Origin of the sequence: Bacillus sp. 3255 (assembly GCF_031456485.1) — a bacterium.
Taxonomy (GTDB): Bacteria; Bacillota; Bacilli; order Paenibacillales; family NBRC-103111; genus Paenibacillus_E.
The window spans coordinates 1-110,322 of the sequence record NZ_JAVDUS010000028.1 but is presented as its reverse complement, the minus strand read 5'-3'; the positions used below and the strand labels follow the sequence as shown (position 1 = coordinate 110,322).

The 110,322-nt window shown below is 53.1% G+C and carries 79 protein-coding genes and 1 pseudogene; 15 read left to right on the top strand and 65 right to left on the bottom strand.

Going from position 1 to position 110,322, the window contains the following annotated elements:
- Nucleotides 1–997: 997 nt before the first annotated feature.
- The 3 genes from J2X61_RS32760 to J2X61_RS32750 form a co-directional block, all read right to left on the bottom strand.
- Nucleotides 998–1,270: a DUF6171 family protein gene (locus tag J2X61_RS32760; protein ID WP_310194295.1), complete on the bottom strand. Its 273-nt coding sequence runs from the start codon at nucleotides 1,268–1,270 to the stop codon at nucleotides 998–1,000.
- Nucleotides 1,271–1,275: 5 nt separating this feature from the next.
- On the bottom strand, nucleotides 1,276–2,766 hold the full coding sequence (locus J2X61_RS32755) for an alpha-N-arabinofuranosidase (protein WP_310194294.1): 1,491 nt from the start codon (nucleotides 2,764–2,766) through the stop codon (nucleotides 1,276–1,278).
- 149 nt (nucleotides 2,767–2,915) lie between these two features.
- The gene (locus tag J2X61_RS32750) at nucleotides 2,916–3,704 is read right to left on the bottom strand and encodes an AraC family transcriptional regulator (protein ID WP_310194291.1); all 789 of its coding nucleotides are present in this window, start codon (nucleotides 3,702–3,704) and stop codon (nucleotides 2,916–2,918) included.
- Nucleotides 3,705–3,901: 197 nt separating this feature from the next.
- Here J2X61_RS32750 and J2X61_RS32745 point away from each other — a divergent pair, with 197 nt between their 5' ends.
- The 3 genes from J2X61_RS32745 to J2X61_RS32735 all read left to right on the top strand — a co-directional run bounded on the left by J2X61_RS32745 (nucleotide 3,902) and on the right by J2X61_RS32735 (nucleotide 6,084).
- Nucleotides 3,902–4,999 carry a Gfo/Idh/MocA family protein gene (locus J2X61_RS32745; RefSeq protein WP_310194288.1) on the top strand — a complete coding sequence of 366 codons (1,098 nt, stop codon included), beginning with the start codon at nucleotides 3,902–3,904 and terminating at the stop codon, nucleotides 4,997–4,999.
- Nucleotides 4,996–5,805, top strand: coding sequence for a sugar phosphate isomerase/epimerase family protein (locus J2X61_RS32740; protein ID WP_310194286.1), 810 nt, complete (start codon nucleotides 4,996–4,998; stop codon nucleotides 5,803–5,805). The genes J2X61_RS32745 and J2X61_RS32740 overlap by 4 nt, the downstream gene beginning before the upstream one ends.
- A 120-nt stretch (nucleotides 5,806–5,925) precedes the next feature.
- A complete protein-coding gene (locus J2X61_RS32735) occupies nucleotides 5,926–6,084 on the top strand; it encodes an asparagine synthase (protein ID WP_127449393.1) in 159 nt (52 codons plus the stop codon).
- Nucleotides 6,085–6,801: 717 nt separating this feature from the next.
- Here the strand turns inward: J2X61_RS32735 and J2X61_RS32730 are convergent.
- The 5 genes from J2X61_RS32730 to J2X61_RS32710 form a co-directional block, all read right to left on the bottom strand.
- A complete protein-coding gene (locus J2X61_RS32730; RefSeq protein WP_310194283.1) occupies nucleotides 6,802–7,710 on the bottom strand; it encodes an S-layer homology domain-containing protein in 909 nt (302 codons plus the stop codon).
- Nucleotides 7,711–7,910: 200 nt separating this feature from the next.
- Complete coding sequence (locus J2X61_RS32725; RefSeq protein WP_310194280.1) at nucleotides 7,911–8,555, bottom strand: pyridoxamine 5'-phosphate oxidase family protein; 645 nt, start codon at nucleotides 8,553–8,555, stop codon at nucleotides 7,911–7,913.
- Nucleotides 8,556–8,684: 129 nt separating this feature from the next.
- A complete protein-coding gene (locus J2X61_RS32720; RefSeq protein ID WP_274467781.1) occupies nucleotides 8,685–9,539 on the bottom strand; it encodes an SDR family oxidoreductase in 855 nt (284 codons plus the stop codon).
- A gap of 1 nt (nucleotide 9,540) precedes the next feature.
- Nucleotides 9,541–10,623, bottom strand: a complete 1,083-nt coding sequence (gene uxuA, locus J2X61_RS32715; RefSeq protein WP_310194278.1) for a mannonate dehydratase — start codon at nucleotides 10,621–10,623, stop codon at nucleotides 9,541–9,543.
- 21 nt (nucleotides 10,624–10,644) lie between these two features.
- Nucleotides 10,645–11,316, bottom strand: a complete 672-nt coding sequence (locus tag J2X61_RS32710; protein WP_310194275.1) for a GntR family transcriptional regulator — start codon at nucleotides 11,314–11,316, stop codon at nucleotides 10,645–10,647.
- A gap of 200 nt (nucleotides 11,317–11,516) precedes the next feature.
- Between J2X61_RS32710 and pdxR the strand changes: the two genes are divergently transcribed.
- Entirely contained in the window at nucleotides 11,517–12,956 is a 1,440-nt protein-coding gene (gene pdxR, locus J2X61_RS32705; protein ID WP_310194272.1) for a MocR-like pyridoxine biosynthesis transcription factor PdxR, read from the top strand.
- A 48-nt stretch (nucleotides 12,957–13,004) separates the two neighbouring features.
- On the opposite strand, the gene J2X61_RS32700 is transcribed toward pdxR, so the two are convergent.
- On the bottom strand, nucleotides 13,005–13,223 hold the full coding sequence (locus tag J2X61_RS32700; RefSeq protein ID WP_274467778.1) for a hypothetical protein: 219 nt from the start codon (nucleotides 13,221–13,223) through the stop codon (nucleotides 13,005–13,007).
- Nucleotides 13,224–13,450: 227 nt separating this feature from the next.
- Between J2X61_RS32700 and rfbF the strand changes: the two genes are divergently transcribed.
- Both rfbF and J2X61_RS32690 read left to right on the top strand, forming a co-directional pair.
- Nucleotides 13,451–14,221, top strand: coding sequence for a glucose-1-phosphate cytidylyltransferase (gene rfbF / locus J2X61_RS32695; RefSeq protein ID WP_274467777.1), 771 nt, complete (start codon nucleotides 13,451–13,453; stop codon nucleotides 14,219–14,221).
- Nucleotides 14,222–14,266: 45 nt separating this feature from the next.
- Nucleotides 14,267–15,244, top strand: coding sequence for a glycosyltransferase family 2 protein (locus J2X61_RS32690; RefSeq protein ID WP_310194268.1), 978 nt, complete (start codon nucleotides 14,267–14,269; stop codon nucleotides 15,242–15,244).
- A gap of 162 nt (nucleotides 15,245–15,406) precedes the next feature.
- On the opposite strand, the gene J2X61_RS32685 is transcribed toward J2X61_RS32690, so the two are convergent.
- Genes J2X61_RS32685 through rfbG form a run of 5 tightly spaced genes read right to left on the bottom strand, consistent with a single transcriptional unit; the run spans nucleotide 15,407 to nucleotide 19,884 of the window.
- Nucleotides 15,407–16,537: a DegT/DnrJ/EryC1/StrS family aminotransferase gene (locus J2X61_RS32685; RefSeq protein WP_274467775.1), complete on the bottom strand. Its 1,131-nt coding sequence runs from the start codon at nucleotides 16,535–16,537 to the stop codon at nucleotides 15,407–15,409.
- Between the two features lie 2 nt (nucleotides 16,538–16,539).
- The gene (locus tag J2X61_RS32680) at nucleotides 16,540–17,232 is read right to left on the bottom strand and encodes a GNAT family N-acetyltransferase (protein WP_310194265.1); all 693 of its coding nucleotides are present in this window, start codon (nucleotides 17,230–17,232) and stop codon (nucleotides 16,540–16,542) included.
- 8 nt (nucleotides 17,233–17,240) lie between these two features.
- Nucleotides 17,241–18,230 carry a glycosyltransferase family 2 protein gene (locus J2X61_RS32675; RefSeq protein WP_274467773.1) on the bottom strand — a complete coding sequence of 330 codons (990 nt, stop codon included), beginning with the start codon at nucleotides 18,228–18,230 and terminating at the stop codon, nucleotides 17,241–17,243.
- Nucleotides 18,227–18,778 (bottom strand): dTDP-4-dehydrorhamnose 3,5-epimerase, encoded by a 552-nt coding sequence (gene rfbC / locus J2X61_RS32670; protein WP_310194262.1) that lies wholly within the window; start codon nucleotides 18,776–18,778, stop codon nucleotides 18,227–18,229. Before rfbC ends, J2X61_RS32675 begins: the two co-directional genes overlap by 4 nt.
- Complete coding sequence (gene rfbG / locus J2X61_RS32665; RefSeq protein ID WP_310194259.1) at nucleotides 18,775–19,884, bottom strand: CDP-glucose 4,6-dehydratase; 1,110 nt, start codon at nucleotides 19,882–19,884, stop codon at nucleotides 18,775–18,777. The genes rfbC and rfbG overlap by 4 nt, the downstream gene beginning before the upstream one ends.
- Nucleotides 19,885–20,091: 207 nt before the next feature.
- Here rfbG and J2X61_RS32660 point away from each other — a divergent pair, with 207 nt between their 5' ends.
- Nucleotides 20,092–20,559, top strand: coding sequence for a hypothetical protein (locus J2X61_RS32660; protein ID WP_274467770.1), 468 nt, complete (start codon nucleotides 20,092–20,094; stop codon nucleotides 20,557–20,559).
- 50 nt (nucleotides 20,560–20,609) lie between these two features.
- Here the strand turns inward: J2X61_RS32660 and ppdK are convergent, their stop codons facing one another.
- The 10 genes from ppdK to J2X61_RS32610 form a co-directional block, all read right to left on the bottom strand.
- Complete coding sequence (gene ppdK, locus J2X61_RS32655) at nucleotides 20,610–23,324, bottom strand: pyruvate, phosphate dikinase (protein WP_310194255.1); 2,715 nt, start codon at nucleotides 23,322–23,324, stop codon at nucleotides 20,610–20,612.
- On the bottom strand, nucleotides 23,324–23,491 hold the full coding sequence (locus J2X61_RS32650) for a GapA-binding peptide SR1P (protein WP_310194251.1): 168 nt from the start codon (nucleotides 23,489–23,491) through the stop codon (nucleotides 23,324–23,326). Before J2X61_RS32650 ends, ppdK begins: the two co-directional genes overlap by 1 nt.
- Complete coding sequence (gap, locus tag J2X61_RS32645) at nucleotides 23,470–24,522, bottom strand: type I glyceraldehyde-3-phosphate dehydrogenase (protein ID WP_310194248.1); 1,053 nt, start codon at nucleotides 24,520–24,522, stop codon at nucleotides 23,470–23,472. The genes J2X61_RS32650 and gap overlap by 22 nt, the downstream gene beginning before the upstream one ends.
- 1,732 nt (nucleotides 24,523–26,254) lie before the next feature.
- On the bottom strand, nucleotides 26,255–27,940 hold the full coding sequence (locus tag J2X61_RS32640) for a response regulator transcription factor (RefSeq protein WP_310194245.1): 1,686 nt from the start codon (nucleotides 27,938–27,940) through the stop codon (nucleotides 26,255–26,257).
- 30 nt (nucleotides 27,941–27,970) lie between these two features.
- Nucleotides 27,971–28,867: a carbohydrate ABC transporter permease gene (locus J2X61_RS32635; RefSeq protein WP_310194242.1), complete on the bottom strand. Its 897-nt coding sequence runs from the start codon at nucleotides 28,865–28,867 to the stop codon at nucleotides 27,971–27,973.
- A gap of 2 nt (nucleotides 28,868–28,869) precedes the next feature.
- Nucleotides 28,870–29,751, bottom strand: a complete 882-nt coding sequence (locus J2X61_RS32630) for a carbohydrate ABC transporter permease (RefSeq protein ID WP_310194239.1) — start codon at nucleotides 29,749–29,751, stop codon at nucleotides 28,870–28,872.
- A gap of 68 nt (nucleotides 29,752–29,819) precedes the next feature.
- The gene (locus J2X61_RS32625) at nucleotides 29,820–31,130 is read right to left on the bottom strand and encodes an ABC transporter substrate-binding protein (RefSeq protein ID WP_310194235.1); all 1,311 of its coding nucleotides are present in this window, start codon (nucleotides 31,128–31,130) and stop codon (nucleotides 29,820–29,822) included.
- A gap of 84 nt (nucleotides 31,131–31,214) precedes the next feature.
- Nucleotides 31,215–33,014 (bottom strand): sensor histidine kinase, encoded by a 1,800-nt coding sequence (locus tag J2X61_RS32620; protein WP_310194232.1) that lies wholly within the window; start codon nucleotides 33,012–33,014, stop codon nucleotides 31,215–31,217.
- A 126-nt stretch (nucleotides 33,015–33,140) separates the two neighbouring features.
- Complete coding sequence (locus J2X61_RS32615; RefSeq protein ID WP_310194228.1) at nucleotides 33,141–34,127, bottom strand: Gfo/Idh/MocA family protein; 987 nt, start codon at nucleotides 34,125–34,127, stop codon at nucleotides 33,141–33,143.
- Between the two features lie 32 nt (nucleotides 34,128–34,159).
- Nucleotides 34,160–35,137, bottom strand: coding sequence for a Gfo/Idh/MocA family protein (locus J2X61_RS32610; RefSeq protein ID WP_310194226.1), 978 nt, complete (start codon nucleotides 35,135–35,137; stop codon nucleotides 34,160–34,162).
- Nucleotides 35,138–35,266: 129 nt separating this feature from the next.
- Here J2X61_RS32610 and J2X61_RS32605 point away from each other — a divergent pair, with 129 nt between their 5' ends.
- Complete coding sequence (locus J2X61_RS32605; protein ID WP_274467760.1) at nucleotides 35,267–36,142, top strand: helix-turn-helix domain-containing protein; 876 nt, start codon at nucleotides 35,267–35,269, stop codon at nucleotides 36,140–36,142.
- A gap of 78 nt (nucleotides 36,143–36,220) precedes the next feature.
- Here the strand turns inward: J2X61_RS32605 and J2X61_RS32600 are convergent, their stop codons facing one another.
- Nucleotides 36,221–37,045 (bottom strand): phytanoyl-CoA dioxygenase family protein, encoded by an 825-nt coding sequence (locus J2X61_RS32600; RefSeq protein WP_310194224.1) that lies wholly within the window; start codon nucleotides 37,043–37,045, stop codon nucleotides 36,221–36,223.
- Nucleotides 37,046–37,215: 170 nt separating this feature from the next.
- Here J2X61_RS32600 and J2X61_RS32595 point away from each other — a divergent pair, with 170 nt between their 5' ends.
- Nucleotides 37,216–38,022: an AraC family transcriptional regulator gene (locus tag J2X61_RS32595; RefSeq protein WP_310194221.1), complete on the top strand. Its 807-nt coding sequence runs from the start codon at nucleotides 37,216–37,218 to the stop codon at nucleotides 38,020–38,022.
- A gap of 23 nt (nucleotides 38,023–38,045) precedes the next feature.
- Here the strand turns inward: J2X61_RS32595 and J2X61_RS32590 are convergent, their stop codons facing one another.
- Complete coding sequence (locus J2X61_RS32590) at nucleotides 38,046–38,894, bottom strand: AraC family transcriptional regulator (protein WP_274467757.1); 849 nt, start codon at nucleotides 38,892–38,894, stop codon at nucleotides 38,046–38,048.
- A gap of 131 nt (nucleotides 38,895–39,025) precedes the next feature.
- Between J2X61_RS32590 and J2X61_RS32585 the strand changes: the two genes are divergently transcribed.
- Nucleotides 39,026–40,537: a sulfatase family protein gene (locus J2X61_RS32585; protein ID WP_274467756.1), complete on the top strand. Its 1,512-nt coding sequence runs from the start codon at nucleotides 39,026–39,028 to the stop codon at nucleotides 40,535–40,537.
- 66 nt (nucleotides 40,538–40,603) lie between these two features.
- On the opposite strand, the gene J2X61_RS32580 is transcribed toward J2X61_RS32585, so the two are convergent.
- The gene (locus J2X61_RS32580; RefSeq protein ID WP_396135529.1) at nucleotides 40,604–41,830 is read right to left on the bottom strand and encodes an MFS transporter; all 1,227 of its coding nucleotides are present in this window, start codon (nucleotides 41,828–41,830) and stop codon (nucleotides 40,604–40,606) included.
- A gap of 37 nt (nucleotides 41,831–41,867) precedes the next feature.
- Nucleotides 41,868–43,019 (bottom strand): glycosyltransferase WbsX family protein, encoded by a 1,152-nt coding sequence (locus J2X61_RS32575; RefSeq protein WP_310194217.1) that lies wholly within the window; start codon nucleotides 43,017–43,019, stop codon nucleotides 41,868–41,870.
- A 195-nt stretch (nucleotides 43,020–43,214) separates the two neighbouring features.
- On the opposite strand from J2X61_RS32575, the gene J2X61_RS32570 reads away from it, so the two are divergent.
- Together J2X61_RS32570 and J2X61_RS32565 are read left to right on the top strand one after the other, a co-directional pair.
- The gene (locus tag J2X61_RS32570; RefSeq protein WP_310194214.1) at nucleotides 43,215–43,988 is read left to right on the top strand and encodes a phytanoyl-CoA dioxygenase family protein; all 774 of its coding nucleotides are present in this window, start codon (nucleotides 43,215–43,217) and stop codon (nucleotides 43,986–43,988) included.
- Nucleotides 43,989–44,045: 57 nt separating this feature from the next.
- Nucleotides 44,046–44,930 (top strand): AraC family transcriptional regulator, encoded by an 885-nt coding sequence (locus J2X61_RS32565; RefSeq protein ID WP_310194211.1) that lies wholly within the window; start codon nucleotides 44,046–44,048, stop codon nucleotides 44,928–44,930.
- A gap of 15 nt (nucleotides 44,931–44,945) precedes the next feature.
- Here the strand turns inward: J2X61_RS32565 and J2X61_RS32560 are convergent, their stop codons facing one another.
- The 9 genes from J2X61_RS32560 to J2X61_RS32520 form a co-directional block, all read right to left on the bottom strand.
- Nucleotides 44,946–45,779, bottom strand: coding sequence for a hypothetical protein (locus tag J2X61_RS32560; protein WP_310194208.1), 834 nt, complete (start codon nucleotides 45,777–45,779; stop codon nucleotides 44,946–44,948).
- Nucleotides 45,780–45,795: 16 nt separating this feature from the next.
- Nucleotides 45,796–46,500 carry a hypothetical protein gene (locus J2X61_RS32555; protein ID WP_310194205.1) on the bottom strand — a complete coding sequence of 235 codons (705 nt, stop codon included), beginning with the start codon at nucleotides 46,498–46,500 and terminating at the stop codon, nucleotides 45,796–45,798.
- A gap of 217 nt (nucleotides 46,501–46,717) precedes the next feature.
- A complete protein-coding gene (locus tag J2X61_RS32550) occupies nucleotides 46,718–47,194 on the bottom strand; it encodes an SRPBCC family protein (RefSeq protein WP_310194202.1) in 477 nt (158 codons plus the stop codon).
- Nucleotides 47,195–47,217: 23 nt separating this feature from the next.
- Nucleotides 47,218–48,069, bottom strand: coding sequence for a sugar phosphate isomerase/epimerase family protein (locus J2X61_RS32545; protein WP_310194199.1), 852 nt, complete (start codon nucleotides 48,067–48,069; stop codon nucleotides 47,218–47,220).
- 116 nt (nucleotides 48,070–48,185) lie between these two features.
- Nucleotides 48,186–49,142, bottom strand: a complete 957-nt coding sequence (locus J2X61_RS32540) for an acetylxylan esterase (RefSeq protein WP_274467748.1) — start codon at nucleotides 49,140–49,142, stop codon at nucleotides 48,186–48,188.
- Nucleotides 49,143–49,319: 177 nt separating this feature from the next.
- Entirely contained in the window at nucleotides 49,320–51,017 is a 1,698-nt protein-coding gene (locus J2X61_RS32535) for an AAA family ATPase (protein ID WP_274467747.1), read from the bottom strand.
- A 51-nt stretch (nucleotides 51,018–51,068) separates the two neighbouring features.
- Nucleotides 51,069–51,359 carry a hypothetical protein gene (locus J2X61_RS32530; protein ID WP_274467746.1) on the bottom strand — a complete coding sequence of 97 codons (291 nt, stop codon included), beginning with the start codon at nucleotides 51,357–51,359 and terminating at the stop codon, nucleotides 51,069–51,071.
- A gap of 594 nt (nucleotides 51,360–51,953) precedes the next feature.
- Nucleotides 51,954–53,093, bottom strand: a complete 1,140-nt coding sequence (locus tag J2X61_RS32525) for a glycoside hydrolase family 88 protein (RefSeq protein WP_396135530.1) — start codon at nucleotides 53,091–53,093, stop codon at nucleotides 51,954–51,956.
- Between the two features lie 33 nt (nucleotides 53,094–53,126).
- Nucleotides 53,127–55,640 carry a glycoside hydrolase family 2 TIM barrel-domain containing protein gene (locus J2X61_RS32520; RefSeq protein WP_310194188.1) on the bottom strand — a complete coding sequence of 838 codons (2,514 nt, stop codon included), beginning with the start codon at nucleotides 55,638–55,640 and terminating at the stop codon, nucleotides 53,127–53,129.
- Between the two features lie 124 nt (nucleotides 55,641–55,764).
- Here J2X61_RS32520 and J2X61_RS32515 point away from each other — a divergent pair, with 124 nt between their 5' ends.
- A complete protein-coding gene (locus J2X61_RS32515) occupies nucleotides 55,765–56,664 on the top strand; it encodes an AraC family transcriptional regulator (protein WP_274467743.1) in 900 nt (299 codons plus the stop codon).
- A gap of 150 nt (nucleotides 56,665–56,814) precedes the next feature.
- Here J2X61_RS32515 and J2X61_RS32510 read toward each other — a convergent pair whose 3' ends face one another.
- Nucleotides 56,815–58,152, bottom strand: coding sequence for an alpha-L-fucosidase (locus J2X61_RS32510; protein ID WP_310194185.1), 1,338 nt, complete (start codon nucleotides 58,150–58,152; stop codon nucleotides 56,815–56,817).
- Nucleotides 58,153–58,155: 3 nt separating this feature from the next.
- Nucleotides 58,156–59,190: a glycoside hydrolase family protein gene (locus J2X61_RS32505; RefSeq protein WP_310194182.1), complete on the bottom strand. Its 1,035-nt coding sequence runs from the start codon at nucleotides 59,188–59,190 to the stop codon at nucleotides 58,156–58,158.
- Nucleotides 59,191–59,375: 185 nt separating this feature from the next.
- Here J2X61_RS32505 and J2X61_RS32500 point away from each other — a divergent pair, with 185 nt between their 5' ends.
- Complete coding sequence (locus tag J2X61_RS32500; protein WP_274467740.1) at nucleotides 59,376–60,266, top strand: helix-turn-helix transcriptional regulator; 891 nt, start codon at nucleotides 59,376–59,378, stop codon at nucleotides 60,264–60,266.
- Nucleotides 60,267–60,343: 77 nt separating this feature from the next.
- On the opposite strand, the gene J2X61_RS32495 is transcribed toward J2X61_RS32500, so the two are convergent.
- Genes J2X61_RS32495 through J2X61_RS32485 form a run of 3 tightly spaced genes read right to left on the bottom strand, consistent with a single transcriptional unit; the run spans nucleotide 60,344 to nucleotide 62,103 of the window.
- Entirely contained in the window at nucleotides 60,344–60,850 is a 507-nt protein-coding gene (locus J2X61_RS32495; protein WP_310194180.1) for a GNAT family N-acetyltransferase, read from the bottom strand.
- Nucleotides 60,851–60,865: 15 nt separating this feature from the next.
- Nucleotides 60,866–61,477 (bottom strand): VC0807 family protein, encoded by a 612-nt coding sequence (locus tag J2X61_RS32490; protein ID WP_274467738.1) that lies wholly within the window; start codon nucleotides 61,475–61,477, stop codon nucleotides 60,866–60,868.
- Between the two features lie 41 nt (nucleotides 61,478–61,518).
- Complete coding sequence (locus J2X61_RS32485) at nucleotides 61,519–62,103, bottom strand: TetR/AcrR family transcriptional regulator (RefSeq protein WP_310194176.1); 585 nt, start codon at nucleotides 62,101–62,103, stop codon at nucleotides 61,519–61,521.
- 392 nt (nucleotides 62,104–62,495) lie between these two features.
- On the opposite strand from J2X61_RS32485, the pseudogene J2X61_RS32480 reads away from it, so the two are divergent.
- A pseudogene (locus J2X61_RS32480) lies at nucleotides 62,496–63,145 on the top strand (transcriptional regulator).
- Nucleotides 63,146–63,692: 547 nt separating this feature from the next.
- On the opposite strand, the gene J2X61_RS32475 reads toward J2X61_RS32480, so the two are convergent.
- The 23 genes from J2X61_RS32475 to J2X61_RS32365 all read right to left on the bottom strand — a co-directional run bounded on the left by J2X61_RS32475 (nucleotide 63,693) and on the right by J2X61_RS32365 (nucleotide 109,583).
- Nucleotides 63,693–65,357: a glycoside hydrolase family 3 protein gene (locus tag J2X61_RS32475; RefSeq protein ID WP_310194173.1), complete on the bottom strand. Its 1,665-nt coding sequence runs from the start codon at nucleotides 65,355–65,357 to the stop codon at nucleotides 63,693–63,695.
- A 1-nt stretch (nucleotide 65,358) separates the two neighbouring features.
- Entirely contained in the window at nucleotides 65,359–66,924 is a 1,566-nt protein-coding gene (locus tag J2X61_RS32470) for an alpha-L-rhamnosidase-related protein (protein WP_310194171.1), read from the bottom strand.
- Nucleotides 66,925–66,954: 30 nt separating this feature from the next.
- On the bottom strand, nucleotides 66,955–69,852 hold the full coding sequence (locus J2X61_RS32465) for a family 78 glycoside hydrolase catalytic domain (RefSeq protein ID WP_310194168.1): 2,898 nt from the start codon (nucleotides 69,850–69,852) through the stop codon (nucleotides 66,955–66,957).
- Between the two features lie 28 nt (nucleotides 69,853–69,880).
- Complete coding sequence (locus J2X61_RS32460; RefSeq protein ID WP_274467733.1) at nucleotides 69,881–70,711, bottom strand: carbohydrate ABC transporter permease; 831 nt, start codon at nucleotides 70,709–70,711, stop codon at nucleotides 69,881–69,883.
- Entirely contained in the window at nucleotides 70,708–71,574 is an 867-nt protein-coding gene (locus J2X61_RS32455) for a carbohydrate ABC transporter permease (RefSeq protein ID WP_274467732.1), read from the bottom strand. The genes J2X61_RS32460 and J2X61_RS32455 overlap by 4 nt, the downstream gene beginning before the upstream one ends.
- 84 nt (nucleotides 71,575–71,658) lie before the next feature.
- Complete coding sequence (locus tag J2X61_RS32450) at nucleotides 71,659–73,008, bottom strand: ABC transporter substrate-binding protein (RefSeq protein ID WP_274467731.1); 1,350 nt, start codon at nucleotides 73,006–73,008, stop codon at nucleotides 71,659–71,661.
- Between the two features lie 111 nt (nucleotides 73,009–73,119).
- A complete protein-coding gene (locus J2X61_RS32445; RefSeq protein WP_310194160.1) occupies nucleotides 73,120–74,313 on the bottom strand; it encodes a response regulator in 1,194 nt (397 codons plus the stop codon).
- Nucleotides 74,306–76,078, bottom strand: coding sequence for a cache domain-containing sensor histidine kinase (locus tag J2X61_RS32440; protein WP_310194157.1), 1,773 nt, complete (start codon nucleotides 76,076–76,078; stop codon nucleotides 74,306–74,308). Before J2X61_RS32440 ends, J2X61_RS32445 begins: the two co-directional genes overlap by 8 nt.
- Nucleotides 76,079–76,269: 191 nt before the next feature.
- A complete protein-coding gene (locus J2X61_RS32435) occupies nucleotides 76,270–77,862 on the bottom strand; it encodes an ATP-binding protein (RefSeq protein WP_310194154.1) in 1,593 nt (530 codons plus the stop codon).
- A 331-nt stretch (nucleotides 77,863–78,193) separates the two neighbouring features.
- Nucleotides 78,194–79,075, bottom strand: a complete 882-nt coding sequence (locus J2X61_RS32430) for an ADP-ribosylglycohydrolase family protein (protein WP_310194150.1) — start codon at nucleotides 79,073–79,075, stop codon at nucleotides 78,194–78,196.
- Between the two features lie 1,135 nt (nucleotides 79,076–80,210).
- Nucleotides 80,211–80,474 carry an HPr family phosphocarrier protein gene (locus J2X61_RS32425; protein ID WP_310194147.1) on the bottom strand — a complete coding sequence of 88 codons (264 nt, stop codon included), beginning with the start codon at nucleotides 80,472–80,474 and terminating at the stop codon, nucleotides 80,211–80,213.
- 2 nt (nucleotides 80,475–80,476) lie between these two features.
- A complete protein-coding gene (gene ptsP / locus J2X61_RS32420) occupies nucleotides 80,477–82,198 on the bottom strand; it encodes a phosphoenolpyruvate--protein phosphotransferase (RefSeq protein ID WP_310194298.1) in 1,722 nt (573 codons plus the stop codon).
- A gap of 29 nt (nucleotides 82,199–82,227) precedes the next feature.
- Nucleotides 82,228–83,385 (bottom strand): mannitol-1-phosphate 5-dehydrogenase, encoded by a 1,158-nt coding sequence (locus tag J2X61_RS32415; RefSeq protein WP_310194144.1) that lies wholly within the window; start codon nucleotides 83,383–83,385, stop codon nucleotides 82,228–82,230.
- Nucleotides 83,382–83,819: a PTS mannitol transporter subunit IIA gene (locus J2X61_RS32410; protein WP_274467724.1), complete on the bottom strand. Its 438-nt coding sequence runs from the start codon at nucleotides 83,817–83,819 to the stop codon at nucleotides 83,382–83,384. Before J2X61_RS32410 ends, J2X61_RS32415 begins: the two co-directional genes overlap by 4 nt.
- 21 nt (nucleotides 83,820–83,840) lie before the next feature.
- Complete coding sequence (locus tag J2X61_RS32405) at nucleotides 83,841–85,886, bottom strand: BglG family transcription antiterminator (RefSeq protein WP_274467723.1); 2,046 nt, start codon at nucleotides 85,884–85,886, stop codon at nucleotides 83,841–83,843.
- Nucleotides 85,887–85,950: 64 nt separating this feature from the next.
- Nucleotides 85,951–87,408 carry a PTS mannitol transporter subunit IIBC gene (locus J2X61_RS32400; RefSeq protein WP_310194138.1) on the bottom strand — a complete coding sequence of 486 codons (1,458 nt, stop codon included), beginning with the start codon at nucleotides 87,406–87,408 and terminating at the stop codon, nucleotides 85,951–85,953.
- Between the two features lie 313 nt (nucleotides 87,409–87,721).
- On the bottom strand, nucleotides 87,722–91,654 hold the full coding sequence (locus J2X61_RS32395) for an alpha-L-fucosidase (RefSeq protein ID WP_310194135.1): 3,933 nt from the start codon (nucleotides 91,652–91,654) through the stop codon (nucleotides 87,722–87,724).
- A 155-nt stretch (nucleotides 91,655–91,809) separates the two neighbouring features.
- A complete protein-coding gene (locus J2X61_RS32390) occupies nucleotides 91,810–96,177 on the bottom strand; it encodes an NPCBM/NEW2 domain-containing protein (protein WP_483861671.1) in 4,368 nt (1,455 codons plus the stop codon).
- A gap of 223 nt (nucleotides 96,178–96,400) precedes the next feature.
- On the bottom strand, nucleotides 96,401–98,167 hold the full coding sequence (locus tag J2X61_RS32385; RefSeq protein WP_274467719.1) for an S-layer homology domain-containing protein: 1,767 nt from the start codon (nucleotides 98,165–98,167) through the stop codon (nucleotides 96,401–96,403).
- A 73-nt stretch (nucleotides 98,168–98,240) separates the two neighbouring features.
- Nucleotides 98,241–104,564 carry a discoidin domain-containing protein gene (locus tag J2X61_RS32380; RefSeq protein WP_310194129.1) on the bottom strand — a complete coding sequence of 2,108 codons (6,324 nt, stop codon included), beginning with the start codon at nucleotides 104,562–104,564 and terminating at the stop codon, nucleotides 98,241–98,243.
- 153 nt (nucleotides 104,565–104,717) lie between these two features.
- Nucleotides 104,718–106,025 (bottom strand): ABC transporter substrate-binding protein, encoded by a 1,308-nt coding sequence (locus J2X61_RS32375; RefSeq protein ID WP_310194126.1) that lies wholly within the window; start codon nucleotides 106,023–106,025, stop codon nucleotides 104,718–104,720.
- A 110-nt stretch (nucleotides 106,026–106,135) separates the two neighbouring features.
- Nucleotides 106,136–107,773: a helix-turn-helix domain-containing protein gene (locus J2X61_RS32370; RefSeq protein ID WP_310194123.1), complete on the bottom strand. Its 1,638-nt coding sequence runs from the start codon at nucleotides 107,771–107,773 to the stop codon at nucleotides 106,136–106,138.
- A 4-nt stretch (nucleotides 107,774–107,777) separates the two neighbouring features.
- Nucleotides 107,778–109,583, bottom strand: a complete 1,806-nt coding sequence (locus tag J2X61_RS32365) for a sensor histidine kinase (protein WP_310194120.1) — start codon at nucleotides 109,581–109,583, stop codon at nucleotides 107,778–107,780.
- Nucleotides 109,584–110,322: the final 739 nt, after the last annotated feature.

Sequence of the window (110,322 nt, the reverse complement as noted above, 5' to 3'; positions counted from 1 at the left end):
CTGATTCTAACGGACACCAGCGGCGCTATTTGCCGTTTGCGAGGGCGATTTCGCCTCAAAACCGGCGAATAGCGGCTCTCCTGTCCGTTAGATCTGCGGCGGGGTCATTTTCACTGCATTAACGGCTGTGGTGTCCGTTAGATCATGAGGATGGCGTGTCGCTAGGCGCAGCACAGTGCGGCATGTAGTTGTGGCGCTGCTTCATTTAGCCGCGCATAGAGCGCGGGCTGCCCGCGCCGGCGGCTAACGGACACAGCGTCGCTTATTCGGCTGGTTTCCGCCGATTGCTGATTCTAACGGACACCAGCGGCGCTATTTGCCGTTTGCGAGGGCGATTTCGCCTCAAAACCGGCGAATAGCGGCTCTCCTGTCCGTTAGATCTCCGGCGGGGCGATTTTCACTGCATTAACGGCTGTGGTGTCCGTTAGATCATAAGGATGGCGTGTCGCTAGGCGCAGCACAGTGCGGCACGTAGTTGTGGCGCAGCTTCATTTAGCCGCGCATAGAGCGCGGGCTGCCCGCGCCGGCGGTTAACGGACACAGCGGCGCTTATTCGGCTGATTTCCGCCGATTGCCGATTCTAATGGACACCAGCGTCGCTATTTGCCGTTGTCGAGGGCGATTTCGCCTCAAAGCAGGCGAATAGCGGCTCTCCTGTCCGTTAGATCTGCGGCGGGGTGATTTTCTCTGCATTAACGGCTGTGGTGTCCGTTAGAAAATCCAATGAGCTGCGTGCTTCGGACTGTCATGTAAGCTCTACGTTCTGCTTGTTCACCTCTATTCCTTCACCCTGTTCCTACTCCTACATTCCTTCTCCTAAGTTCCTTTAATCTATTCCTTCTCCTACGTTCAATCACTCTGCACCTTCACCTCCACCTTCAAATCTTAACCTAGCTCCTGTCCACCGGCCGCTTTCTCCCTCCTTTCCCTCCCCCTGGAACAGTCTGTCGCTCTCACAGAAAAAAGGTTGGCCAGGATGCTCCCGACCAACCTTCCCTTATGCATATCGCTGCCAGCCCGCAGCACCCGGATACGGGCAGCTTTTGTCCTTAAGCTTGGCGCTGACCCGCACGATACAGCCGCAGAGCGAGCAGGTTGTCCCGCCAACCAGCTTGGGACACTGATAGCATATCTCCAACCGCTCGCGGTAGACGTCATCAGGCACGCAAGCGTCCGTCTGAAACATAGGCGCCGTCAGCATTTTCGCTATGTGCGCTTCGGTTACCCTGAAGTCGTCCCGGCATCCTTTGCACTGGCGATTCTCCGGCATGTCGGCTACTCCGCCCGCAACTCGAGAACGGTAACCGACATCGGTGGAAGCTCCACGCTAAGCTGCTCGCCATTCAATGTGAAAGCAGTAAACGCTACCGGCGCTACCCGGTCCGTCTCTTCGAACGTGTTATGGCCGTCGATCACATCGGAAGTTAAGGTTGTCCCGGTAATCGAGGCTATAGAGCCGGTAAGTCCCCGCAGCTCCAATGCTACATGCGCACCGGCCTCATGATCCAAATTGCATAAGGAAATGTGGATTCGGCCTTCCGCATCCCTCGAGGCGGAAACAGAGATTTGCGGTATCGCCTCTTTACCCGAACCAAGCTCGGCTATGGACGAATGAATGTCCAGCAGCTCGGCATCCTGATGAACCTTGTACATATCAAAAACATGATAAGTCGGGGTTAGCACCATTTTCTCGCCTTCCGTAAGGATAACGGCCTGCAGCACGTTCACCAACTGCGCAATGTTCGCCATTTGCACGCGGTCGCAGTGGCTGTTGAACATATTCAGCGTCATCCCGGCGATAAGCGCATCGCGAATCGTATTCTGCTGATACAGGAAGCCCGGATTCGTCCCCGGCTCCACATCGTGCCACGTTCCCCACTCATCCACAAGCAGCCCGACGCGTTTCTCCGGATCATACTGATCCATAATGGCGGAGTGCTTGCTGAGCAGCTCCTCCATATAGAGCGCTTTCCTCAAAGCGACGCGGAATTTCTCTTCAGGAAAACCCGTCGCAGGACCTTTCTCCTGCCAAGTATCCGTCACCGTATAGTAGTGGAGCGTAATGGAGTCCATGAAACGGGAGGCCGACTTCATCAGCGTTTCCATCCAATGATAATCATCGGTGTTAGGTCCGCAAGCAATTTTGTGAATCCGGTTGCTGCCATAGTTGCGGACATACGTCTGGAACTGACGGTACAGATCCGCATAATATTCCGGTCGCATGTTGCCGCCGCATCCCCAGTTCTCATTGCCTACGCCGAAGTACTTCACCTTCCACGGCTCGGCCCTGCCGTTCGAAGCGCGCAGCTCAGCCATCGGAGAAACGCCCTCGAACGTCAAATATTCCACCCATTCGGACATTTCTTGCACGGTGCCGCTGCCAACGTTCCCGTTAATGTACGGCTCACAATCCAGCATTTCGCAGAGCATCATAAATTCATGCGTTCCAAAATGGTTGTTCTCCACTACGCCGCCCCAGTGCGTATTGATCATGCGCTTGCGGTTTTCTTTGGGACCGATGCCGTCTTTCCAATGATATTCGTCCGCGAAACAGCCGCCGGGCCAACGAAGAACAGGGATCTTCATTCGTTTCAACGCCGCAGCGACATCGTTCCGAATGCCGTTCGTGTTCGGGATCTCCGAATCCTCGCCAACCCATAATCCTTCATAAATACAACGTCCCAGGTGCTCGGAGAAATGTCCATAAATGTTGCGGTTAATCGTCCCTTTCGCCCTATCGGCGTTGATGGTGATCCGATTGCTCAAGTAAAATCACTCCTCAAATTAATGTTTTTATTAATCGATAAGCAATATCATGAATTCAATTAATTCTTATATTAAGGGGATCCTTCTGCTTTTGCAACCGTTTTTTTGAAAATCCACAAGTAAAAAACCGCCAGTCTTCCCCTGACGGTTCATAACACCGGATAAGCCCTGCGGTATTCCCGCGGGGCTACGCCGATATGCTGCTTGAATTGCTTATTGAACGTGCTGAGCGATTGAAAGCCGCTGCTTTCCGCCACTTCGATCATCGAAAGCCGGGATGTGCGCAGCAAATCCATGGCGTGCTGCAGGCGCAGTCGGTTCACGAATTCATGAGGCGTTTGACCTGTCAATGCTCCGAATTGCGCGAAGAAAGACGTTCTCCCCAGCCCGGATTTGCCCACGAGCATGTCCGTATCCAGCGCCTCTTGGTAATGCTCGAGCAGGAATCCTACCGTATCCGAAACGGAGGCATTCCAATTCCCGGTCTGCTTCTCCGCCTGAAATTCAGCTGCGAACTGCTCGATTTCCAGCAGAATCGCGATAAGATGCATGTACTGCCGCGTCATCCAAGAGCTGGATTGCCGGGCTTGAGCCTCTGCCGCCCGCACTGCCGCATCCCGGATGTTCTGCGCATAAGAAGTATGAGCCGGGATCAATGGCGGTATGCTCATCTGCGTGTAGAATGGCAGCAGCAGCCTGCCCCCGTCCGGCAGCTGCCGAAGCAAGGAGGGGCTGAACAGGACGAGTATCGATTCGAACGTCCGTCCCGGCAGCGCATAGCTCCAATGCGGTTCGAATGGCCTGCACACGAATACGTCACCCGGCTGTCCCCGGTACGTATGACCGCCGAACTTGTAAATCAGTTCATCCTTCAGCAGAACGCCGACCTCCAAGCAATCATGCACATGCAAATCATGGGGATCCGGGGAACCCTCCACTGGGCAAAACGCTAATGAGCGGCTTAATATGAGCTTTTCCACATACATAACGACGACCTCCTCCCTGCTGCACGTCTGAAAAACCCGGCGGACAAAATGACGAGTTTTATCCCCGATCCGGAAGAGAATCCGCTAGGCTGCCTGTGCTAGAGTGGAATTAATGGATGTTAATAATACGTCAACGAGGTGATTATATCATGAGAATCTATTTAATCGGTGCCGGCGTTATTTCCCGTACGCATGCGGAAGCGGCCGCGAAGCTCCCGGAGCCGGCCGAGCTTCGCGCAGCCGATCCGAACCCTAACGCCATAGCGGCGTTTCTGGAAAAGTTCCCGGGCGTTTTAACATTCGGCAGCGCCCAAGACATGCTGGACAGCGAGCCGCCGCGCGAGGATGATGTCGTCATCGTAGGTACACCGCCATTCGCCCATGTCCAGCTAGCCGTTGCTGCCCTGAAGTCCGGACGCCATGTCCTGTGCGAGAAGCCGCTGGCCATGAACATGGAGGAAGCGGAGCTTATGCTGGCGACGGCGAACGCGCACTCCAGACTGCTCGGCTGCTGCAGCGTACGGTTCAAGGGCATGCACCACATGGAGGCGACGAAGCGAATCGTCCGCTCCGGCGAGCTGGGCGACATCTACCATATGACGTTCGTGAACAAATGGGAACGCAGCCGTTCGGGCATCGAATATCAGCCCGAGAGCCCTTGGTTCCTTGACAGCAGCAAAAGCGGCGGCGGCGTCCTCATGGATTGGGGACCCTATGATATGTCCGCCTTGCTGGATGTTCTCGATCCAGTCGCCGTCGACATCGAGTCCGCATGGCTGGCGAAGCCGGTCACAAGCGCCGATCCGGCGGACCTCCCTTTTGACGTGGAAACCCATGTCGGCGCCAGCATGACGTTCCACCGCAACGGCCTGCCTTCCGTTCATGTGCATTACGAACGCGCCTCGTGCGCACACGGCAAGGAATATGTTCGAGCCGAAATCGAAGGTACGCGCGGTTCGGTCAGTTGGACGCCGTTCGACTCCCGGCAGCCGGTATATATCCGGCAGGATCAGGAAGGCAAGCTGGCAGAGCATATGGCGGAGATGCCGCCGAGGCTGCCAACGACCATTTTCGATCATCCGCTGCTGCATTTTTATCAATCCGTCAAAGGTCTTCCTTCCTTCTCCAATGTAAACCGCCGAGCCTTCGACCATTTCCTGCTCATCAGGGCGCTGTACGATTGTGCGCAGACCGGTATGAAGCCGCAGACGATCACCATACATCGCGATCAGGAGGTGCGTTCATGAATATCCTTGGATTTGCCACCAATATGTACGGTTGGACGGAACGTTGGCAAAGAGACGGCAGACCGGAGCCGCACAGCTGGGACGATCTGCTGCGCGAATGTGCGGAAGCCGGGCTTGATGCTGTAGAAATCGACGCAACCTCTGAGAAGCTCGCTCTGGCCCGGAAGTACGGCTTGGCGGTATCCGCTTCGTATCTTGGCTTACAAATTCACGAGCCTTTCGAGAAGCTTGATTATGAGACTTGCATCGCCCCCTACGCGGCAAGACTCGCGGCGGCAGGCGGGAAGCATTTGCTCCTGAACGCCGATCCATGGGGCAGCTGGACGCATCCGATTCCGAAGAAAGAGGAGCATTTCATCAGGCAGGGGGAGAACTTGTCCGAAATCGCCAGAAAAGTCGCCCCGCTCGGCATCCGCGTCAGCCTGCATAACCATGCAGCCGATCCCTATCATGCCGAAGGCGACTTGCGATCGGTCGTCAAGTACGCAGACCCGGCCGTCGGACTATGCGTGGACACCGCTTGGGCCACGGTTGCCGGATGCGATCCGATCGCCTGGATTCGCAGCTTTCCGGAGCGGATTCATTATTTCCATCTGCGCAATCAAGCGGGCCGGATGCCGGCGGAAGATCTGCTCGAGGGCAGCATTGCCTTCGATGAACTGATTCGTGCGGTCAAGGACATCAGCTACGAGGGCTGGCTTGCACTTGAATTGTGGCATCCTCCGGGCATGGAGCCCCTGCGGTCTATGATCGAAGATTATAGAAGATCGAAATTATTTTTGCAGGAGTTGTTGGCGCAGGCATAGTAGGTATAGATACCGGTCTGGATGCACGTTTGTTCTTCGTCCCGGCCGTGCGGATAATTTGTGTGCTTTTGTTTCACACTAAGCTTTGTCTTTCCAACTAACCAATGGGAGTGATCAAACATGCGTGAAGGTTTAATCCCTGCTGTTCTCGGGACTGTCGTAACTGCTTCTGCCGCTTCCTTACTGGGAAGCAAGTATAAGCTTGCTGCAACTGGTGTGCTGGGATTCGGACTGGCTCACGTTGTTTTGGGGGCTATCGACCTCATCGAGCATCGGTAAAAGGTTCGGAAAGGCCGGGACATTCCCGCAATCAAGAAGGTGCATGCTCATCGTCAGCATGCACCTTCTTCCTGTTTCAAACATCCAGAGTGTATCTCGCAGCCGAGCGACAATAACAAGCAAGTTCGGCTCCTCTAAGAGAGCCAAGCCTCTACCGAGAGTCCCGCCCATAGCGGGAATTTCTCCTGTTACATGCAGCCTGGCGGATCCTCAAATGCTGAATAACAGGAATTCCTCCCGTTATTCAGCCCGTACTCGCAGCCTGTACGCGAAATGAGGATGAATTAACGGGAGGAATTCCCTTTATTCGTACAACTGGGCTAATTTTCTCGCGAATAACGGGAGAAATTCCAGTTACGACCTACGGCTGACCAAGGAAAGCTCGGCTCCCTCAACGAGAGAGCCCCGCCACGCCACGCAGCAGATCAAGAAAGCTCGGCTCCATTTTTCCGTTTCGGGGATCCCCTCAGCCACGAAATTTCTGTACTTCTTTCACTACGTTAGGTCGAATATGTTCTTTATGCTTTTCTACAAAGGCATCCCAGTATCGATGCTCATCGAAAAATAGTTGCTTCAGTAAGTTCGAGTCCATACCTTTACCATACCAAAAATTTAATTAAGGGGTAAGCTTCACTCACCCCAAACCCAAAACAAAACATATAAATTCTTATATCCTAAAAAAAGCGCCCCCCCATACAGGAGTGGCGCTATACGTTCTTATTTCGCTGCCGGCTCGGCAACAGCATTGTATTTGGAAGAAACATACGTTACCGCTTTAGCCTCGGTAACGACTTGCGCATTCATCGAATCCGGCTGCGGATCCGTCAACGTGTACGTGATCACCGCACGGCCGTCCGACTCGAAGCTGATCCCCGTAATGTCGATCGCATAACCTGCAGTCGGCTTGGATTCACGGGACAATGTCACTTTGTTGACGTCGTCATTGACCTTCTCCACCGTCACGGTAACGTTCTCCGTTACTACCGGCGGTTTTTGCGCGTGGGCTGCGAGCACTTTGCTTGCTTGATAAACCCAAGAAGCCGCTTCGCCGCGCGTCAGTTCCGCTTTCGGGTTAAACTTGCCGTTTTTATCCAGCTCGGCAATTTTGTACTTCAGCAAGCGTTGAAGCGCGCCTTGGTACTCCGGTGTGATCTGATCCGCATCCTTGATCTCGGCAGGGACGATGTTGATCATGGGGAAATTGCCCTTCTTCTCCAAAGCGCGTATGAGCAGTTCGCCGAATTGCTCCCGCGTGATGGAGGCGTTCGGATTGACATCCTTCGGAAGCTCTACCCCGTTGAAATGAGCTATAATGAACGCTTGAGCGTACCATGAATCATTCGCGATATTCGTATAGAAATCGGAGGCAAGCGGCTGTTTGACGAAACGCAGCGTATCCAGGTTCAGATCCAGCCCTTTCACGATCAATTGCACGCTTTGCGCATAGCTGATTTTACCCTTTGGTACGAAACGATCGTTGTCCACTCCGCTCACGACGCCACGGTCACGAAGGGCGTTAATCGCCTCGGCTTGTCCGGCTTCTACGTCGGAGAAGGCAAATGCCGTATTAAACGACATGGCTCCCAAAAGGACGGTTGATAATGCGGCTGTAGCTAACTTTTTCACAGTAACTTCTCTCCTTTTATTTCGTTATTTTTTATAACTCTCTCGAGTTAACTACTAAACGGAGGAGTTTCAAGAAAGGTTGCATCTACAGGAATTTTTTTTACTCAAGACTTTGCCGGCGCACATGCTAGCGATACGAACTCAGCGATCCGCATGCCAAAAGAAAAAAGACCGCCGATCGCAGCACGGCAGCCCACTATTCAATATAGCCTGTTCACATAGCTTTCATTCAGCTCTTTGGCCACTTGCTCGGCGTTCGTATTCTGGAGCTTCGCATGATCGATCAGCATTTGCGCAGGGGAAGGCAGCGCTTCCCGGGAAATCCACGACTCCGGCGACCATAAGCCCGAGCGGATCATGGCTTTGGCACAGTGCATGTAACACTCCTCAACGACGACGCCAATTCCGAACAGGGGGGCTCGCCCGTTCACAGCGGTTCGTTCAAGCAGCTCAGGGTCACGGCTAATACAGGCTCGCCCGTTGACCCGCAAAGTCTCCCCCAGTCCCGGTATGAAAAAGATAAGTCCGATATGCGGATTGGTCATTATATTGTGAATGGAATCCATTCTCCGGTTGCCCGGACGCTCCGGTATGAACAGCCTGCCCTCATCCAGCACCTGCACGAAGCCGGGGGCGTCTCCACGCGGCGATACGTCGCAGCGGCCGTCCCGGTCTGCTGTAGCCAGTGTCAGGAACGGTGACTTGGCAATAAACTCCCGGCAATGACGATCGAGATGCGAGATCACTTTATCGGCGGCCCGCTGACTCGGGTTCCCGCACAGCGCGCGAAGCTCCTCGAATTGCTCTTGGGAGGCGATTACATCGTGAAATTGTGTGTGCGTCATAAGTCCCTCTCTTAACTATAGGCTGTTTCCCACATTATACCTTGCGGTATGCACGAATCACAGCCTCTCTGATGAAAAAGAGACTATCCAAACGCGCTAACTTCTGCGTTGGAACAGTCTCTGAAGGGCTTATACGCCGGAATAAGCCATAAATCCGCCATCCACCGGAATCGTCGCGCCGGTGACGAAACCGGACATGTTCGGATCGGTCAGCCACAGCAGCGTGCCGAGCAGATCCTCCGGCTTGCCGAATCTGCGCATCGGCGTATGGGTGATGATCTTATGCGAGCGCTCGGTAAGCGAGCCGTCTTCCTTCAGCAGCAGCTTCTCGTTCTGCTTCGTCAAGAAGAAGCCCGGCGCGATCGCATTCACGCGGATGCCGCTCTCCGCCATATGCACGGCCAGCCACTGCGTGAAATTGTCGATAGCAGCCTTCGCAGCGCTGTAAGCCGGAACCTTCGTCATCGGCGAAGGCGCGCTCATAGAGGAAATATTGATCACTGTCGCATGCTCTCGGCCGATCATCTGTCTTGTGAAAATTTGTGTCGGAATCAATGTGCCGACGAAGTTCAAATCCAGCACATTGCGGAAGCCTGTGACGCTGAGATCATAGAAAGATTGAACGTCCGGATTCGTCAAATCCTCCAGCTTGAACGTCTCATTCGTCGTGTTCGCGCTCGGATGATTGCCCCCTGCTCCGTTGATCAGAATATCGCACGGTCCGAGCTGCCCCAGCACCGCCTCCGCCGCTTGCTTGACGCTCGCCTCGTCCGTCACGTCGCAGGAAACGGCAATCGCTTCGCCGCCCGCTGCGGCAATTTCAGCCACGACCTCTTGACCTTTCTCCACGGACCGGTTGAGAATCGCAATTCGTCCGCCCTGGCGCGCCAATTCAAGCGCCATCACGCGGCATAGCACGCCCGCTCCTCCAGTAATCACGACAACTTTGCCTTGCAAAGCCGGAAATTGCGTCAAGTTCAGCATCTTAGCCGACCACCCTTTCATCTTGTAATTGTCTGCGGTTCGCATCCCATAATCCCCATAAATACATAATGCCTAGCGCCCGGTCGTACAAGCCGTAGCCCGGTCTGCACTGCTCGTCCCAAATATGTCTGCCGTGATCCGGTCGGCAAAATCCTTCGTATCCGTTCTCATGAAGCGCCTTCACGATGCCGGCGATATCAACCGTACCGTCCGTTGTGCGATGAGACGTTTCGATGAAATCGCCGTTCTCATACACCCGTACGTTGCGGATATGCGCGAACGGGATCCGGTCGGCGAATTCGTGCACGATGGAGACGATATCATTGGCCGGATTCGCCCCGAGCGAGCCGCTGCACATGGTGAGGCCGTTGTACGGGCTGTCGACGAGACTAAGGAAACGGCGAATATGATCCTGACCGGTAATGATTCGCGGCAAGCCGAAAATCGGCCAAGGCGGATCATCCGGATGAATGGCCATGCGGATATCGTATTTCTCGGCATAGGGGATGATGGCTTCCAGAAAATATTTGGCGTTCTCGAACAACTGCTCTTCCGTAATCCCTTGATAGGCTTCGAACAATTCCGTCAGATGCGCCAAGCGTTCCGGCTCCCAGCCTGGCATCGTGAAGTTCGGGTTGGCGTTGATCCGCTTCACCTGCTCGTCCAGATTGAGGTGCGCCACCTTTTCTTTCTCATAGAACAAAGCCGTCGATCCATCTTCCAGCTCTTTATGCAGATCGGTCCGTACCCAATCGAAGACAGGCATGAAATTATAGCAAATGACTTTGACGCCGACTTCCGCCAATTTGGCAATCGTCTTCTTGTAGTTGTCAATGTAAATATCGCGGCTTGGCAGCCCCAGCTTAATATCCTCGTGAATATTGACGCTCTCCACGACTTTCATATGAAGCCCCGCCGCATCAGCGGCTTCCTTCACCTTCATAATTTTGTCCATCGGCCATTCCTCGCCGGCCGGAACGTCGTGCAGCGCCCAGACAATGCCCTCCACGCCGGGGATTTGCTTGATCTGCTGCAGTGTGACCGTGTCGTTGCCTTCGCCAAACCAGCGAAAAACCATTTTCATCGCTTATGCCGCCTCCTTCTGCTATTTGAAATACGCTTGGAACTTCTCTTGGAGTACCGTTTGATCGGCAATCGTGAGGTGCAGATGCGCGCTCATCAGGAGCTCAGCCTTCTCAGCCTGCTTGCCTGCAATCGCCTCTACCATCAACCGATGCTGTTCATACAGCTCGTCCCACTGGTGGTCCGCAGCCAGCCTGAGCATCCGCGTCCGGTTCAGATGAACGTTCACCTGCTGAATCACGGCCCACGTGTTCAGCTTCCTGCACCCTTCGAAGATCGTTCGGTGAAACGCCTCGTCGAGCTCGAACATCATCTTGAAATCTTTCTCCTTCATGGATACTTGCTGATGGGACAAATTCGAGCGAAGCTGCGCCAGCGGTGCCTCCGGGAAGCTTTCGCATGCGAGCGAGATTACCGCCCGCTCCAGCTGCTCGCGAATGAAGCGCGCTTCTTCCACGAGCTCGAGATCGATCAGCGAGACGAACGTGCCGCGCTGCGGATAAATGTCGAGCAGGCCTTCCTGCGACAATTGCACGAAGCTTTCACGCACCGGCGTCCGGCTCACACCGAATTGCACGGAGATTTCTTTCTCCGAAATCCCGGTGCCGGGCGGCAAATCGAGCATCAGAATCTGCTCCTTAAGAGCTTGGTACACGGCATCACGAGTCGTACTGGTCGTCGGTTTTATGATCAACGGTGAGATTCACCTCCTTGTTTTATCTGTTACTACCATACTACCATACAAGTATGGCAGTCGAAAAGAGGCCTATGTTCATGAAATTGAAACATTCCGGTATGAGCATGCCTCTCCCCTCGCCTGAGCAAGATGATATACTGGTTCTGCAATATTTTTTAAATCCAGGCAATACTGATAATGAAGGTGTTGACACCGTTATGTGGAAGCCAGACCGAACTGTTAAGAAGCCTATTTACCAGCAAATCGCTGATTATATGGAACGCCGGATCGCCTTCGGTGAATTCCCGCCCGGAAGCTTACTCCCCTCCGAACGGAAATTGGCGGATGCCCTTGGCGTTAATCGCAGTACCGTCATTCTCGCATATGACGAACTGCTCGCATCCGGCCTGATTGAGCGCGCCAAAGGCAGCGGGACCCGAGTAACCCGCCATAAGTGGGGGATTACGCCGAAGCAAACTCCGAACTGGCGGACTTATGTGGAAGGCGGCACCTTCCTGCCGAATCTGCCGTTCATTCGCCGCATCCGCGAAGAGCTGCGCAAAGCGCCCGGAGATATGATCGATTTTGCCAGCGGCGAATTGGCGCCCGATCTGTTTCCGAACGACATCGTGCGTGCGCTGATGCGCGAGCAGCCGTTCGAGGAGGATCTCGGCTACGACGACCCGCAGGGATATGCCCCGCTCAGAGAAGCTTTGGTGCCCTATCTGGAGAAGCAGCTTGACATTCGCAGTATGGAATCCTCGATTCTCATCACATCCGGCTCGCAGCAATCCTTGTACCTGATCACTCAGTGCTTGCTTAGCCCTGGGGATACGGTCGCCATCGAGGATCCGTCCTACTGCTACTCCTTGCCGATGTTCCAATCCGCTGGACTGCGGTTGGTCCGGCTTCCCGTCGATGAGATGGGCATGAATCCCGACGATATCGTGGCGCTGCACCGGCAGCATCGGATTCGCATGTTATTCCTGAATCCGAACTTTCAGAATCCGACCGGCAGCGTCATGCCGCTGGAACGCAAAATTCGACTGCTGCAAATCGCAGCCGATTTGGGGATTCCTATTGTCGAGGATGACCCTTTCACCTTGACGGGCTTTCACGGCGATCCGCCCCCGACCTTGAAGTCGCTGGATACGACAGGCAACGTCCTGTACATCGGATCCCTCTCCAAAATAGCCGCATCCGGCCTGCGCATCGGCTGGTTAATCGCGCCTCAAGCGGTCGTCAGCCGGTTAACGGATGCGCGGCAGCAGATGGATTTCGGCTTGAGCCGCATCCCGCAATGGGTCGCCAGTCACTTCATCGCCGGAGGGCATTGCGAGCGCCAAATTCAGCTGTTGCGCCACAGTCTGCTGGAGAAGCGCGATACCCTAATGAAGGAATTGCGCGCAGCCGCGGGCAGCTCCGTCACCTTCAGCGAGCCGCAAGGCGGACTGAATCTGTGGTGCAAAATCAATGGCCAAGTCGACGATTTCAAATTGTTGGACGAAGCGATCAAGCGCGGCGTGCTTTTCGTTCCGGGCAGCGTGTACGGCTCCGATCACGGATTCATGCGGATCAGCTTCGCCAGACCGCCGCTCGCGGACATGCGTGTCGGACTTACACAACTTAGCGAAGCGCTGCAACAGCATATGAAATAAAAAAATAACCGTATCTTTGCCTGAGAGCTGCAAAGATACGGTCTTTTTTTAATGAAGCAAATATCGGATATAAGCTAGCAGAGCTAACAGCCCCGCTGCGATCGAAACGACATAGAAGGATGTAAGCCGCACCCATTTGACCCCGGTTTTTTGAAAATACGTCGTATCGCCTTCCCGGTTCTTACGAGAGAAGCCAACCATGAATGTGGTTACTAAACCAGCCAGCAATATAATCGAAAAGATCGAATAGTAGATATACATATCCATTGTGATTACCCCACTTTGGTTTTATTGAAAGTTCTTCTGTTGTTATTATAGCCAAAAACAGTCTGAGATTCATCCTCCACTTCCGCGAATTTTATACCATCCACTTTCCCGCTCCACATGTCCGGCTGCCCGATTATGAATCTATTTATAGTTGTCTCTGTCAATAGGAAGAGATTTACATATAATACTGTAATACTAGTTTTAGAACCATAGAGGGGAGAATGAGAATGAAAGTTGTTATTTTGGCTGGCGGATTCGGCACCAGATTCCGGGAAGAAACTCACTCCAAGCCTAAACCTATGATTCTCATTGGCGATCGACCTATTCTGTGGCATATTATGAAATTTTACTCATTTTACGGGTTCAATGAGTTTATTATATGCCTAGGATATAAAGGGCACGTCATTAAAGATTATTTTGCCAATTACACCCTGCAAGAGTCCGATATGGAGATTGACCTGACAACAAACACTGCTTCCTATCTGTCCCACCCGACAGAGCCTTGGAAAATTAAGCTCGTTCATACGGGCGATGCATCCATGACCGGGGGCCGCGTAAAGCGTATTCAGAAATATATCGGGGATGAGCCCTTCCTCTTGACCTACGGGGATGGGCTGACGAACGTTCATTTGCCGGAACTTCTGACATTCCACCAAGCTCATGGCAAACTCGCAACCCTCACGGCCGTTCAGCCTACGGCCAGATTCGGCGGTCTTACCTTCGGAAGCGGAGATGAAGTTGTGAAGTTCCTGGAGAAGCCGAAAGGCGACGGCAGATGGATTAACGGCGGTTTCTTCGTCCTGCAGCCGGAAGTTTTCGATTATATCAAAGGGGATGCCACTCACTTTGAAAAAGAGCCTCTTGAGCAGCTGGCCGTGAACGGACAATTGCATGCTTACAAGCATACCGATTTCTGGTACGCCATGGACACCTTGCGGGATCAGCAGTATTTGCAGCAGCTCTGGGAGTCGGGGCAAGCTCCCTGGAAAATTTGGTAAACCGCAGCGTCGCGGGCTCCATACGGTGATGAAAGGAGAAGTCCGATGATACCACTTGTCAGCATTTTAATACCCACTTACCGCCGGCCTCTCTATCTGGAACAAGCACTCCGCAGTGCTCTCAGCCAGACATACCCTCGTATTGAAATTATCATTTGCGATAACAGTGAGGACGACGCGACGGAGCGAGTGGTGAAATCGCACCTCTCGTCACCGCGTGGCTCCGCCATCAGGTATATACGAAATGCAGCGAACATCGGTCCTATCGCTAATCAGCAGAGATGTTTCCAGCTCGCAACCGGGGAGTATGTCAACTATCTTATGGATGACGACTTGTTTCATCCCCGAAAGCTTGAGCTGATGGTTCCTTATCTCGTCTCCGACCCCAAGGTCGGGCTCGTCTTCTCCCGCAGGCAAATTATTGACGGCTCCGGGCTGCCGGTCAGTATCTCCTCCGATAGCCTCTACTCATTGGCCGGCTCAAGAAAGCCTGTCATCCCAGGACGGTCGCTCATCAAACGCATGCTTACCGATACGAAAAACTACATCGGCGAGCCGACGACGGGACTTTTCCGCAAAGCTGACCTTACGGAGCCCTTCGGGTCTTATGGCGGCCGCCAGGCTTACAATAATGTGGATGTCGCGACATGGATCGCGCTGCTCAGCAGCAAAAACGCGGTGATGCTGCAGCAGCCGCTAAGCTCGTTCAGAAAGCATCCGGAGCAGTTGACCAAGACGCTGCTGTCCCGTATGGGGCGCAAATGCGACTGGATCGACGCCACGCTCATAGCCCAGCAGAACGGCATATTCGATGACCCGAAAGCTTTCGCCGAACTGGTGAACAGACTATCCAAAACCATGCTGAAGCAGTTCCCCCAGTGGAACGAAGCTACCAACGGCCAGTACGCGAAAGAGCTTCTGCTCAGAGTGCGCCGGCTTGCGAGCGTATGCGGGAAGATGAAGAAGCTGTCCGCGCAGGCGAAGGACTTGAAGCGGTTGGCCGAGCGGCTGGAGAAGGGCTGAGCTTGAGGGCCGCCTTCGGCGAATTTAACAGCGGTGGTGCCGCTGTTTTTTATGTTTGCTGCCGCTGTGCGCGGCAAGGGCAGCCTCCGGGTTCGTTCTGCGGCCGGACAGGCCGTTCAACCAAAAAGACCGTCCGCAGCAAAGGGACGGTCTATCTATGCCTTACGGCGTATAGGCATGAACACTCTCAAGCACATACGCGACTTCTTCGTCCGTCAAGTCCGGGAACAGCGGCAGCGTCACGAGCTCACGCCACAGCGTTTGAGCGACCGGCGTTTCCGCCGCATAAGAAGCGAAGAGCGGATGCATCGTCAGCGGCATATAGTGCACGCCCGTAGCAATGCCTTTGCTCTTCATATGCAGAATAAACCGCTCGCGATCTTTCACCCGCACGACGAATCCCCAGTAAGAGGAATCCTGCAGCCGGTAGGGTATCGCCGGACGGACATGGTTGGAGCCGGCAAGACCGGCGACATATTGACCGATGATGGCTTCCCTCCGGCGGTTCATTTTATCGAGCTTCCCGAGCTGTACGAGGCCGATGGAAGCCATCAGATCGTTCATGTTGTATTTATAGCCGACATCCGAAATCTCATAATACCAAGAGTTTGCATCGGCATGGTAAGAAGCATTTTGCTCATAGCGCTCCCATGTATCCTTATTGATGCCGACCCAGCGCGAGTGCCGCAGCGGCCGCAGCAGCTCCGGATCGTTCGAGGAGATCATCCCCCCGTCACCGGTCGTCATGCATTTCTTCTCCTCAAAGCTGAAGCAGCCGATATCGCCCCATGTCCCGAGCGACTTGCCCCTATACTTCCCGCCGGCCGAGTGTGCCGTATCCTCAATGACTTTCAAGCCGCGTGCCTTGGCCCAAGGGACCAGGACATCCATTGGCACGGGATGCCCCATGAAGTGCACGGGAATGACGGCCACGCAGTCCGCATCGTATTTGCGTTCCAGATCTTCCAAGGAAAGGCCGAAGGTTCGTTCGTCCACATCCACGAAGACCGGTACGAGTCCATTGTAGAGAACGGCCATCGCCGTCGCAGCGAACGTCACGACAGGAACGAGCACTTTCTTCCCTGGCGGGAATTTGAAAGCGGACAACGCCAAGTGCAGCGCGGCCGTACAAGAGTTCACCCCAACCGATTCGGCGCTGCCAATGTAATCGCTCCATTTCTTCTCGAACTCGCCTACGCGGGGACCGAGTCCGAGCCAGGCTTTGTCGAACACCTCCCCCATGCTGGCCATTTCTTCGCTGCCGACGGACGGTTTAAACAGTCTGATTTCCATGATTATCCCTCCCCCGAACCCATCTCAACCATGCCGCCGAATCTGCGGATGAACGCCTCCCGGGTCACGACCATCGTAACCATTTCCCGTTCGGGCTCCCCTTCAAGCTGTCCCTCGGCGGGAATCCAGCGGACGAATTCGCCCTGCACCTCTTTGCGCAGCGGTACCCGCTTGACCTCGACGGCGCCTAACGTTTCATAAAGATGAATCGCCCGGACATTGTCCGACAGCACATTCAAATATCCTTTGCGGATACCGAGCTCGCGCAGACTCCAACCGCCCAAGGTAAGCAGCGCATGCAGCACGATGTTGCCGTATTTGCCTTTGCGGCCGCGCAGCAAATTGTCGTATTCGCAGGTATTGGCCACTTCATCGTAATGCATCAACCCGATCTGCCCGATCGGCGTCTGCTCCTCATCCTCCAAAATGAATAAAATCCGGTCATCGGCATCCAGAATCTGATGTTTGGCCCAAGCTTTCGTCCCTTCCTCCGTTGCCGGGAACTGCGTGACAAACCAGCTGCCTGCAGCTTCACGCCATTCCATAAGCGCTTTGATTTCCTCCTGATTCTCAATCGATTCTGCCGTTAACGGCCGGAGCCGGCCCAGAACCTTGCCATCTACGATAATAGGCAGACAATAGGACGAGACTTGCTCGCCCTGTGCCTGTTTGTATTCCTTAAGAATCGCTTTCACAGGCTTAATCATCCTTTCTTTTTCTTTTTCTTTTTCCCGTTCTGTTTCACATAGGGGATTGGAATCACGCTCGGCTTTACATTCGAGACCAGTTTTATGAAAGTTTTTTGTACCGTATCCTGAAGCAATTTCTGATCGATCAACTGGATCGTCTTCTGATTCGACTTTTGCTGCTTCGGCTGTTCATTTTTCTTCTCTTGCTGCTTCTCGAAATCTTTGATCATCTGCGGCGTCGCGTATCCTTTCTGAACGGCAAAATTTTTGAACGTTTCAACATCCATTTTGGCAACCGTTTTGGCCATTTCATGCTGTGACAGCTGCTGGGAATGATAGCGCAGATAGCTTAACGGTTGAACCATGTAGACACCTCTTCCTCTATCCAGCAGATTCAGCCAAGATGCCAAGTCTACCGCAAAATAAACCTGTCTGCCCAAGAGCATACCGAATGGTTCAACGAGATCTTTTCTGCGGAACAGGACCGTTGTGGGCTCGCCCAAATAGTTGGTTTTATCTTCAAGCAGCCTTTTGGTCAAAATCCGGCCGTCCACAACCGTATCTTTGGGATAAAGCAGCTTGAACGTCCCGATCGGCGGCACATAGAGCTGGTTGCCCTTGGAATTGACCACCCGTCTTTGCGAGGTGACGAGCGTCACATCCGGGTATTGCAGCATATACGCCATCATTTTCTCGATCTTTTGCGGGTGAAACAAATCGTCGTCCATCAAATAGTTAACGAACTCGCCATAAGCCATATTCAGCGCTTGCTGCTGGTTGGCGATCGGTCCGATATTTTGTGCGTTGCGGACGTACCGGATTCGGCTGCCGCCCGGCATCGCCTGATACTTTTGGACCACCAGCTCGGTGGCATTCGTCTCGCTGTTGTCGCTCACGACCACTTCGATGTTCGGGTACGTCTGGGCGAGCGCGCTCTTGAGCGCTTGCTCAAAATAATCCGGCCTATTATACGTAGGTATTAGAATACTTACGAGTGGATTCATCTCAATCTCTCCTTCTTCAATTGTTCAAGTGTTGGAAGCTTCCGGTCTTTCTCCGACATAATCGGCAGTTCGACGGGCCAAGGAATGTTCAGGGACGGGTCGTTCCACGCAATTCCCCCTTCATGCGCAGGCGAATAGACATTGTCGACCTTGTAGACAACCTCGCAGTTGTCAACCAACGTACAGAAGCCATGAGCAAATCCCGGCGAAATGTAAACCAGTTGGCCGCTGTTCTCGGATAACAGCCTGCTGTCATAGCAGCCAAAGGTTGGCGAACCTAACCTGACATCGACGAAAACATCGAGTATCACGCCACGGCTGACCCAGATGAGCTTCGTTTCGGCGTGCGGCGCGAATTGGAAATGCAGCCCCCGTATCGTACCTTTTCTTATGGAATAGGAGCGGTTCTCCTGCACCCAGTTGCGGTGAAGACCATGCGCCGACATGATCTCCTGATCGTATAAACGGGCAAAATAACCGCGATGATCTTGATTCGGAGACATCGTGATGTCATAAATGCCTTGCAGCTTCCCCGGCTGAATGATCATGCGTTTCCCTCCCCCTCCACATACTCCAAGATTTGCCTGTTACATATGTCTCTGCAATCTTCTCCAAGCATGTAAGCCTTCATCCATTCAATCGACTTGGTAACGGCCGTATCCAAATTCCAGCGCGGGGACCATCCCAGCAATTGGCGGGACTTGCTGCAATCGAGCCGCAAGACATGAGCTTCATGGGGATGCTCCGCTTGATCGATGAGGTAAGACGCCTCGTCTCCCCATTTGGCACACAAATCCTTCACGACTTGCTCCACGGAAACCGTGTCGCTATCGTTCGGTCCGAAGTTCCACGCCTGCGCCTTGCCGCTGTCTTCAAACAATTGCTGCGCGACAAGCAAGTAGCCATGCAGCGGTTCAAGCACATACTGCCAAGGCCGTATCGCTTGCGGGTATCTCAGCTTAACCGGTTCCCCCCGCAGAATCGCCCGGAACGTATCCGGGATAAGCCGGTCTGCGGCCCAATCTCCGCCGCCGATCACATTGCCCGCCCTTACGGACGCAAGGAGTACCTGCCTGCCTGAAGAGCCAGCCGCATGCCGGCAGGCTTGACGATAGCTGGCAACGATCAACTCGGCGCAAGCTTTGCTGTTCGAATACGGATCCGCGCCCCCCAGCATGTCCGTCTCCATATATCCCCGCTCTTCGGCAAGCGGCGCATAGCATTTATCCGTCGACACATGAATGACGGCTTGCACCGGAGCCCCTTCGGCCGAAGCCCGGCGTACGGCCTCCAGCACATGAGCTGTTCCTATCGTGTTTATTTCATACGTTTCGACAGGATTCAAATACGAAGCTCGGACCAGCGGCTGGGCCGCCAAATGAAATACAATATCGGGAGCCGATTCCTGAATGGCTGCCTGCAAAGCGCTCAAATCCCGAATATCCGCGATATAAGAAGTAACAATTTTATCCATCCTGCAAAGCTTATACAGACTTGGATCTGTAGGCGGCTCCAAAGCATACCCCGTCACTTTCGCTCCCATACTGTGCAGCCATAAGCTCAACCAGGTTCCTTTAAAGCCTGTGTGCCCTGTGACCAGAACGTTCTTGCCTCTCCAGAAATCGGGATTGATCCGAATTTGGCTATTTGACATCGCGTAACCCCCCCCCTTTCCAAAAAAATGGATACGAACAGATAGATTTATAGATTCTATCAAGTTTTTCATATCAGAATATCGTATGTTTCATCTCTCAAATCCGTCAGCGGCAGCCATCTATTCTTCTAAAAAATTAATAGACTAGCATACAAGCAAAACCTCTGGATCGCTCATAAGATGTTTACTAGAGAGGAGGGATTGCAAGTGGGTCAACTTTTACAAAAACTTGAAGAGATGCTCAAACAACTCCCAGGAGGAGTGACTGAAGGACCGGTCGGCAATGTTTTGCAGCGCCTTGGTCAACTTCAAGCTACTATGGATGAGCAGCTGTCCGGTACGGACTCCGAATTGGTTAGTCGCATTCAAGCCGAAATCGGCAAACTAAACCTTGGAGACAACACTTGGACTGAAGTGCAAAACGTTCTGAACCAAGTTAGCGGCTTACTAGGTCAAAACTTTCTTACGGACGGTACACTTTCCGGGCTTTTGCAAACTGTTCAACAACTAGTTACACAAATCGCAGCAAATCCGACACCCGAAAACATCACTGCCAACCTGCCAGCCATTCGTGCCCTGCTCCAGCAAATCGAAGCTTTCCTTACAGCGCAGCTTGGTTCCCTGAACCAAGAATCCATCGTCGCTTTGTTGAGAAGATTGAAAGTCATTAACTAATGCCAAAAAAGGTTGGTCAGGATTCCCTGACCAACCTTTTTTATGTTTATTTATATCGCTTGAGCCGCTTCGTTTGCTCCGGGCACGCCATACAGGAGGAATGCTTGTGCGGCGGCGATCCGTGCGAGCGGTATCCGGTAAGGCGAACAGCTTACATAATCCAGTCCGATCCGGTGGCAGAACAGAATCGATTCCCTGTCCCCGCCATGCTCTCCGCAGATGCCTGTTTTGAGGGATCGCTTCACGGACCGCCCTGTACGAACGGCAAGGTCGATTAATTGCCCCACTCCCTCGACGTCCAGCACTTGAAACGGATTGTGCGGCAGCAGCTTCTGATTGACATAATGCGTGAGGAACTTGCCTTCCGCATCGTCACGGCTGTAGCCGAACGTCATCTGTGTCAAATCGTTGGTGCCGAAGGAGAAGAAATCGGCATGTGCAGCAATCTGGTGCGCCGTAAGCGCGGCTCGCGGCACTTCGATCATCGTCCCGACCTTGTAGGCACATTCCCGCAGCTTGTCGGGTCCCAATACCTGCCGGGCAACGAAGTCCGCAAGCTCTCTGACAATTCGCAGCTCGCTCGCATGGCCGACAAGCGGGATCATGATTTCCGGCAGCACCCGGACGCCCTTATCCATGCAGCCGGACACAGCACGGAAAATCGCCTCCAGCTGCATATCGTATATTTCCGGATACACGATGCCTAGCCTGCAGCCCCGCTGTCCCAGCATCGGGTTCGCCTCGTGCAGCGCCTGCACTTTGCCCAGCAGCTGCGCGACCTCCTCTTTTTCTTTCACGGAACTATCGCGATCATAGGTCAGCTGGGCATACCGTTTCTGCAGCTCATCGAGACTGGGCAGAAATTCATGCAAAGGCGGATCCAGCAACCGGATCGTGACCGGAAGTCCGTTCATCGCCTCGAACATATCTGCGAAATCCGACTGCTGCATAGGCAGCAATTGGTCCAGCGCCTTCAAGCGCTCATCCCGGTTGTCCGCAAGGATCATGCGCTGGACGGCCGGCAGACGCGCAGGCGAGAAAAACATATGCTCGGTCCGGCACAAGCCGATCCCCTCCGCGCCAAGCTGCCGGGCAAGCGCCGCATCCTGCGGATTATCCGCATTCGCGAACACCTTCAGCGTACGAATCTCATCCGCCCAGCCCAGCATGACGAGCAGCTCGTCGGTCATCTTCGCTTCATGCAGCGGCACAGCGCCTAGAATCACCCGGCCTGTGGCGCCGTCGAGGGTGATCCAGTCCCCCTCCTCCACGGTTTCGCTTCCTGCGATCATGCGCTTCTCATCCGGCACAATCCGGATCTCCTCGCAGCCGCAAACGCAAGGCTTGCCCATTCCTCGGGCCACGACAGCGGCATGGCTCGTCATTCCACCCCGGCCGGTCAGCACGCCTTCCGATGCGATAACGCCGTGAATATCTTCAGGCGTCGTTTCGATTCTGGCGAGAATGACCTGCCGGCCGGCGCGATTCCAGGCTTCGGCCGTATCGGCGTCAAACACGACCTGCCCGACTGCGGCGCCCGGCGACGCCGGAAGTCCTTGGGCAAGCTCCTTCAGATTCAGCTTCTGCTGCTGCTTCTGCTGCTGAATGGCCTCCTCATCCAGCCCTCGATGAAGCAGCTGATCCAGATGCAGCACTTCGATCCGGCCTACGGCCTCCGCCTTCGTCAACACACCCTCTTGGACCAGATCGACGGCAATTCTCAGGGCGGCTTGCGCGTTGCGCTTGCCGTTTCGCGTTTGCAACAAATACAGCCTGTTATTTTCAACGGTAAATTCAATGTCCTGCATATCCTTGTAATGCTTCTCCAGCTGCTTGGCTGCTCCTGTCAGCTGCGCATAAATCTCAGGCATCTCGTGCTCCAGCGATGCGATGGCGAGCGGCGTCCGGATGCCTGCGACGACATCCTCGCCTTGCGCGTTGATTAAATATTCGCCAAAAAAAGCATTCTCTCCGGTAGACGGATTCCGCGTAAAAACCACCCCCGTTCCGCAGTTCGGGCCCATATTGCCGAACACCATGCTCTGCACATTGACGGCCGTTCCCTGATCGTCCGGGATCCGGTGCATGCGGCGGTAAATGTGCGCTCGCGGATTGTTCCAAGACTTGAAGACGGCCTCAATCGCCATGCGCAGCTGCTCATAGACGTTCTGCGGAAAAGGACGGCCCGTTCGGTTCATGGTGCAAGCTTGATATGCTTGGACCAGCTCCTTCCAACCGCCAGCCGTTACATCCTGGTCGGAGCCGGCTCCCTCCCTTTCCTTCAACCGATGCAGTTCTCGTTCGAAGCAGCCGGAGTCTATCCCCAGCACGACGCTCCCAAACATCTGAATCAGCCGTCTGTAGCAGTCGTAAGCGAACCTTTCGTTGTTCGTAAGCGCTGCCAATCCTTGCACCGTCTTATCGTTCAGGCCCAGATTCAGAATCGTGTCCATCATCCCCGGCATGGACGATACCGATCCGGAACGAACGGATACAAGCAGCGGGTTCGCGCTGTCGCCGAAGGTTTGGCCTCTCTGCTGCTCCAAGGCATGAAGAGACTGTTCCACTTCCTCCAGCAGCTCATCCGAGAGCCGGCTGCCTCTGCGGAAGAAATCCAGACATGCCGCTGTCGTAATCGTAAATCCCGGCGGAACGGGAAGTCCGGCGCGCGTCATCTCCGCGAGATTAGCCCCTTTTCCACCCAACAAAGCTTTCATTGCGGCATGCCCCTCTTGAAATGGAACCACTTGGTTCTGCGTTGTCATTAGCTGGCCTCCTTGTTCGGATCTTGGCATGCTTTGCACAGCACATAAAATTTCTTATAGCCATCTGTAGGCATCGTTGCGATGACCTCATTGCAGGATTTGCAAATCACCAAGCCAAGCTCATTCGGCTTTACAGCCGTCAAGGTTACACAGATTGTATCAGACATGCTGTTCCCTCCTTTGTATGCGTGCGTTCTGCACGTGAGATATGGGCTGCTGCGTCGATGACCCGGGAGGTGTAACCCCATTCGTTGTCATACCAGGCCAGCAGTTTGATTTGATCATCTCTTGTCATTAATGTAAGACCGTCTATAATGGCTGAATTCTCATTACCGATATAATCCGCCGAAACGAGCGGCAGTTCATTATACGCCACATAAGCGTCCATTCCGTCTGCGATCGCCTGCTGAATCGCGCGCTTGACTTCCTCCGTTGTCACGGCTCGGCCTGCAACGACTTGCAGATCCAGCAGTGAAACGTCCTGCGTCGGAACGCGTACGGCGAGGCCCTGAATACGGTCTGCCAGATGGGGCAGCACATCGGTCAGCGCTTGACCGGCACCGGTCGACGTCGGAATAATCGCATTCGTGCATGCTCGGGCACGCCGCAAATCTTTGTGCGGATTGTCCAAATGGTTCTGATCATTCGTAAACGCATGCACCGTTGTCATCCATCCCGATTGGACGTGAAAAGCTTGATCCAGAATATGCAAAATGGGTGCCAAGCAGTTCGTCGTACAGGAGGCTGCGGACACCAAATGATGCGACCTCGCATCATACTGCCCTTCGTTGACGCCCATGACCATCGTGAAATCCACATCGGTACCGGGCGCCGTCAACAGCACTTTCTTCGCGCCTGCGAACAGATGGCGCTCGGCGCCATGCCGGTGATTGAACTTGCCGGTCGCATCGACGACCAGCTCGACACCGTGGTCCTTCCAGGGAAGCAGGTCCGGCTCCCGCTGGGAACAAACGGAAAGCAGCTGCCCGTTGATCCGGATGGCCTGGTCATGGACGACTTCTATCGCCGCATCCCATGTGCCGTGAACGGAATCGTATTTCAACAAATGCGCTAATACCTGCACAGGGCATGTTGTGTTAATGACTGCAACATCGAACTCCTGTCGGTGGCTCAGCGCTTTCCTTAGGAAGAGTCTGCCGATTCTTCCCGTGCCGCTTAATGCAACTCGCATCTCCATCCCCCTAACCCTCATTTAGTATGACATAAATGTATCATATATGTATTTAATGCACAATATATATTTGATTAAATCGTTAAAAACGGGCATTTTCGTGCTGATTTCCTGATTATTGATTATATATGACGTCATATATAATAATTGGTGAATCAGAATCCGCTGTGCTCACCCCCACGTTCCTTCCGATATCTGGAAACGCGCCGCTTCCTTACCACCAGTTTCTTCCAGGACGCATTGTTACTTCTTCACTACCTGCTACTGCCAAGAACCATTGCTGCTTCTTCACTACCTGCTGCTGCCAAGAACCATTGCTGCTTCTTCACTACCTGCTACTGCTAGGAACCATTGCTGCTTCTTCACTTCCTGCTGCTGCTAGGAACCATTGCTGCTTCTTCACTACCTGCTACTGCTAGGAACCATTGCTGCTTCTTCACTACCTGCTGCTGCTAGGAACCATTGCTGCTTCTTCACTACCTGCTGCTGCCAGGAACCATTGCTGCTTCTTCACTTCCTGCTACTGCTAGGAACCATTGCTGCTTCTTCACTACCTGCTACCCCAGGAACTATTGCTGCTTCTTCATAACCTGCTACTGCTAGGAACCATTGCTGCTTCTTCACTACCTGCTACTGCCAATTCACTATCTGCCGCCCATCACTGCTACTCCGCGCATACCTCGGGAACACGCTACCACCCACCGAACACCTCTCCCTCCACATTGGGAAATACGATTCGTTATTTCACTCAAAATAGTGATTTCTACGAGAGAAAGGGAAATATATGACCTTAACTCGATAGATCTTGCTTCTTTTCGCCTATTTCCGGTGAAATAGCGAATCCTATTTCCCCAATTTGACCAAATACTCTGTTTTCCGGGCTAATAGCGCACTATATTTCCGACTCAGCAGCAGACTAAACTTCAACCACAAAAAAACACTCGCTCGGGTGGACTCCTCTCCCAAAAACTAGTCAGCTTGTTTAACCGTAAACCTAAATGTGCAGCGTTGGGCTGTTTCATGAGACAAAGGGATAGTGCTCAAAGACTCAGTAGTGTGGATATGCTCGCTAACGGCTGGGGCTTAGCAGCTGCCGGGACGGGGTAATGTAGCTCTCTCTTCCGCTTCATGAGCCAAAGGGATAGTACTCAAATGCGCAACAGTGTGGATATGCTCACTTACGGCTGGGGCTTGGCCAGCTGCTGGGATGGGGTAAAGTAGCTCCCACGGCCGCATCATGAGCCAAAGGGATAGTGCTTAAAGGCGCAATAGTGTGGATATGCTCCCTTACGGCTGGGGCTTAGCAGCTGCCGGGACGGGGTAAAGTAGCTCTCTCTTCCGCTTCATGATCCAATGGGATAGTGCTCAAAGGCACGATAATGTGATTATGCTCGCCTGCGGCTGGGGCCCGGGACAGCTGCCAAGACGGGGTAAAGTAGCTCCCTCGGCCGCATCATGAGCCATAGGGATAGTGCTTAAATGCGCAACAGTGTGGATATGCTCACTTACGGCTGGGGCTTGGCCAGCTGCCGGGATGGGGTAAAGTAGCTCCCTCTGCCGTTTCATGAGCCATCGGGATAGTGCTCAAAGGCACGATAGTGTGGTTATGCTCGCTTACCACTGGGGCCCGGGACATCTGCCGGGACGGGGATCACTTCCCTTCACTCCCCTCCCCACCGCGATAAACGAAAAAAGCGTATCCTCGATGAAGATACACTCGCGCTATTCCCACTCTTGCTCATTTCAGCAGTTTTTCCCGGTACAGCTTAGGACTATATCCCGTCATCTTCTTAAACATCCGGCTGAAGTGTTCCACATTTAAATAACCGACCGTTTCGGCAATGTCGGTAATTTTATAACCTTTGCGCTTCATTAACCGCTTGGATTCTTCAATGCGCAAGTTCGTTAGGTAGTGGATGAAATTGCATCCGACCTCTTTGGTGAATTGCTTGCTGAAATAGCTTTCGCTAACACCGACCATCTCGCTGATCAAAGCAAGATTCACGTCCTCCATATAATGAAGATCGAGAAACTGCTTCGCCGTCTGTACGGCGCTGCTGTACCTCGCTTCATCCTTGAGGTTGCCGTGCAGGCGTCCGAATATCGTCCGGCACAAACGAAACAGCCAGGTCACGGCTTCCTCCAGCGTCTCCAGACTTTTCAAATATTCATAAGGATGCTGAAGACCTTCTTCCAGCTCTTCCCAGCGGATACCCGCCCGGTGGAGCAGGCCTCCCAGCTCCCAAAGCAAATTCTCCAGGGCCGATTGGACCTCTTGTGGTCTCCACCCCCACGTTTGCCCCAGCATCCCCTGCATGCGTTCAAATTCTTTCTGCCACAGCTCCGCATTGTCCTGCTCCAAAAGCTGCGCAATCCCGGCGCCTACCGCTTTGAGCGCCAACTGCAGCGAGCGTGCGTGCTCGCTCCCAGCCGGGACGATATGACGTCCCTGATCCATCGCACTTTCGGGGTAAAACACTTTGTTCCACCCGGCAAAATAACGCAGCGACGCCAGATTGGCCGCTTGCTGGTGGAGGCGGTACCAATGCTTCACACCGCTAGCCAACTCGCTGACCCCGATCGAAATGGATACGTTCACATATTGGTTCAGCCTTGTTTGAATCATCGCAAAGGCGGACTGCACCTTTTCACGAATGACGCTTTCACTGCGGAATTGAGCCAGTGTACAGAAGAGGACATACTCGACCTTGCCCGTCCGGTGAATCAAGTGGCGAATCGACATCGAATCCAGAACCGTTCGTATGGATTGCATAATAAAACGCTGCGTTTTCACATCGTCAATGCCGCGATCCCGCTTCGATTCCACCGTGCCCGTGCCCTGTGAAATTGAAATGACGGCTGCCAGCTGATTCGACTCGCCTAGCCGTTCAACGATGCCCGCACCTGCCGCTGCATAAGCCGCCTGCTGCTGCTGCGGATCGACCGTTATAAGCTGCTGCAGGAGCTCGCCCGACCCATCGGAGTCATCCTCTGCCGAATCAGCCGCTGCAGGCTTCCCGGCCGGCGCTTGTTTCTGAAGCTCACCGACCGCCTTCAGAACGACGGGAACCAGATGCTCCTCATCCATATCGGCCTTCACGATGAAATCGATCGCACCCAGCAAGAAAGCTTCCCTAACATAACTGTAATCGCTATATGCACTTAACATAATAGTGACAGGCTTCTTCGCATTACCACCCTGGAGAGTCCGCAGCAGCTCAATCCCGCTCATCTTCGGCATCTCGATATCGAGCAGCAGCATATCGATATCTCCACGCTGTGTCACAATATCCAGTGCTTCCGCACCATCGCCGGCTTCAGCTTCGACGACGATTCCCATACTCCTCCAGTCGATCATATGCTGCAGAGCAAGGCGAACAAGCGGTTCATCATCGACGATCATCATCTTCAGCAACCGATTCATCCCCCATCGCCAGATTGACTTCTTGCCTCTTCACCCTTTGACCGCACCATCCATAAGCCCCTTGAAAATATAACGCTGTAACACGATGTAAAAGACCGCACTCGGCAGCAATACGATCATGATCCCCGCGCAAAGCTGTGCTAAATCCGAGCTGCGCGTGCTGACGAAGGCCGTCAAAGAGGTCGCGAGTGTCGCCAGCTTCGCGCTTGGCATATACAACTGTTGAACGAAAATATCATTCATTATTGTAACACTTTTCAGGATGGCCAGTGTAGCGGTTGCCGGCAGCAGCAGCGGAAAAATGATGGAACCGAAGATCCGGAAGTAAGAAGCGCCATCCAGCATCGCACTCTCGTCGAGCTGGACGGAAATCTTCTCGAGAAACTGCATATAGATGTAGATTTGCATAATATCGGTTCCGATGTAGATCAGCAGCGGTGCGCCCAACGTATCGTAGACGCCTAGCGCATGAATAAGCTGAAAGCGGGCGATCTCGGTCGTGTACGCCGGAATGATCATGGCGGCCATGAACATCATGAGGATCGCTTTTCTCATGCGGAACTGGAAGCGATTCAGCACGTAGGCGGTCATCGTGCCCAGAAGCATATTGCCGAGCATACTTAAAATAACGAGCAGCATCGAGTTGCCGAGCCCACGCACCATATTGCCTTCTTTCAGCGCGCTCAAGTAATTATCGACATGCAGGAAGCTCTTCGGCAGCGAGAACGGCGACGATTCGGCAAGCTCCATATTGGTCTTGAACGAGCCGAAAACGACAAGCAGAATCGGTACGAAAATGATCACCGTCATTAGCGCAAACAGCCCGTAGTAGACGGCCAAACCAAGCAGCCGCTGCGCGCTTCTCGATCGGGGCCGCCCTGTCAAAGCCCGCTTGTATAATGGCTTCAGTATTTGCGTAGGTTCCATGTTCAAGACTCACTCCTGTCTTTCACGATCCAGGCTTGCAGCGCTGAGAACATGATAATCATGAATAGAAGCATAACCGCCATAGCCGAAGCCAAGCCGTAATTGTTGTAGGTGAATGCCGTTTGCAGCGAAAATAAGCCGAAGGTACTGCTGGCACTACCCGGGCCTCCGTTCGTCATCACAAGCGGAATATCGTACTGCAAAAGGGCGCCGGATACGTTCATGAACAAGATGATTTCGACGACCCGGCGAATACCCGGCAGCGTGACATACCGCTGCTGCTGCCAGAAGCTTGCTCCGTCGATTTCGGCCGCTTCGTACAAATCTTTCGGAATCGATTGCAGCCCGGCTAGAAACAGAACGACATGAACGCCGCTATAGCGCCATAATGAAACGGCCACCAAGGAATAATTCACGACGTTCGAATCGCTGAGCCAGCTCTGGATCCAGGACTCCAGCCCGGCGCTTTTTAACAGCTCATTCAACGGACCATTAATGGGGTTGTAGATATAGCTGAACATGTAGGCCACGGCAATCCCGTTAATAATATACGGCATCAGCACGGAGAAGCGGAAGAACGCGCTCCCCCGCAGCACTCTGTTCAGCAGCACGGCCATCATCAACTCGACGGGAATCGCTACCGCGTGCAGGATGAAATAGGTGGCGTTATTACCGATCGCATGCCACGCATCGGGGAAATCGAAAAGCATTCTTACGTAGTTGTCAAAGCCGATGTACTTGAATCCGGGGCTGTAGCCATCCCAGCTGGTGAAGCTGTACCGGAATAGCTGCAGCGTCGGATAGATAAGAAACAGCAGCAAAAGTGAAACGGGAACAAACAAAAAGGTCACGATGACGATTTTCTGCTGTAGACGATAATTCATGCGATCACTCCTGTGTAAGGAAAGGGCACTTTACCACTCAACGCTTGGTTCGTGCCCTCTATTCAATCTTATTTGTTCGATTCGACGGCTTTCTTCCACTTATTGTTGAGGTCCTTCTCTAACGTCTCGAGCGGCTTGCCTGCATAAATTTCCTGAGCGGCTTTCTTGAAATCGAATTGAGCGGCACCGCTCACCTTGGCGAAGGCCTCATCCGTCGCGTTATAAACGAACGGTTTGAAAGGATACTTCTCCGTCCACTTCTTAAAGAAAGGGATCTCCGAGTCTACGCCATTTACGGTAGAAAACTGCTGGGCCATTTTAATATACGAAGGATACACATCCTTGCTGAACATCCATTCGAAGAATGCTTTCGCTTCTTCTACGTTTTTGCTGTTCTTGTTAATGCCGACATTCATGTCGGACAAGGTCATGGCCGTCAGCGGCTCGCTTTCCGTGCTGCGCAAAGGCAGCGGGAACGCGCCCAAATCTTCGTCCGTTTTCAAGCGATTGACGTAATCGGGATAATACCACTGACCGGCTGCGAGCATGGCCGCCTTCTTGGACTCAAACAGCTGTGTGGATTGATCGAAAGAAATCGACAGCGCATCGGGTCCCGCCAATTTTTTGCTCGACATCTCCTTGATCATTTTGCCTACCTTATCGAACGTACTGCCTTCCCCGAACGGTTCAGGCGTTTTGGCCAAATTCCCCAAGTAATTCTCATCGCCGGATAAAATATGCGGTCCGAACTCCATGAACGGGTAGAACGTCCAGTCTTCTTTGCCGCCAATCGCGATCGGAGTGTATTTGCCGCTGCTTTTAATTTTCTCCATCACTGTCATGAACTCCGGCAGCGTCTTCGGCACTTCCAGATTCAATTCCTGGAACACGCTCGGCCGGAAATAAACGAATTCGGAGAACGAGACGAGCGGGGCTCCCAATATTTTGCCGTCGATTTTGGCCGGAAACTTGTTATTCTTCGCTCCGTTCAGATCATCCAGAGGCAGCAACGATTGTTTGTATACCTGCAAATGCGTCGGCTTTAAATAAAAGAGGTCCGGCAGGTCGTTAGCCGCCAAGCGAACCTTGAGATACTGCCCGCCGTTATCAGGCACCTTCTCCACTTCTATGGTGACATTCGGCTTCACTTTGGTGTACTCTTTCACCTTCTCTTGCCAGAACGTCAGATCGCCCTTGGCATCCCACATGGCCAGCTTCAGCTTCACCGGATTAGCCGGTTTCGCCGCAGGTGACGATGCCGCCTGACCATCCGCCGGCTTCGCCGCAGGTGCTGCCGGTTCCTTGGCGCAGCCTGTAAGCAGGCTCAACATAACCATTCCGCCTACTAGCGCTGTGTGAACAAGTTTTCTTTTCCCCATTTCGTTACCCCTCCATTGTTTGTTTCTTTGAAGCTCTGATCTCATCATACCTGCAATGGAAACGCATCCAAATGATCTTTTTGGCTAAAGCGTTGATCTTTTTTGAACCTCATCTTCATCATTTTTATGAATAAGGGGGACCTTGAGCGTCACCTTCGTGCCCCCGCCTTCGTTCGCAGCCAATACCAATCCGTAATCCTCGCCGTGATGCAGCTGTATACGGTGATGCACGTTCGCGACCCCCATGCCGGTGAAAGATTGCGGACTGCGCTTCGTCCGGAACTGTTCGAGCTGCTCCTGTGTCATGCCTTCGCCGTTATCCGCGATATCAATGAATAAGGAGCCTTCCCGAACACGCGCCGTAATGACGATGGTCCCCCGCGTTTCTTTACCGGCCATTCCATGAACGATGCTGTTCTCGAGAATCGGCTGCAGCAGCAGCTTCAGCAGAAATTTCGGCTCTGCTTGCGGGTCGATGTCCCACTCCACCTCAAACGTATGGCCGTAACGCGTTTCCATAATATACAAATAATGTTTCAAATTCTCGATTTCATCGGCAAAACGCGTCATAATGCCTCCCCGGTTGAAGGAGGACGAGACGAGGCGCATCAAGGCATGCGTCATGTTCCGGATGTTGTCCGCCTTGCCGATCAGCGCCATCAGCTTGATGGCATTCAATGTATTAATCAAGAAGTGCGGATTAATTTGCGACTGCAGGGCGGCGAACTCCGCCTTCCGCTTCATCTGCTCCTGCTCCTCACGCTGCCGCAGCAGCAGCTTGATCTGATCGAGCATGTGGTTGAACGTCCGCCCGAGCGTGGCCATTTCGGCGATGCCCGACGTGCCGATTTTGGCATTCAGATCGCCATCCATGACTAACGACATTTTACGGACGAGCACATGGATCGGTTTGGTCAGATTGTGCACCAGGGAGAAAGAGATGAGCAGGAAGATGGCAATGACCGCACAAGTGACGACCAGCACGATTCGGTTGATGCGGTTATAATTGGCCGTAAGCTCGCTGTACGGCAGCTCATGGACGACTTTCCACCCCAGATTGCCCACGGTCGTGTAAGTCTCCAGCATCGTTGGCTCCCCCGTCCGATCGACAAAATAGCCTTCGTTGCCGGAACCTATCTGCTCCAGCAGATAGGGCTCAATACGCGCTTGGTTCCAGTTGCTGCTCGCGGCGACAACCTGGCCTTCGTCCGTTAGCATGACAAAGGCGGACTTATCATACGGCTGCTGCCGGAATATGTTATCGAATGCTTCCTGATTCAATGTGAAACAGATCATCTCCACATCGCTGAGCGTGTGATAGTCGCTGGGAGCAATCGCCGCAGACAAGTCAAGCGGTGTGGATTGGCCATACAGCACCGACTTCTGCAAGCCGAGAAAGCGCACATTATCTTTCACCTTCAGCGTCTCCCTGTACCAATTCATCGCCCGTACGTCTTGTTCGGCTGCGGATAAATTTTGCTGGTAGGAATATACGCCGCCGTCTTTGTAGAAAAAGTGAATGGCCAGCAGCTGGCTCGACATCGAATACGTATACCGGCTGAGCGCCAGTCCCAAGGCGTTGATGTAGGCGTAACGGTTGCTCTCATCCGCTTGATGCAGCGAGGTGGCGATGGACAGAATATCCCGGTCCACCCCGATTGCCGCTGTAACGTACTCGATCTTACTGATTTCTTGCCTTGCAGAGTAGGTTACCGCTTGCAGCGTTTGCAGTGTGCGTTCCGTCGTCTGCTGCAGCAGATCGCGTTTGTATACCTGCAGAATCATCGTTGATATCGTTACGATCGGGAACACAACCATGACGACCAGCAGCACATGCAGCGTCGCCGCGAACGTCCACGGTTTGGCAAATAATTTGATCTTCATGCTAACCCCCCGCATGTTTCTGTCTTTTCTTCCACATACATTCGGTCATATTGGGGAAATGTCCTTCCGGGATGCAAAAAGCCCGCTTCCCCCGGTCAACAGTGACCGGATGAAACGGGCTTTCCACTAAAGCGCAACCGGCTGGCCCAGCTTCGCCGACCGGTAGGCGGCAAGCGCCACCTGCGCCGCCTTCATGCCGTCTTCCCCTGTGACGGGGACTTGCCGGCCCTGGAGCAGCGCGTTAACGAAATCTCGAATCATATACGCATCCATATCATCGCCCCAGAAGGTATACAATCCTTTGCCGGCTGCATTGCTGAAGAGATCGTTCTTCTGCGCGAAGCCGTCGACGGTAATGACGCCCTTCGTCCCGACAATTTCCATCGTTACATCGCCCCAAGTCGGGAACGATTTCGGACGGGACCAGCTCGTGTCCAACACCGCGATCACGTCATTGTCGAACTTCATGTGCAGCATGCCGGCGTCCTCGACCTTCAGTTCCTCCTTGAAGAGCGTAGCGGCGTAAGCATACACCTCTTTCACATTCGCCTGCAAAATCCAATGTATCAAGTCCATCACATGCACGGTGTGATCCAGGACCGCTCCGCCTCCGGACAAGCTCGGATCAACGAACCACCCGCCCGGGTTGCCCCCGTGGTTCGTCCCTTTGATGGCCACGATATCGCCGATTTCTCCTTGATCGATGGCTTCTTTCGCGCGCACGACGGCTGCCAAATACCGGCACGGAAATGCCGTCATCAACTGCACGCCGTTCTCTTCGCATGCGGCAATCATTTGCGCCATCTCTTCCATCGTCGTGCCGAGCGGTTTCTCACACAGCACATGCTTTTTGGCTCGAGCCGCGTCGATGGTCAGCTGCGCATGATGCACATTTTCCGAACAGATAACGACCGCATCCACATCCTCGGCCAACAGCTGCCGGTAGTCCGCATAATACGGTATCCCGTAGCGTTCGACGACGCCCTCCACTCTGCTTCGGTCCTCGTCGGCAATACCGACGATTCGTACGGCCGGTATTAGGGCCAAGCTGTTTAAGTAGCCGAAAGCATGCCCGTGCGCGAAGCTGATCATGCCTACTTTCAAAATATCCATATCCATGTCCCTCCCGGAATGTGCGGCTCCGCCTACAGCGTTACCGCTTGGCCTGTTCGAACGGATTCCAGCGCTGCCCTTGCGATTTCCAGCGCTCTGCAGGCATCCTGCACGGTCACGCGGGGCTCGGTGCCTTCCCGGATGCAAGTAAGAAAATGTTCGAGCTCGACGTAGTAAGGATCCTTGAAGCTTGGGCTCTGCGGTATTTCCACAGCTTTGCCTCCGTGTTCAGCAGGAGACGACTTGCGGATTTGCAAGGACTGGGAGTTCATGCTGTCCGTACGGACCAGCCCGTCCGAACCGGCAAACTCCGCCGCATAGCGGAACGAGCCCGGATAACCCCAGAACGCCTCCAGATTGGCCACCGCACCATTCTCAAAAACGAGCGTGACGAGCGCATAATCCGTCGTGCCAACTACCCGGTTCATCCCGTACACGGACTTCACTTCCCCAAGCGTCCAGCGCATATAATCAATGTCGTGAATCATTAAATCCATGATTACGCCTCCGCTTCGGTCCGCTTCCAGATACCAGGGCCTGGCTTCCCCCGGATGACCGCCAGCCCGGCGCGCGTTCGCAACCCCGGCACGCCCGATTCTGCCGCTGTCGATCTGCTCCTTCATCTGTGCATATTCCGGGAAGAAGCGCACTACATGGCCGATGAACAGCCGTACGCCATTCTCCTCACAGCACGCGATCATATCCTTCGCTTCCTCCACATGAAGCGCTATCGGCTTCTCGCAAATGACATGCTTCCCGGCTCGTGCGGCTTGCATGACGATTTCCTTATGCAAATATGTAGGCACCGCGACACTGATGACATCCACAGCCTCGACCGCCAACATTTCATCCATCGTTTCGTAAGGCGTCGCTCCCGTTAGTTTAGCCGCGTTAGCCGCTTGCTCGAATACAGGCTCGCAAACGGCCACCAACTCGACGCCCGGCATTTTCGCATAGCTCTTCGCATGCCACATTCCCATTCCGCCGCAGCCCACTACCGCCACTTTCATCTCTCTACTTCCCCTTTCATTTGTTGTATACTACTTAATGCAATCATAGCTGTTCATGGCTCCTACCAAAATGACGCGTTTTGTCTTGTTTCTATCCAAATTTGCCGTCGGAAATCAGGTGTGCTAAGCATGGAAACGTTCAAAGAACCGATACATTACCAGAATGAGCGTCTCTGCATGAAGGTGTGGCAGTTCACGAGTTCCTCTCCCCCCAGACCGTTCGGGCAGCAGTGGCATTATCATAAAGAAGTCGAATTCATCCTTGTGCAGGAAGGCAGGTTGGGCATTCGTACGCCAGACAACAGCTACAGTCTCACTCCGGGAGATGTGCTGCTGATCGGCTCCTCCCAGCTTCATATCAGCAACAAACCGGAGGACGGCGCACTCGTCTACATTGTGCTTCACGTTGATTTGCAGCCGTATTTCGATCCCGCCATGATGATGTATTACCGCCATTTCTCCGAGATGGTGCGCCCGCTGGAGGACCTCAATTACATCTTCCTCGAAAATGAGCGCGCCAAACAGGAGGTCGGACGGATCATCGTCGACGTTCACTCCGAGATGATGGACAAAACCAAGGGCTACGAAATCGCGATGAGCATGCATATCAAGCATCTGCTTCTCGCCCTGCTCCGCTATGACCGGCGCGAGCTGCTTCAGCCCTTTGAATTCGTTGATGCTGCCGTTATGCGGCCGATCCTCGATTATGTGGAAGCGCACTTAGTGGAGAAAATCGAAATGGAAGAGGTTAGCCGGATCGCCGGCATGAGCTACACGTATTTCTCCAAATATTTCAAGAAATGCGTCGGCCTCTCGTTCACCGATTATGTGAACCGGCAGCGCATTCGCAAAGCCGGGCAGCTGCTTGCTACGAAGACGGATATTATCACAGAAGTTGCAGCCGGTGTCGGATTCGAGAACATGGCGCATTTCTACGAACTGTTCAAGCGTTACAACGGCTGCACGCCCAAAGAGTACGCCCGCAAGCTGCTAAGAGAGGGCTGAGCATCAAAGAACGGCAGTCCGGGACTTCATCGAGTCCGAGACTGCCGTTCCTAATCCACGTTCAAGTTCAGGTACACCTTACTTGAAATGGCCGCGCGGCTTTTTGCCGCTCCATCGTTCATCCACCTTCTCGAGAGCCGATTGATACCTGGCATCCACGCTCAAGCGGTACTGGTTAGTCGTATTCTCCAACGAGCAATGCATCAAGAACATGCCGAAGATGAGCACATCGCCCGCTTGAAATTCGGTTGTCGCCCACTGTCCCCCGAATTTCTCCGTAATGACAAGCGGATCGTCGGTATAATGGCCGATGCCGTCGCGGTCCGAATCTTTCGTACCATACGACTGTTTCAAAGCTTCGAAACGGTGGGAGCCCAGACATATCGCCAGTCCGCCCATCTCATAAGATACATCTCCCAAAGGTGACCATACGGTGTACACATTGTGCGTCCCCCTGCCCATATACACGATGTCGTAATGCGCGCCTGTGAAATCCCCTCGGCCAACGGCTCTCAGCCATTTGTAATGATAGGTCAGCGAAGCTTCTCCGAGAAAACGATCGAAGAAACACATGATCCGCTCCCCGTTGAGAACATCAAGCAGCGCAGGCAGGTCTTCGTTCGTACCCCCCATGAAAATCGTTCGGCTGCCGTCGGCCATCACGCCATCCTCCAGTTGGGTATCCCGGTCGAGCTTCCCCATCAGCGCCATTTTCTCCAGAATACTTGTACGCGCACGCAGCACGGCATCCCGGCCATGAAATCCGCGAATCAGCAAGTAGCCGTCTTCCTCCATCCGCCCCCGCAATGCCTCCGGATCGTCCAATACATCGTTGGAGCTCCTAAGTTCAGTCAGATGTTGACCGCCCATCTCCAGTTCCCTGCTGCCTACTTTGATCCTCATTCCCGCTACACTCCTCTGCCCGTTATCTGATTCAAGTGTAGCGGAAAAAGACCTCCCCCACCATGGATGTCAGTTTCATTTCCATGTATAATTGTACAAACAATTAGTTAATTATCACCGCTTCGTGGACATTTCAATGTATAATCGATCATTCACAAGGAGTGCGGAGAATGAGCTATATGAATATTCCCTACGGGTTGAACCAAGCCTCGGTTTCCCAGTCATCCTTCCTGTCGATCTGGAAGGTGCAGGCAGACAATGCCTACCAGGTTACGAAGGGAGCAGGCTTCGATTTCCCCGGACTTTTCATCACGTATGAAGGCAGCGGCGTGTTCTTGCAAGACAATAGGCAATTCGATTTGCAAGCCGGCACTTATTTCTTCACGCAAGAAGCGATTCCTTGCTCGTACCGGTGCTTGAACAATGACTGGAAATTTTACTTTCTGGATTTCAGCTCCCTTGACATCGCCCGTGAACTCCGGCTGCCTGCAGACAGGGTCGTCTCAACGGTCAAAATAACGGAAGCGACACAGCTGTGCGAGCGGCTGATCGACACCTTGATTGCCGAACCTGTGGGGTATGCTTATTCCGCTAACATCTTCCTGCAGGAGCTTCTGCTGCTTTTGGCCAGGGAGCAATCTGCAGCTCCGGATTCACGCTATTCCGAACTTAACCAGATCTTGATCTATATTCACCGGCACATCGACCAAGCTCTCCGTATCGAAGAGCTGATCGAACGGAGCGGAATGTCCAGGACGGCGTTCTTCACGCGTTTCCGTGCCGTGACCGGACAGCCGCCCGGCGACTACATCTTGAACCTGAAGATAGAGTCGGCCAGAGTATCTCTAGAAACGACGAATTTCTCGGTGAAAGAAATTGCGGCGCAGCTGCAATTTTACGACGAGTTTCATTTCTCCAAGTTGTTTAAGCGCAAATACGGCCTCTCGCCAAGCGCCTACCGGCATACACGCCATTAAACTCAATCGTTTGATGCGAACAATCAACGATCCTGCGCCCGGTACGAACTCGGAGCGATGCCGAAGTACTTCGTAAATGCCCGGGTAAACGAATACAGTTCCGGATATCCAAGCGACAGGGCAATTTCCGTAACGCTCAGATTCGTTTCCCGCAGCAGGTTGGCCCCCTTCTCCAATCTGATTTTTTGCAAATATTGCTGGGGAGAGAGACCGAATTTGCTGCGGAAGCAGGCAAACAGATGCGAGCGGTGAATGCCGACTGAACGCGCGGCATCTTCGATGCGGATGTTTTCCCCTGCGTGCAGGTCCAAATAGTCTTTCACATCGTCAAGCCAACCCTCTCTTCTTACAGGCTCTTCACGCACGGAAGCGTTGTTCATTTTCCAAAACAGATCGTAGAGCAGGCTCGTTTCCCGCAAAACATCTTTGTCCGGCTGGCTGACGGTCTGAAGAATCGTGCGCAGACTTCGAATCACTTCCGAGTTGGCGACGCCCTTGAGCCAAAACGTATCAGGCGTCGGACCTAACTGTGCGACAAGCTGCGGAAGCTGTCCGCCTTCCATGGCCAGCCATATCATTTCCAGCGGTTTCTCCGCTGCTTCATGAATCGTTTCATAGACATAAGGCCGTCTGGGAAATATAACGAATAAGTCTCCTTTCCCCAGCTCCACCGTCCGCTTCCCCGCAGAAACCCGGACTTCCCCCTTCACGACCCAGTGAAAGCTGATTTGGTCGATCATTTTGGGACCTACCGAATAATTAGGCTTGGCTACGTTCTGCCCCGCTCTTACAATCCAGCAGCCTCCGGCCATCTGCACAGGGTGCGGCAGCGAATACCAAAAATCCGCATACTCGTAAGCATATTCCTGCAAGGTCCTCACCCTTTCGATATAAATCCAACATAATGACAAGTGCTAGACATATTGTTATTTTGATATTCCTTTATAATCCTTATACTTATAAGCATAGAGGCTTATCTACATAGTAGAAGGGAGCAGACACTTTGAAAAGACCTAATATTTTACTCATTACAAGCGATCAACAGCACTGGGATACGATTGGCGCCTTCAACACCGAGCTGTCCACTCCCAATCTTGACCGTCTGGTTCGGGAAGGGACCACCTTCACGCGAGCTTACTGTCCGAACCCGACCTGCACGCCGACCCGCTCATCCATCATCACCGGCATGTACCCCAGCCAGCATGGAGCGTGGACACTGGGCACGAAGCTGCTGGAAGACCGCCACACGGTTGGGGAAGATCTGCAAGCCGCTTCTTACCGTACCGCTTTGGTCGGCAAAGCCCATTTCCAACCTCTGCGCAGCACGGAGCAGTATCCGTCCTTGGAATCTTATCCGATCCTGCAGGATTTGAACTTCTGGAAGTCGTTCGATGAAGATTTCTACGGCTTCGAACATGTCGAGCTGGCGCGAAATCATACGAACGAAGCCCATGTCGGCCAGCACTACGCTCTCTGGATGGAAGCTAAGGGCTGCACGAACTGGCGGGACTATTTCGTTGCGCCGACCGGCACGATGGACCCTTCGAAGCTGCACCACTGGGAAATTCCGGAGGAATACCATTACAATACCTGGATTGCCGAAAGATCCGAAGCGCTGCTGGAGCAGTACAAGGAGTCCGGGGAACCTTTCTTCCTCTGGTCCAGCTTCTTCGATCCGCATCCGGACTACCTCGTTCCGGCGCCATGGGATACGATGTACGATCCGGATAAGCTTACCATCCCGACGGTAACGCCGGGGGAGCACGACCAGAATCCGCCGCATTTCGGATTAACGCAGCAGGCCGACCCCGACTTCTCGCATCTGCGCGAGGGCCAGTACGGCATTCACGGGTATCATTCACACGCGACTCTGCCTGAGAGCGAGCGCAAGCAGCTGGTCGCCACCTATTACGGCATGATCAGCTGTATGGACAAATATATTGGCCGAATATTAGACCGGCTTGATGAGCTTGGCTTGGCCGACAACACGATCGTCGTATTCACCACGGATCACGGACATTTCTTCGGCCAGCACGGCCTGCAGTACAAAGGCGGCTTCCACTACGAGGATCTCATCAAGATTCCTTTCATCGTCCGTTATCCCGGCCATGTCCCTGCCGGCCAAACGTCTGCGGCCATCCAATCGCTTGTCGATCTGGCGCCGACATTCCTATCTCTCGCAGGCATCCCCATTCCGCATCACATGACCGGCGTCGATCAAAGCCGCGTATGGACGGGGAAAGCCAGCCAAGCACGGGATCACGCCATCTGCGAATTCCGCCATGAACCGACGACGATTCACCAGAAAACCTACGTTGGTGAACGTTATAAAATTACCGTCTATTATAATCAAACGTACGGTGAAATTTTCGATCTGCAGGAGGATCCGGGGGAAGTCCGCAACCTCTGGAACGATCCGGCCAGCGCCGCCTTGAAATCCGAGCTGCTGCTCAAATATATTTGGGCGGAGCTGGGCAAAGAATCGATGCCGATGCCCCGCATCTGGCACGCCTAACAGCACAGGCTTGAAGACCAAAAAAGGAGTTAAGCGCATAAAGCGGCTTAACTCCTTTTTCGATTTTTACAAAGACGAAGCCGGTTGCTTCTGTTTGCGGCGCAGCCAAATGAAGAGCCCGAATACGATGACACAGGCCATCGACAGCCAAGAGCTGTATAGGAACACTTGTCTCATGCCATAAGCCGCACTCATGATGCCGCCCAGGAACGAGCCGATAATGCGCGCCGCTCCCAGGCTGAGCAGCCCGTTGAGCGTCTGGCCGCTGGCTTTCCATTCCGAAGGCACCTCCCGGTTGATGAACGTGGCGAGCGTCACGGACAACACGATGAAGATGACCCCGTGCAGCACCTGAACCGGAAGAATCCAATGCGGCTGATCGATGATCGAGAATAAATACCAGCGGGCTGCGGATCCAAGTGCTGCGATCACCAAGAGCATCGAAATCGAGACCCGCTTGAATATCCAGCCGGAGAACAGCAGGAACGGCAGCTCGCTCATCGAGGAAATCACCATGGACCAACCCAGCAGCACGTTGTCGGCACCCATTTCCTTGAAGTAAATCGGGAAGAACGCGTAATAATAGCCGAGCGTAATTTGCACGATGAAATTCATCCCCAAATACAGCATCAGCTTGCCGTTGCGGAACAGCTCCCGGAACTGCTTGCCCGTTGCGTTCGCCGTTCGGGAAACCGCCTGCGGGAAGCACCAGAGGAGGAGCAGACCTGCCGCCATCGTTCCCGCATACACAGGAAACATCGAGTTGATGTGCGATTTGGCCACAAATCCGAAAACGAGCGACATTGTAGCAAAGCCGATGGTCCCCCCCAGACGAATCCAGCCGAAATTCCAAGTGGGCCGCCGGTCCAGCTCTTCCAACGTAATGGCATCGCTAATGGCGAAGATCGACGTTTGGAAGAACATGAATATACAGATAAGTACGAGCAAATAAACGAAATTGTGCGACAGCGGGAAGAACAGGATGGAGAGGCCGCTGCCGAGCAGGAGCGATGCAAGCACCCGGTTCTTCGTCTTCGCCTTATCGCCGAGCGCTCCCCATACCGGTTGACCGAACATCGCGATCAGCGGACCGAGGCTTAGCAGCGTTCCGATTTGTTCCTGCGAGAACTTGGTATTATGCAGATACACCGGTAAAAAAGTGCCATAAACCGCATTTCCCATGTAGATGACGGCATAAAATAGCAAAAAAGCGTAGAGTCTCGTTGTCAGCCCCTTCTTTCCAGTGAAATAATGAAAAGCCGGCCCAACATGAAGAAGGGCCAGCTCCGACATAAGGTTATTAAAAATGTACGACAGCTGCCCTCTCGGTTCAAGCATTTTTTTTGGAAGTGCCGAATACGTCGCGTATCGCTTCCAAGTAGGCCATGCCGCTCACCGTATCAGGCTCCAGATAGCTGCCTTCCGTCCATTCGTTCCAAGCATTAATCGTAAATACACACGGACTCGTCTGGCCTCTGTCCAGGAATGATTTGACCCCCTCCAAGGCAATCTTGAATGCTTCCGGCGTATTGCCTGCCAGCGTGGCCATATAGGGGTAGCCCAGCGGCTCGAAGCTTTCCGATTGCACGGTGCGCGGGCTGGAATCCCAGCCCATCGTCACATTCGGGTAATAGGGCAGCTTGTATGCCGCTGTGAATTTCTCGTAATCCAGCAGCGACCGGTCCCGGATCCAAGCATAATCGGTTTCCGGGAACTGATCCACAGGCTGGTGATGGATCCAGACATACGATGTGATGCTGTCCACCCCAAGCTCCTCCAGCACTTCATGTATATTGGTGATTGTCTGCTCAGTCGGGAGAATCTGCAGCCCCCACACGACCACATTCAGATGAAGCTCTCCGCAGCCGGCAGCCCGCACCCGCTCACGGAACTCCCGCAGCACGCGAGCCGTTGCCGCAATGCCGCCCAATCCGCGGATGAGGCTGTGAATCTCGTAGAACGAGACATATAGTCCGCCTTGAACCCGCCAATACGATGGATGGCTGAAGTAATGGCGTATCATATGCTCCGTTGCGGCAACGAACCCCTTCTCGCTGATTTGGCCTGCCGCCTGAATGTTATAAGGCCTGCTGCGCTGAGCCGGATGTATGTCAATCCAATCGTGGTTAGCCCACATGACAGCAAATTTCAAGCGGTCGTTATTAGGGGCTTGCAGGAAGCCCTCATCCAGAGCACGCTGCAGAAACGGTCCGTCCTCGTACCAGTACCAATCGAAGATGAAGGACGTTAAGCCGTGGTCGGCGGCGGCCGCAATCTTGCGTGCCATGACGGACGGGTCCGCCTCATCCTCATAGCCCCACAAAGGTATTTTGGGCTGCCGGTGCCCAGGGAATTTGGGCTCTGCACGCTTTACGAGCTCCCATTCGGTCCAGCCTTCTCCATGCCACTTCGCATTGCGGCTGTCACGATGATAATTCGGAAAATAGTACGCTGCTGCTTCGTAGGATGCCATCTCTAACATCTCCTCTTATGAACAGTGATTAAACTCTATCTTTCCTATCTTTATTGTATAATAGGAATAAATATGTAACCACTTACAAAATACGCAGCAGCCTCATCCTGCCGTGAGGATCAACCGCATTTTCGCTATAATCGCCCAAGACCGGCCGGCCGCAGCATGATACGCTTGAACCAAACGACCGAAAGGGTGAGTCTATTGTCATCTGTCATAAGCCCGGAACATATCGCATTCTATGAGCAAAATGGCTTCGTTCAAGTGGACGGCATCTTGCTTCCAGCGGAGATCGAGGAGCTGACGAGCGCCATGGAAGAAGCGATGAGCGAGCGCTCGGATCGCGCCGTTGCTACGGATGAAAGCAAAGGAGCTTATTACCGCGTACTCAATCAGAAAGTTAACGTTTGGCGGGACCACGGTACAATGGCCAAATATTCCCTGCATGCGCGAATCGCCGAAGCCGCCAAGGCGCTGAGCGGAGCAAGCGGGGTACGCCTGTTCCATGACCACGCCCTGTGGAAAATGCCGCAGGACTCCAAGCCGACGCCTTGGCATCAAGACCTGCCCTACTGGCCGATGAACGAGCCCGGCGCTCTCTCCGCCTGGATTCCGCTCGATGACGTCGATGAGCGGAACGGCTGCATGATGTTCATTCCAGGCTCGCACCAAGCCGGCAAGCTGGCGGGCATTGACCTCGTCAATCCGCAGAATATCTTTGATTTCGTTAAAGGTACGGAGCATGAGCAGGCGAAGCCCGTCATCGTGCCCTTGAAGAAAGGAAGCTGCACCTTTCATCATGGTCAGACCTTTCACTATGCGCATGCCAATTTGACCTCCAACCCTCGCAGAGTGCTGGCGATCATCTATATGCCGGACGGCACGACCTACAGCGGCAAAAAGCATCTCGTCACGGACAGACTCGGACTTCTTCCGGGCAATCCCATCAAGGGAGGAACGTTCCCTCTCCTTGCCTGATCGCCGGGCCGGCCCGTATCTCGTCGTGCGGAATTCTTGTTGAAATGAGTGTGTACGATGACACAGATGAGGAGCAATCAATTTTTCGACAATCCGGACTTCCCCTTCTATGCCGGCTACTACACGGTTTCCCCAGGGGAAATCATCGCCGAGCATTCGCACGAGTTTACCGAGCTGGCTTATATTGCTGATGGCTCCGGGGAGCACAGCTACAATGCGGGAGAATTCTATCCCGTCAAGTCGGGGGATGTCTTCGTCATTGAGCCGGATATCGTTCATGCGTACAAGGTTTCCCCTGCCGAGAAGCTGACGGTGTGCAACCTCTTGTTCATGCCGTCGCTGCTCAAGGCGGAACTTGACACGTTGTCCCTCGTTACCCCTTTCGTCAACTTTTACTACGTCGAGCCCTTCTTGCGAAATAATGTCCGTTTCGTCTCGCGCCTAAGACTCCGAACCAATCAACAGCTCGAAATCGGTTCGCTTCTGGATAAACTGATTGCCGAGCAGAACAGCAAGCCGCTTGGATATGAAACGATGATCAAAACCGGACTGATCCAGCTGTTCATCTCCTTGAGCAGGTTCTACCAGCAGATGGAGCAGCCCGGAGCGAAGCTCGGCCAAGATGAGCAAACCCTGCAAACGATTCTGGCGTTTATCCGCAAGCACTACGCGCAGCCGCTGACCTTGGAGCAGATCAGCCACGTATGCGGCATGAGCGCCTCCGTATTTTCCGCCAAATTCAAGATGTACACCGGCAAAACCTTCATCGAATACCGCAACGATATTCGTCTGGGCATGGCCGAGGAGGCGATCCGGGAAACTTCCGACAAAATAGCGGACATTGCCCTTCAAGTCGGCTTCGACGACCTTAGCTTTTTCAATAAGCTGTTCAAAAAAAAGACCGGGCTTACGCCCGGCCAGCTTCGCAAGAAGCCTGTGTAACGGACGGCGCGACATTTACAAGATCGTTTGGAACGCCGTTTTGTGCTCATTCTTATATTTAATGCCCGTCTGCAAAGTAGAAATCAACATCATATCCCGCCATACGAGCAAATCGGTGACCTCCGCGCGCACATTGAACGAATGCAGCATGATGCGTCCTTGCAGATCGAACAGCTTATAAATACCCGTATTCGCACATACGTACACGCCATCTAGATGCGAAACGAGCCGGTTCAAGCGCATTCCGTCGAACCTCACATGTTGGAAACCGCCCATTTTGTTGCCTATGACCAGTCCGCCGCGGGCTGTCGTTCCGACCAGCATCTGATTGAATACGGCTAACGAAGTGACCGCCTGATTCAGAGGCAGCTCGCACCAATCCCCCGTTAACAGATCGTAAAAGGCAACGCCTTCTTCATAGCCGACGAATAGAAAATGCGGGGTTACGAGCATATCGAACGTTTGCTTCCCGGCGAAGGCCAACGTTTGCCAATTCCCATCGCTGCCGCAAAGCAGCCCCTTCGAGGTCAGGACGAATCTGTCGCCCCAGCCGATCATACGGTAGCAAGCGTCCGTGACACTCGTCCGCTGCCAAATGTCGTCCTCCAGCACATAAAGCCCGCGGTTGGTCGATGCATACAGCTGCATGTCGACCCAGTCCAAGCGGTGGATGTGCAGATGGTCCGGCAAGCCTTGGGACGCAATCTCCCATGAACGAAGCGGCGTGAATTGAAAGACGCCTTTCCCATGCGTGCCTGCGTACAAGACGCCGTCATTGGATGCCGTCAATGTGGTGAAACGAAGCGGCAGCAGGTCATTGCTGGAGTGCCAGAATCGGTTGGTATCCATGAAAGTTCCCCTGCCTTTACATGACTAGCCGGCTGGAGCAGCACGGGCAGCCTTTATTGGTTTCCATATAAACATCCTTCACAAGCCTCAGGTAGTCCATGGATTTGCCGACATCCATTTCCTCCATCCCGATCCGGTACTGCTTGCCGTTTAGCATGTTGAACAGCTCCAAGCGTTCCGGCAGCCTTCCGAATGCCTTGTGGCAGAAGACGACGGTCATATGGCCAAATAATTGAGCGGCTGCCTCGTTGTCCTCCATCACATATTTATGAACGACGAAGGAACCCTGCTCGCACGCCATGACTTGAACAATCATCGATAAGCCAAGCTCAAGCTCCTCCACCCACACATCGCTGCTTTCAAAGAGCATGATCGGCCTTTGAACGGCATTCTCATCCGTCAGCTGGTCGTACAGATGGGCCAACACCCTTGCCTTCACATCCATATAAAAAGCTTTGGACTCGAATTTGCGGCATTTGTTCGTCCATCTTCCTTCGAATTGTTTCGTTAAATACTCGCAGGTTCGTAATGCTGCCGGCATCGAATACCAGTCGTTAATCGCATGGTAAGCCGCATACTGCGTCAGCTGCTTCCAGCCGGGTTCATCGGAGCGGTCGCTGCAGCCTTCCGGCGAAGAACTGCGAATCCAGCTCTCCAATTGATAATCGGTGAGAATTTGCATGGTACCCATGCCCACCCCAACTTCATTCACTTGCATCATATGTATGGGACACCCCGCAATCGTTATTGTGGCAACAACTTGGAAATCTCGGATGGATACATGTATCATTTGTCATTTATCATTTACCAATATCACTTTCCATTTATCATTTTCCATTGATAATGATTTTCAATTTCATCGATTAATTCAAATGATAATGTTTCTCAATTAAACTGTCAAGTTGTAAGCACAAATAACGGAGCTCCCCTCTCATACTTCATTCCATGATCTGACCTTCACCCATCGACCGCTCCGCCGCCTGCTTGATATACAAATTGCGTTGTAATAAGAAATTATGCATATAAGCTTGCAAAAACCAGCGATCGGCCCATTTGCCCAGCACGCCCAACGGGGATGTATAGTTGAAAATATCGATCATCAGCGTACCGTTCTGTACTTCAACAAACTCATGGGCGTGCGTGAACGACTTGAACGCGCCACGTACCTGCTCATCGACAAAACGGCGGGGCCGGTCCATCTCCGTTATCTTGGCGGTGAGCCGCTGTTTGATGCCGAAATGGACCGCTTCCCAGGTTACGGACTGTCCCAATTTAATGAGGCCGCTTGTGACGCCGGCCACCGGCCGCTCTCTCGTTTGTGCGGTAGACTGCGCATGGATATCAATGCTTCTCGCCAAATCGAAGATTACCTCTGCAGGCGCTTCGATTAGCAGTTCTATTCGGATCGTCGGCATGACTTCAGCACTCTTTCTTCCTGTTATTCTTCACGCCAGATTTCCTCGGCGATTCGTTTCAGCACCAGCGCTTGCCGCCACCGGTCGGATATTTCTTTCCCCTCCCTGTCTACTATCGCATAGGAAGGCGGTCCCAGCTCGCATACGAATGGGAACACATCTCCTTCGCTGGCCTTCGCACGCCATTCACGCATCCCTTCCCGCCACCAGCGGGCAAAAGGCTTCACCAACGGATGCTCCCCGTCATCGCCGATATCGATCTGGACTTGGTTGCCGTTCGAGACGCGCGCATGAATGGATGCGGTACGGGTGAGCAGCTCCCCGAACAGTCGCTCGGTGGCGTCATCCTCCCCTTCTTCGCCGATGGCGGCCCCTACGATATAGTGGGACAAATCCATCGTCAGGCGCAGCTCCGGCAGCGCTCTTACGTACTCCGACGTCCGCAGCAAATCCTGCGTAATGCGCCCGCGATGCGTTTCCACATAGAAGGGGATGCCCACATCCGCCGCTTGCCGGATCAAGCTGTCCAAGCCGTTGACGGCGTCGCTGTGTACCATATACGGGCCCAATACTTGGGCGTTGATATAGCGGGCTCCGAACTGCTTCGCTCTCCGCAGGAAGCTGGATATGTCGTCGCCGGCCCACGGGAAAGGAGCCATCTGCACGCCGAAGCTGAAGCCATAGTCTCTCAGCAACCGATGCCAGCGCTCCGCCTCCCGCTCCTCCGGCAGCCGCCCTAAAATGCTGGAAAAGCCGGCTTCCGCCAGCTTCTCGAACTTCTGCTCCATCGACCATTCCGCGCTGCCGTCACCGAGCCCGGACATGGCCCACCACGACTGCCCGACTTCCAATTTCACCTTGTTACTCGCACTCACCCATATCTCCTCCTGCACCGGAAATGTTGTTCGCCTGATTGCTATGCCCATTATAACTTCAACCGAAGGAGCGGGTGAAGTAGGCAAACCGCTCCATCTTCGCACATAACGCCTGCTTACTCGAAAATCTCCTGCAGGAAACGGATAACCTTGCGCTGATGCTCTTCCCCGGTCTCGTGCCCGGAGAACGGATAATCATAGATCCGTTTGGCGCACGTCAAACGATTGTAGGCCGCATACACCGTTTCCGGCATGCACACCGTGTCCTTCCAACCGACGGACATCAATACCGGCGCTTCAATCCGGTGAGCCAGATTGATGATATCGAAGTGCGCCAGCGCATCGAGCGCCGCATCCAGGTCGTCGGGATGACGCTTCACATATTGGGCGACCTCCGTCAGTGAGCCCGTAGAATGAAGCACGCCGTAATCGAGATGGCACAGATTCGGGATGTTCGCCACGACCGCCTTGACGTTCGGGCAGAGCGCGCCGGCCAGCAGCGCCATGCCGCCCCCCTGGCTCGTACCGACCGCAGCGATCCGGCCGGGGTCGATCTCCGGCTGAAGGGCAGCGGCTTCTACAGCCCTCACCACATCAAGAGCCAGGGCCATATAGTAGCTGCGTTCCTTGTTCAGCAGGTTGCGCGACACCCAGCCCTTGGCCGCTCCCGTCTCATCCTGCAGGTAGTTGCCCGTTTCCCCCGTTTGCCCCCGGGCATCGACGGCAAGTACCGCATAGCCCAGCAGGAGCCAGACCGCATAGCGCTCCGGCAAGCCTTTGTCTCCGGTATAGCCCGGAAACGTGATGATGCAAGGCGGCTTGCTGCCCTCCTGCCGGTTCTCCGGCACGAGGAACCAAGTGTGAATCGGGGTGCCGTCATGGCCTGAATAAGTCAGCTTATCCATCCGAACAGCCGGGAATAACGAATCCGTTCTTTCTCTATGTACAGCTAGCGGCTGCCGGGCCGACAATTCGAGCATACCGCTCCAAAAGGCATCGATGTAATCGCGCTCCAGCGTCGCCGCCGGCATATACTGCTCAAGCTCTTTTTTACGTTTGGTAATGACATTCACTTCTTCTCATCCTCTCCGGTTAAAAACCTCAACAATCACAAGGAACTTTCATGTGACTCGGTTTCCATTCTTTGTTAATGCCTGTCCCATCCTCTTTATGCTAAAGCAATCGGCAATTTCTGTATAGTAGAAAAGGCTGCCCCAGCAGTCCTAATCGACCACTGTGACAGCCATTGTTCATTCTTCGAACTGAAACCCTTGAATTCTCACATTCGCCTCACTCGGTTTCACTTCCGGCATTTCAGGCCGCTCGCCGTACAGCTGGGCGAAAATGCCTTCGATCTCATCGCCGGTCAAATCCCCCCGCTTCAACAGCTCTTCCGCGATCGTGTGCACGAAGCGGTCATATTCACGGACGAGCTTCTTCACTTGGAGCATCTGATCTTTCAACAGTTCGTTGATTTTCGGACGTAGCGCCTTCAGCCCTTCGGCCCGCGAGCCGATGGCCAGCCAGCTGAACAGCTCATCGCCCATCCCGACCATGCCCAGGTAGGCACCAGCAAGCTCTGTCGCCTGCTGCAGGTCTGAGGTCACTCCGTTCAACTTCTTGTTCAGGAACTCTTCCTCCACCGCACGGGCAGCCAAGCATACTTGAATCTCCGCCAGAATCTCGCTGTCGCTCCGGTTATACCGCTCATGCGTCGGCTTGGTAGCAGCCAGCCCTAGAGCGCCGCCACGGCGGATGATCGTGACCTTCCACACGCGCTCATGCGGCTTCAGCAGAAACTGGGCGACAGCGTGCCCCGCCTCATGATACGCGACATTGCGCTTCTCGTCGTCCCGCATGGAGCGCAGCGGTTGTTTGAGACCCCACTCATAGGTCTCCATCGCAGCACGGAAGTCTTCGTAGCTGGCCAGTTGAGCTCCCCGCTGGTGGGCGATGACGACCGCCTCGTTGACGATGTGCTTGATTTGGGCCGGGCTGTACCCGATCGTGTCCAAACCGGCAACCTCCGGCGTCAGCGATGCGTCGCGCTTCACTTTCTTCAAGTAGTACTGGAAAATGTCAACCCTGCCGTCATAGTCGGGCACATCGACCCACAGCTGCCGGTCGAACCGGCCAGGCCGCAGCAAAGCCGCATCCAGCACATCGGGCAAATTCGTAGCCGCAACGGTCAACACGGCTGGCCGTTCGGCCTTCTTGCGCCGAAGCCCCAGCGAGCGCAGCAGCTTAGCGATCTTGGTGTTGTCGATGTTCGGCGGATCCATCTGCAGGAGCAGCTCGTTGAGCAGACCCGTGCCCCCGCCCATGCCCATCATCCCCATCATGCCTCCGCCGGCGCCCCCTTGGCGGCTCATGCCGATGGCATCGATCTCATCGATGAAGATGATGCAGGCGCCGTACACTCTGGCGAGCTTGCGCGCCTTCTTGAAGATACCCATCACCTTCAGGTTGCCGACGCCGAAGAACATGTTCTGGAAGCTGGGCGCCGAGGCGTAAGCGAACGGCACTTGCGCTTCATTGGCGATAACTTGCGCCAAATACGATTTCCCCGTCCCCGGGGGACCGCACAGCAGCAAGCCCCGGATCGCCTCACCGCCCATCTCCTTGAACTCTTTGACCCCTTTGAGAAGGGTCACAATGCGTTTGGCATTCTCCACAATTTCGGGGTTCCCCCGATAATCGTCCCAGGTCGCGCCGGTCTCGCCAGGTAATATCCAGTACGTTCGTCCTCTGGCCAAGAACCAGAACAGGGCTACGAACTGGATGATCATGAACATGACTGCGAATAACAACTGGAATAACAGGCTGAGAATCGTCAGTGCGACGTTCCAATAGGTCGGCCCTCCCACCCACAACACGGTGCCGGTTATGACGAGGGCTGCGAGCCAGAGGATGAATGTACGCCACTTAATCCACCGATATCTCCTCATGGCTTCACTTCCTTTCCTGGGACCAACTTTCAGAAGGCCCTTTAAACTGGTTTATTGGAAGATTTTGCGGAAATCCAATAAATATTTGAGAATGACAGCAATCCCGCAGATGAAATAGAAGATCACAAGAATCCAACCTGTAGGATCAATTGAAGATAAATTTACAAGCACATTTAATGGCAGAATGTAATAGAGGACATCTTTCAAATAATCTAACACGAAACTGAAATCGAAAGTTCCTTCCCAAAATGTTCGGAAAAAGGAGATTAAGAAATGCACGATCATCAGCCCGAAAATAGCCCATAAAGTGTAAATCATCCAGCCTGCAACTGTGTTTACCACTTTTCACCACCACCTTGGTACATCTTATGCTAGGAAAAGTGACAGGTGCGGATATTGTGAGATTCAGACTGAAAAACATAGATTACCACCAATATATTCTATTTCTTTCATATTAAGACCGGGGGCGGTTTAAAATCAAGCACAATGTGCAGAGAGCTGGAATTGCAAATAAGCAGATGAAAATAATGGAAATTCACCTCTATGAAATGCCATGCGTAGCCGAGCTGTAATATTCCTGCAGCTATGAGAACCCCCAACCGACCGAGGCTATCGGACACAGCACCAAGCCCATAACGGGAGTTTCTCCTGTTAAATGCTGCCTGATAGAGCCTCGAATGTTGGGTTACTGAAAAACTCCCGTTAATCGGCCCACCCCCGCTGTAATCCGCCTCATCTAGCTCCTAACGGACTCCAATTTACCTATATTAGTCGGCTTTTCGCCGTAATGATGCTCCATTACGCGGATAACGGTACTGGTGGCGTTTACATTTGCAATGCTGGTTATATCCATTCAATTAGGACTGTCGTGTCCATGCAGCGATCGGTCCCAAACAAAAAAGCAGGCACCAGTTTGAACTGGTACCTGCTTTTGTTCTAAAAAATCCGCTGCTTCCAACCGAGCAGCTTGGCAATCGACTCCACATAATAGTAATCGCCGTAAATGAGCGACACGTTCACATTTTGTCCGGCCGGCTTATTGCCCGTACCTTCGCGCAGGATGGCCTGGTGCTCCGGCTGTTCCCATGTGCCGTAGTTCTGCGTCAACGACAGCAGTATCCGTTCGGCAGCCTGCCGGTATACCGCTCCTTCGATGCCTGGCAGGAATTCCGCCAGCTCGATCAGCCCCGATGCCGCGCAGGTGGCAGCGGATGTATCCCGCGGCTCGCCATCGAGCGACTCCGCCGCACGGAAATCCCAGTGTGCGACGTGATCCTCCGGCAAACATGCCAAGAAATAGTTAGCCACGCGCTGCGCTGCGCGCAAGTATCGGGCATCGCCCGTGTAACGGTAGACGTTGGCCAGGCCATGCAGCGCCCAAGCGGCTCCGCGGCTCCAAGCGGACTGAGGTCCGGCGCCTTGGCCACCGAGCGACTCGATGAGCTCGCCCGTCTTCGGGTTGAAGCTCAAAATATGGTTCACCGAGCCGTCCTCGCGAACGAATTTATCCACAACCGTAGTCGCATGCGCTATGGCGATCTGCTCGAAACGCGGATCCTCCGTTACCTGCGAGGCCCAGAACAGGATCGACAGATTCATGGTTGAATCTACGATCGACCAACCGATTTTGTCCTGATTCCAGGCACGCAAGAAATTACCGGCAAGATTGAAGCGGCCCGCCAGGAAATTGGCGGCTGTAACCCCGCGGCGCAAGCCCGTGGCATCGCCTGTCAGCTTATGCTTGATCACGGCAGTCGGCAAATACTGGAACCCGACATCGTGGTGGAAATTGTTGTCGCGCACGCTCGCCTGCTCCAGCTTTTCGTCCCACTGCCAAGCGGCTTCCTTGTAATGCTCTTTGCCCGTCATATCGTACAGGATCCACAGAATGCCCGGCCAGAAGCCGGAGGTCCACCAATCGATCCGCATATCGTCGTAGATGCCGTCTTCCTTCGCCACATGCGGAGATTTCTCTCCAAGCTGCGTAATCATGCGGTCGACCTTCTCCTGCAATGCTTCCCATACCTGGGGCAAAATTTCATCGAATTTCCCGGCATTTTTCCAAACCGCTGTCATCTCGTTCATCGTACAACCTCCCAATATTGTTATTTACCCTTTCACCGCAATAACTTGCGTAACCGTTGGCATCCCTTCGCATGATGCGGTGATCACGGACGTATAGATTCGCTCAATGCCTCCGCCGCCATCCGGTCTAGATGCCAACGAAGAAGCGGGGCCTCCAGCACTGACAAAATCTTTGACTGTTATGCCCGCAGGCAAGCCGCCGGACGGATCCACATAAATGCCTGCACGGCCTGTAGCAAGCTGCGTCAGCCGCGATCCGCGAATCGTGCCCAGATTATCCAACAGCTTCCCGTCGCCGGCTAATCCAAACCGTACGAAAGCCGCCGCATCCGGGCAAAATACTCCCTTCGCATCATAGGCGCATACTTCCGCATAGATGCGTCCGTCTGCCATAGACGCCGTTGTCAGCTTCAGCTGTACCGGCTCGCCCCACGCCTGAGACTGGTACGTGAAACGCAGTTCATCGCTCACCGTTTCGCCGCCCCGCACCGCTACCGCGCGCACTTCGTACTCGCCGGCCCGCAGCTCCGTCTCCCAGCGCAAGCCTGCGCACGGGAAATCCTGCGAGTCTCTGCGCTTGACGCCAAGGCTTACGCCGTTCAGGAACAGCTCGACTTCTTCCGCATTGGAGTAAACCTTGATAAGCTTCCGCTCGCCTTCCTCGCCGGAGCGGACCGGCATCGTATGGCCGTAGATGCGGACCATCGGTTCGTTCGACCAGTACGATTGAAAAACATAGTAAGCTTCCTTCGGCGTCAAATCCCGCTCTACGATCCCTTTCATATTTAAGTACGGAATCGGCGAATCCGGGCGTACCGGCGTTGAGAAATCTTTGAACGACCACTGCGCCGCCCCTGTCAGCCAGCTCATATGCTCTTGGCATTTCAGATACCAATCGATCATTTCACAGAAATACGTCTCCGACCAATCGCCATCACGGGAAACACGCGGCTCGCCGCCCGTGAGCAAATAATCGCCGTCACGTTCGTCGGTTGATCCATCCGTTTTCTTCATCAGCTTGAAGCCCGTGTATGTCTCCTCCACATGCCGTGTCGGCAAATTGTCCGCTCCCCACTCCATATGGAAGAACGAATCGACATTCTCGAAAGCCGTTCTGCAGCTTGATTCGTAGTCCGTGTACACGCCGCGGTACCAGCCGGCCCAGATGGACGGCGAATACACATCAATGATATCTTTGCAAAATTCGCAGCGGCGAATCGAGGTCAAACGACTCGGATCCAGTTCATGCGACAGATCGTGCAGCTGCTTCATGAAAGCGCGGATCTCCTGCTGATCGAAATAATCGAAGTCGCATTCCCAATCGTTCTCGTTGCCAAGTCCCCATAAAATAATCGACGGATGATTATAGTGCTGCTCAATCATCGCCGTCAGCATATCGATGCACTGCTGACGATATTCCGGGCCGCCAAGACCGCCGCGGCACCACGGAATTTCTTCCCAAACGAGCAAGCCGAGCTCATCGCACAGATCCAGCACAATGCGCGACTGCTGATAATGGCCCAATCGGATGAAGTTAGCGCCCATCGCTTTGATCAGCTGCATTTCTTCCCGGATGAGCTCTTCGGTCATCGCCGCTCCGACAGCCGCATGATCCTCATGCCGATGCGTGCCGCGCAGCAGCAGGCGCTCCCCGTTCAATTTAAACGGACCCTGCTTCATAAATTCGAAGCTGCGGAAGCCGAACCGCTCTTGCACCGTTGTCACGCCGTCCTCGCAGCGAAGCTCCACCGCACAGGCATACAGCTGCGGATCGGCAACCGACCATAACTGCGGATTCGCCACCTCGAACGCTGCAATCTCCCGCTCGCCCTGCCACGGCGCCATCGAGACCTCCGTTTGTTCGACGACCGTTCCATCCGGCTGCGTTAACGCAATCTTTAGCTTCAACATGCCCGCGGCGTTATCCGGATTATACAGCTTGGCGCGCACCTTGACCTTACCGCTGGCGGCAGATCCGCCCTTGATCTCGCCGACATCCGTCTGCACATGTACGCCGGCAAGCGAGACCTGCGGTACATAGACGAGGTTCAAATACCGGTACACGCCGCCATACAGATTGAAATCGCTTGCATCCGACGGGATTGTTTCCAGCTCTCTGCCGTTATCGCAGGCAATGGCCACCGGAATGCTTCCGGCATATCGTTCGATGGTCTGTGCCCGCTCCGCAGCTTCCGTGATATCGACCGTAAATTCGTCATAGCCGCCCAGATGCGTATCGACTTTCTCTGTGTACACGTACACGTCCGTTCGCTGGCCTGCCCCTTCGAAATGCAGCAGCGTCCGGCCTTTCGGGAACGGGTTCCGCACGTTCAGCTTGCTCCGGTACCAGCCTTGACCTTGGTAATATTTGCTGTCCGGGTCCATCACATCATAGCCGTTGTAAGTGTGCGGCAGCACGACCGTCTCCCACGGCACGTTGTAATGATTTTGCAGCTTGTCCGCACGCCACACTTCCCATGGGCCGCCAAGCGTACCGCGATAATGCTGCCAATTTTCTATCAATCGTTGCTTTATCATGAACGAGTACTTCCTCCTCTAGCTGCTTTCACTTTACCTGCTACTATCGTATCAAAAAAAAGGAAGTTAAAGTTTAGCCCTCTTATGATAAAATGTTGTTAGATTACGATGAGGAGTATGCGTCATGAAGCTGATGAATTATATGAACTTGAACGTTCATCCGGTCCAGTTATCGTTTTTTAAAAATAGATCGCGCGACTTCGAGGAAATATTTCACGCCCACCAGGGCATGGAGCTGCTTGTCGTCCATGAAGGCAGGGGAATAGCCGTAATTGAGCAACAAATCGTGGAGCTTGCCCCCGGTTCCATCTTCTGCTTCCGCCCTTTTCAACTGCACCGCCTTCGCATTCATAACTTGCCGCAGGAAAGCTACATCCGCTCGTTGTTCGTTCTGGAGCCGGGTGTTCTGGAGACCGCATTGACCGCGTATCCGGCCCTGCAGCAATTCCTGCGCAGCTTATGGAAGGATCCTCTTGCACCACAAACGTTTCAGTGTTCCAACCTCCCGGAGCTGGAGACTCTGTTCCGTCTCTATGCCCCGAGAATTGAAGCAGCGCCGGAACGGGGAACGGAGCGGCTGTTGGAGGAGCAGCTGCTGTTCCTGACAGCGTTCATGCACCAGCTGCGCACGGACGCTGAGGCTGCGCTCTCCGCTAGCGCCGCCCCGGTTGCCCTGCAACCGCGCAGAAGCTCAACGACCGCCGAGCGCATGCTGGCGTGGATCGAAGACAATTACCGCAAGCCCTTCAAGCTGGAAGAGCTAGCCCATGCGGTTCACCTGACGCCTAATCACGTTTCGGCGACTTTCCGCGCGTCAATCGGCAGCACCATCACCGAGTACATCACCGCCAGACGTATCCGCCAAGCCTGCTGGCTGCTGCGAACGACGGACATGTCGGTACAGGACATCGGAGAGGCTGTCGGGCTCGGCAATTTCTCGTATTTTTGCCAGCTGTTCAAGAAGCATGTCGGCTACACGCCATATACATTCAAGGGGATGCATCCACGGCAAGAGCCGGTCTAATCGCGCGTTTCCGCGTATCGGGAGCCGAGGTACAGCCTGCGCCGCGCCTCCGTGCCTCAGCCCCGGACACCGCAGTTTCACAGCGCAATCGCGCTCGATTAGGCCAATAGCAAGCGGCCCTCATTCATCGAATAAGGGCCGCTCTGTCCATTAGCCGGCCGGTTGATCCGTCTCCTCGATCAACTCCAGCTCAAGCACGGTATCTCTTTCATCCGGCAGCGCATAGGTAAAGACCGTCGGCGAAGCAAAGTTGACGAATGCATCGTCCGGGAACATCGCTGCGTTCCAAGGCCTTGACAGCACCAGCTCCGAGCCGTCCGCCAACAGTCGGGCATGCTTAATTTTGCCCTCCAAATTTTGCAGCAAAATAGCCCCGATCTCCTGTTCGAACAAATGGGCGTACAGCTTATTCCCTTTCTGCGTGTAGCGCCCCCAGTCCGGCTTGCTGCGCTTAGCCTGCCCGCAGCCGTAGATGCTGTCGCCGTTCAGGCGCAGCCAATCTCCGACCTGCTCAAGCACATCCAGCGACCACTGCGGAATGCGACCTTTCGCATCGGGCCCGATATTCAGCAGCAGGTTGCCGTTCTTGCTGACGCACTCCACCAGCTTGCGAATCACCGTTTTCGCCGATTTGTGCGCACGGTCCGCAGGTGCATACCCCCAGTTGTTATTTAACGTGATGCACGCCTCCCATGGGATGGGTGCGCCTTGGTTATCCGTCACACCGCTTGGAGGGATAATTTGTTCGGGCGAAGCAAAATCACCCGAGAACTCCGCCGGATGCTCCGTATATATACTGCTCTGATGCTCGTTGTTCCGCTCCAGCCGGTTATCAATGACGATGTGAGGCTGCAGTTCGCGAATCATTCGCACCAGCTCCGTCGCCCGCCATTTCTCCCCGCTCATGTCTCCGTAGGAGAAATCGAACCACATGATATCCAGCTTACCGTAACCTGTCAACAGCTCGCGAACTTGTCCGTGCATATATTCCAAATACCGCTCGAACTGTTCCTCGGTCCGCTGAAAAGCTTCGTTATCCCGCATCGGATGGTACGCATCCCCATAAGCCGGATAATCCTCGTGATGCCAGTCGATTAAGGAGTAGTACAAGCCTACTCGCAAGCCTTCGGCGCGAAACGCTTCCACGAATTCCTTAACCAAGTCGCGGCCGGCCCTGGTATGCACCGAGGTGAAATTGGTCAATTGGCTGTCGAATAGACAGAAGCCATCGTGATGCTTCGCCGTGAGTACAGCGTATTTCATGCCGGCCTGTTTGGCCGCCTTGGCCCAGCTCACCGGATCGTAATCGGCAGGATCGAACTCATCGAAATACGCGGTATACTGCTCCGCCGACATGCGCTCGATTCCGCGAACCCATTCTCCGCGGGCGGGAATCGCATACAGCCCCCAATGAATGAACATGCCGAAGCGCGCGTCGCGAAACCAGCGCGTACGTTCCTCACGTGCTTGAACGATAGATGTTGACATAGTCTACGCCTCCTTATTATTGCGAATCGGAATAACCATGTTCCACGTATTTCGGCCGCTGAAGCCGCCTGTCCCGTCCGCCGTCGCAGCGAATAAATGCGTTGGCTGGCCTTCCCGGAACAGCAGGAAGGGCCTTTCGAAATTGCCCATATGCTGCGTCGTTCCGTCATTCCAAGCCACGATTCTGGAATATGATTTCGGGTTATCACTTACTTGCCACTTCAATCCGTCGACGGACCGCGCATGGATGCCGCCGTGCTTTTCCCCGGCTACGTTCCCGTTCATATCTTTGGCGATCATTTCGTAACCGCTTTCCGTTCGCCAAACGAACGGGTCTTCCAAATGAATATCGGACGGCGGGAAAATCGGTTCGTCGCTCACCGCATAATAAGGTCCCCTGTAATGATCCGCCCGTGCAGCACCTAAGGACATATCGCTGTATTCATGCCCTTCATAGGCTCTGGCTTTGTAAATGAGCAGAACCGATCCGTCTTCGTGTACGCAAGGAGCCGGATTCGATGTCAGGTAACTATCATATTTCCCAGGACGTACATCCAGAATCGGCGAATCCAGTCTCTCCCACGGTCCTTCGACATGCCGGGATATCGCGAGCCCGATTCGTTTGTTGGACCTGGCCACGATGCAGCGGGGATCGCTCAACCCGTAAGGCTCTCCGGGAGCGACATCAGGGAAAGGATGCGTTGTCCCCATGTAGTACAACAAATAATGGCCATCGTGCTTCACAATATGGGGATTATGCGTGCTCCGGCCGTCCCAGTATTCCGCTCCTCGGGCCGGGAGCACGACCTCTTGAAACCGGTAAGGCCCTTCGGGCGTATCGGATACGGCCCGGACGACCTCCGACCGGACCAACCATCCCGGATGCATCGGAAGTTCCTTGGGCCAGCGGGAAGCGAACATATGGAAGCGCCCGTCCTCGCCTTGGACGACAGAGCCGCACCACACCCAGTAGCCTTCCATGGCAAAGCCTCCGTTCCTGGGAGCAGGAAGCAGACGTTCATACAAACTTTTGGACAACGAATCTCACTCCATTCTGGCCTTTGGCGGCCTGACTCTTCCTCCATTATAGGCGGTGTCTCCCCCCCGTACTATTCAGAAAATCAGTTAAACTAAGTACAAAATCAGTTTCTTCCAGCTTGCAAGGACGCTCATGCCGAGCCTATACTATAGTTACGATTACCTGTCTGAGAGGACGTGCGCGAATGCTGTGTTTAGAACTATTAATTCCACCGCTGCCCACGCTTGTGACCGTCAAAAAAGCGACCTTCCCCAAACCGTTCCGCCACCACGACCGTACCTTTCCGCTGTACGATATCATTATCGTCCGCTCCGGGCGCTTCTATATAACGGAAGAAGACACTCCATACGAGATTCAGGACAATCAAATGCTTATTCTGGAGCCGGGGAAGCGGCATTACGGGCATCTTGCCTGCCAACCAGGCACCGTTCTCTACTATTTGCATGTCCAGCATCCCTCTGCCCGGCGTCTTTTGCCCCCCGAAGAGATTCGCTGGCACTCGGTGCTGCCCGTCCCGACGTATCATGAGCTTGAACCGCAGGAGCAGTTTATGTATCTTCCCAAGTTCAAGGAACTGAAAACCAATCAGATCTGGTCGATTCTGGACGAAATGGCCGAGCTGCGAAGCTCCTCCGTGCTTGAACGGATGCTTCCTCTGCAGGCGATGTTCGTTCAGCTGTTAATGCTTTTGCAGAACCAGGCCAAAACGTCCCACAATCACCACAGCAGACAAGTATGCGATAACATGATTGCGTATTTGAACGATCACATCGATAAGCCGTTCCGGCTTGATGAGATGGCGAGGCAGTTGAATTTCTCCGTCGATTATTTGTCCAAATGCTTGAAGAAGCATACGACTCTGACACCGCTGCAGTATTTGAACGGAATTCGCATGCGCAAAGCGCGCGACTTGCTGGAATTTTCCGAGCTCTCCCTGCACGAAATCTCCGCCAAGGTCGGCATCTCCGACATCAACTACTTTTTCCGCCTGTTCCGCAAAACGATCGGGGTGCCCCCGGCGAAATACCGGGCGTCTTTCTATGCCGAGGAAGCCGCTGACCTGGCGCGAACCTAATAAAGAAAAGCCCGAGCAGCCGGCATCACTACCCGGCTGTCAGGCTTCCTTCATTGAATGTACGATAAGGACGATGGTCATCCGAGCAGCTTCTCGAAGCACGCGTAAGGCTCTTTCCTCAGTGGAAACCGGATGCTCCCCACTTGCCGGTAACCGGCTTTCACATACAGTTGAGCGGCACCGGGGTTCCCGGAGAAGACGTCAAGCCGGATGCTGGCGCCGCCTGACAGACGTGCTTGTTCCTCGGCAAAGCGCAGCAGGTTCCCGCCAACTCCTTGTCCTTGGCGATCCGGCGCGACCGCCAGACGATGAAGGCAGCGGATCTGATCTGCCGCTTCCTCCGTCCAAGACAAGCCTTCATAGCGGGCACTTTGGCGGCTGTCCACCACAACGGCTCCGATGATGCGGGAGCCCTCGCGAACCCCGAAGGCGGTGCCCCTTTTCAAATCGCCAGATATAACGAACCGGTTGGGATATAGCCAATCCCACTGGCGAATCCCTTGGCGATTCAGCTCGGCTGTTACCTTTCTGTACAGCGCTAACAGGTCGCTGCCATCCTTCACACCCAATTGCACGATCTCCATACTGCCAATCCCCTCCTACACCCGGCTTTGTTTCAGCTGACTAAGCTTTGCCGCCGAATGACGGCGGTATACGACCGTCCAGAGCACAGCCGCTCCGATGAAGCCATACAGCACGAAGTTCGAAAGCGCCAAGTAGCTCGCAGTCGGAAGCCGGTACACCATGACCACCCGCACCGCCGCTTCCATCGTCAGGATAACGCCCCAAACAAAGGTCATCATTTTCATCACGAAGCGGAAGTATGCATACTCCCAGTTTTCCGCAAAATGCGGCGAAGCGATAAATCGCAATGCCAGATAATACATAATGGGGCGCCGGAACAACAACGATCCTAGAAAAACCAGCCCGACAGCGGCCGTGATGAGCGATTCCCGGACAAGCAATATTTTCTCGCTGCCTCCCAGCAGAACGAGTACGATCGTCAATAGAAACGTGAAGAGCATCAATGTCCCGAAAGCATCCAGCTTGCGGTGTTTCAACAGGTGAACCAAATTGTCAAGCAGCGGAACGAGCGTTGCAATCGTCAAAGCCGCAAGAGAACTCATATACTCGGATAACCAGACGTACAGAGCCCAAGGCACAACACCATTGACAAGCAACGTGAAAATAATATAGTTACGTTTGGACATTTTAAATCTCTCCTCTCATGTGCGCAGAATCCGTAAAATCATCAGCTGAATGAGCGGGTCATGAAGGTGACGAGCTCCTCTACCGTCATCCGGCTCATTTCTTGGTTAATCGTATTTTGGACCCTCATGCCATATAAAAAAGTGACTAAACGCTCGGCTACCTTCTTGCCATCCACTTCTGTGGGAATGACGCCGTGAGCCTGTCCGACTTCGATCCAGTTCACACACGTTTGCAGCGTGAAAGCGAACACTTCCTGCACGATTACGGCGACCTTCACATTGTCCATCTGACTAAGCAGGTAGATGAAAATCTGGTTCGTCACATTGTTATGATGCGTCGAGTTGAGCATCCCTTCCGCAATAAGCTGCAGCGGGTTGGCAAGCCCTTGGGATTGCGGGCTGTTCACCAACTCTGTGAAGCGCGCATTGATTTGCATGATGCGGGATTTCAGCAGGAGGCCGAGCAGTTCATCCTTGCCCGTCACGTAATGATAGATCGCCCCTTTGGATAAACCCGTGCGCGTAATAATATCCTGCAGTGTCGTTTGCCGGCACCCTTTCTCCTGAATCAATGCCTCTGTTGCGTCCATAATGACTTGAAAACTTGCTTTTGCCGAAGTTGACATGGTGTGCTCTCCTTTTGATGATCGAACGGATTTACAGCCAGCATGCCGTTTAATACGGACTGGTGAGCTTACCACTCAATCGACTGTTTCCCGTCTGATGGCGTCTCCGCTTACTGGCTGTCTGTGTAAATATTGTATTTCCTCGCTATGTTAGAGTTCCGAACCGACCGCCGGTCTGTTATGGCATCATCTTACTATACCGACCGTCGGTCTGTAAAGAGTGCTGCGGTACATTTTTTTTAATGTTCCCGTTAGCAGCCTACTTGCCGAAATGCGATTTCCACGCTACACTAGTACTAATTTGGACGTGAAGAACACGCCGCTTCGATACCTTGGTATCGGGGCGGCTTTTTGTTTTTCAAATTTGTATGGAGGAGCGGATCGGTGTGAGTGTGTCTCGTTTTGAGCAAATGTATGAGGAATGGATGGAGTTGAATATGAAGCAAGAGAATAATCCCAGGCGGCGCGAGATTTTGAATAAGGGACTCGGCCACGGGACGAAAGAATTTCTGCGTGCGATCTGGTTTCCGACGGTGCATAATTTCGATCATTTGTACCCGGAATGGGAGGTGCGCGATTTCAACAACGGTTACCGGTACTTGGATCTTGCCTATATGCCGGAAGGCGCCAAAGGGGGGATAGAGATTCACGGCTTCGGTCCTCATGCGAGAGATCTGGATGTGAGTCGATTTAAAGATTTGTGCTGGCGGCATAGTTTGCTGACCCTGGATAGGTGGACATTTCTGTCCATCGCCTATCCTTCCATCATGGATGAGCCGGGGCGCTGTCAACAGCTCGTGCTGGCGTTCATCGGAACGTTCCTTTCGACAGATGTGTCCGGGGACTCAATAGTTACGAAGCGGAGACGATTCGATTGGCGCGGCGGCTCTTGCGCCCGTTCACGCCGACTGAGTTGGCGGACCACTTGCGTATCTCCGAGCGGCAAGTCAGGCGGATTTTGCACAAATTAGTGGAGCGTGGATACCTGATGGTCGTGAGTGGCGGGCAAAGGTTTCGCACGTACGGATTGCGGAGGGAATAACCGGGAGTGGTCCGGCCTGCTAACGGACACAGATGCGCTTATTCGGCGGTTATTCGCCGAATTCATGAGTTAATGGACACCGATGACGCTATTTGCCATTTTCGAGGGGGATTCCACCTCGAAATTGGCAAATAAGCGCTCTGGTGTCCGCTAGCGCGGGGGCGCGCCGCTTCCCACGGCATTAACGGCCGTGGTGTCCGTTAGCCAGGCGCGCCCGCCACCATTGCTCCCCTGCGGGGCTTGCCCCCTTACGCAGGGGTGTCTCAACCGGCGGCCGTAAAGCCGGCCAGCCGTTCTTGTGTCCGCTAGCCGCACCCCTGGCCGGCTAACGGACACAGATGCGCTTATTCGGCGGTTTTTCGCCGAATTCATGAGCTAACGGACACCGGGGACGCTATTTGCCAATTTCGAGAGGGATTCCACCTCGAAATTGGCAAATAAGCGCTCTGGTGTCCGTTAGCCGCACCGCGCGCCGCTTCCCACGGCATTAACGGCCGTGGTGTCCGTTAGCCAGGCGCGCCCGCCGCAGGCGGCTTCCGCTCGCCCCCTACAACCGCGCCAGCGCCAACCCGCAGAACGCGTCCACCGGCGAGACGCCGCGGAACGGCTGCTTGCCCAGCAGGCAGCGCAGGATCGCCCGCTGCACGGCGGCCGAAGCATTGTACCCGTTGATCATCGCCGGCATCGTCGGCATCTCGTACAGTGTGTACGGGTTGCCCAAGGAGATGAACACCGTCGGTACCGTTGTCGGGTACCACGTGAAGATACCGCCCGCTTCCTCCGGCGACAAGCGCAAAGAATTTTGCATAAAGCCAGGCGCTTTCTGCGCCACGAAGATCACAAGGTCAATGTCGTTGCCGGCCGGCTTAAGCCGGTAATCCCGGATGACCTCGAAGCCTTCCTCCGCCAGCATCTGCGCGAACAGGGTGCCGCCGGAGCCATTCTCCGCGAAGAGAGAGCCTTCGCTGCCCGATGAAATCAGCAGCACGCGTCGATGCTTCTCCACCGACAGCGGAAGGAGCCCCTGCGTGTCCTTCACGAGCGTCACCGAATCCCGCGCCAGCTCCTCGGCCAAAGCTAATTGCTCGGGGGAGCCGACCTGCGTCAAATCCTGCTCCGCCTGCTGGGGCAGATGAAGTCCCAAGGAAGCCTTGAGCGCCAGCACTCTCGTCACGGCTTCGTCCAGCCGCTGCTTCGTAATGACGCCATCGCGCACTCCCTGCAGCATCGCTTCATAGTCGAACCTTAGATCTGTCGTAAACAGAAACATATCTACGCCGGCTGCAATGCATTGCGGGACGATCTCGTGGCGCGGTCCCCAGCTGGTCATGCCGACCATCGCCGTTGCGTCCGAAATGATCAAGCCGTTGAAGCCCAGCTCTTCGCGAAGCAGCTTCACATTCAGCTCGGAGGAAAGCGAACCCGGCGTATGCTGCCGCCGCACGTCGTCAATGCCAAGCTCCTTGTAATACGCGGGCAGCGCGATGTGTGCGCTCATGACGGTTTTGGCGCCGGCTTCGAACGCCGAACGGTATACGCGTCCATAGGTTTCACGCCAATGCTTCATCTCCATGGAATTGACCGTCAGCACTTTGTGCTGGTCGCGGTCATCCATCCCGTCTCCTGGCCAGTGCTTGACACAAGCCGCCATACGTCCGCTCTTCTGCACGCCCTCGAGCGCCGGAATCGCGTACGACTCCACCACCTCCGGCGTATCCCCGAAAGCGCGTGTATTGACAATCGGATTCTGATGGTTGTAATTGATGTCCAGCACAGGGCCGAATACCCAGTTAAAGCCCATCGCCGCTCCTTCCGTCGCGATGCCTTCGCCGAACGCCCGCGCCAGCTCGGGCTTACCCGTAGCCGCCACCTGCATGTTCATTGCCAGGTTCGTCCCGTCAATGGCTCCGCCAAACCCGCCGGACTCCAAATCCCCGGTAACGAGCAGAGGCAGCTTGCTGCGCCTCTGCATATCGGCTATTTGGGCCTGCTGATTCGCTTTCGTAGCTTCAGGACTGAAGGCGAAGAGATGCACGCCGCCAGGTTCAATGCTCAGCAGATCCTCCTGCTCCGGCATGAACGGTGTCTGCACGACGACGAACAGCTGGCCGACTTTCGCTTCCAAGCTCAGCGCCTCCCGGGTCTTCGTCACCCACGAGACGGCGTCCTCCGACAAGTAAAACGGATTGCCTTTAAGCTGATCTTCTGTCATCTCACTCGCCCCGCCCTTCCCCGGAAAGCACATATTTTCGAATAAAATACGTCGGCGTACAGCTCCATGCATGGCAATAACTGTTGATTAGATTGCTGCCGTAAGGCGAGAGCTTTTTGTCATGAGGATTGTAAATTTCCCAGAAGCAGTCGGCTCCGTCCTTCACCATCCCGCCCCAGTAGGCTCTCATTTGTTCCAATGCTTTCTCCGTTCTGCCGCTTTCCATAAGCGCTTCGATCAGATGATGATGCATATAAGGCGTCGTCATGCCGATTACCGGAGGCCGCTCGAATAGGCGGTCCATCAATCGCCCGGTTTCTTCTGCATCAAGCACACCTGCCAGCCCCATCCAAACTTGGGAGGCCCACGAGACCTGCCGGCCGGCGCCGCTGACGAAGAACTGCTGCTCCGCATCCCATAATTGCTTAACCGCCGCGTTCATTACCCGGTCGATCTGTTCGTCGATATACGCAGCTTCCTGCTCCAACCCCAGCTCATCGGCCAAGATCCTGCCTCTCTTCAAGCAATAAAGCAGGACAGCTTGCGCGGACGCTTGTTTATTCAGCTCCGGGTGCCAGTCGGTGAAGCACCACCACGACTCATCGTCACGTACAAGCCCGGATGCATCCAATCGTGCAAGACCGATATGGAGCTGCTCCATCGCGACAGGCCACAGCTCGGCAAGCGTCTCCCGGTCTTGGGAAGCCTCGTAATAATCGTGCAAAGTTGCCACGAAGAAGAGCGCATAATCATACAGTCTCGTATCATCGACCAATGGATGAGGTTTCTCAAAGACACAGGCGCCAACAGCCCCGTCCTCCAGCGTCATCCCGCCAAATAAATACAGACAGCGCTTCACCAATTCGAAATTGCCGAACGTATAGTAATTCGCCAATGCTTGAAGCCGCAAATCGCCAATCCACAGCCGGCGGTCCCGTTTCGGTCCGTCCTCGAAAACCGTCTGCATGCAGTCCTGCAGCGTCTTGACCGAGATTCTGTCCATCGCAGCCAGATCCTCCGCCAGGTCAGCCGGCAGCGGCTTCACTTTCGAAACATCCGCAGAAGTAACAGCCGTACACCAAATATCTTGGAATGACACGGTATACTTACGGGAAGTATCTATGATCTCTATTTTCATGTAGCGGAAGCAATAGCGCCGCGGCAGCCGTACGACGGCAGGGAGCACATCGAGGTAAAGCGTTTCCTCCTGCAGCCAGGATTTGCTGAGCCAGCCGTCATAGCTGTCGAACGGCTCGGCCACTTCGCACGGCATTTCGCCGAACGTCAGCTTCAAGCCGCACGGGGCATCCTGGGGACTGCCCGCGGCATGTACGGCCAATGACACATATCCGACTTGGTGATCGCCATAATCGAGAATAAAGCTGTCCCCTTTGCCGAAGGTGCCGGCCAGCAGATCGGAGACACTCCCTACCGGCTGCACGCTCCATCCTTGGAACGCTTCTTCATCTGCGACAACCTCAACTACCGCTTGCGGCCGTATAACCGACTCATGCAAATCCGGCACCAGCCGCTCGGCCAGTTCAACAAACTTAGAATTGATCCCCATTGCAAGTTTACACTCCTGTCTCGATTCTTGTTAGATAAGCTTGAGGTCCGCAACCAAGGCATCGATTTGCTCGCGCTTAACGCCTGTCATCGTATTCTCGCCTAATTGCTTGATCGTCGATTTTCGTACGAAATTCAGGAACGGTCCTTCGACAAGCGCCTGCATATGACGTTTCAATGCAGCCGCTGCCGCTTCATTCTCGAGTACATCCTGGATGCGGGAATGCTCGTCGAACCTGATCCGGAATAGATCGCCGTTGGTATAGCTGAATGAATAATCGCCGGAGCCGATCGCAACGCATACGCCTTGTTCGGTATCCCGAAGTTCCATAATGCCTGGTATCGAGGTATCCAGCGCACGATCACCCTCGCGGACAGATCCGCTTACAGCGCCGGTAAGGATAACTTCTGCCGTCGTATTCGCCGGAATATGCAGCTTCACCTGGATGTGTTCGCCGTTCACCTGCCAGCCGGACTCGATGCGGCCATACAAGGAGGCATGCGCCGCCCGCGCATAAGTAAGGCTGTTTACTGCGAATTTGGGCTCGATATGAATACGCTTGAAGGCAGGTACGGCTGAGTCCATATCCAGCCCGGCAATCTGGCGGTACATCCAGTCGCCGATAGCGCCATATGCGTAATGGTTGAACGAGTTCATATCGTCGCTCCAGAACGAGCCGTCAGGTTTAATGCTATCCCAATGCTCCCAGATCGTTGTCGCCCCTTTGGACACGGAGTACAGCCAGCCCGGATAGCTTTCCTGCATAAGCAGCTTGACCGCCGTTTCGTGGTAGCCGTTATTCGAGAGCGCGAAACAGAGGTAAGGCGTACCGACGAAGCCTGTTGACAAATGATAATCGTTATCTCGAATCAAGTCATTCAGATCTCGGGCTACCCTGGCCCGCACGCTGTCGTCGACGAGGTCGAACACAAGCGCCAGCACATGCGCCGTCTGCGTCGGGGAAGCGATCCGCCCGCTGTTCGTCACAAATTCATCGCGGAAGGCTTGCACGACACCTTGATGAAGCCGATCGAATTCCCATGCATCCTCCTCGTGCCCAAGCACTCTTGCGGCATCGCGGACCATACGGGTGGAGTAGGCATAATACGCGGTTGCGATCAGCGCGACCGGCGTCGCTCCGACGTAGCTGTTTTCTTTGGCATCCAGCGCCAGCCAATCGCCGAAGTGGAAGCCCGTATTCCACAGAAACTCCTTCTCGCCCTGCGAGCGAATGTAGGAAACCCAGCCTTTCATGCTGTCGTACTGCTCGGCAAGCAAACGCTTATCACCGTAGTATTGATAGACGGTCCACGGGCAGATGACCGCAGCGTCGCCCCATGCGGCCGAATTTTCCCCGCCTACGACGTCAGGAACAACGAACGGGATACCACCGTTCTCCCTCTGCTCCGCCTTCACGTCATGCAGCCACTTGGTGAAGAAAGGACCTCCCTGATAGTTAAATAACGCTGTGGAGATGAACACTTGCGCATCTCCTGTCCAGCCTAACCGTTCGTCGCGCTGCGGGCAATCGGTCGGCACATCGAGGAAATTCCCGCGCTGCCCCCAGCGAATATTGCTTTGCAGCTGATTCACCCGGCTATCCGAGCATTCGAATTCGCCTGCCGGCTCCATGTCGGTATGCATCACTTCTCCGAGGAAAGCGTCCAGCGGCAGTCCGTTCTCCCCGCACGGGAAGCCTTCCACCTTCACATAACGGAAGCCCATGAAGGAGAAATAGGGCGCATAGCTTTCAAGACCGGTTCCTTTCGCAATGTAAGTGACGACTTGCCGCGCCGACCGTAAATTGCCGAAATAGATGTTTCCGTCTTTATCCAAAACCTCGGCATGCTTCAGTACGATGCTCGTCCCGGCCGGAGCCTCTACGGCAATTCGCAGGCGGCCAACCATGTTCTGGCCCATATCCAGCACGTGATCGCCGGCAGGCGTTACGAAAGCTGCAACCGGCCGAATCGTCTCCGTAACGCGGGTCGGCGTATTCTCCTGCGGAATGAGCACATCCTTGCTGAGGCCTGGGATCACCTGAACCCGCTGCCATTCGCGATCGTCGAAGTTCGCCGTACTCCAGCCGTCCTGCTCGAGTCCAGCATCATACGTCTCTCCATGATAAATAGCGGAATATTGGATCGGCCCCAAAGAGGCTGTCCAATCACTGCCCGTTCCAATTACGGTTTCCGTTCCATCCGCATAGGTAATATGCAGTTGGGCAAGCGCGGCTCTTTGCTCGCCGTACTTGAAATTTTTCCCTTCGAAGCCCATCCCGCTGCGGTACCAGCCATCCCCGAGCATTATGCCGAGACCGTTCCCGCCTGGCTCCAGCAGCTCCGTTACATCGTAGGTTTGGACCTGCAGCCGGGTCGGATAACTCGTCCAACCTGGCGCCAGGCATTCGTCCGAAACGCGAGATCCGTTCACGTACAGCTCATATACGCCGGCTGCCGTCGCATAGATGCGCGCCTTCTTCACATCGCCAGTCACATGGAACGGCTTGCGAAGCTGGAAAGCTGGCTGGGCGTTCGGATCGATGGCATCCGGATGCGGGGCGATCCATTCCGACTGCCATTCGGTGCGCGCCAGCAGTCCCATCTCCCACCAAGCCGTCTCGCTCCATGCGGATTCTCGGCCGAAATGATCCCAGACTTTCACTTTATACAGATAGCGGGTCCTTGACTTCAACGATTGTCCGGCGTAGGCAATCTGAATCGATTGGTCGGATTCCGTGTACCCTGTGTCCCAGACAGGCTGGTCGAAATCGCCGTCTTCGCCGGCTACCGCAATCCGATATCCCCGCTGCAGCGTACCGCGGCGCTCGGATTCGATCTGCCAGCTGAGCTGCGGACGCTCGGCACCGATGCCGAGCGGATTGGTCCTGTATTCACACTTCAAGGAAGTAACTTTCAAATTGTCCATCGTAATCCTCCTCTGATTGTTGCGGCCCTTAGCCTTTGACGGAGCCAGCCGTCATCCCGGCCACAATTTTTTTATTGAAGAAAATAAACAAAACGAGAGGCGGTAACGTAATCAGCAAAATATTCATGAACAGCAAATTCCATTGCGTAACGAATTGGCTTTGAAAATTGTATAGAGTAAGCTGCACCGTTGCGTTCTTCGCACCCGGGAAAAAATACAGCGGATTCGTAAAGTCATTGAAAATGCCGACGGACGATGTCACAATAATCGTTGCCGTAACCGGCTGCAGAAGCGGCAGGATAATCTTATAGAACAGCTTCAATCCGCCGCAGCCATCCACAACCGCAGCCTCATCGACTTCGCGCGGAATGGTAGACATGAAGCCTTTATATAGCAGCACGCCAAATGGAAAGCCAAGCGCCACTTCGACGAGAATAAGTCCCGGCAATGTCTTGAACAAGCCGATTCCATCGAGCACCCAGATGGTCGGGACAATCGCAGGCGGTATGATGAGTCCCGAGAGCACGAAGAAGTTCAGCCAAGGCGTCAAGCGGTCCGTTCGGCGCTGCATGACATAACCGGCCATGGCGCACACGAGCACCAATACGACGATCGATAGCACGGTCAGCAGCGTACTGTTGTAGAACGCCCGCAGCAGCATATAGTTACGTGCCATGACAACTTCCTTGAGATTGTCCCATAAATGGATCGACGAAGGCCATGCCAAGCTCAGCAGCGCCGATTCTTTCTTATCTTTCAGCGCATTCACAATAACGAAATAGAAAGGTATCCAGAAGATCACGACCGTCATCGCAATGGCAGCGATTTCAAGGGTTAAGCCTCTTATTTTTCTGCTCATAGCTCAGCCTCTTTTCTGTTCAAATACGTATATAGCGGAAGGGCTAAAGCCGTAACAACGATGAATAGGATGACATTGCCGGCAGTAGCAAGGCCGTAATATCCGCCCTGATACTGCTTATAAATGATGGATGCGATGAGGTCAGTCGTGAAACCCGGTCCGCCTTTGGTCATAGCCCAGACCAGATCGAAGGAGCGCAATCCGCCGATAAAAGACAGAATGATGACAGAGTTCGTAGCAGGACGGCTTAACGGTAAAATAATGTTCCAAAACTTGTGGAAAGCACCTCCTCCATCCATCTCCAGCGCTTCATAATATTCCTGCGGGATGGAGAGTATGCCGGCGATGTAAATAACGGTCGCAAAGCCTACTCCTTTCCAAACATCGACAAGAGCCACCGATAACAGCGCAATGCGCGTATCGCCCAACCAATCCGGACCGGCGATGCCGATCGCGGCAAGCGCCGTATTAATCAGTCCTTGAGACGGATGCATCATCATGCTGAACGTGATACCGACGGCGATGGTGCTAAGGAGGGTAGGGAAAAATATGACAGACCGCAGATAGCCTTTGGCTCTTATTTTTGATGTCAGGAAGACGCCCAGGAGCAGGCCGAGAACAACCTTCAGTACGCAGGTGACGATCGCATAGATCAACGTATTTTTGAAACCGATCAGTAGCGACGCCTCTTGAAAAAACATTTTAAAATTGTCGAAGCCGATGAACGTCCAGCTCGTTAAATCCCATCTCGTTAAGGAGAAGAAAAATGACAGCATGGTCGGAAAAATAAAGATCAACAAATAAATTATGGCTGCAGGAAGCAGAAAAGCATATGAGTACGTTCGTTTGAATACCTTGGCCATCTTGATCACCCCTAAGTAAGTGCAAAGAGCCGGTCCTGCATGAACACCTGCATCGCCGACTCTCTATCTCCATTCTTCGATTGCTTACCAGCCTTTGAGCCCCAACTGCTTGGCTTGTTTCTCTACGTCTTTGTCATAAACTTCTGCGCCTTGTTTACCTGTCTTGATTGCAGCGCCGACTTCCGTCGTAATTTGCGGCAAGCTGGAGCCCTTGATCGGGGATACGAATTCCAGTGCGGGGGCCGTTTTGTTCGAATCAAAATATGGCGTCATCTCTTTCACGGCTTGTGCAACGGTTTCCGGCAGCCTGGAGCCTTTAATAGCGTAAGGGCCGGACGGAACGGAAGCTGCGGATTGCGCGGCTACACCATCTAAGGAAGCGATGAACTCAACGAGTTTCTTCGCTTGTTCCGGATGCTTCGTCGATTTGTAAATGTAGGCTCCGCTTGGCATCCAAACCGTCAATCCATTGGTTGCCGCGCTATCTCCCGGCTGTGCGAAGAAGCCGATATCTTTCATTTTGTCCGGGAAGTTTTGCTGCAGGGCCGGCGTTGCGAAGGAGAGCATCGGGTATTGGGCGCCTTTGCCTTCGGCCAACATTTTCAAGCCGGCGTCATAAGTAGTGGCCAAGAAATCCTTATTCATGTAGCCTTTCTTGGCAATCTCCTCCAGCTTCTCGAAGCCTCTGAGAGCTGCGGCATCCGTGGCATACTTCGCTTTGTTCGCTGTGTAATCATCGGCAAATTTCGGATTAGCCGCTTGCACATTGTAGTAATCCGCCAGCACAACGAGCTGGGTCGTCCAGTCATCCTTATAAGAACCAATCACAGGCGTAATACCCGCCGCTTTAATCTTCTCACTGTTGGCCATCAGCTCGGCCCATGTTTGGGGAACTGCAAGACCTAGATCCGCGTAGATCTTTTTGTTATAGAACCACCCGCCTGCCATCGTGGAGCCTATCGGTCCGGCATATATTTTGCCATTGACCGTAACCGTGGGCTTAAAAGAGTCGATGACATTCGCTTGAAACGGTTCGTTCGTCAGATCGAGCAAATTCGTTTCCGGGTTAAGCGCTTGCATAAGCGATCCGCTGTTATAGAAGAAGACGTCGGTCATATCGCCCGTCGCCAGGCGCGTCTTCACCAAGTTATCGCCTTCGCTGCCGCCGGGACGCGTCTCGGTTTCCACATGGATGCTCGGATTTTTCTTCTCGAACGCCTCCACGATGCCTTTGGCGACATTGACCGAGTCCTGCGTATTATCGATTAATAGTGAGATCGTTACTTTCTCGCCGGATTTTGAAGCACCGCTGTCCGCAGCTTGCCCTGGCGATTCACCGGATGAGGTGGAAGCCGTTCCGCAGCCTGTTACCACACCGGCCAATACAACCGTCGTCGACATGGCTGCAAGCCATTTGGTTCTCTGTGTATTCATGTGCAAATCCCCCTTAGTCATTCTTGTTAAGGGTGCTCGACTCGTAACCTTGCGGCGAGTTCGTTCCCTCTTGTCTTATCTTAATCGCTTTCCCGGCACGCCGGCAGTGCGTCATTCTTCGGATGGATGTCCGAATTTTTCAGGTTCTCCGGTCTGAGCAAGCTGTTCTTTATATTGACCTGGCGTAACGCCCGTATATTTTTTGAACACCTCGGAGAAGTGCCGGTAGGTATGATAGCCGACTTTCTCACTGACATCGTTCACCTTCAGACCGCGGCTTAAGAGGGTTGTGGCCAGCTCCATCCGGATCCGGGTCAAATATTTGATATAAGACTCGCCGGCTTCTTCCTTGAAGAGCACGCTGAAATACGTCGGATTCATCCCGACATGCTCAGCAACCTCCTGCAAGGTCACATCACGCGTATAATGCTGCTCCATATAAGCGCGCGCCTGAGCAACCGGCGCAGGCTTCGACTGCCCCCCGGCATCATAACGGATAAGCCCCTTCTCGTCTAGCACTTGTGCGGATCGCAGCGCTTCCTGCGCTTCCTTGCCGCTCAGAGAGGCTTCACGCAAACTTGCATACGTTCTGCCGCAGCCTATTGTAAGGCCTGCTCGATCTGTTTCGCTCCGCAGCTCCTCCCAGAACCGTGCAGCCGGAAGCCGGAAATGGAAGAGCACGGCATACCGCGCTTCACCGTGCCTGAATGCGATTGCTTCATATTCCTCCTGTTCCCGAACAGGCGGCGCAACCTCCGATTGTGCCACAAGCACGGTCACCCCTGCGATGTGCTCCGCCTTGGCGCCGTAGATGTCCCGCCATTTCGCTTCCGCTTCCCCGCCAATGAACAACAGGTCGAGCGTCGCTTTCTCCAGCAGCTCGCGCCGGCTGCCCTGCACTTTCGTTTTCAGCGCCTCCACCTCTTGCTGCTTGCCGATGAGATCCATCGCTTTGCGGATCGATTTCTCAATCGTCCCGATCGTAATCGGCTTCTCCAAATAGTCGGCAACGCCGAGCTGAATCGCCTTTTTGACATATTCGAATTCATTGAACCCGCTGAACACGATGCAGATCGTCTCCGGCGCTTCCCGCAAAATAATTTCAATCAGCTCCAGACCGTCCATGCCGGGCATCCGAATGTCCGTGAAAATCAGCTGCGGCCGCTGTTCCCGGAACACCTCGAGCGCGGCAAGACCGTTATCCGCCGTGCCGATGAGTTCGATGCCATAGCTGGCCCAATCGATCATTTCCCGTAAGCCTTGAAGCACGATATACTCGTCATCAAAAACAGCAGCTTTAAGCATCTGCATCCCCCTTTTCCACAAATGGCTGAAACCGAATCCGGATATGCGTGCCTCGATTCACTTCGCTCGTAATCGTTAGTGAACTGGTCGCGCCGTAGTACAGCGCCAACCGCTCGCGCACATTCCTTAAACCATATCCCAACTCCGTCGCAGCCAAATCGGCCATGCCCACCCCGTCATCTTCTACTGTGAAAACAAGAAAGCCCTCTTCCCGCTTCCCGGTCAGCCTGATCGTTCCTTCGCCTACCTTGGGCTCCAACCCATGATAGATCGCGTTCTCAACCAGCGGCTGAAGGAGCAGCTTCATGATTTCCATGCTCATAATGGCGGGCTCCACCTCTTCCACATACGTGAAGCGATTATTGTACCGGATATTCTGAATCGTCATATAATGCTCGATGTGCTTCAGCTCCTTGTACACCGATATCGTATCTTTGCCTTTATTCAGGCTTAATTTGAAGCTTTCCGACAAAGAAATCGCCATTTGCGCGACATCGTGGTTTTTCTGCAAGGTCGCCATCCAATAAATCGAATCGAGCGTGTTATATAAAAAATGAGGCTTAATTTGCGCCTGCAGCGCCCGCAGCTCAGCCTCCCGTTCTTTCAACTCCGATAGAATGAGCCGTTCGTTCAGCGCCTTGTTTTCCGAAACGACCCGTTTGAACGTTTCCCCGATGGTGCCGACCTCATCCTGCTCGAATGTTTCGTTGAACTCGCGGGCGCCCTTCGTCCATTCCACCATCATTTTCTTGATCGTGAGCAAAGGTCGCGTGATGCTGGCGGAGATCAAAATGGAATATAACAGCGCCACAATCCCCATGGAAACCGCGATCAGCGTTGTAGCCGTGCGTATTTTATTAGACTGCTGGAGCAGCTCATTCACCTTGATCACGTGGAGAAATGTCCAGTTCGTAGTTTGATTCTGAAATTGGCTGACGAGATAGCCCTGCTTCTCCAGCTGCCGGACCAGCGACTCCTTGTCTCCTTGGATCGGCTCGTCCCTTTCCGGCAATCCGTTATTGAATACGATTGTACTGGCGGAGGACGCATTGTCCAGCGCCATGAATCCGCCGCTCTGGCTTTTCTCATTAAATATTTCATTGAAAATGGAGGTCGAAATGTTCACGACCAAGAGGCCGATGGCCTCCCCGCTGGGAGAGGAGGCATCGCGGAATAATTTGACCGTGGAGAACGAGTTCGGCGACTCTTTGAAAATATCGTAGCCCAGGAACACAACCCTGCCCTTGTCCTCCAAGGCGCTCTGGTACCAGGAAGTTTGCTGGATCAGCCTCGCTTTATCCGGCTGTTCATAGATCCCGGCGTCGTCCGATCTGCCTGCACAGTAAGTCTTAAAGTCCAAATTCAGCACACAGATCGAATTAACGAACCTCGTATCGAATTGATTATTGTTGATCGCCTTCTGCAGCTTGTTCGACGTCCATTCACTCGTAGAGTTGGGCTCGCTGCTCGAAGGCACGTTGCTCGTGAATAGAACCTCGCGCACCTCTTCGTTCACTACGATGGACCGGTTCATATTAATAATGCTGCGGAACAACAGATCCGCCACTTCGCTTGAGGTTTCCAAATGATTCTCATACGTCTGCGCGTTCGTCTCCATGAGCGTGTTCTTGGCAATATTGAATGAGATGTAGCCCAAAATAAACAGCGGCGGCAGCGAGATGACGATCATCGCGACCAGAAACCGGCTTCTCAACCGCTGGAAGCGAATGCTCGATAAAATAAACGATTTGAACCGGTTAATCATGCTGTGCCTCCGTCTTATGCGTAATAGGAAATGTCATAATGGTATTATAGCGAGTTCCGGTCCCCTCACATAATGTGCTTATTTTTTGGATCGGTATCCGATTTTTTTGGGTAGTCAGCACAAAGGCCGCCGATCTTCACGACCGGCAGCCTTAATGTTCCTCTTCATAATGGATAACGCACATATAATGACTAGCCTAACGGCAAAACAACCTCGAACCGGGTGCCGTATCCTTTGCGGGAAACAGCGGACATCGTGCCATTGTGGTTCTCGATAATCCGGTAGCAAATCGACAGGCCGAGACCCAGCCCATTTTCTTTGGTCGTGAAAAACGGATTCATAATCTGATCCAACTCTTCCTTCGTCATGCCCACACCGTTGTCTTCGATACTCATCTTGAACGACCCGTTAGGGAGATCCGCTTCTGTACGGAGCTGTATGTATCCGTTCTTGTCTATAGATTCAATTGCATTCTGAAGCAAATTCACCAAAACCTGTCTGATCTGCGAAGGATCGATCATGGCAATCGTTAAGTTTTGGTCCAAAACCGCTTCGATAGACGTATTTTTCATGATGGCCTGGCTGTCCATGAACCGAACGGTGTCTCGCAGAAACTCCTGCAGCTCAACGGCTTTCCGCTCGGGTGTACTGGGCTTGGCCATTACGACAAAATCGGAAACAAGCTGCTTCATGCTCTCCAGCTCGCCGCTGATCAAATCTACATAATTCCATAATTTGTGCGGGTCGTTGGAGCGCTTGCCAAGTTGAATAAAACCGATGATCGAGGTGAGCGGATTGCGGATCTCATGCGCCAACCCCGCCGCCAGCTTGCCGATTGCCGAAAACTTCTCCGAATTGATCCACTGCCGCTCCAGGATGACGCGCTCGGTAATATCGCGAAACTGGGCAAATGCCCCCAGCAGCTCGCCGCGCTCGTTCAGAATCGGCATGACATCGAAGAGACAGACATTCTCCTGATCCAGCGATGAGCGGAAGGAGAGCTCAATATTCTCGCATGCCTTCCGGTACTTCAGAGCTTGGTAGAAATAGCTGCCGAAATGCTCGAACGGGAATACAGGCGTACCTGTCACACTGTTCCGGTTTCTTCCCGTAATCTTCTCGGCGAATGCATTGAATTCCGTAATCATCCCTCTTTCATCTGTCATAATAATGCCATTGCGCATATTGTTCACAACCAGCTGCTGGATGAAATGCTGATTATGATTCGCCAGCCGCAGCGATAATTCGCGTTCAATCGAATCCACCATATTTGCGAGCAGCGCCAAGTAAGTATGATGATGGTGCTGAACGGACGTCATGATCGAGATCGCGCCCGATAGATGATGATAATCCGAGAAATGAAATGGCACGCAATAGCAGGCTGAATTCTCCAGCATCTTATGGTAGTGCTCTGCGCCGACAATTTGAATCGGTCTTTGCTCGCGGAGCGCCAGGGCGACGACATTCGTCCCCATGTACGCCTCGTCACATTGAATGCCCTCCTTTAATCCCAATTGATGAATCATCGACTTCATCGTCTCGTCCCCATAATGATCCAGAACATACCCTTTATCGTTATTAACAACAATCAGATGCGGGCTGCCGGATAGGAACGCCAAAATCTTCTCTGAAAAATAATTTGTCACGACGAGAATATCCCTGTACTTAAGTCTCTCTTCCTGCAGCTGATCCGATGTCAACGTTGAACCTGGCAAAGGTATTTTCGTGGGATCCAGTCCCAAGTCCCTGCACCTGCGGCGGGAGTCTTCAATCCATTTATCCATGTGATTCTCCTTGATTAGATGGCTTTCGTTCCTCTTTTATGCAAATTATACCATAACCTGCGCCTTGGAAGACATAAAAAAACCAAGACACATAATTTTAAATGTGACTTGGTTATGGGCGTGGGTGTTATGGGTTAGGAGTTCGAGTTGCGAGATGCGAGTTATGAGTTATGAGTTATGAGTTGCGAGTTCAAGCTACCAGCTACGAGCTAAGAGTTACGAATTACGAGATGCGAGTACGAGTTACGAGCAAAGAGTTCAAGCTACCAGCTACGAGCTAAGAGTTACGAATTACGAGATGCGAGTTCGGGTTACGGGTTCGGGTTGCGAGTTACGAGTTATATGACTTGCGAAGCTGTACGATCCGCTCTGCGGTACGGTCCAACCTTTCTTTGATCAAAATTTGGTCCGAATATCGACGGGGAATTCCATCGAATCCGTAATAGACGCCGGCAAGTCCCCCGGCTATGGCCCCAATCGTGTCGGAATCCCCGCCCAAATTCGCCGCTTGCTGCACGACTTCGGCGAACGACTGCGTATGGGCAAGAATATGAATCGCCCAATTCATCGTATGGACGACGAAACCGCTCGGTTCACAATTCGGATCCCCCGTGAGAACATACGCGTAAGGCGTATTCGTAATTTCAGCTTCCAATGCATGTTGGAGCGATTCCTGCTGCAAAAGCCGATATACAATTCGATTATAAATAACACAGGCTTCATAGCAGCGCTCATCATAATGCGTCATTTTGGACTGCAGGCGGGATACTTGCTCGATGTCCGATAGCCGGGGGTAGCTAAGCCCTACCGGGAGGCATCTCATTAACGAGCCGTTGCCTGCGCTCTGGCCCATATCCTGATCCGCCAGAAAAGCGGCTTCAAACCAATTCCCCTGATAAGTGCCGAGCACCCTTCGGATGATGTTGCCGATATCTTTGGGATCCAATCGGTACCATGCCAGAAATTGGTCCCCGATAGCGGTCATCGGATCTTCCGGTCGGGCCAAAATCCCTTCGGCCACACATAGCGTCATCATCGTGTCGTCCGTCACTTCCCCGGGCTCCAGCTCCCAAACGCCGCCGCCGATCATCTCCGTCAAGTACCCGTGCTTCCGCTCGATTTCTTTCCTCGTCAAAAACTCCGTCGTTCCTCCTAGAGCATCGCCTACGGCAACGCCGTATAGGCCGCCTTTGATTTTATCGCTAAGGTTCATGGGATCGCTCCTTCGCTTTATTTGATGAAGGGGATGTTAGTTGGTTTTTGATAATAACAAATTGTTATTATCTGTTTAGTATTATATACCGAACTCTTTATTTGTTCAATATGTATCTCTGGCAGCCTGCGCTGGCAAGCAATAGCATATCTTGGGGAAAGGAGTGGAAGATGAACTCTTCACTCGGTGAGAGTTCGCGGAGCTTCTAGTCGAGGTCCTTTGGACCTTGAGGGATGATTTTATGTGGTTCGGGCGTGTGCGGGGCGTGGAGTGAGTGCGGGGCGTGGAGTGAGTGCGGGGCGAGCACCGGGCGCTCAGTATGAATCGTAACTGGAATTTCTCCAGTTATTCCAACCAATTTCGCCTCCAACCGAGGCGATAACTGGAAAATCTCCTGCTAATTTCACGAAAAGTTCCATACTGCCTCGTCAGTCGCTAATTTTAACGGGAGAAACTCCATTTATACCGTCCCGCGGGCTGCCTGGGCACCCGATTAACTGGAGTTTTTCCAGTTATTGCAGCTCGGACCAGCGCAGCGCTGTTCAGGTAGCTCGGCGTAGTTCAGTGCAGCTCAGCTAAGAGCGCCGCGAGCGCGGGGCGAGCGGGGTGTGCTCGACGCGGGCAAGCGAAGCGAGGCAAGTGTGGGCACGCACGGGGCGCGGGTGAGCGCATGGTGGGCGCGCGCGGGCGTAACTGGAATTTCTCCAGTTATTCCAACCAATTTCGCCTCCAACCGAGGCGATAACTGGAAAATCTCCCGCTAATTTCCACGAAAAGTTCCATACTGCTCGTGAATCGATAATTTTAACGGGAGAAATTCCATTTATACCGTCCCACAGGCTGCGTGGACATTCGATTAACTGGAGTTTTTCCAGTTATTGCAGCTCCGAGCAACTCAGCGCGACGAGCACGGGGCTGGACGCAGCGATCGCGGAGCTGAATGCTGGCAGGCGCGGATGGGCCCGGCGATCGCGGGGCTGAACGCTGGCAGGCGCGGATGGGCCCGGCGACCGCGGGGCTGAGCGCTGGCACTCGCGGATGGGCGCAGCGCCCGAACCCGCCCGAACCCGCAAAAAAAGCCGGCGGCACACGCTCCCACAAAGGGAGCGCGCGCCAACCGGCCGGCCGGGACTCATTATTCTTCGAATATTTTCGTCAGCAGCTCGCCGAGCGCTTGCAGCGCCTGCTCTTCCTGCTCGCCGTCAACCTCCAGCGTCACTTCCTCGTTCAGCTGAATGCCCAATGTGAGCATGCTGAGGGAGCTTTTGCCGTTCACTTTCTTGCTGCCCTTAATGACGTTGACTTTGCAAGGATAAGCGCTGGCCGCTTGCACGAACACCTTGGTCGGACGGGCGTGAAAGCCGGACAGATTCAAAATCGTAAAAGTTTGCGATAACATGATTATTCACTCCTTGTCTTTTCATTAACGAATGCATGGATGCTTTCTTGGCTGCTCATCGACAGGATGTGTTCGGTATACCCGGCCCACTCTGCACGGGATAATTGTTTGATGAGCGCGCGCGCGGGCAGAATCGAGCTGGCGCTCATACTGAATTCGTGCAAGCCAAGGCCAAGCAAAATGGGAATGGCGGTCTCATCGCCGGCCATTTCGCCGCACATGCCCACCCATTTGCCTTCCCGCTCCGCCGCCTGGATGACCATGCGGATCAAGCGCAGCACCGAAGGATGGCAGGGCTGATACAAGTACGAGACGTTCTCGTTCATGCGGTCGGCCGCCATCGTATATTGAATGAGGTCGTTCGTTCCGATACTGAAGAAATCGACCTCTTTGGCTAAGAAATCCGCCGCCAGCGCCGCGGCCGGCACTTCGATCATAATGCCGACTTCGATCGTGTCGGATACCTGAGCGCCTTCCTCCCGGAGCTTCGCTTTCTCCTCCTGCAGCAGGCGCTTAGCCTCCCGCAGCTCCTCGGCTACGGCGATCATCGGGAACATGATTTTCAGCTGCCCATAGCTGCTTGCCCGCAGCAAGGCTCTCAGCTGTGTCCGGAACAGATCCTGCCGGTCCAGACACAAGCGCACGGCGCGCAGGCCGAGGAAGGGATTGCTTTCGGCCGGCAGCTTCATGTACGGCAGCTCTTTATCGCCGCCGATGTCCAGCGTGCGAATGACGACAGGCTTGTTGTTCATCCGCTCCAGCACGTGCTTATACACCTGGAACTGTTCTTCTTCCGTCGGAAGCGCGCTGCGTCCCATGTACAGAAATTCGGTGCGGAACAGCCCGATGCCTTCCGCACCGTTCGCCAGCACCTTCTGCAAATCCTCCACGCTGCCGATGTTGGCGGCCAGCTCGACGCGGTGGCCGTCCCCGGACACCGTCGGCTCGTCAAGCAGCATGCGCAGCTCGCTGCGGCGCTTGTCGTACGCGATTTTGTGCGCTTGGTACTCCGCCAGCTCGGTCTCGGACGGGTCGACGATGGCAATGCCTTGAACGGCATCCATGACGACCATCGTTCCCGTCTCGATATCCGCCGCCGCGGAACCCGCCCCGACGATCGCAGGAACTTCCAGCGAACGGGCCATGATCGCAGAGTGGGAAGTACGGCTTCCGACCTCGGTGATGAATCCGAGCACATAATCGGTATTGAGCTGCGCCGTATCCGAAGGCGTTAAGTCTTCGGCAATCAGAACGCACGGCTCGTGGATGGCGGACACCGCCGCGTAGGATACGCCGCGCAGCAAGCTCATCAAGCGGCCGGATACATCCCGCACATCGGCTGCCCGTTCTCTCAGCAGCTCGTTATCCATCGATAAGAGCATGTCGATGAACCCTCCGGCAACTCCGTGCAGCGCGAATTCCGCGTTCAGGCTCTCGCTTTCGATCTGCCCGATAATCGCATCGATGAGATCGGGATCTTCCAATAGCAGCAAATGCGCTTCGAAAATTTCGGCTTTGGCCGCCCCCATTTTTTCCTCGGTCATTGCCCGAATGTGTGCCAGCTGCTCCTTGGCTGTCTCCACCGCTTGCCGGAAACGTGCCGTTTCTATCTCAGTGTCCGCTACCTTATCCGGTGAGGGCACATAAGTTTCATGCTTAAGCCGGTACGCCTTCGCGATGGCGATGCCGGGGGAAGCGGCAATTCCGGTTAGTCGTTTCGTCAACATGTCAGCCATAAGAATACTCCCCTTCCTTAAGATTGCCTTGCTTGCTTCAACTGCTCGTAGTGATGAACGACCTCGGCATGGATCGGGTGATCCGCTTCGATGGACGTATATTTCGTGATCGCGGCGGCAAGTCCCAACGCTTGAATATCGGCCCGGATTTGCACAGCCTCCGGATCGTCCGCAGGGTCGAACAGGAGCGCTGCAGCCATTCCCATCGCCAAATGCTGAGCCCCCATCCCCAATTCATAGGCTTGCAAAGCGGGGCGGACAAGACGGTCGTTCGGGGACAGCTTGCGAATCGGCGATCGTCCTACGCGTGTCACTTCATCGGTCAAATGCGGATTGACGAATCGGCTTATAATTTTATGAATATAGTTCGTATGCGCAGCCGCATCAAATCCGTATCTCCGCTGAAGCACAGCGCCTGTTTCTTCCATAGCCGCCTGCACGAGCGCCGCGATGCGCCGGTCCGCCATCGCCTCCTGAATGGTCGGGTATCCATGCATGTAGCCCAAATAGGCTGCAATGCAATGCCCCGTATTAACGGTGAAAAGCTTGCGCTCGATGTACGGCTCGAGTTTGTTCACATAATGGATGCCTTCGATCCGCTGAAAGCCGGGAAACATCTGAGATTCGTCAACGACCCATTCGTAGAACGGCTCAACCCGGACCTCCAGCGGGTCCGCATTGTGCTGAATCGGCACGATGCGGTCTACCGCAGCATCCGGGAAAGCGGCGAGCCCTTCCGCCTTCTCCTGCAGCTCCGGGCTCAAATGGCTGTACACATGCTCTTTGAGCTGCGTACTGCCGCCGATGGCGTTCTCGCAGGCAATGATGGCCAGCGGCGCTCCTCCGCGCGCGATGCGCAGCTCGAGCCCTTTGGCGATCCCGCCTGCAATATGCTTCAAGATGTTCACGCCGACCGCTGTCGTCACGAGATCCGCGCTTGCGACCGCTTCGGCAACATCGTCCGGGTTCCCTCCGTTTATGGCCGTAACGTTATTGACCTGGAATGTTTCCTGCGCATCGCTTGCGATACGCACCGTATAGGACTTCCTCTTTTGCAGCTCCTCCACCAGACGATCGTTCACATCGGAGAAGACGACTTCATACCCCGCTTGCGACAGCACGAGTCCGATAAAGCCTCTGCCGATATTTCCAGCGCCGAAATGAACTGCTTTCATGACTCCATCCCGCTTTCGAAAATGGCAACCAGCTCTTCCGCCGTCGCAGCTTTCATAATGCCTTCCATATTCTCATCTTCCGAACAGATCATCGCTACATTCGTCAAAATATCCAAATGATCGTTGCCCGCCGCAGCGATGCCGATCACGAGAACAGCCTTCTCGCCGTCGCCGAAATCCACACCTTGCGGAATTTGGACGATGGACAGTCCCGTCGAGCGAATGAGCGCTTTGGAATCCTGCGTGCCGTGAGGAATGGCAAGTCCGTTCCCCATGTAGGTCGATAAAGTTGCCTCCCGCTCCAGCATTTTCTCAATATAAGCCTCCGAGGCGTGACCGGCGTCCACCAGCAGCTGCCCCGCCATACGAATCGCTTCGAATTTGTCTTGCGGCTGTGCGTTCAATTTCACTTTCTCTACAGATAAAATCGTCATCGTAGGTTCTCCTCTATCCTTTTAGGATTTATTTTCTAAAAAGCCTTCAAGCTCTTGCGATAAAAATTGCTTGATCTCCGATTGGCTGCCTTCCTTAAGCAGCTCGATCATCTGCGGGATGAGCAGATAGGAGCTGATCTCGCTAAGCACCTCCAGGCTTTCCTTCGACAGCTGCTGCGGACCCAGCATTAACAGCACCTGTCTCACCCCGGATGGTGCGAGCTGATCGAGCACCAAATCCTGCTGCAAACGAAACAACGTCAAGAACGGCGCCTTCACCAGCTCGCTTCGAATATGAAAGAGGGCCAGCCCCGTGTCGGGAATAACCTGACTGCTTTGTCTTTCTCTTGCCAGCAGCAGCTCAACAATCGGCTCTACGTCTTCAATCACATGAGTTAACTTGGCGTAGCCGCAGATTTCACGCAGTGTCGCCTGCAAGCTGTCGAAGGATTGCTCCACATGATGAACGGTGAATTGGTCGATGATCCTCACGATTTCATTGACGTACTGTTTGATTCGGTACAGTCTGTCGGTTGTCGCATCCACCTCGGGGATTGGACCGAGCTCCTGCCGGATATCGTCCTTTTTCAACGTTACGTTCTGAATGAACAATCTCAGACGCTCCGCCTCTTCCTTCGTAAGAAGCGGGCTCAGCTTGATATATTGATCGTTATCCAATGGCAAATCCACTGTAGAGACGATCAGGTCGTACTCCTTCTCAGGAATGCGCGCCGCTTCGAACCAAGAAGCGTGCCCGATGATATCGATTTGGGGCAGTTCCTTCGTTAAGCGCACGGCGAGCATCTTGGACGTTCCCAAGCCGCTCGTGCAGACGAGAATCGCTCTCACATTGCGGCGGAATTGCTTCTGTCTCTCCAGAGATGCACCGAAATGCATGACGAGATAACCGATTTCTTCATCCGGTAACGCTATCCCCGTTATCGTCTCATCCACTGCTCTCCGGATTCCCTCGAAGAGAGCTTCGTAATCCTTCTTGATTTGGGCGAGCAGCGGGTTGCGAATGCCCACACCTGCCTGCAGCCGCTTCAGCGCGGATTCGAGATGGCTCAGCAGTCCGTCCCGAAGAGAGCGGTCGCTGCTGTAGGGGACCCCGCTATGCGCCTCCATCTGGCGAACCAGCTTCCAGACGATTTCCATGTAGCTGAGCTCTTCCTGCGGCAAAAGCTGATTCGGATGCGGTGCTTCCCCTCGCTCGAGCAGCCCGGCGATATAAGCGGTCTCAGCGGTTGAGAACTCAACCTCCGCCTTGCTCGACAAATGGCCGATGAGCTGGGCGAGCAGCTCGCTCTGCCGAACGGACTGTTTCTCCGCTTGCAGCTCAATCCCCCTGCCCTGCTTGATCCGCGAAACGGCGATCGAGATGTGGATAAGCAGCTGCGTATAGGCCTCTTCCGACAACGCGTTAAGCCCTTCATCCTCAACTTGCCATAAAGCCTCTTCCACTTTGGCAAAATGTTCCTTGCCGATCAACGCCAGCAGCTTCATCATGACGGGCGTGAGCGGCTGGTCCGGTTTGCCGAACAAATCGGATTCGTCCAAATAGTGCCGGGCCATCCGCGAAATCATCCTGCGCATATTCGCTTCAGAACCGCTCAGACCGACACCGTACCCTCTTCTGCGCACAAGGATGAGATCGGATTTCTGCACCCAGCCCTCGAGCTCATCCAGGTCATTCGTGATGGTCGGAATCGTTACGCTAAGCTCATGCGAAAGAGTGAATAACTTAACAGGCTCAGCTTCTTGAAGCAGCGTGCACAGAATATACAGCTTGCGGTCTTGGGCGGAGTACTCGCTGGCCGAAACAGCCAACAACGACCGTTTGAAAGCATCCAAATGAGCAGAGTCTCCCTGTAAAAGCATGCCTTTGCCCGATTTCTTCTGAAGCGTCAATCCGGCATTCTGAACGATCGTTTCCAGATCCGCCAGCTCTCTATGCACCGTTCTTGTACTGACATTGATTTCTGCGGCGATTTCACCCGCTGTAACTTCACCTTCGCGGCGTAATAGCAGCTCTAGGATTTGACGGTGCCTGTGTGTCAATCTCATATTCATGCACCTCTTACGGAAATGGAGATAACGCCGGCTTGACAGCCAGCGTTACACGGATATATTAACTTAAACGTTTGACAAGCTCATCATATTCGGGACTTTTCATGAAATTGTCGATGGAGATATGCTCCGCCTGCGGAGCTTGGTTCCGCGCACGATCGGTCAGCGATTTGTGCGTGACGACGATATCGGCATCTCCCGGTATTTCACTGATCGCCGTATTAATGACCGTAACGGCAACGCCCGCTTCTTTCATTTTCTTTCTCAGAATGGAAGCTCCCATCGCGCTGGATCCCATACCTGCATCGCAAGAAAACACAATTTTATTGACCTTGGAGGCCGGTTTAACGGAAGCCGTTGCAGCGGCCGTCTCGGCTGCTGCGGCCGCGGCAGGAGCTGCCGCCGTGCTGCCCGCTTGCTTCATCTGCTTCATCTTCTCAGCTGCTTGCTCCAGATTTTCGTCCTCCTCGGACTGCTTGCCCGTTTTGAGCAGCAGTGCCGCTACAGCGAAGGAAACTACCGTTGCCGTGATGACACCTGTGAAGATGGCAAGCATTCCACCCTTAGGCGCCATCGCGATATAAGCGAAAATACTTCCCGGCGACGGCGGAGCGACAAGTCCTGCGTTGAACAGGGAGAACGTGAACGTACCGGTTACACCGCCTGCGATAACGGCTAGAATCAATCGCGGATTCATCAGAATATACGGGAAATAAATCTCGTGAATACCGCCAAAGAAGTGAATGATAGCGGAGCCTGGCGCCGACAGTTTGGCGGAACCGCGGCCTACGAGCCAGTAAGCCAACAGGATGCCAAGTCCAGGTCCCGGGTTGGATTCGAGCATGAACAGAATCGATTTGCCGGTATTCGAAGCTTGCTCCAGCGCAATCGGGCTGAGCACGCCGTGGTTGATGGCATTGTTCAAGAACAAAACTTTCCCGGGTTCGATCAAGACGTTCGCAAGCGGCAACAACCCGGCATCGACCAAGAATTGAACCCCGGCGGCGAGCGCCTTGCTCACGACTTGAACGGCCGGGCCTACGACCGCGTAAGCGAGTACGGCCAGAATACCGCCGATAATACCGGATGAGAAGTTGTTGACGAGCATCTCAAAGCCGGATTTGATTTTGCCTTCGATTGATTTATCGAATTGCTTCAGCACCCAGGCTGCGAAAGGTCCGACGATCATCGCGCCCATGAACATCGGAATATCCGTCCCGATGACGACCCCCATCGTGGTTACAGCACCGATGACGCCGCCTCGCGTGCTGTGAATCATCGTCCCTCCCGTATACCCGATCAAGAGCGGCAGCAGGTACGTAATCATCGGTCCGACAAGTTTGGCCAAATATTCATTTGGAATCCAACCCGTCGGAATGAATAATGCGGTGATGAGCCCCCAGGCGATAAAGGCGCCGATATTCGGCATCACCATACCGCTTAGGAAACGTCCGAAACGCTGGACCTTCACGCGAGCTCCACCCGCTGACGGTTGGCTTTTTGAAGATAATGTATCCATTAGGATAACCTCCCATGAGCTTAATCATGATATTGTTTATGTACTTATGGTAATGCAAAAGCGCTTTCACGTTCAATCAAATCAAAATTCCTTTTCGTCATCATTATTGTTGACACTATTTTTCGCATACATTTTACTGCCATACATTTGGAATCCTATTGGAAAGGGCAGCAAGCCCGGGAAGGGATCGAAGCGGGTTTATCCAACCTCCGTACTCCGTACGCTTTTCGCCAAAGTAAAAGGCTACCGCCTGCAGTATCAAAAGATACCCGGGATAGCCTCGCGTTTAAAACAAACCTGTTTTGTATAATTGTTACTGCAGGATCAGCCTAGCGATACCTACTACATCGACAATGTCAATTACGCCATCATGATTGAAGTCGGCCGCTTTCGCCTCATTCCAATCGCTGCTACTCGATTTTTTGCCTAAATGCATCGCTGCTTTGCCCAGATCCCCGATATTCATAAATGTATCGTGATTGACATCTCCCGGTGCGAAGTCAGTGATGAACTGTTGGTTAAACGTTTGGATCGCTTGGTTTAACACATTCGCCGCATCATCCGACTGCTGTTGGGTAACCGCCGGGTTCGTGCCCACGCCAGCAGCCGTTTGGATAGCAGCCAGCAGCACGGCTTTGGAACCCGCTGCATATTGCCCGGCTTGCGTTCCTTCTACAGCACGATCATAGATGGTCTGTGCCAAGCTCAAGACTGTCTGCAGCGTTGTCTTATTAATAGCCGAATTCGTAACAGTCACCGCCAAATCGCTAAGCGGAGCATCCATTTTGTGCCCTCGTGCATTAGAAAGGGCTGCCTTGGTCAGTGCCAGGTTGGTCGCTGCGGAAGAGGCCAGCGGCTTCGCTTTCCAATTAAGCTTGAATAGCTCTCCGCTTGCGGTGATCGCCCCCGCTTCTCCTTCGCTGATCGCGATAATGCGAAGTTGACCCGGTACATCCTTCTTCATTTCAACCACGCTAAAGCCGGATTTCAATGCATCCACGGATACGAATTCAACCGCTTTCGCATCAAAGCTCAGCATAAGGTCTGCCGCATATATGGCGGAAGATGCCCCCTCCTTGACGTTCGTTAAACCGAAGTTAGTCGAAAATGCAGCTCCTGCTTGAACCGCTGCCGCTCCCGTCAGCGTCGTGTGAGGCACGTCGGTCGGAGGCGATGTCTGACCGCTGATCACGACATAAGTGGAACCTTGCATGCCGCTTCCGTCCACAGCTGTCGCCACCACTTTCACGATGCCGTCTGTATTCGCTGTCAGCCGTCCGCCTGCCGTAATCGCCGCTTTATCGGTCGCCGCAACACCATCGGCTTCCCAAACGCTCCATGCGACTTGACTGTTCGCTTCCGCCGGCAAGACAATCGCTTGCATTTGCAGCGTGGCGCCTTGAGTCATAATGGTATTCACGCCGCCAATGCCGCTTACGGAGATGGAAGTGATGGACGGCTGACCGTACACGGCATCCGTTACCGTTACATGGGCAACCGCCGGTATAGACGTGCCGCTAACTACACCATTCACGCTAAAGCTGCCGGCTGCCGCATACTTGGACGGGTCGATGTTTGCCCACTGCACCGCACGGTCAGCCGTTGTGTTATCGCTGAACGCGGCGGTGACAAGCGCCGGCAGGACAGGCGGAACGCCAACGACCGTCTTGACATTCACCGGTTTCAATGCCGTTATCACCGGCGCATCCTCGTTAGCAACAAGCGCTTGCGCTTCCCCAACGCGCAGGATTTGTTGATCGGTGTCCGCCTCGGCGACGAAAATCCGCTGTCCATTGTCCGCTTCGATGATGCCGTCCGCCGGGAAGGCGGTCCATCCGTTCAAGACCGAATCGCCCGCATGAATGGCAGACAGAACGTCGCTCCCGCCAACCTTCTTATACCAAAAGCGGTTCCCGTCAGCGGTCAAAGCCGGCAGCATAGCTTTCGTTTTGCCGTTATTCGCAAGCCCTGCCACGTCCGCGAACGTGACCGGCTGCTGCAAGGCAGGCGTCGGGTTGATGCAAAACTCTATTTTCCACTGCTGGTTCGTATTGCCATTCCAAGACCATTGCAGCACAGAGGAGCCAGCCGAAACATGCCCACCGCTATCGAGCACCATCCCGTTCGTACGGTTGACAATCTTGAAATACCCTCCGCTAAGATATACGATTTGCCATTGCTGGTTATTACTGCCCGTCCATGTCGTTTCCTTCACGGAAGCCCCTTGAGAAACGTTACCACCGCTGTCAATCGCCAATCCGTTATTACGGTTTTTAATCGCGAAGTACCCGTTATTCAGATCAATGAAATTCCATTGCAGATTGGGACTTGAATCCCATGTCCATTGCTTTACATCCGAACCGGGCGAAACCGATCCCCCACCGTCAAGCGCCAACCCGTCTGTATGATTCGTAAGCTTAAAGTTAGCAGCCGGATTATAGGACACCCTAATCGAAGATACCGTACCGTTATTAGACCTAAGATCGGCGTTATCACCCGTGAGCTTCCACGAGTTTCCGCTGAAATTGTCGCCTGTATACAGGGTAACGTTGTAACCGGCCGGAAGGCGAACCGATGAAATGCTGTCATTTGGAATTCCGGCACCCTGCATTTGAGCAAGCGTATAGCTGCCAACTCCAAGGAAACCGCTATTGCCTCCGTAATTGACACCGGTATAAAATTTCGGCACATTCGTGGAATTGAGTGCCGGAATCGGGCCGCTGAAGCTCAGCTTCACGACATAGGCCGGAGCTGAATACGGCTGCGAAGACGGCATGGTAATCTGGAGACCGTTGGTATCCTGCGTATAACCCGTTAGATTGATATAGGTTCCGGCAGTAGAACCAAGCAATTGTACGGAAGACAAGTTGCTCAAGTTTGCGTTATTGGCATTTAAGTTACTCAAATTCAGCGTTGCGCCATTCCCAGGCCAACCCATGACAATGCCGTAAAGGGCATTGCCCTCTTTATTCCGGGTGTACCGGATGTCTTGATTCGTACCGGCCGTCGGTGTCATATAGATGCCGCCACCCATCTTAGTCGGGCCTTCTCCATAGACATCCCAAGCACGCGTCGCATAAATCGATTCTCCGAAACGATTCAGCCAATCCCCCATGCCAAGCAAAATGTCTTTTTGCTCTTGCGGGATCGTACCGTCAGCCGTTGGAGCAATGTTCAACAGCATGCTGCCATTTTTGCTGACGCGATCGATCAAAGCATCCAGCACGGCTTTTGTGGAATAATACCCCATGTTATTTGTATAGCTCCAGCTTGTACTACTGACGCTATCGTCTGTCAGCCAATAATTGGTTTGCATATCCCCAGGGCCGCCACGTTCATAATCATAGACCTCGCCATTGTTGTCATATCCGTCTTTATAGGTAGCGACGACCTCTTTGTTCCACTCCATTGCTTTATTGTAATAATGGGAAAGGAATTTCAAGCGCTGCGTTTCGTCAACAGCCGAAAGATCGAAATCTTGCCACAGGATGTCCGGCTGATAGTTATCAACCACTTCCTCCAGCTTATCGTACCAGAGCTGATTCTCCTGGGCACGCGGCAGTTGACCGTATAATTTCTGCAAGCTGGGATCGGTTTGCTGAGGCGCGTCCTCATAAAACCCTGTATAGTTGTAAGCGTGATGCATCGCGAGTAAGAGCTTCAAGTTTTTGCTGCGGATAGCCGTTGAGAATTGGCTGACTAAATCTAATTTTGGTCCCAGCTTCACGGAGTTCCATTCGTTCACCTTGCTGTCCCACATCGAATAACCGTCGTGGTGCTCCGCAACTGGACCGGCGAATTTGGCTCCGGCATCAACAAACAATTGGGCCCAAGCTTCCGGATCGAAATTGCCGCCTTGAGAAGTCAGTTTCGGCGCAAATTCCTTCCAATTCCCGGCCAGATCTCTGGCACCGGTTAAGAAGTTACTATACGGCCAAGCGGACGTATCACCATATGTGGCATAGTGGTGCTGATTCTCGGGGCTGCCCGATTTATACATATTACGGGGATACCACTCGCTTCCGTATGCTGGAACACTGAAGGCCCCCCAATGAAAGTAGATGCCGAACTTGGCATCCCTGAACCAATCCGGTGCCGCATTATGCAGGTCGACTGACGGCCAGTTAGGCTCGTAAGCGGCAGCGGCTGCTTGAGCGGCAGAACCCGCAATCGGAGCAAACTGCGCTGCCATACAGGCAGCTGCGATCACGCAAGTTACAATTTTTGTTCCCAAGTATTTGATCATCATGTCCTCCAAATCGCACACAATAATGAATGCGCTTTCCAAAAGTTAAGCAGTTTCCATATTTCGGTAAGTTAACAAAGGGTTTATAGCCGATAGCGGTCCCTTTTTAAATCGAATCTCCTTGCAGATAAAAATCCGCAAAGGAGATTCCGTAGCTATTCCAAGATTAATCTAGCGATTATCACGACATCTTGCATGTTAATCTTGTTGTCATGATTGAGATCCGCTTTTTGTGCTTCATTCCAATCGCTGCTCTCTGGAGATTTCCCGTAATGTAAGGCGGCTAGGCCCAAGTCGCCAATATCGATGACGTTATCTCCGTTGATATCTTCCCGTGCGAAGACGGTGATCATCTGCTGATGAAACGATTGTATCGCTTGGTTTAAACGGTTAGCCGCTTCATCTAGCTGCTGTTGCGCAGCCGCCGGGTTCGCGCCTGCGGCAGAAGCGGCTTGGATAGCGGATAATAGCATCGCTTTGGAGCCAGCCGCATATTGTCCGGCTTGGGTTCCTTCCACCGCTCGGTCATAAATGGACTGCGCCGCATGGAGGACCGTTTGCAATGTTGTCTTATCTACCGTTACAGCCGCCGTAACAGAAACCGTCAGATTAGCCGGTGCAGCATCGAGCTTCTGCCCCAGCCCGTTTGAAACCGATACGTTCGTCAGCACCAGATTCGTGGTCGTGGACAGGCTATTCGGCTTCGCAATCCAATTGAATGTGAATATATCTCCACTTGTTGTTACCACTCCCGTATCGCCTTGGCTTACAGCTATTATCCGAACTTGGCCAGGTACGTCGGTATGGGTCTGAATCTCCGTAAATCCGGAAATCAATGGATCTACGGATACCAAGTCGATAGCGCCGGCGTCAAAAGCTAATGTAATATCCGCCGCATAAACCGCGGAATATACGCTGGCCGTTACGTTGTTTAAGCCGAAACGCGTCGAGAAGGCAGCACCCGCTTGAACCGCAGCCGGCCCCGTAAGCGTTGATTGCGGCACATCCGTCGGCAGTTCTATCTGACCGCTGATGATCATGTATTTGAATCCTTGAATGCCGCTGCCATCTGTAGCTGTCGCTACCACTTTTACAATCCCGTTCTTCTTCGCCGTGAGATAACCATTCGGATGGATGATTGCTTTATCTGTTAGAGTTACGCCATCTGTTTCATAGACCGTCCATGTCACAGACTTGTTCGTCGCATTGGCGGGGAGCACCGCAGCTTGGAATGCAAGGCTTCCGTCCTTCTCGGTAATCGTCGGCGCCGAACTTACGACAGCGATCGATTGTACGTTCACCTGCTGGTTTGCTGTAACCGTAACGTTTGCTACAGCCGGTATGACTGTCCCATTTATAGCCCCATTCACGATAAAACTGCCGGCTATTGCATACTGAGACGAATCTACCGGATCCCATTGAACCGGCTTATCCGCCGTTGTCCCATTGTTATACACAACTGTGACACGTGCAGGCAGAACCGGCGGAACACCCGTTGCCGTAACTGCGTTTACTGGCATAACGCCCGAAATCACCGGTGCCGCTGTTGCAACCGTCAGCTTCGCATCAGCCCAATCGCCGTGATCCTCGCTGTTTCCATTGCCGGAATCCGTAACTTCCAATATCAGCTCTCTATAACCTTTCACGTTCACCCTCACAAATTTGGCATGATCCGACTCTCTCAACACACTTCCGGCGTAAAGCGATTCGATCGTGTCATCGTTCTTCACGCCTGACACTTTAAATTGTATCGAGCCGTTGTTAGCTCCGCCGATCATTTCCTTATCTATGCCGATAAAGGCGGAAAAGGCTTCATAATTAGCTCCAGTAAGATCATACTTGATCGTTGAATTGGCATGAGTCCCAAGGCCTTTGGCAAACGGGAGATCCTCGTTCCCATTCTTCAATACAATCGCATTCCCGTCGATGCTCTTGTCTTTCTTAACCGTAGACCAACCCGAGGATGCGCTTAACCAGTTCAGATCGCTCAAATAATCAACTTCAGGCAATTCTTCCTTCTGTTCGGATTGGCCTTCCGCAACTCGAAACGTCGCATCGGCCCAGCTTGCATGATCCTCGCTGTTATCGTTATCGCTATTCGTAACAACAAGTTCCACGAGGCTTGCGCCAGCTACACGGACATCGACCGGTTTAGCCACGTCGGTAACCTTCATTACACCGCTCGCGAATTGCTCTACGCCGTCTACAAGCACCTTGAATTCCACATCGGCGTAAGACGGCGATTTGGCCATTTCTTGATCCACTCCGACAAGAGCAGTGAAGGATTCATAATTTTTATCGGAAATATCAAATATCACTCTTGAATCCGCATGCACGCCAAAACCTTTCCCATACGTTACGGCGCCGCTGCTTCCCATTAGTTTTATCGCATTTCCGTCGAGGCTTTTGTCCTTCTTAACGGTTGACCAGCCCGAGGATGCGCTTAACCAGTTCAGATCGCTCGCATAACGATCCACCAGTTCAAAGTTTAACGTGTACACTTCTTGTGTCGCCCCGCCGTTGGTCGTTGCTGTGATCGTCGTCGCGCCTGGCAAGCTGTCGGCGGGGTCGATGACCAACTGCACGTCTTCAGAGGCTTTGTCCGCTGTAACTATTGGAACTGCCAGATTTTTTTCTCTCAAAACAGTCAGCGTCGCCGTCCGATTCCCGGAATGAAGGCCATTGACCGGCACTCCGTTCACTCTCACATTTGTAATTAGAGAAGGCAGTCTTTCCACTTTCCATAGTTGGCTGTCGCTTCCGGTATACGTGTTTTGAACAACCGGATTTCCGTCAACTGCAGAATCGTTGCTGTTATCCAATGCCAACCGGCTGTTTACGCTTGTAATTTTGAAGTAGCCGTTACCAACAGGAGAGATGGCCCACTGCTGGTTTATAGTTGCAGGATCTGCGGCAGTTTCAGAATCTGTCCATTGAATGATTGGGGCTCCAGGCGATTTACTGGCGTTTATAACATCCATAACTCGTCCGCTTTGTTGATTGACAATCTTATATTTGCCCAAACCTAAATCATCGATTACCCATTGCTGATCGGCAGCACTCGATTGGGTTCGCCCGGCAACAGCCGCTCCATTCGCTGGCGAATTCCCAACTCCCAATGCTTTGCCGGTCGCTTTATTGACGATGCGATACAACGTGTTGACATCAAAGGAGTCAACACCCGTCCGGGTTGGAACTTCATTGGTGTAAGAGCCGACTGCCAGCTCGGCTGCAGCTGCGAATTCGCCAACGGCCGAATTCACTTCCATTTTGAAAAAGCGTGCTGTTTGCGAGGGGAAGGTCACACGTTTCATGGTCTTGTCCCCATCCCAGGTGCCGCTTATAACCGAAGTGAAGTTCGTACCGTCTTGGCTTGCGTATAGGGTATAGGAAGTAATCATACCTTGTGTTAAATTTTGCGAAGGCAAGTAATTCAGCATATTAATGTTGTTGTATGTGTAACCCAAATCCAGCGTAATGGATTGCGGCAGAGATGTGTCGGTTTGCCAAACCGTCTCCACGTAAGTGTTTACATAATCCAAAAGGCCATCAATCGCATTACCCGCGTTCCCGCTAGTAGCCGTTGCTGAATGAGCTGTAATCGGGTGGTCCATCACGATTGGCTGCTGCGGGAGTGGAGGGCGAGATTCATTAGGCGACCATGCTTGTCCGATCTCCGCCAACCGATTTACTACGTTAGCATCCAACTCCCCGTCCGGGTTCGGTGAAACGTTGACCAAAAAGTTCGTATAACGCGGTTCCAAATAACCTAGATGATTCTCCACAATATGCTCAACGCTTGCCGGCTCTGTATTCTTCATCCAATCGTGCCAGAACCATTGACTGGAAACGAGCGGCATGCCCTGGTTAGCGGCATACGTATTGTTGGAAGGTGCCCAAACGCCTTTAGGTTCTTCAAAATAAATGATGTCCTCTTCCCACGGCTGCGTTTGTCCATTGTGATCCACAATAAGAATATTAGGCTGCAGATGCTTTATCCATTCGCGAATTTCTTGGTATGGAACTTCATTATGACCCATCTCCCAGGCCCAGCCGTCGATGATCAGTACCGGAATTTCGCCGTAATTCGTCAGCAGCTCTGTTAGCTGCCCTTTGATAAATTCGATATCCGCCCTGCTGACGGAACCTTTCTGGATACCTTGCTGGCGATCCCAAATGGAGAAGTATAGCCCCGGCAAAATTCCTTGAGCACGCATGGAATCGACATATTGCCTTACGATATCATGCTTGTAGGAGCTCTTCATCACGTTGTAATCGCCATATTGGGTTGGCCACAGGGCAAATCCGTCATGGTGCTTGGTCGTTAGAACGGAATATTTAATGCCTGCGGATTTGGCGGCTTGCGCCCATTGGTCCGTATTCACATGCTCAGGATTAAAAGAAAGCGGATCTTGTCCTGGCGTTACCCATTCCTGATCGTGATAGGTTCCCATGTTATAGTGGATAAACATGCCAAACCTGAGATCCACATAGTTTTTCTGATTCGTATAAATATCATTCACAACGGGGTTTGCTGTGATTTGACTATTTGTACTCGCAACAACAGGGGCCACGGAGACAAAAATAAGCATAAATATAAGTCCTAGGCATGTTGAAATCTTCTTACACAAATAACTCCCCTCCTTTACTCTCCTTGCACTTGCTCCTGCTTCGTCCGCCGCCGGCTGCCGGTACCATAGAGACAGCCTATGTTCAGGTGCGGAAGCTGTCTCTGTGGCTATTGGTCTAATTGATCAATTTCACATATTGCAGCATGCGCTTGATCATGACAGCCGCCTCAGCGCGGGTTGCTGCATCTTGCGGAGCAAACTCAGTTTCCGTTTTGCCTTGAATCAATCCTTTGGCAGCTGCTTCGGCAATCGCGTTGCGCGCATAGTCGGAAATCCGGCCTTGATCAGCGAAAGGAGCCTGCATGGCTGCTTCGGATTTCTTCTCTCCTTGCACGAGTGCGATCGCTTTCATCATCATCACGACCATCTGCTCTCTTGTAATCTGTGCATCGGGGTTGAATTTGCCTTCACCCACACCTTGAACCAAGCCGTACTTCGCTGCTGTATGGACTTCCGAAGCATACCACTCGGATGCGGGAACATCGGTAAATACGTGCTGAACGGATTCCGCCGACAACCCGAGTCCTCTTACCAGTAAGGCGGCAAACTGAGCGCGGGTGACTTGCATTTCAGGCGTATACGTGCGGTCCGATGTTCCGGCGATAATCAATTTCGAAGCTAGCAGCTCCACATCTTTCTGCGCCCAGTGACCGGCCATATCGTTAAACGTTTGCTTGTTATGAACGACGGCGTACATACTGTTCGTATTTCGGGTCACCTTCACTTCCGTTTGGCCGTTTGTCACGGTAAACGTGGAAGGTACGAATTTCATTTCTCCCGTAACCGGGTCGTACACAACCGCCGTCGCAGCCGAAGAATCTTGAATCACATCATCAACACGGATGACGCGTGACACAAAGCTGCTGCCGAAGCTATGAATTTCCACTTCCTTATCGCGGGTCTTCAGAATCACTTTATAATCGATGATATCGCTCACTCTCGCCATGCCTTTCTCGGAGAGGGATTGGTCGAATTGCGTTTCATGCTGCGATTTGGCTTTATCCAAACGAATGATCAGCGTCGCGCCTTCCGTACCAGCCGCACTCGCAAATGCCGCTTGGTTCAGAATGGACATCGGAAGTTCATAAGTGCCTAAGTGGCTTCGTACAGTTAGAACCGTATCTTTATGATCTTTGAAGCTGTCGTATAACGTTGGCAGCGGCAGTTGCAGCGCATTCAAGGCGTGCTCACCTGGAATCTCAAAGTTTAAAACGGTGCTGCCGCTCGCTGCCTGCAGATCCGTTAATTTTTGCGCCAGACGTTTGCTGTCGATAACCGCCGTTACGGATGTTTGGCCGTCTTGTGCCGTTTCAATCCGGAGCTCCGATTCTTGCGGAACATAGAGATTCGGATCTTCTTTCGTTGGTGAAGCCGGTGAGCCTCCTCCCCGGTCTGTTCCAGCTCCAGTCCCGTCAATCTGAATGGCATTTTGCGCATTTACATTCCAACTAGAAGCTAGTGATTGCGATGTGACGGTTGTCATCTGTTTCAAGGTGACGTTAGCTTGTCCGCTTGTCTTAGCCTTGAAAATCAGTGTACAGATAGCTAGATCTCCGGTTTCCCCCGGTTTATTCCCTATTTTCGTAAAAGCAAATGTGGCTTGATTCCCCGAATTTTGTGCAATCTTATACCCTTCGAAAGAACCGTTCGATTGCTCTTTATCGAATTCCAGCCGATCGGCATCATACGTCAGGACCACCTCGTAACCGTATAAATCCGTCACATGATTGCCGTGAATCGTAACGGCGACATCGTCACCGACCTTCACTTGGGAAGCACTGACAGTAAACGACGGAACTCCAGCCCCTAAAGCCATGCCGATTGGGATAACAGTGAATAAGAGCATTATGGCAATGAAAAACAACCCTGTTTTGCGTATCATGGGGCACACTCCTTTTTGAACAACATGATTAGATGGGAAGAGAAAGGATTGCCCCTTTCACTTCCCTTTCCATTTATTGCATGATGAGCTTAGCGATATCTACTACATCGATAATGTCAATGATGCCATTGTGATTGAAGTCAGCCTTCTTCGCCTCGTTCCAATCGCTGCTTTCCGTCGTTTTTCCGTAATGCTGCGCTGCGCTGCCCAAGTCCCCAATATTGATCACATGATCTTCATTGACATCGCCCGGTGCGAAGACAGTGATGATCTGTCGGTTAAAGGTTTGAATCGCATGGTTTAACACATTCGCCGCATCATCCGACTGCTGCTGGGTAACCGCCGGGTTCGCGTTTACGGCAGCTGCCGTTTGGATCGCAGCCAACAGCACTGTCTTGGAACCTGCTGCATATTCCCCGGCTTGCGTTCCTTCCACAGCGCGATCATAGATAGACTGCGCCAAACCCAAGACCGTCTGTAAAGTTGTCTTGTTAACGGTCGTAACCGTAACAGTTACCGCCAGATTAGTAAGCTGAGCATCCATCTGTTGCCCCTGTCCATTAGAAAGAGCTGCATTGGTCAGTGCCAGGTTGATCGCAGCGGAAGAAGCCAGCGGCTTCGCTTTCCAATTGATCCTGAATACATCTCCGCTTGCGGCGATCGCCCCCGCTTCACCTTCGCTAATCGCGATAATGCGAACTTGACCCGGTACATCCTTCTTCGTTTCAACCACGCTAAAGCCGGATATCAATGCATCTACGGATACGAATTCAACCGTATTCGCATCATAGCTGAACGTAATATCAGCCGCATATACGGCGGAAGTTGCGCTGTTCGTGACGTTCGTTAAACCGAAAATGGTCGAGAATGCAGCTCCTGCTTGAACCGCCGCAGCTCCCGTCAGCGCCGTGCGAGGCACCTCGGTCGGAGCCGTTGTCTGACCGCTGATCATGACATAATTGGAACCTTGCATGCTGCTTCCGTCTACAGCTGTCGCCACCACTTTCACGATGCCGTCTTTAGCCGCCGTCAGCAATCCGCCGTCTGTGATCACCGCTTTATCGGTTGCCGTAACCCCATCGGCTTCCCAAACGCTCCATGTGACTTGATCGTTGGCGTCCGCCGGCAAGACAGTCGCCTGCATTTGCAGTGTGCCGCCCTGACTTGCGATTGCAATCGCACCGCCTGCGCCGCTTACGGAGATGGAAGTAACCGAATGACCGTAAACGGCGTCTGTTACCGTTACATGGGCAACAGCCGATATAGCCGTTCCGCTTACAGCACCGTTCACGCTAAAGTTTCCGGCTGCCGCATACTTGGACGGATGAACCGCATCCCAAGTAACGGGCTCCTGAGCTGTCGTCGCATCCTTGTAAGTCACGGTTACGGTGCCAGGCAGTATTGGCGCAGAATAGGTAACGGTAGACACAGTTACCGGCAATACGCCAGTAATCACAGGTGCTGCTTGCTCCCACTTCGCGTACAGCGTCATATCGTTGGCTGGGATCGTATTCACACTGAAATCCCAGGCGAGCGTCAGCGCTTCGTCTTGATACCAACCCGCGAACGTAAACCCGTTCTTCGTTGGAGCTTCAGGCGCTGCGATCTTCGAACCCTGTACAGCTCCGTACACGGAACGAACCACACTGCCTCCGCTGCTGTTGAAGCTCACCGTCGTGCCTGTTTTGAAAACGGAGAAATTCCACTCCTTGTTCCATCTTGCGGCAATCGTGCGATTCGCCGTATTCACTTCGAACGGAAGCCAGACATACCTGGAGTCCTTCAGATCGTTAGGGTACCAGCGATCGGCCATGAAGATGAATTTGTTCGGCACGACATCGCCATTGCCATCCCGATAAGGCAGGACATACGTACTTTGGCTATCATGGGTTGTGTGCTTCCAGTCATCCACAAACGGATCGCCTTTATGTTCCCATGGGCCGAATACGCCATTTGTCGATACATGATATTCCGCTTGGTTCGGGTCCCAACCCGTCAATCCAGATGTAATCATGTAATAGACACCATCCTGCTTGAACATCGTCGGCGCTTCTCGGTTCCACGAGAAGGCTCTCACATATTGAACGCCTTCGACGGAGTTCCCGTTCGCATCCGTGGCCGGACCCGTGTAGTCGTCATTCAACATCATGATAACGGTCGTGTGGTTCCCTTCGGATGCATAAATCAGATAGGCCTTGTCATGCGTGGCATCATTGCCGTCATCGTCTACATAAAGCGTCATGTCGCGCAGCATGCCTTCGCCTTCACCGCCGCCCCATCCATTATTCGGCAATCGGAACGTGCCGAGATACTTGAATGGACCCGCCGGCGAATCGCTGATCGCAACGCCGCCTTCCGCCGTCCAATACTTGCCGGCGATCGGTCCGTCTTGATGCCACCACATCACATATTTGTCCGTTTGCTTGTTGTAGACGACCTTCGGACGTTCGACAACTTTATCCCAGTTGAATTCTTTATACATCGCTTGCTTCTCTGCATTCGTAATGTCCGCGTACAATGCGTTAAGCTCGGCAATGCGTTCGGGTGAATTATGTTTGCTTAACGAATTAACCGGCGATTTCATCGAACCTGTGTAATCGCCATTTCGATCCGTTATATGGACTACACGATTCGGATCGAATGGAACTCCGCTATTCGTGTAAGTCTCCGAATTCTCATCCAAGTACATGGGCAGGTTGCCGGCAGGTAACACATTTTCGCCAAGTTGCGGGTTATTGAAGACCGGCAGCACAATCCCTTCATTTTTCCAATTGTACAGATCTGTAGAAGAGTACGCGTGAACGCCAGTTACCGGGACATAGCCTGAGCCAACATTATTCTCCGATTTGTCTTCGCCATACCAGTAGTACGTTTTGTCCTTCTCGTTGTAAAGAATTCCTCCGCCATGAGCCTGGATTGGAACGCCGTCTCCGTCCAGCCACACCTCACCGCTTTTAATGGAAGCTGTTTTACCTACACTCTGATATAAAATGAATAAATCCTGCACAATTTTTGTGTAATATGGAATGCTTTCCTCCGTTAATTCGCTCAGCGTCCCGATCTTGGCAATTTGACTTTCAATCGCCCCTGCTACCTTCGGGCTAATACTAGACGCTGTCCGCAATTGCGCAATGGCATTATCCAAACTGCTTGTATCGAAAGCAGCTGCTTGTTTCTGACTGACCGAAATTTCTGCCGCAGTCAGCGTATTGCCTTCACCGCCCGTTGTAACCGCCTGAACCGCAATGTACCTGGCTGCATGAGATTTGAACGTTGCCGATTGTACGCTCGAACTGGTTGAGTCCCAAGCGCCGTTTGCGGCAAACGTGAAATGCCGGTCCAGATACGCTTGCGTCCCGTCGGCAGGCGTCCCCGTCAAGTCTGCCGCATTGCTGTAATAAATTTTGAATTGCTTTAGTCTGCCGTTCGCCTTGTCTTGCCTTGGCGTAATCGTAACATTCCCAATGTCAGGCTTGCTCCGGCCCAAATCGATGATAAAATAATCGCCGGATCTGTATGTTCTTCCGTCGGAGTCCCAGTTGGATTCATAGAAGGTTGAACGATTGTTGTCCAGCATGAGATTGGATGGATTCGTTCCGTACGCTTCCGGCGCATAAAAAATTTGAATAGCTTCAACTTGCTGCACAGCAGTTTGAACTCCTGCGATTTCAGCCGTAATTTGACCTGTCATTTTCACAATCTCTTCTCGCGTGGCTGCCGCATTAACCAGCAGCGCCGAAGCTTGGGTAAGAAGCGTTTCCAGTTGCTCCAAGTAGGAAGGATCCTTCGTAAAGCCGGTCTTAAAGGCATTCGCTGCTGACACCGCCTCTGTAAGGCTGGACTTATCAACGGTATAGCCCGCCTTGTTCAAAATCTGGATCTCTGCAGCCGATCCATACTGCTTGCCTGCATCGCTTCTGGAAGCAAGTGCAGTAAATTTAACATAGGAAGCGCCCCGGGCATTGAAGGTAGCCGTTTTCTCGTTGTGATTCGCTTCCCAAGTTCCCTCCGCAGCTTTGGTGAATGTCGTGCCGTCCGTACTGACGGAAATTTCATATTGGGTGACGATGCCGTTCCAATCCCCATCCTGACGCGGCACATATCGCAGCTTATACACACCGTCATAGGTCTTGCCAAGGTTGTAGGTGATCGAATGCGGAAGTGCCGAGTAAGATCCGTCGTAGGCTGTGTGCCATTTCGTTCCGGTATCCCCGTCGATCGTTTGGTCCGGTCCTTCGCCCGGTGCGGAGCTGTCTGACTCCGCCGTCATCTCGCTTTGCGGGATAAGACCCGTTTGAACGAAGCCGGCATGAAGGTTATACTCCGCGATAATTCGGTCCGTCGTTTTGGCGATATCTTCCTGAGTGACGTAATCCTTATCTCTAACCGTTATGCCTTCCTGAATTAACGCTTGCAGGGCAGATAAGCCTGGCTGTTCAGTCAGTAAAGCTTCAGCATTCGTAATTGCTTCGCTCAGATTCGCTTTATCAACGGTATAGCCCGGCTTTCTCAAAATGTGTATCTCGGCAGCCGAGCCGTATTGTGTGCCGGAACCATCATTCGATTGCGTCACTGTAAACTTCACATGTGTAGCGCTTACTGCGGAGAATGTTGCCGTTTTTTCCGTTTTGTCGTTGCTCCATGTCCCTTCGGCAACCTTCGAGAAATTCGCTCCATCTGTGCTTACTGCAACTTCATACTTGGTTGCAACACCATTGAAGCTGCCATCTTGCCTTGGCAAGTACTTCAATTGGTAAACATCGTTATAGGAACCGCCTAAGTTATAGGTGATGGAATGCGGTGCCGGTGCCGGTGTGCCAGACCAAGCCGAGTGCCAATTCGTTGCGGTATTGCCATCCAACGTTCTTTCCGGTCCTTCCCCCGAGGCTGAGTTGCTTGCCGTCGCCGTCATCCCGCTTTGCGGAATGACCGTGCTGTCGGTATAGGACGCTCCGTCGATAACGAACGTTGTAATCGATTTCGCATCGACAGTTGTGTTCAACGTTTTATTCGTTATGGAAACGCTTTCACGTTGACTCACATTCTCCAACGCTGAGGAGACATATGCCGCAGCTTGCCCTGTGATCTCATCAAATTGTGACATGTCCAAGGAAATAGGCTGGCTGGTCGTATTCGGATTTCTATACACCACATAGATTTTATTATGGGCAGGATCAAAGGCCGCCAGCGTATTGTCATCGTTATCTCCAATAAATCTGGAGCCTTGCGGGATAAATCGGCTGAATTGCGCCATTGCGTAATATTTTTTCCCATACCACCAGTCTTGCGTATCGAAATCGGCATGGAGGAGACCCCAGTTCATGTCTTCCTTCTGCATGTTTTTCTCGCTCTCGATCGCCTGCCATATGACCCAGGCTTTCGGCTCAAGCCACGTAATATCCGTCATAATTCTTTCAGCCAATGCGAGTGCAGGTTCAAAATCATCGTGATCGTGCGCAATGCCGGACGGTCCCAAATCAACCTCAGACATCCATAACGGCTTGCCTGCCGTCTTGGCTGCATCTCTAACCAAATGACGATTAGAGCCGCTATACGTATGTGTATTCATTTGCCCGACATTCGCCTTCGTAACCGCATCATACGAATTCCAATTGCTTACGAACGTATCCACGTTGGTCTCATCCATAGCGGAAATTTTAACGTTTTGCAGTCCTTTCTCATCCAGCTTGGCGCGAGCCGCATTGATCATCTTGGCCTGCGAGTCAGTGTCCCAGTGAGAGCCTTCTTGACCGCCGCCAAATCCCCAATAGTCCGTATTCGGTTCATTCATCGGCGAAAGACTGTTGAAAGTGATGCCCCAGTTATCTTTAAAATGCTCTACCACTTCTGCCAGATAATTAGCAAAGTTATTATATTCATCCGACTTCAAGTTGTCTTTCCATTTATCCGTATTTCCAGTCGTACTTCCGCTGACCGTCATATAATAGGGAGGTGAATTGGAAAAGGCTTCAAATAAATTAGCGCCACGTTCTTTGGCAGCCTGAAGCCACCAACGCTGATTCGCATCTTGCGTCCAGTCGAACACTCCGGCCGAGGGCGAGAACCCTGGAACTTCCCCTCCTTGGCGCATCGTCTCGTAAGCCGGATTTTCACCGCCGCCAATGTTATACCTGACAATATTGAAATTCAATCCTTGCGGCGAGTAAAGCGCATCAGCCAATGCATTTCTTTTTGCATCGTTAAAGCCGCCCGTTACATTTCCGAACCACGCTAATGACGTCCCCCAGCCGTCCCACGCTTGCTGCATATGGCCAGGGTCTAACTGAATTGTTGTCGCGGCGCTCGCTTGTCCCGGTGTTAAACCGTAAACCGCAGGCGAAACGATCGTTAATGCAAGGAAAGAAGCACATACCTTTTTCCCAATCTTTGCAGTCATATCTACAACTCCTATCTGGGATACTTCGTTGCCAAAAACCAGTTATTGGAAACGCTTACCGTTGAGTCTAAAAAAACAGAAACTGATTCTCATCAATTTCCTAAGTGTTGGAGAGTGGATGATCGCTCATCCCCCCTCCAATTATCTTGCACCTTACTTGCTAGCTCTCGCTTTGGTCCATTTATCGTTCAGATCCTTCGCGATGCTATCCACCGCCTTGCCGCCCATCATATCTTGGCCAAGCTTCTTCCAATCCAATTGAATCGAATTCACGTACTTATTGAAATTCTCTCCGCCTGGACGGTAGTTGAACTCTTCAACTTTGTTCGCTTTGTAGAAGTCGTTCAAGAATGGAACATCCGCTTTGACGCCTTCCATCACGGAGTTCGCTTGCTTCTTATTCACGTAGAAGGAATAGGCATCCGAGGAGAACATCCACTCTTGGAATTTCTTGGCTGCTTCGACGTTCTTCGATTTGTTGTTAATACCGAAGAAGTTATCCGTGAACGTCATGACTTTCAGCGGCTCAGTCACCGAATGACGCGTAGGCAGCGGGAATGCCGCCAAGTCATCCGTGTTGCCTACTTTGGATTTGTATTGCGGCAAATACCAAAGACCTGCGGCAATGACAGCAGCTTTTTTCGCTTCAAACAATCCTGTTGCCTGATCATTGCTCAATCCAAGCGGATCCGCTCCCATGACTTTGGCGTCATACAAAGTTTGAATATCCGTGTAAGCTTTGTAGAACGGCGTGCCTTTCTCAAATGGTTTGTCCATGCCGGCAATTTGGTCATAATAGTTCTCGTCGCCAGACGCCAGCAGCGGCATGAATTCATTGAACGGATAGTTCGGCCACGAGTCCTTACCGCCCATTGCATACGGCTGATATTTCCCGCTCTTCTTAATCTCCGTTAATACGCTGACGAACTGCTCCCATGTCGTCGGAACGCTTAAACCTAACTCTTTGAAGACACTCGGATGATAGTAGACAAGTTCAGGGAAAGAAATAACCGGAAGCGCTAGAACTTTGCCGTCTACGGCGAACTGCTTGGCTTTCGTATTCTTCGCGGTGACGCTCAAATCATCGAGAGGCAGCAGCTCCGCTTTGAAATCATTGATAAAATTCGGCTTCAGCTCGATAATGTCCGGCAGCTCGTTCGCCGCTAATCTGACTTTCATCGCTTGCAGATAGTCGCCGTCGCTCTTGAAAGTTTCCACTTCCATCTTGACGTTCGGCATGACATTGGAGAACTCTTTGACTTTCTTCGTCCAGCTGTCGAGGAACTCGCTGTCGCTGTCCCACATCGCCAGCTTCAATGTAACTTCATTCCCTTTGCTTCCGCTTGCCGGTGCCGGCGCAGCGGATGATAAGCTGCCGGGCGTTGCCGAATTCCCGCTGCATCCTGCCAAACCGAACGTCAATGCTATCGATAGAACGGATGTTACAAGTCTTCTTTTCATCTTCGATCTTAACCCCCCAAGATTACGTAAGTGATTTACACTTTTATGATACAAAACGCAGAATACGCTTTCATTGATATATTTGGTTATTACCTTGATATATTTTGGGTTCAGTCTTTTTTCCGCAGCGCATGCTCCCGGTATTTCTGAGGGCTCATTCCTCTATATTTTTTAAACACTCGGCTGAAATGCTCGGGGTTCTCATAGCCGATCTTGACGGCGATCTCGTACATTTTCATCTCGGTTTCCATGAGTCTCGTGGCTTCATTGATGCGCAGCTTGGTCACATATTCGATGAAATGCTCCCCCGTTTCTTTCACAAACTGTTTACTCAGATGGCTCTCCGTCACTTGCGCCCATTCACTGACTTGTCCAAGCGTAATTGCCGAGCAATAGTTTTTCTCGACGTACCGCTTGACCCTTTCCACCAGCCGCTGCGGGTTCTCCTCCCGCAGGTTATCCGGATGGAGTAAATCGGCCAGACGAAACACAAGCTTCTCAATCCACTCGTGTAAATCCACCCGGAAATTGAATTGTTCCACAATCTCATAGGGTCTTCGCCGGGTTTCGATGACATGCGTCCAATTCATCGCTTTGGCATGAAGCAGCGCGCCGATATTCCAAATCAGCTCTTCGTAGACCGGAAGCGAGCTCTCCAATGTAACGTTCGACTGTTCGCCTAACTGCTTCAAACCGGCGTACAGCTGTTCCTGCCATTGAACGTCACCCTTCTCCATCTGCTGCAGCATATTCGTATAATCCCACGGAACGAGCGGTTCTGGCCTCAGAGCCTTCTGCGTCTCCGGATAATAAATGCGTCCCGGCCCTTCCGAGAAACGAAGGCTGGCCAAGCTTCTAGCTTGACCATATCTCAGATGCCAGCTTCTCCAATCGCTGCAAGCATCCGCGACCCCAACGGACAGCGTTACGTTCAAATAGTTTTTCACCGTATTCCGCAAGGAATCCAGAAGCTCCATCACCGTCCCGCGCACGTGCAAATAACTGGTCGCCGACTCAAAACATAACAGCAGGACGACCTCCTCTTCATGAACTTGAATCAGTTCATAAGGATGTTTTACGACACCCATCCCTTGCTTAATCACGCGAACCAAATGTCCCTTGCTCTCCTCCCCGGCAAAGGCAAGTTCACTTCCTGCCGGAGATGGCTTGTCCGGCAGCAACGATACGAGAACATGTTGATAGTTCGCGTAGTTCGACACCCATTTCTGGAAGGAAGCATCCTGCACGGAGTTAAAGCTGTACAGATAATCTTTGTCGAGTAACAGCCCTCGGAGCCATGCATCCCGCTGCCTCCTGTTGGCTTCGTCCTGTTCGTTGCCATTGCCCGGATCCATCGTTCTGACTTTCAATTGATCGACAACCTGCCGAACGACCGGCATAATATGCTCCGGATCCAGATCCGCTTTCATGATGTAGTCCACAGCTCCCAGCACGAACGCTTTCCTCACGAAATCAAAATCGGAGTACGCGCTTAACACGATGCTTAAAGGCGGATTCGCCAGATTCGCCTCCTGCAGCTTGGATAACAAGGTGTTCCCATCCATCCGCGGCATACTCATATCCACGATCATGATATCAATGTCTTGTTTCTCCGCTATGCGCTCCCATGCCTCAAGTCCGTCCGCGGCTTCCCCGACAACCTCGCATTCCAGGTCCTCCCACGGAATAATCGCCCCCAGCGCCAGTCTGACCAAAGGCTCGTCATCGACGATCATCACTCTATACATGAACTCATCTCCGCTCTTTCGATTGTTGATCAGGATTGCTTGCCAGAAGCGGTAACGTCACAATAACCACCGTTCCGACCTCCAGCTCGCTGTGAATGGTCAAGCCGTACGGCTCCCCGTAATTTAAACGGATCCGGTCGTTGACATTCGCTATGCCGATACCGCATAACGACTCCACCTTTTTCTCTTGAAGCAGCGTTCCCCTTGTCCGCTGTTCCATCCCTTTGCCGTTGTCCGTAATCGTAATCACGAGCTGATCCAGCTGTTTTTCACATTTTATTTTGACAATCCCCATCGCCTCCTTGCCATAGAACCCATGAATAATCGCATTCTCCACAATCGGCTGAAGAAGCAGCTTCAGAATGTAGGCTTCCGTCACACGCTCATCGATGTCATATTCCACTTTAAAACGGTCCCCGTAGCGGACTTTCATAATATGAATGTACTTCTCCAGACTTTGCATCTCATCAAATACTTGGATATACGATCCGCCCCGGTGAAAGGTAGATGAAAGCAATTTGATCAGCGAATCCGTCATTTCCACCAAGTTCGTCGCTTTCGCCAGCATAGCCATGATTTTGATCGCATTCAGCGTATTCACTAAGAAATGAGGATTGATTTGCGATTGAAGCGCATCGAGTTCCGCGCGGTTTTTTAATTGTTCTTGCTCCCGCTTCTCGACAATCAGTTCCTTCATGCGCATCGTCATATTCTGAAACGTTTTGCCCAGCGAGTAAATCTCAAGCGGACCGGAAAGCTCCAGATCGATATTGAACGACCCGCTCTTCATCTTATTCATTTGCAGAATCAAAGACTTGATTGGACCAACGATACTCCTGACAAGGAAAAATGACACAAGGAGAAAGATGACCAGGCCTGCCGCAGACACGCCCATAATAAACTTGTAGATTTGCTTAACCTCTGCCGTCATCTGGTCATACGGCGTCACATAGATGATCTTCCATTCCGTGCGTTCCATGGTGAGGAACGTGACAAACATCTCTTCCCCATTCACGACCGTCCTAAAGTTGCCGTTCTTCTTATCTTGAGCTTGCCCGACCGTTTGCTTCTCGATGCTTTGCATCTTATCGGCGCTTGTATCCAGCATGATGTTCCCGTCTCCATCCAGGACGATGAAGCTCCCGTTCTGGTTGGACGACGATTCCGCCAGATTCTCGAACGATTTGGCCTGTATGACAAAATAGATCATTTCCACATCGTTAAATGAACTGGCATACTTCGGAGCTATGGCAGCAGATAAAATATATTTATCATTGGACTCAATGAGCTTATTCTCTTCGGAACCGAACAATAGGACCCTGCCTTGATTCTGCAGCGCTTTCTTGTAAAGGGGTGTTGCCTTCAACAGCTCTTCGTTAACCCGTGTGTTGATATTATGAAAGTGGGTGCCTTCAAAGAAATAGGCGTCTCCGTCGCGATAGACGAACATCGCGGAAACGACGTCAGGCATATCATGCAAATAATTTTTCAATTGATTCTCTAGTTGGATGGAATAGTTGAATAAAGTGTTGGAATCTGCACTGCGGTGAAAGGAAGTGGCAAGGGATATGACATTGCTGTCCGTGGCAATAGCAGCCACCGTGCGGATGTATCTGCTCTTCTCCTGATCGATGGAGTAAGAGACTTGTTCGAGGGTTTGCATCGTGCGCGAGGTAATATTCGTCAGCAAAATATCGGTATAGGCTCGCAACGATAACGAGGCTACCAATACGATCGGCATCACAATTACACAAAAGAACATCACATAGAGGATCGAGGTGATCGGCCATCTCTTCCTGAATATACGCATCACTGTGCCCCCATTTCAAGATACGATGCAACACACACACACACAATGCTGAATGTTGAAATATTCCCTTAACTAATGGGAGTACGGGGAGATCCGATGGCTTCATTCATCAAGATTCGACATGAACTACCGCCATTTTAAGGTGAACCGCCAATCTTCGTCAACACCGAGTTTGCTTCCATGCGCTCCCTGTCTGAGGAAGGGTACAACTAATTGTAGAGACTTTGGTCGCGCTTTCACATGATCTTTTTTGTGGTTGGAGTTGATATATTTTGTTGCGGGGCCGCGCGTTCGGCTCGGGGACCAAGCAAAGCCTTTTACGCAGCATGCCCTCCGGCCGGCTAACGGACACAGCGGTCCTTATTCGCGGATCCCGGGCCGCTTCCACCTTCTAACGGACACCAGCGCCACTATTTGCGCTTATTTGCCCGATTTCTCCCCGAAATCCGGCAAATAAGCGCTGTGGTGTCCGTTAGCTCCGTATTGCGGCGGTTTCCGCGCAATTAGCGGCTTCTGTGTCCGTTAGCTCCGCCCGCGGGGCCACGCGTCCGGCTCGCTGGTCTGCTCGCCGGCCGGGCGCAGAGCCCTTTGCGTGGCATGCCCTCCGGCCGGCTAACGGACACAGCGGTCCTTATTCGCGGATTCCGGGCCGCTTCCACCTTCTAACGGACACCAGCGCCGCTATTTGCGCTTTCCAGCCCGATTTCGCCCCGAAATCCGGCAAATAAGCGCTCTGGTG

What these genes read in the sequence shown, in the direction of transcription:
- J2X61_RS32640 (WP_310194245.1), bottom strand. Translation starts at nt 27,940, where the DNA reads ATGAATCGGTTGCTGAAGATGATGATCGTCGATGATGAACCGCTTGTT.
- J2X61_RS32650 (WP_310194251.1), bottom strand. Translation starts at nt 23,491, where the DNA reads ATGTCTGATACAATCTGTGTAACCTTGACGGCTGTAAAGCCGAATGAG.
- J2X61_RS32375 (WP_310194126.1), bottom strand. Translation starts at nt 106,025, where the DNA reads ATGAAAAGAAGACTTGTAACATCCGTTCTATCGATAGCATTGACGTTC.
- J2X61_RS32425 (WP_310194147.1), bottom strand. Translation starts at nt 80,474, where the DNA reads ATGTTATCGCAAACTTTTACGATTTTGAATCTGTCCGGCTTTCACGCC.
- uxuA (WP_310194278.1), bottom strand. Translation starts at nt 10,623, where the DNA reads ATGAAAATGGTTTTTCGCTGGTTTGGCGAAGGCAACGACACGGTCACA.
- J2X61_RS32560 (WP_310194208.1), bottom strand. Translation starts at nt 45,779, where the DNA reads ATGGATACCAACCGATTCTGGCACTCCAGCAATGACCTGCTGCCGCTT.
- J2X61_RS32435 (WP_310194154.1), bottom strand. Translation starts at nt 77,862, where the DNA reads ATGGATAAATGGATTGAAGACTCCCGCCGCAGGTGCAGGGACTTGGGA.
- ppdK (WP_310194255.1), bottom strand. Translation starts at nt 23,324, where the DNA reads ATGACAACGCAGAACCAAGTGGTTCCATTTCAAGAGGGGCATGCCGCA.
- J2X61_RS32580 (WP_396135529.1), bottom strand. Translation starts at nt 41,830, where the DNA reads ATGTCGGAGCTGGCCCTTCTTCATGTTGGGCCGGCTTTTCATTATTTC.
- J2X61_RS32370 (WP_310194123.1), bottom strand. Translation starts at nt 107,773, where the DNA reads ATGTATAGAGTGATGATCGTCGATGACGAGCCTTTGGTCAGACTGGCG.
- J2X61_RS32380 (WP_310194129.1), bottom strand. Translation starts at nt 104,564, where the DNA reads ATGACTGCAAAGATTGGGAAAAAGGTATGTGCTTCTTTCCTTGCATTA.
- J2X61_RS32700 (WP_274467778.1), bottom strand. Translation starts at nt 13,223, where the DNA reads ATGGATATGTATATCTACTATTCGATCTTTTCGATTATATTGCTGGCT.
- J2X61_RS32485 (WP_310194176.1), bottom strand. Translation starts at nt 62,103, where the DNA reads ATGTCAACTTCGGCAAAAGCAAGTTTTCAAGTCATTATGGACGCAACA.
- gap (WP_310194248.1), bottom strand. Translation starts at nt 24,522, where the DNA reads ATGGAGATGCGAGTTGCATTAAGCGGCACGGGAAGAATCGGCAGACTC.
- pdxR (WP_310194272.1), top strand. Translation starts at nt 11,517, where the DNA reads ATGTGGAAGCCAGACCGAACTGTTAAGAAGCCTATTTACCAGCAAATC.
- J2X61_RS32510 (WP_310194185.1), bottom strand. Translation starts at nt 58,152, where the DNA reads ATGTCAACATCTATCGTTCAAGCACGTGAGGAACGTACGCGCTGGTTT.
- J2X61_RS32455 (WP_274467732.1), bottom strand. Translation starts at nt 71,574, where the DNA reads ATGGCCAAGGTATTCAAACGAACGTACTCATATGCTTTTCTGCTTCCT.
- J2X61_RS32675 (WP_274467773.1), bottom strand. Translation starts at nt 18,230, where the DNA reads ATGAATCCACTCGTAAGTATTCTAATACCTACGTATAATAGGCCGGAT.
- J2X61_RS32475 (WP_310194173.1), bottom strand. Translation starts at nt 65,357, where the DNA reads ATGACAGAAGATCAGCTTAAAGGCAATCCGTTTTACTTGTCGGAGGAC.
- J2X61_RS32365 (WP_310194120.1), bottom strand. Translation starts at nt 109,583, where the DNA reads ATGCGTATATTCAGGAAGAGATGGCCGATCACCTCGATCCTCTATGTG.
- J2X61_RS32635 (WP_310194242.1), bottom strand. Translation starts at nt 28,867, where the DNA reads ATGGAACCTACGCAAATACTGAAGCCATTATACAAGCGGGCTTTGACA.
- J2X61_RS32500 (WP_274467740.1), top strand. Translation starts at nt 59,376, where the DNA reads ATGCTGTGTTTAGAACTATTAATTCCACCGCTGCCCACGCTTGTGACC.
- J2X61_RS32470 (WP_310194171.1), bottom strand. Translation starts at nt 66,924, where the DNA reads ATGGGGATCAATTCTAAGTTTGTTGAACTGGCCGAGCGGCTGGTGCCG.
- J2X61_RS32415 (WP_310194144.1), bottom strand. Translation starts at nt 83,385, where the DNA reads ATGAAAGCAGTTCATTTCGGCGCTGGAAATATCGGCAGAGGCTTTATC.
- J2X61_RS32405 (WP_274467723.1), bottom strand. Translation starts at nt 85,886, where the DNA reads ATGAGATTGACACACAGGCACCGTCAAATCCTAGAGCTGCTATTACGC.
- J2X61_RS32520 (WP_310194188.1), bottom strand. Translation starts at nt 55,640, where the DNA reads ATGATAAAGCAACGATTGATAGAAAATTGGCAGCATTATCGCGGTACG.
- J2X61_RS32595 (WP_310194221.1), top strand. Translation starts at nt 37,216, where the DNA reads ATGAGCTATATGAATATTCCCTACGGGTTGAACCAAGCCTCGGTTTCC.
- J2X61_RS32440 (WP_310194157.1), bottom strand. Translation starts at nt 76,078, where the DNA reads ATGATTAACCGGTTCAAATCGTTTATTTTATCGAGCATTCGCTTCCAG.
- J2X61_RS32395 (WP_310194135.1), bottom strand. Translation starts at nt 91,654, where the DNA reads ATGATCAAATACTTGGGAACAAAAATTGTAACTTGCGTGATCGCAGCT.
- J2X61_RS32400 (WP_310194138.1), bottom strand. Translation starts at nt 87,408, where the DNA reads ATGGATACATTATCTTCAAAAAGCCAACCGTCAGCGGGTGGAGCTCGC.
- J2X61_RS32610 (WP_310194226.1), bottom strand. Translation starts at nt 35,137, where the DNA reads ATGAAAGTGGCGGTAGTGGGCTGCGGCGGAATGGGAATGTGGCATGCG.
- J2X61_RS32525 (WP_396135530.1), bottom strand. Translation starts at nt 53,093, where the DNA reads ATGACAGCGGTTTGGAAAAATGCCGGGAAATTCGATGAAATTTTGCCC.
- J2X61_RS32725 (WP_310194280.1), bottom strand. Translation starts at nt 8,555, where the DNA reads ATGACGCACACACAATTTCACGATGTAATCGCCTCCCAAGAGCAATTC.
- J2X61_RS32690 (WP_310194268.1), top strand. Translation starts at nt 14,267, where the DNA reads ATGATACCACTTGTCAGCATTTTAATACCCACTTACCGCCGGCCTCTC.
- J2X61_RS32555 (WP_310194205.1), bottom strand. Translation starts at nt 46,500, where the DNA reads ATGATGCAAGTGAATGAAGTTGGGGTGGGCATGGGTACCATGCAAATT.
- J2X61_RS32410 (WP_274467724.1), bottom strand. Translation starts at nt 83,819, where the DNA reads ATGACGATTTTATCTGTAGAGAAAGTGAAATTGAACGCACAGCCGCAA.
- J2X61_RS32460 (WP_274467733.1), bottom strand. Translation starts at nt 70,711, where the DNA reads ATGAGCAGAAAAATAAGAGGCTTAACCCTTGAAATCGCTGCCATTGCG.
- J2X61_RS32575 (WP_310194217.1), bottom strand. Translation starts at nt 43,019, where the DNA reads ATGTTAGAGATGGCATCCTACGAAGCAGCAGCGTACTATTTTCCGAAT.
- J2X61_RS32600 (WP_310194224.1), bottom strand. Translation starts at nt 37,045, where the DNA reads ATGAGGATCAAAGTAGGCAGCAGGGAACTGGAGATGGGCGGTCAACAT.
- J2X61_RS32465 (WP_310194168.1), bottom strand. Translation starts at nt 69,852, where the DNA reads ATGGACAATTTGAAAGTTACTTCCTTGAAGTGTGAATACAGGACCAAT.
- J2X61_RS32385 (WP_274467719.1), bottom strand. Translation starts at nt 98,167, where the DNA reads ATGATACGCAAAACAGGGTTGTTTTTCATTGCCATAATGCTCTTATTC.
- J2X61_RS32495 (WP_310194180.1), bottom strand. Translation starts at nt 60,850, where the DNA reads ATGGAGATCGTGCAATTGGGTGTGAAGGATGGCAGCGACCTGTTAGCG.
- J2X61_RS32535 (WP_274467747.1), bottom strand. Translation starts at nt 51,017, where the DNA reads ATGAGGAGATATCGGTGGATTAAGTGGCGTACATTCATCCTCTGGCTC.
- J2X61_RS32565 (WP_310194211.1), top strand. Translation starts at nt 44,046, where the DNA reads ATGACACAGATGAGGAGCAATCAATTTTTCGACAATCCGGACTTCCCC.
- J2X61_RS32740 (WP_310194286.1), top strand. Translation starts at nt 4,996, where the DNA reads ATGAATATCCTTGGATTTGCCACCAATATGTACGGTTGGACGGAACGT.
- J2X61_RS32445 (WP_310194160.1), bottom strand. Translation starts at nt 74,313, where the DNA reads ATGCTTAAAGCTGCTGTTTTTGATGACGAGTATATCGTGCTTCAAGGC.
- J2X61_RS32735 (WP_127449393.1), top strand. Translation starts at nt 5,926, where the DNA reads ATGCGTGAAGGTTTAATCCCTGCTGTTCTCGGGACTGTCGTAACTGCT.
- J2X61_RS32630 (WP_310194239.1), bottom strand. Translation starts at nt 29,751, where the DNA reads ATGAATTATCGTCTACAGCAGAAAATCGTCATCGTGACCTTTTTGTTT.
- J2X61_RS32615 (WP_310194228.1), bottom strand. Translation starts at nt 34,127, where the DNA reads ATGGATATTTTGAAAGTAGGCATGATCAGCTTCGCGCACGGGCATGCT.
- J2X61_RS32490 (WP_274467738.1), bottom strand. Translation starts at nt 61,477, where the DNA reads ATGTCCAAACGTAACTATATTATTTTCACGTTGCTTGTCAATGGTGTT.
- J2X61_RS32430 (WP_310194150.1), bottom strand. Translation starts at nt 79,075, where the DNA reads ATGAACCTTAGCGATAAAATCAAAGGCGGCCTATACGGCGTTGCCGTA.
- J2X61_RS32605 (WP_274467760.1), top strand. Translation starts at nt 35,267, where the DNA reads ATGGAAACGTTCAAAGAACCGATACATTACCAGAATGAGCGTCTCTGC.
- J2X61_RS32620 (WP_310194232.1), bottom strand. Translation starts at nt 33,014, where the DNA reads ATGAAGATCAAATTATTTGCCAAACCGTGGACGTTCGCGGCGACGCTG.
- J2X61_RS32450 (WP_274467731.1), bottom strand. Translation starts at nt 73,008, where the DNA reads ATGAATACACAGAGAACCAAATGGCTTGCAGCCATGTCGACGACGGTT.
- J2X61_RS32720 (WP_274467781.1), bottom strand. Translation starts at nt 9,539, where the DNA reads ATGCTGAACTTGACGCAATTTCCGGCTTTGCAAGGCAAAGTTGTCGTG.
- rfbF (WP_274467777.1), top strand. Translation starts at nt 13,451, where the DNA reads ATGAAAGTTGTTATTTTGGCTGGCGGATTCGGCACCAGATTCCGGGAA.
- rfbG (WP_310194259.1), bottom strand. Translation starts at nt 19,884, where the DNA reads ATGTCAAATAGCCAAATTCGGATCAATCCCGATTTCTGGAGAGGCAAG.
- J2X61_RS32760 (WP_310194295.1), bottom strand. Translation starts at nt 1,270, where the DNA reads ATGCCGGAGAATCGCCAGTGCAAAGGATGCCGGGACGACTTCAGGGTA.
- J2X61_RS32515 (WP_274467743.1), top strand. Translation starts at nt 55,765, where the DNA reads ATGAAGCTGATGAATTATATGAACTTGAACGTTCATCCGGTCCAGTTA.
- J2X61_RS32550 (WP_310194202.1), bottom strand. Translation starts at nt 47,194, where the DNA reads ATGCCGACGATCCGAATAGAACTGCTAATCGAAGCGCCTGCAGAGGTA.
- J2X61_RS32625 (WP_310194235.1), bottom strand. Translation starts at nt 31,130, where the DNA reads ATGGGGAAAAGAAAACTTGTTCACACAGCGCTAGTAGGCGGAATGGTT.
- J2X61_RS32745 (WP_310194288.1), top strand. Translation starts at nt 3,902, where the DNA reads ATGAGAATCTATTTAATCGGTGCCGGCGTTATTTCCCGTACGCATGCG.
- rfbC (WP_310194262.1), bottom strand. Translation starts at nt 18,778, where the DNA reads ATGATCATTCAGCCGGGGAAGCTGCAAGGCATTTATGACATCACGATG.
- J2X61_RS32685 (WP_274467775.1), bottom strand. Translation starts at nt 16,537, where the DNA reads ATGGAAATCAGACTGTTTAAACCGTCCGTCGGCAGCGAAGAAATGGCC.